Origin of the sequence: Mesorhizobium sp. M7A.F.Ca.US.010.02.1.1 (assembly GCF_004023085.1) — a bacterium.
Lineage (GTDB): Bacteria > Pseudomonadota > Alphaproteobacteria > Rhizobiales > Rhizobiaceae > Mesorhizobium.
On sequence record NZ_RZRV01000003.1, the window covers coordinates 1 to 111,700 of the forward strand.

Below are 111,700 nucleotides of genomic sequence, written 5' to 3' on the forward strand. Positions count from 1 at the left end.
ACCTAGGCTAGTCGCCTGACTTTTCGGCGCCAAAGAAGAATAAAAGGCACGCGACAGCGTTCCCTCCCCCTTGTGGGGAGGGTTAGGGTGGGGGTCCTTCTTCGCAAGAATCCATATGCGATACCCTCCCCACAAGCGGGAGGTAGAGGCCTGAGCTCAAACCCGCTAAAACAGCGCCTTCAGCTCCGCCAATTTGTCATTCACCAGCCAGCCATAGTAATTCTCTTCCGGCAGCTTTTCCGGCTCGCCGGCGGCGCGGCGCCTGTCGTTCTCCGCCTTCAGCGCGTCGGCGCGCTGCTCCGGATTGCCGACATTGTAGAGCGTGGCGGTCAGTCCGGGATTGCCCGAAATGTCGAAGCCGGCAATGCTTTTGTAGGCATCGATCGATTTCCGGATCGTCGCGGCGACGTAGGGCAGCGTCAGGTCGGGATCCATGATGGTCTTGTAGACCGAATTGGGATCGCCGACGTCGAGCTTCGGCAGGCCGGAAACCTTGTGCACGAGATCGCTCATCTGCAATGCGGTCAGAGGATTGAGCTGGCCCAGGCCGAAGGTCTGGCCGGCATAGTAGGGCTGGAAAAAAGTGGCGCCGAAGCGGTCGTCGGGAAAGCTTGTCCCGCCGACGCTCTTGCCGCGAAACGAATGGTTCCACACCTGCTCGCGGCATTCCCACAGATCATAGCTGTCGGACATCCCGGCGCATTTCTTGAATTCCGGCCGCTGCACGAAATCGGTGATGTCCTCGCCGTCATAGGCAAAGGACAGCTTGCTGGAGAGATAGGAGATCGCCTTGACGTAGTAGGTCTGCAGCCGGTCATAGGCATCGACATTGTAGGTGTGCTCGCCGACGATGGCGCCGACGATGTGCAAGGGATCGATGCCGTAGGTGGCTGCTGCCTTCTTGATCTTGCCGCGCAATTCGGCGTCGTTCTGCAGCAGGGCGTAGACCTTGCGGTACTTCGCCTGGAAGCTGGTGTTGGTCGCTTGCGTGCGCCGGCTGGAGGCGCCCGGAATGTCGGGCTGCACGGCATTGCGATTTCCCGGCGGCACCAATGTCGCTGCCTCGGCAGCGAACAGCGTCGCCGCCAGCGTCAAGCCGAGAATGACCAGGATCAGTTTTTTCATGCACCCGCCGCCCAAGCAATTCCAGGAAAGTGTGAAACGGTTTCCCGGAATTGCGTCAAACCAAGAGATCGAGAATTGCCGCGCAAACTAGGTAAAGCTCTTGGTCGAGTCGAGAGCGCCCCTTCACCCGGCACTACGAAAGCTGGCCAGATGATACCATCTGGCCACACATGATTTTGCTGGCCGGAAAATGTTGCCTGGACCGGCGCCGGAACGTTCCGGCGCCGCCGTTTAAAGGATGAACCGCGACAGGTCGGTATTCCTGGACAGGTCGCCGACATGCTTTTCCACATAGGCGGCGTCGATGGTGACTGATGTGCCGTTGCGGTCCGGCGCGTCGTAGGAGATTTCGTCCAGCACCCGTTCCATCACCGTCTGCAGCCGCCTTGCGCCGATATTCTCGACGCTGGCGTTGAGGTCGACGGCAATGCCGGCCAGCGAATCGATGGCGTCGTCGGTGAAGGTCAGGTCGACGCCCTCGGTCTTCATCAGCGCGATATACTGCTTGATCAGGCTGGCCTCTGTCTCGGTCAGGATGCGGACGAAATCGTCCTTCTCCAGCGCCCGCAGCTCGACGCGGATCGGCAGGCGGCCCTGCAATTCCGGCAACAGGTCTGACGGCTTCGAGACGTGGAAGGCGCCGGAGGCGATGAACAGGATGTGGTCGGTCTTCAGCGGTCCGTATTTGGTCGCCACCGTGGTGCCTTCGATCAGCGGCAGCAGGTCGCGCTGCACGCCTTCGCGGGAAACGCCGGCGCCCATGCCGCCTTCGCGCGACGCGATCTTGTCGATCTCGTCGAGGAAGACGATGCCGTCATTTTCCGTCGCATCGAGCGCCCGGCGCACCACTTCGTCCTGGTCGAGCAGCTTGTCGGACTCGTCATTGACCAGCAGGTCGTAGGACTCCTTCACCGTCGTCTTGCGCATCTTGGTCTTCTTGCCGCCCATCGCCTTCGACAGCATGTCGTTGATGTTCAGCACGCCGATATTGGCGCCCGGCATGCCGGGGATCTCGAAACCGGGCATGCCGCCAGCGCCGGTATCGGCGACCTCGACCTCGATCTCCTTGTCGTCGAGCTCGCCGTCGCGCAGCTTCTTGCGGAAACTATCGCGGGTGGCCGGGCTCGCCGTCTTGCCGACCAACGCTTCCAGCACGCGTTCCTCGGCGTTGACGTGGGCGCGCGCCTTGACGTCCTCGCGCATCTTCTCGCGCACCAGCCCGATGGCGATCTCGACCAGATCGCGGATGATCTGCTCGACGTCACGGCCGACATAGCCGACCTCGGTGAACTTGGTCGCCTCGACCTTGACGAAAGGCGCACCGGCGAGCCGCGCCAGGCGGCGCGAAATCTCGGTCTTGCCGACGCCGGTCGGCCCGATCATCAGGATGTTCTTCGGCATCACCTCTTCGCGCATCTGGCCTTCCAGCTGCTGGCGGCGCCAGCGGTTGCGCAAGGCGATGGCCACGGCGCGCTTGGCGTCCTTCTGGCCGATGATGAAGCGGTCGAGTTCCGAAACGATTTCGCGGGGAGAAAATGTGCTCATATCACTAAATTCCACTTTGCCACTGCTTGATGGCCTCGAACGGATGCAGCAGCATGATCACGTTGAGTGTCAGATTGTCCCGGATAAGATAGCCGGTACCGAGTTCGAAGATGATGGCGAGGCTGACGATCACCCATATAGGTAGCCTTCGCGCCATCACAAATCCCAGCACCATGGCCAGTGTGTCGGACACCGAATTGATGATGCTGTCGCCGTAATAGTCGAGCGAGATGGTGCCGGCGCGGTAGCGCTCGATGATGAACGGGCTGTTTTCGAGCAGCTCCCAGCCGCCCTCGATCAGAACCGCGAAGGCCAGCCTCAGGCCGATCGGCGAGCGCGGGAACAGAAACCTTGCCAGCGCATAGAACAGGAAGCCGTGGATGATGTGCGAGAACGTGTACCAGTCCGAAATATGCTGGGAATTCTCCGAACTGTTCACCACGCCGTGCCAGAGCTTGACGTAGCCGCAGGTGCAGATCGGCGTTCGCCCCATGCCGTAGAGCGCTCCGGCCTGGAAGATGATCAGGGCGAGGGCGAGCAGAAGTCCCATCCGCCAGCTGTCTTCATAGGCCGAATAGCTGCTCTCCGTGGCCGGTGTCGTCATCGGTTCATTCCCCCTCGTTTCGCGTCGCCGTGTCGATCATCACAAAACCTTGTCACGCCTTCAGCGGCGGTAGACGGCGGATCACGGCAGCCGGCAAGGTGGGTTTGACCACAATCCGCCGGATACGCTGCCAGCCAGCCCCGAACAGAATAATCAGCGCGCCAACAACGACCAGGATCAAGGCAAAAGGCGGGATACCCGTCGAATCGGAGGCGGAATTCACCAGATAATAGATGCCCAGCGAGCCGAAGTAAGCCAATGTCGGAACCAGAAGCGAACGGCGGTCTATGGCAAGCGCGACATAGAGGAAGCCAAGGATCAGGATCGTGAGCATGATGGTTGCATTGGCATCCGGCGCGATATGTCCGAATACGACGTTCTGGCCGGTTGCCATGATAAACAGCGGATGCACCAGCATGGGCGCCGAGACGACATGCAGCCAGAAAGCGCAATCGGACCAGATCTTGCGCCGATCCCTGTCGTAAATGTCAAAAGCTACACCCGTTGCGAACACGATCAGGCCGCAGATCAGCGGCATGTAAAGTGCCGCGCGGAGCAATTCGGGAACATCCTCAATGCGCGGCGGCGCAATCGCGCCCGTTGTCACACTGTCATACAGGATTATCGCCGTTTGCAGGAAGGCAAGCAGCGTGAAGGCGATGGCGATCGCCCCGGCAATGATGGGGACGCGAAAGCGCCAGAAATAGATCGCCGCCGCGATTATTCCTCCGCCCAGGAACAGATATCCGGCCCGGGACGCCGTCTGGCGCAACGCCAACAGCTGCCAGATAGTCTCCGGCTTGCGTATGCCGAAGCTGGCCTCCACCTGTAGCGCCAGAGCGGCCAGAATGGCGGCCATGAAAATCAGGGCAAGCACGGACGACGATAATTTCATCCGGTGCTGACGCGTGACGATTTCGGCGAGCCCCCAGGCGAAAACCGCGAGGATGCCGGCGATCCAGAATGTCTGGCCTGGAAGCAAGGTGGTGAGGACAAAGAAGAAGCCGGCGCTGAGCAGAACGGTTCCCACGGTGACGAACAGGTCGTTGCCGCCGCCCACCAGCCGCAGGTTTTCCTCGTCACCCTCGTCATCGGCACGCCTCGCCTCGGGGGCGAGAGCGACCGCGCGTTCCATGGCCTCCAACTGATCGCGCAGGGTCTGCGAGATCAAACCTTTCGCGATTGCCTTGTCGAGGGTTTCGGCGCTGATCAATTGGGCTCCTGCGTCGCGTCACGCGCCATCATCAAGGCCGGCCCGTACTCCGATGTTCTTGTGTCAAAAGCAACAAAGCCGGCCTTTTCGTAGGCGCGGATGGCCCTGACATTGGCGGGATCCGGGTCGATGATTACGCGCGGAACACCTTCCTCGAAAAGCTGTTCGACGAACTGGCGCACGATCGCCGAGCCGTGGCCACGCCCGACCAACTCCGGCACGCCGATCGACACGTCGATGCCGAGCGTGCCGAATGGTTGGTCGGCATAGGGATGGTCGTCTTCCAGATGCGGGTCGTAGCTCTGCAGATAGGCGATCGGCTTGCCGTTGAGCTCGACGATCAGCGGCTCGACGGAAATCGAGTCGATGTGCTCGCGAATCCCGGCGATTTCCGTCTCGGGATCGTCCCACCACTCTGCAACATGTGGCTCGGCGAGCCAGCCGGCGATCATCGGCAGGTCTTTTTCCGTCACCGGCCGAAAATCATAGCTATCTTCTTGTTTGGCCATGATCTCTGGACGAACGGAACCGTTCGTCCGAGAAAACCGGGTTCCACTTTTCGGGATCATGGCCGGCCTCTTCAGGCGGCATCGAGCGTTTCGATGACGAAATTGTTGTTGGTGTAGACGCAGATGTCGGATGCGATCTGCATCGCCTTGCGGGCGATCTCCTCGGCATCCTTGTCGCTGTCCATCAGCGCGCGTGCCGCCGCCAGCGCGTAATTGCCGCCCGAACCGATGGCCATGACACCAAATTCGGGTTCGAGCACGTCGCCGGTGCCGGTCAGCGCCAGCGACACCGACTTGTCGGCCACCAACATCATCGCTTCCAGCCGGCGCAGATAGCGGTCGGTTCGCCAGTCCTTGGCGAGCTCGACGCAGGCGCGCGTCAGCTGGTCTGGATATTGTTCGAGCTTGGCCTCGAGCCGTTCCAGCAGCGTGAAGGCGTCGGCGGTGGCGCCGGCGAAGCCGGCGATCACATTGCCGCCCTTGCCGATGCGGCGCACCTTTTTGGCGTTGCCCTTCATGATGGTCTGGCCAAGGCTGACCTGGCCGTCGCCGGCGATCACCACCTTGTTGCCTTTGCGCACCGTCACGATGGTCGTGGCGTGCATGGTCAGTTCATTGGACATTTACTGGCTCCGAGCAGCGCCATCCCGATAAGGCGATTGGCGCGGTACGAGTAACTTTGATTGGCCATATGTATGCATGGGGCCGGTGATTGCAAATCGCTCTCTGGCAAGGCCGATACCGCTGTCAGAGGCAACTGGCAATCGCCGGATCATGCTGCTAGAAGGCTTTCGTTTTCAAGCCTGCGAGCGCTTGAAGCCTCTGAGCCGGTCACGATGTGAACCTCTGGGACAAGGATAGAGTGATGCCGCCCCGTTCCGCCGAAGCAAGCCGCAAGACCAAGGAAACCGACATCTCCGTGGCGGTCCATGTCGACGGCTCCGGCAAGTCGGATATCGCCACGGGCGTCGGCTTCTTCGACCATATGCTGGACCAGCTGTCGCGCCACTCCCTGATCGACATGACGGTCAGGGCGAAGGGCGATCTGCACATCGACGACCACCACACGGTCGAGGACACCGGCATCGCGCTCGGCCAGGCGCTGGCCAAGGCACTGGGCGAGCGGCGCGGCATCATGCGTTATGCCTCGATCGACCTTGCCATGGACGAGACGCTGACGCGCGCCGCGATCGACGTGTCCGGCCGTCCCTTCCTGGTCTGGAACGTTTCCTTCTCATCGCCGAAGATCGGCACCTTCGACACCGAGCTGGTGCGCGAATTCTTCCAGGCGCTGGCGCAGAATGCCGGCATCACGCTGCATGTCACCAATCACTATGGCGCCAACAACCATCACATCGCCGAGACCTGCTTCAAGGCGGTGGCGCGCGCGCTGCGCGTTGCCCTCGAACGCGATCCGCGCCAGCCGGATGCGGTTCCCTCCACCAAGGGATCGTTGAAGGGATAAGGCCATGGCCACCTATGTCGTGATGGAACCGCCAGGCTGCAGCGAGAAGGCCGATGCAACGGCCTTTGTCCGCGATGGCTTCACCTGGCTGGGCCTCCTGGTGCCGCCGCTATGGTTCGCCTGGCATCGGTTGTGGATCGAGGCAGCGCTTGCCTTCGTCGTCATGGGCCTGCTTTCGATGCTGGGCCAGAAGCTCGGCCTTGGTCTGGCCGGCTCGCTGCTGTCACTGTTGGTTTCGCTCTATGTCGGACTGGAAGGGCAAGGCCTGCGCATCGCGGCACTTCGCCGGCGCGGTTGGCACGAATGGGGCGCGGTCGAAGCCGGTTGGCTCGACGATGCTGACACGCGCTATGCGCTCGAGGCGGAAGCGCTTCCCGATCAGGCCGCACCGGCACCGCGCATGGTCCCGGACGCTGCCCTGGCGCGGCCGTCGCAGCCGGGCATGGCGCTGGGGCTGACCCACATCCCGGGAAGAAGCTGATGCGGGTTGCGATCATCGATTACGGTTCGGGCAATCTGCGCTCGGCCACCAAGGCTTTCGAGCGCGCCGCGCGGGAAGCCGGCATATCGGCTGCTATCGACCTGACATCGGATGCCGAACGGGTGCGCACGGCCGACCGCATCGTCCTGCCCGGCGTCGGCGCCTATGCCGACTGCGCGGCCGGCTTGCATGCCCTCGAAGGCATGTGGGAAGCGGTCGAGGAGGTGGCTATCGACAAGGGCCGGCCGTTCCTCGGCATCTGCGTCGGCATGCAGCTGATGTCCGAGCGCGGCCTGGAAAAGACAATCACCAACGGCTTCGGCTGGGTATCAGGTGACGTCAAGGAGATCACGCCGGCCGATCCGACGCTGAAGATCCCGCAGATCGGCTGGAACACGATCGAGCTCAAGCGCCAGCATCCGCTGTTTGCCGGCATACCGACTGGCGCAAGCGGGCTGCATGCCTATTTCGTGCATTCCTACCATCTCGATGCGGGCAAGGCGGAAGAGGTTCTGGCGGTCGCCGACTATGGCGGCCCGGTGACGGCGGCCGTCGCCCGCGACAATCTCGTCGGCACGCAGTTTCACCCGGAAAAGAGCCAGGCGCTGGGCTTGGCGCTGATCACCAATTTCCTGCGCTGGAGGCCCTAGAGCATGATCCCGAAAAGTGGACCCCGGTTTTCGGAAAAGATCATGCTCAAGCAAAGGGAAAACCGATGAGCAAGAAGGGCTACTGGATGGCGATGGTCGAGGTGACCGATCCGGAAAATTATCCGATATACATTGCCGCCAACAAAGCGGCTTTCGACAAATATAGCGCAAAATTCCTGACCCGCGGCGGTCGGTCGTCGAGCCCGGAAGGGCCATCGGGCAATCGCCATGTCATCATCGAGTTCGAGAGCTACGCGGTCGCACTCGCCTGCTTCCATTCGCCCGAATACCAGGCGGCGCTGAAGTTCCGACGCCTCTATTCGACGTCGCATTTCGCCATTGTGGAAGGCGCCTGAACGGATGATCCTTTTCCCCGCCATCGACCTCAAGGACGGCCAGTGCGTGCGCCTCAGGCACGGTGACATGGCCACCGCGACCATCTACAACGATGATCCTGCAGCCCAGGCGCGAGCCTTCGAGCAACAGGGCTTCGAATGGCTGCATGTCGTCGACCTCAACGGCGCCTTCCAGGGCCAGAGCGTCAACAGTGCCGCGGTCGGCGCCATCCTCAAGGCAACGAAGAACCCGGTGCAGCTCGGCGGCGGCATCCGCACGCTGGCGCAGATCGAGGATTGGCTCGAGCGCGGGCTGGCCCGCGTCATCCTCGGCACGGTGGCGGTGCGCGATCCCGACCTGGTCAAGCAGGCCTGCAAGGCGTTTCCGGGCAAGGTCGCGGTCGGCATCGACGCCAAGGGCGGCAAGGTCGCCGTCGAGGGCTGGGCCGAGGCGTCGAGCCTCGGCGTCGTCGAACTGGCCAGGAAATTCGAGGGCGCCGGCGTCGCCGCCATCATCTATACCGACATCGACCGCGACGGCGTTTTGACCGGCATCAATTGGGACGCCACCATCGACCTCGCCGATGCCGTGTCGATCCCGGTCATCGCGTCGGGCGGTCTCGCCTCGATCGCCGACATCGTGCGCATGACCATGCCCGATGCGCAAAAGCTCGAAGGCGCGATCTCCGGGCGCGCGCTCTATGACGGTCGCATTGATCCGGCCGAGGCGCTGGCGATCCTGCAGGGCCGGCCAGCGGCGGAGACGCAGACGTGAAAATCTCCATTATCCTGGCGTCCTATGACAGCGGCCATTACCATGGCGGCATGGGCCAGGGTCCGGACGCGCTGGTCTCAGGCGGGCTCGTCGACGCCCTGACGATGGCCGGCCACGATGTGATGGTCGAGGATATCGGCAAGGTTGGAGATGCCCAGGAGCGCGAAATCGCCACCGGCTTTGCCGTCTGCAACGCGGTTGCGAGCGAGGTTCGCCTTGCCCGTGACGCCGGTCGGTTTCCCATCGTCCTTGCGGGAAACTGCCTGACCAGCGCCGGCGCGGTCGCCGGTGAGGACGCCGATGCGATCATCTGGGCCGACCAGCATGGCGACCTGAACACGCCCGAGACATCCACATATGGCTTTCTCGACGGCATGGCGCTGGCGACGGTGCTTGGCCTGTGCTGGCGGCCGATGGCGTCGGCCATTCCCGGCTTCAGGCCGATCGATCCGTCGCGTTGCGTGCTCGTCAACGCGCGCGATCTCGATCCGGCGGAAAGACAGCTTCTCGAGACCTTGCCGATCGTGCGGACGGAATGCTCCGGGGTGGCCCAGGCGGCCGAAAGACTGAAGATAGCCGGCGCCAGACGCGTGCACATGCATCTCGATATGGACGTGCATGATCCCCGGGAGCTGCAGGCCAACCGCTATATCACTTCGGGCGGCCCGAGCCCGGAACAGCTGCGCGACGCCACTTGCGCCATGGCGCTGGCGGTGCCGGTCGTCGGCATCACCGTCTCCGCCTACGACCCGGCCTTCGACGCCCAGGCCGATGTTCCGCCGCTGGTTGGCCAGTTGCTGAACGATCTCATCGCCACGATAGAGGGCCGCTGATGCTGAAAGCCCGTGTCATCCCCTGTCTCGACGTCAAGAACGGCCGTGTCGTCAAGGGCGTCAACTTCGTCGATCTCGTCGACGCCGGCGATCCGGTCGAGGCGGCCAAGGCCTATGACGCGGCCGGCGCCGACGAACTCTGCTTCCTCGACATCACCGCTTCGTCGGACAATCGCGAAACCATCTTCGACGTCATCGCACGCACCGCCGAACAATGTTTCATGCCGCTGACCGTCGGGGGCGGCGTGCGCCAGGTCGCCGATATCAGGAAGCTGCTCTTGGCCGGCGCCGACAAGGTGTCGATCAACACGGCCGCGGTGAAGAACCCGGATTTTGTTGCCGAGGCCGCCGACAAGTTCGGCAACCAGTGCATCGTCGTCGCCATCGACGCCAAGAAGGTGTCGAGCACCAGTGAGACCGACCGCTGGGAGATCTTCACCCATGGCGGCCGCGAAAAGACCGGCATCGATGCGGTCGAGTTCGCCCGGAAAATGGTCGATCGCGGCGCCGGCGAGATCCTGCTGACCTCGATGGATCGGGACGGCACCAAGGCCGGCTACGACATCGCGCTGACCCGCGCGATATCAGACGCCGTGCGCGCGCCGGTGATCGCTTCCGGCGGTGTCGGCACGCTCGACCACATGGTCGAAGGCATTCGCGACGGCCATGCCGGCGCGGTTCTGGCGGCGTCGATCTTCCATTTCGGCACCTACACGATAGCGCAGGCCAAGGCACATATGGCCGCCGCGGGGCTGCCGATGCGGCTGGACTCTGTGAATAATCGGCCCTAAAGCATGATCCCGAAAAGTGGGAACCGGTTTTCGGAAAAGATCACGCTTAAACAAGCAGATAGATGACGCCATGGCTGAGTTTTCGCTTTCCGATCTGGAAAAAATCGTTGGGGAACGCGCCCATTCCGGCGACCCGGACTCGTGGACGGCAAAACTGTTCGCGCGCGGCATCGACAAGGCGGCGCAGAAGCTCGGCGAGGAGGCGGTCGAGACGGTGATTGCCGCCGTCAAGGGCGACAAACCGGCCATCGTTTCGGAAAGTGCCGATCTTATATATCATTGGCTCGTCGTTCTCGGCCTCTCCGGGGTTCCGCTGAGCGACGTGCTTAGGGAACTCGAAGGCCGCACCCGGCGTTCGGGCATCGCCGAGAAGGCGTCACGGCCCAAGGGCTGACCGCGAGGAGGGCAGGTATCTCGATGGATCAGCTCGCGCCAACCGAGAAATATTCCCCCTTTCGTTTCTTCTCCGCCGATCAATGGTCGCAATTCCGTGCCGACACGCCGCTGACGCTGAGCGCGGACGAATTCCGCCGCCTGCGCTCGCTCAACGATCCGGTCGATCTCGAAGAGGTCACGCGCATCTATCTGTCGCTGTCGCGGCTTTTGTCCGCGCATGTCGAAGCGAGCCAGCTGCTGTTTCGGCAACGCCAGGCCTTCTTCAACGCGGTCGACGTGGTCAAGACGCCCTTCATCATCGGCATCGCCGGTTCGGTCGCCGTCGGCAAATCGACCACCGCACGCGTGCTGAAGGAGCTTTTGGCGCGCTGGCCGTCGAGCCCCAAGGTCGATCTCATCACCACCGACGGGTTCCTGCTGCCCAACGAGGTCCTGCGCCGCGAGAACCTGATGGAGCGCAAGGGTTTCCCCGACAGCTACGATGTGGGCGCGCTGCTGCGGTTCCTGTCGGGCATCAAGTCGGCGCTGCCCGATGTCCGCGCGCCTGTCTATTCGCACCTGACCTATGACGTCATTCCCGGCGAGTTCGTCACCATCGACAGGCCGGACATATTGATCTTCGAAGGCATCAATGTCCTGCAGCCCGGCAAGCTGCCGCAGGACGGCAAGATCGTGCCTTTCCTGTCGGACTTCTTCGACTTCGCCATCTACATCGATGCCGACGAGAAGCTGATCCACAACTGGTACATTTCCCGCTTCATGCGGCTGCGTGAGACCGCCTTCCGCAATCCGGACTCCTTCTTTCACCGCTATTCGCAGCTGTCGGAGGGGTCGGCGCGCGCCATCGCCGAAGGCCTGTGGACCAACATCAATTTGAAGAATCTGCGCGAGAACATCCTGCCGACGCGGGCCCGCGCCGACTTGATCCTGCGCAAGGGCGCCGACCACCTGATCGAGGAAGTGGCGCTCAGGAAGCTGTGACGGCCGGCTTCGTCACCCGTCGCAATGTTAGATTGATTCGCCCGCCGTTTTTCAGCAGCGCCGAGGTCGAGGGATAGATCCGATCGACGCCGTGAAAGCACAGCCGCCCCTCGCCGCCGAGCACCACGACGTCACCGCTTTGCAGCCTGAACGACTTGGTGGCGCCATCACGCGTAGTCTGGCCGACTCGGAACAGGCAGTCGTCGCCGAGCGAGACGGAGACGACCGGCGCCGAAAAATCGGCCTCGTCGCGGTCCTGATGCAGCCCCATTTTTGCATCCGGCGTGTAGAAATTGATCAGGCATGCTTCCGGCGGGTGCGGATAGCCCGAGACCTCGCGCCACAGCTCGAGCAGCGCATCCGGAATTGGCGGCCAAGGCGCCCCGGTTACCGGATGCGCCGGCTGGTAACGATAGCCGTGCTCCTTGTCGGTGACCCAGCCGAGCGGCCCGCAATTGGTCATGCGCACGCTCATCTCCTTGCCGGTGCGCGGCATGGCCGGCACGAACAGCGGCGCCTGCTGCACGATCCGTCTCACCTCATCGACCAGCGCTTCCTGCACGGTGCGTGACAGATAGGCCGGCATGTGGCGGACACCTTTGGGCAGAACGAGCACGGATTCGGTCACCTCCCGGATGGTTCGGAACCGTAAAATGTCACGATCAAAAGAAAACGGCGACCCGAAAGCCGCCGTTCTAACTCTTTGTTTGGCACAATTCCGGACGGAAAACCGTTTCACACTTTTCCTGGAATTGCTTTTCGCAAATTGGCATCGCCTTGATCAGGCGAGATCTGGGATGCGCAGCACCTGGCCCGGATAGATCTTGTCGGGATGGGTCAGCATCGGCTTGTTGGCCTCGAATATGACCGTGTTCTTGACGCCTTGGCCCTTGCCGTAGCTTTTCTCGGCGATCTTCCAGAGATTGTCGCCCTTCTTCACCGTGTAAAAGGTGGGCTCCTTGGCCGGGGCGGCGGCCGTGCCAGACGCTGGCGCGACCTGCAATTCGTCCGCCTGCACCTTGGAGACGCCGAGCGTGTTGCCGACGGCGATGACTGCCTTTTCGAAGATCGATTGATCCTTGACCACGCCCTTCAGCACCGCCGTGTCACCCTTGACGACGACCTCGACGCCATCGGTGCCGAGTTTGTGCGAATCGAGCTCCTTCTTGAGCGTGTCGGCCGTGGGTGCGGCTTCTTCGTCGCCGCCGATGCCCAGTTTCTTGCCGACGCTCTTGACGAAATCGAACATGCCCATCCTTGGGTCTCCCTTGCTAATGGCAATGGTTGAACCTTGCATCTGCGGCCCAAAATGGGAAGTCGTTTTGTGCGCGTGATTGGTGTGGTGCTTAATCGTTCTCCACCCGGCCGCGCAGCTTCTTGATCGTGCCGCGCCCGGCCTTGCTCTTCAGCCGCCGCTCCACGGCGCCCTTCGATGGCCGTGTCTTCTTGCGCGGCGGCGGTGGCGGTTCGGCGGCCTTGGCGACCAATGCCGTCAGCCGTGCCCGCGCATCCGCCCGGTTCTGTTCCTGGGTGCGGAAGCGGCCTGCCTCGATGACGATGACACCGTCCTTGGTGGCACGCTGGCCGGCAAGTTTGATCGTCCGCTCGCGCACGCGCTCCGACAGACCCGTTGCGTTGGCCGCGTCGAAGCGCAGCTGCACCGCCGTCGCCACCTTGTTGACGTTCTGGCCGCCGGGGCCGGACGAGCGGATGAAATCCTCGTGCAGGTCGCCCGGATGGATAACCGCATCGCCTGATATGATGATGTTGTCGTCGCTCGCCATGCCGCAGTCATGGCGCGGCGGATCGAAAAAGAAAAGGCCCGATCGAACCGGGCCTTTCAACGAAAGCTGAACCCTGTGGCGCGATTACTCCGCCGCTTCCTGCATGCGCGGCGCGGCGCCCAGCACCACGGCATCGACATGGCTTTCGAATTTCTCGAAATTGACGGCGAACATGCCGACCAGCCTTGCCGCCTGCCGGTCATAGCCGGCCTTGTCGGCCCAGGTCGCCCGGGGGTCCAGAATCATCGGGTCGAGAATGCCGCTGTCGACGCCCGGGACAGCCACCGGCACCGCGAAACCGAAATGAGGGTCGGTGCGGAACTCGGCCGTCTTCAGCGAGCCGTCAAGTGCGGCGGCAAGCAAGGCGCGCGTCGCCTTGATCGGCATGCGCTTGCCGGTGCCGTAGGCGCCGCCGGTCCAGCCGGTATTGACCAGCCAGCAATCGGCGCCGTGGCCTGCAATCAGCTCGCGCAGCAGATTGCCGTATTCAGAGGGATGGCGCGGCATGAACGGCGCACCGAAACAGGTCGAAAACGTCGCTTCGGGCTCGGTTACCCCCTTTTCGGTTCCGGCCACCTTGGCGGTGTAGCCGGAGAGGAAGTGATACATCGCCTGCGCCGGGGTCAGCCGCGCGATCGGCGGCATCACGCCGAAGGCGTCGGCGGTCAGCATGATGATGTTGTTGGGATGGTTGGCGCGGCCGGTCTTGCTGGCATTGGGGATGAAGTCCAGCGGGTACGCGCAGCGTGTGTTTTCGGTCAGCCTTCCGTCGTTGAAATCCGGCACGCCATCGGCGTCGAGCACGACATTTTCCAGCACCGTGCCGAAGCGCTGCGTGGTGGCGAAGATTTCCGGCTCGGCTTCCGCCGACAGCTTGATCGTCTTGGCGTAGCAGCCGCCTTCGAAATTGAAGATGCCGTGCGGTCCCCAGCCATGCTCGTCGTCGCCGATCAACGTGCGCGAGGGATCGGCCGAGAGCGTCGTCTTGCCGGTGCCCGACAGGCCGAAGAAGATGGCGGCGTCGCCGGCCGCACCCTCATTGGCCGAGCAATGCATCGGCATCACGCCTTTCGCCGGCAGGAGATAGTTGAGCATGGTGAACACCGACTTCTTCATCTCGCCGGCATAGGAGGTGCCGCCGATCAGCACGATCTTGCGCGAAAGATCGACGGCGATCACCGTTTCGGTGCGGCTGCCGTGACGGAGGGGATCGGCGCGGAAGGACGGCAGGTCGATGATCGTCATCTCGGGCACGAACTGCTCGAGTTCGGTGGCACCGGGACGAATGAGCAGATTGCGGATGAACAGCGAGTGCCAGGCAAATTCGGTGATCACCCTGGTCGGCAGCCTCGACTCCGCATCGGCGCCGCCGACCAGATCCTGGACGTATAGATCCTTGTCCGCGGCGTGCGCCTGGAAATCGGCGAGCAGCGTGTCGAACTGGGCCGGCGAGATCGCCTTGTTGTTCTCCCACCAGACATGTGGTTCGGTGTCACCGTTGCGGACGACGAACTTGTCCTTGGGCGAGCGGCCGGTGTGCTGGCCGGTCTCGGCGACCAGCGCGCCATGGGCGGTCAAGCGGGCCTCGCCGCGCCGGATCGATTCCTCATAAAGGGTAGCCGCACCGAAATTATAGCGCACCACGCCGGTGGTTTTCAGGCCGATATGATCGATCGCGCAGGCGGAATTGCGTTTGCCGACTTCCGACATCGAGTGTCCCTCTTGGATTTGCCGCATCTTTGCCGGCACGTTTCCAGCACGCCCACTACGCGGGCTGAGATGGTCAGAACCAGAAAAGGCAAATGATATCAAATCATTAATCGATTTAAATATTTTGAAAGTTGTTTAAATCGTTTATATGTGCAAAAAGTTTCGCGGTTGCCCAAAGGATTGGCGATGTACGTTCGTCCAACCCATGTCGAGGTAGGATTGTGGCCGCCGGCATGCCGCGCGTGACAGCGGACAAGGCCTATGCCACATTTTGTACCTAATTTGTCCTGCAAAAGCCCCTTCTCTACGACAGAAGGGACAGCTCATGAGGGAGCCGCTTGAAATGGCAACAATCGCGCTTGTCGATGACGACCGCAACATTCTGACATCGGTGTCGATCGCCTTGGAATCCGAGGGGTATCGCGTCGAGACCTACACGGATGGTGCGTCGGCGCTGGAAGGCCTGGCGGCACGCCCGCCGAACCTTGCCATCCTCGACATCAAGATGCCGCGCATGGACGGCATGGAACTGCTGCGCCGGATGCGCCAGAAGTCCGACCTGCCGGTGATCTTCCTGACCTCCAAGGACGATGAGATCGACGAGTTGTTCGGTCTCAAGATGGGCGCCGACGACTTCATCCGCAAACCCTTCTCACAGCGCCTGCTGGTCGAGCGCGTGCGCGCCGTGCTGCGCCGCGCCAGTGCCCGCGAGGCTGCCGCCAAGACGCCAAGCCAGCAGGCCCGCTCGCTCGAGCGCGGCCAGCTCGTCATGGACCAGGAGCGCCACACCTGCACCTGGAAAGGCGAGCCGGTGACGCTCACCGTCACCGAGTTCCTGATACTGCATTCGCTGGCGCAGCGTCCTGGCGTCGTTAAAAGCCGTGATGCGCTGATGGATTCGGCTTATGATGAACAGGTCTATGTCGACGATCGCACCATCGACAGCCACATCAAGCGGCTGCGCAAGAAGTTCAAGGCCGTCGACGACGACTTCGAGATGATCGAAACCCTTTACGGAGTCGGATACCGGTTCCGCGAAGCGTAAGTAGCAGGGCCTGCTATTCGATGGCAGTGGAAACACAGCGAACAAGACCGGCGGGCGCCTCCAGGCGGCCGTCCCGGATCATGCCGTCCTTCGTCTCGAAGATCACGGTGCCGATGCGCCGCTTCCTCGGCCATCATATCTTTTCCAGCCTGACGCGGCGTATCCTGTTCCTCAACCTTGCCGGCCTCGCCGTCCTGGTGACCGGCATCCTCTATCTCAACACCTTCCGCGACGGACTGATCGACGCCCGCGTCGAAAGCCTGATGACCCAGGGCGAGATCATCGCCGGCGCCATTGCCGCGTCGGCGACCGTCGAGACGGATTCGATCAGCATCGACCCGGAAAAGCTGCTTGAGCTGCAGGCCGGCGAAAGCCTGGGACCCGGCTCCGACCAGCTCGACAATCTCGACTTCCCGATCAACCCGGAGCGGGTCGCGCCGGTGCTGAGAAGGCTGATCTCGCCGACCAGGACCCGCGCACGCATCTATGACCGCGACGCCAATCTGCTGCTCGATTCGCGCCACCTCTATTCGCGCGGCCAGATCCTGCGCTACGATCTGCCGCCGGTTGAAGAGGAAGAGCCCGATCTTGTCGAGCGCATCCAGAAATTCGTCTTCGACTTCTTCCGCAACACCGAGCTGCCGGTCTATCACGAGCAGCCGGGCGGCAATGGCGCCGCTTTCCCGGAAGTGGTCAAGGCTCTCACCGGCAGCCCGTCGACCATCGTGCGCGTCAGCGAGCAGGGCGAGCAGATCGTTTCGGTGGCGGTGCCGATCCAGCGCTTTCGTGCCGTCCTGGGCGTGCTGATGCTGTCGACCGAAGGCGGCGACATCGACAAGATCGTCGCCGCCGAGCGCAAGGCGATCCTGCGCGTCTTCGGTATCGCGGCCCTTGTCACCGCCATCCTGTCGATGCTGCTTGCCTCCACCATCGCCAATCCGCTGCGCCGGCTGTCGGCGGCGGCGGTGCGGGTGCGGCGCGGCGTCAAGAGCCGTGAAGAGATCCCCGACTTTTCCGACCGTCAGGACGAGATCGGCAATCTGTCGATCGCCATACGCGACATGACCAACGCGCTCTACGCCCGTATCGAGGCGATCGAAAGCTTTGCGGCCGACGTGTCGCATGAATTGAAGAACCCGCTGACGTCGCTGCGCAGCGCGGTGGAAACCTTGCCGCTGGCCAAGAACGACGATTCGCGCGGCCGGCTGATGGATATCATCCAGCACGATGTCAGGCGGCTGGATCGGCTCATCACTGATATTTCCGACGCCTCGCGCCTCGACGCGGAGCTCGCGCGCGAGGATGCCGGGACCGTCGATTTGAAGAAATTCATCACCGATCTGGTCGCCGTTTCGCGCGAAGCGACGCGTAACAAGAAGGCGGTCGAGATCGAGTTCAAGGCCGCCAAACTGCCGCAAGGCGTCAAAGGCTACGTCGTCGTCGGGCATGATCTGCGCATCGGCCAGGTCATCACCAATTTGATCGAGAACGCCCGTTCCTTCGTTCCCGAGGACCATGGCCACATCAGCCTCTCGCTGGCGCGTGCCGGCAAGTTCAACATCGTCACCGTCGACGACAATGGCCCCGGCATCCGCGCCGACAACATCGACCGCATCTTCGAGCGCTTCTACACGGATCGGCCGGCCGGCGAGGCATTCGGCCAGAATTCGGGCCTTGGCCTGTCGATATCCAGGCAAATCGTCGAGGCTCATGGCGGCACGCTGACCGCCGAGAACATCCCCGGCACCAAACCCGGCGAGATCAAGGGCGCACGCTTTGTGGTGACATTGCCGGCCGAAGGCTGAGAGCATGAATTCCAACCACGCTTGGTCCAGCCGTGCAGCCTGAAAATATTCACGCGACAATGGTTTTGATCGGCGAGCGCGGCATTCTCGTCACCGGAGCATCCGGCTCGGGCAAGACGACGCTGGCGCTGGCGCTCATCGACCATTGTCGCCATCGCGGCCTGTTCTCGCGGCTCGTCGGCGACGATCAGCTCTTCGTCGAGGCGCATGCCGGGCGGCTGCTGTGCCGCGCTCCCGCCGCCATAGAAGGCCTCGCCGAGGTGCCGGGGCTCGGCCCCCGACCTCTGCCATTCGAGCCGGCAGGCCTCGTCGACCTCCATGTCCGCCTGGTGCCGGCCGGCGAAGCGGTGCGCTTCCAGGAGGATACCGCAAGCAGCATTGCGGGCTGTCTGGTGCCGCGGGTCGACGTGGTCGAACGCAATGTCCCAGCGGTCTTGCCGGTCGTGATGGCGCGGCTGTCGATCGCGCCTTTTCTATGATCCGTTCCGGGTTTTTTGCTGCAATGCGTCAAAATGGCATGTGCCTGCGCAATTTTGGGCTTGTCAACGGGCCGTGCGTCGACAAGATAGCGCTCCCGCCGCCTGGATTGGCTGGCGAGCATAAAATGCGCCTGTGAAGCGGCGATGACGGGAGCCACCAAAGAATGATCGGACTCGTGCTTGTAACGCACGGTCAACTGGCCACCGAGTTCCGACATGCCGTCGAACATGTCGTCGGGCCACAAGACAATTTCGAAACCGTGGCGATCGGTGCCGACGACGATATGGAGCAGCGTCGCCGCGACATCGTCGACGCTGTTGCCCGTGTCGATACCGGGGCGGGCGTCATCGTGCTGACCGACATGTTCGGCGGCACGCCCTCCAACCTTGCCATTTCGGTGATGGAATCCGGCCGCACCGAGGTGATCGCCGGCATGAACCTGCCGATGCTGATCAAGCTCTCCTCGATCCGCAAGGGCGACAACATGGCCGCCGCGCTCGATGAGGCTCAGGCCGCCGGTCGCAAATACATCAACGTCGCCAGCCAGCTCCTGAGCAGCAAATGAACGCCCTGTCCCCGGAAAAAGATCAGATTGTCCGGGACTTTCCCATCATCAACCAGCGTGGCCTTCATGCCCGCGCTTCGGCGAAGTTCGTCCAGCTGGCCAGCGGCTTCGATGCCTCGGTGCATGTCGAGAAGGACGGCGTCAAGGTCGGCGGCACCTCGATCATGGGCCTGATGATGCTGGCGGCAAGCCCCGGCTATTCGATCCGCGTCACCGCCAGCGGGCCGGAGGCCCGGCAGGTCATCGACGCCCTGGAGCAGCTGGTGGCGTCCCGCTTTGGCGAGGAATGCTGAGTGCAGATGCGCGTCTGAGAGACATGCAGGGATAAAGATTTCTTTATATCCCATTGTCGACCCTGCTCCGATCTGCTAGTCAGGCCGGCAATTCGCGCCCTTCGACGCGCCGACCGGCGCGGGCGTGTCCGCAACAAATTCGCAAGCACAACATTCGCATCGGAGTACTGCCATGACGGGTAGCAAGGACTATGTGGTCGCCGACATCTCGCTTGCCGGCTGGGGCCGCAAGGAACTCGAGATCGCCGAAACCGAAATGCCGGGCCTGATGGCCTGCCGTGAGGAATTCGGTCCCAAGCAGCCGCTCAAGGGCGCGCGCATCACCGGTTCGCTGCACATGACGATCCAGACGGCGGTGCTGATCGAGACGCTGAAGGAGTTGGGCGCCGATATCCGCTGGGCCTCCTGCAACATCTTCTCGACCCAGGACCATGCGGCCGCGGCCATCGCCGAAGCCGGCATCCCGGTGTTCGCCGTCAAGGGCGAGTCGCTCGAGGAGTATTGGGACTACACCGACAAGATCTTCCAGTGGGCCGATGGCGGCCTCTCCAACATGATCCTCGATGATGGCGGCGATGCCACCATGTACATCCTGATCGGCGCCCGCGCCGAGGCAGGCGAGGATGTGCTGTCCAACCCGCAGAGCGAGGAAGAGGAATACTTCTACGCCCAGGTCAAGAAGCGCCTGAAGGCTTCGCCCGGCTTCTTCACCAAGCAGAAGGCGGCGATCCGCGGCGTCACCGAAGAGACGACCACCGGCGTCAACCGCCTATACCAGCTGCAGAAGAAGGGCCTGCTGCCCTTCCCCGCCATCAACGTCAACGACTCGGTCACCAAGTCGAAGTTCGACAACAAATATGGCTGCAAGGAATCGCTGGTCGACGGCATCCGCCGCGGCACCGACACGATGATGGCCGGCAAGGTCGCTGTCGTGTGCGGCTATGGCGACGTCGGCAAGGGCTCGTCGGCCTCGCTCAAGGGCGCCGGCGCCCGCGTCAAGGTCACCGAGGTCGATCCGATTTGCGCCCTGCAGGCGGCGATGGACGGTTTTGAAGTCGTCACGCTGGAAGATGCGGCCCCCACCGCCGACATAGTCATCACCACCACCGGCAACAAGGATGTCGTCACCCTCGACCATATGCGCTCGATGAAGGACATGGTCATCGTCGGCAACATAGGCCACTTCGACAATGAGATCCAGGTCGCCGCGCTGCGCAATTTGAAATGGACAAACGTCAAGCCGCAGGTCGACATGATCACCTTCGCGGACGGCAAGCGGATGATCCTTTTGTCGGAAGGGCGGCTGCTCAATCTCGGCAACGCCACCGGCCACCCGAGCTTCGTCATGTCGGCATCCTTCACCAACCAGGTGCTGGCCCAGATCGAGCTCTACACCAAGCCCGGCCAGTACGAGAACCAGGTCTATGTCCTGCCCAAGCATCTCGACGAAAAGGTCGCGCGCCTGCATCTCGACAAGCTCGGCGCCCGCTTGACCGAACTGTCCGGTGAACAAGCCGCCTATATCGGCGTCACGCCGCAGGGTCCGTTCAAGCCGGAACACTACCGCTATTAACCAAAGCTAAAATTACTACCAGATATTGAGGCCGGGCGATTGACTTTTCGCCCGGCCATATTTTTGCGCGCCATCAGCCTTCACGGCGATTCGGCGAGGGGTTATTGTCAGGTGATTCGGCGATGCTTCCAGCCCGAGAGGGTCAAGAGAGGCACGCATCAGGGCGGTCTTGCATTCAGGCGGCGGAGAGGACCAAGACATGCCGGGGCAACACCCGCACAGAGCGGGACGGGCCGTTTCCGGCGGCCATGACGATTCGGGGATTGCTGGCTCCGCCCTGGAAGGCGGGAGCCTGTCCTGGCGCGCCCGCGCGTCGACATTTCTTGCCACCTCCGCGCTCACGGTCCCCTTGGCTGGCGCCGTCGCGCATGCCGAAACCGCTGCTGCCAGCGTCGCCGGACTGTCGCTGAGCGCCATCGAGGTCATGCAGCTTGCCGTGTTCGTCGGCGTGACTGGTGCCGCACTGATATCGGCCATCGTTCTCATCCGCGAAAGAGCCCGCACCTCGGCGGAGAATGTCGAACTCAGGAGCCGCTTGGCCGACATCAACGCGGCGCTCCGCCGTTCGGAGGCGCTGCTCAATCTGCGCGACCAGCGCGTCGTCGTCTGGGCCGCGGAAAACAAGAAGCCCGAGCTCATCGGCACATTGCCCGTCGAAAGCGGCGCTCCCGAGGATAGGGCCGCTTTTCTTGCTTTCGGCCGCTGGCTGATGCCGCGTTCGGCGGCGGCACTCGAACATGCCGTCGCGGGATTGCGCGAAAGGGCCAAACCCTTCGACCTCGTCATCGAATCGCAGGCCGGCGCGCCGCTCGAAGTGCATGGCCGCAAGAGTGCCGCGCATGTGCTCGTGCGTTTCGTCTCGCTCTCGGAGACGCAGCGCAGCCAGGCCAGGCTGAAGATCGAGAACCAGCGGCTGGCCGCCGACCACGACACGATGATCGGCCTGCTCGACGCGATGAACATGCCGGCATGGCTCCGCGGCGAGGATGGCGGGCTGAAGTGGGTCAACCGCGCCTATGCCGATGCCGTCGAAGCCGAAAATGCCGAAGCCGCGGTTCGGGAGAAAAGGGAGTTCCTCGGCGGTCAGGCGCGCGATGCTATTGCCGCCCAGCACAAGACGCATCCGGTTTTCGAGCAGTCGCTGTCCACCGTGATCGAAGGTGACCGCCGTGTGTTCGCGGTCACCGATTTCGCCGGCAGCGATGGCTCGGCCGGCCTTGCCTGCGACACCAGCGCCATTGAGGCCGTTCGCGGCGAATACGAACGGACGGTGCGAAGCCACGCCGACACGCTCGACCAGCTCAACACGGCGGTCGCCATTTTCGACATCGACGAGAAGCTGCGGTTCTTCAATCAGGCCTTCCAGAAGCTTTGGGGGCTGGACGCCGGCTTCCTGCACAGCGCACCCGACAATGCCTTGCTGCTCGACCGGCTGCGCAGCGAAGGCAAGATCGCCGAACAGCCTGAATGGCGCCGCTGGAAGGAAGGCCTGCTCGGCGCCTATCGCGCCGTCGAATCCCAGGAACATTGGTGGCATCTGCCGGATGGCAAGACCATTCGCGTCGTCGCCAATCCGCAGCCCAAGGGCGGCGTGACCTGGGTGTTCGAGAACCTGACCGAGAAGATGGACCTCGAAAGCCGCTACCAGACAGCGGTGCGGGTTCAGGGCGAGACGCTCGACAATCTTGCCGAAGGCGTGGCGGTGTTCGGACCCGACGGCAGGCTCCGGCTGTCGAATCCTGCCTTTGCCACTCTCTGGGGATTGAGCGGTGAAGCGGCCAAGCCCAGCGTCCATGTGTCGGCGATACGTGACCTCTGCGACCGGCAGGCCGCGGACAGCCCCTGGCCCAGCTTCGTTGCCGCCATCACCGGCTTTGACGACGAGCGCCGCGACCGCCACGGACAGACCGAGCTCAACAACGGCAATGTGCTGAGTTACGCCATGATCCCGCTGCCCAACGGGCAGGTGATGATGACCTTCGTCGACGTTACCGACAGCGTCCATGTCGAGCGGGCGCTGAAGGACAAGAACGAGGCGCTGCAAAAATCCGACCAGCTCAAGAATGAATTCGTCCAGCACGTCTCCTATGAACTGCGCTCGCCGCTGACCAACATCATCGGCTTCACCGAACTCCTGTCGCAGCCCACGACCGGTCCGCTGTCGCAGAAGCAGCGCGAATATGTCGAGCATGTCAGCTCGTCCTCCTCGGTCCTGCTCACCATCGTCAACGATATCCTCGACCTGGCGACGGTGGACGCCGGCATCATGCAGCTCGACATTTCCGAGGTGCAGGTCGATCGCACCATCGCCGCTGCGGCCGAGTTGGTGGCCGACCGGCTGGAAGAGCATTCGATCAGTCTCCAGGTGGACGCCGTTGCGGCGCCGAAGACGTTCCATGGCGATGAGGTCCGCGTCCGCCAGATCCTCTACAATCTGCTCAGCAACGCCGCCAATTACGCCCCGGAAGCCAGCATCATCCGGCTCACTTGCCGCCATCTGGCGGATGGGGTGGAATTCTCGGTTCATGACGACGGCCCCGGCATGCCGCCGGATGTGCTTGATTCGGTGTTCCGCCGTTTCGAGCCGCGCGCCAATGGCGGCCGCCGGCGCGGCGCCGGCCTCGGCCTGTCGATCGTCAAGAGCTTCGTCGAGCTGCATGGCGGCAGCGTTCGCATCGAAACCGGCAAGGACAAGGGCACGACCGTCATCTGCACCTTTCCAGACATGCCGGGCATCCGCGCCGCGGCCGAGTAGCGCGTTCGATGACCGGACTGGTGCTGGAGCGATTACTCGCCGACGAGACCCACACAGCGCGGCTGGGCGAAGATCTGGCGCTGTCGCTGCGCCCGGGCGACGTGATTGCCCTCAAGGGCGATCTGGGCGCCGGCAAGTCGACGCTGGCGCGGGCCTTGATCAGGACCCTGGCCGACGATGCCGGCCTCGACGTTCCGAGTCCGACCTTCACATTGGTGCAGAGCTACGACACCCGCATTCCGGTCCATCATTTCGATCTCTACCGCCTGTCCTCGGCGGACGAGCTCGATGAGCTTGGGTTCGACGAAGCCCTGGCGCAGGGTGCTGCTTTGGTCGAATGGCCGGAACGGGCGGAAGCCCATCTGCCGAAAACCACGATCCTGATAGAGCTCGTCCAGCATGGCGACGGCCGGCTGGCGCGATTGTCAGGGCAGGGTGATGCCTTCGATCGGGCGGCACGGTCGCTGGCCATGCGCGACTTTCTCGTGAACGCCGGCTGGGGGGAAGCGCAGCGCCGCCATTTCATCGGCGATGCCTCGGCCCGCTCCTATGAGATCGTTTCGCTGCCGGACCGAAAGCCGCAAGTGCTGATGAACTCACCACGGCTGGTGCTCGGCCCGCCGGTTCGCGACGGCAAGCCCTATGCAGAGATCGCGCACACCGCCCAGTCGGTCTCCGCCTTCGTAGCCATCGACCGCGCCTTGAAAGCGGGTGGGGTCAGCGTTCCGGAAATCCATGCCGAGGACCAGGAGCAGGGATTTTTGCTGCTCGAACATCTCGGTTCCGAGGGGTTTCTCGGCGGCGATGGCCAGCCGGTGGCCGAGCGCTACATGGCGGCGGCCGAGCTGCTGGCCATGATGCATGGCAGGACCTGGCCGCAGCGCCTGGAAACAGGACACGGCGGCTTCCACGATGTGCCGCCTTTCGACCGCGATGCCATGATGATCGAAGCCGATCTGCTGGTCGACTGGTATGTACCGGCGATATCGGGCGACCCGGCAAGTGACAGCTTGCGCGCCGGTTACCACAAGCAATGGAACGCGCTCCTCGACCGGCTGCAAGGCCGCGAGTACACGCTGATGCTGCGCGATTTCCATTCACCCAACATCATCTGGCGCGGTGATCGTTCCGGCCATGACCGGCTGGGCATCGTCGATTTCCAGGATGCGCTGATCGGCCCGTCCGCCTATGACGTCGCTTCGCTTGCCATGGACGCTCGTGTTACGATGTCGCCCGAGCTCGAGAGAGCGGCGCTCGACGCCTATGTCGCCGCGCGCCACGCAGCCGGTGCTTTCGACGAAGCAAGCTTCCTCGAAACCTACGCCGTCATGGCGGCGCAGCGGAATTCCAAGATCCTCGGCATCTTCGTCCGTCTCGAAAAGCGCGACGGCAAGCCCTATTATCTGAAACACCTGCCGCGCATCCGCGATTATCTGCGCCGGGCCTTGTCTCATCCGGCGCTGGCAAGCCTGCGCGAGTTCTACGACGCCCACGGTTTGCTGGAGGAGCGAGCGCTGTGACAGCAGGACCCGACACCGCCATCGTACTCGCAGCCGGGCTTGGCAAACGCATGCGGCCGATTACCGACACCATCCCCAAGCCGCTGGTCAGGATAGCCGGCAAGACGTTGCTCGACTGGAGCCTCGACAGCCTGGCCGCCGCCGGCGTCGGCAAGGCGGTCGTCAACGTCCACTACTTTCCCGAACAGATCGTCGCCCATGTCACTGCCCGCCGCGCGCCAAACATCGTCATTTCCGACGAGAGCGAACAACTGCTCGATTCCGCCGGCGGCATCGTCAAGGCGTTGCGGGAACTGGGCGATCAGCCCTTCTACATCCTCAACGCCGACACGTTCTGGATCGATGACGGTCCTCTGAATCTCCAGCGCCTCGCCCTTGCATGGGACGCGGCGAAAATGGATATTCTGCTGATGCTGGCGGATCTCCAACAGGCGACCGGACACTGCGGCAGCACCGATTTCCTGGTGGCGCCGGATGGCGGCTTGCGGCGTTCGAAAGGCGACCCGGCGGGGCTGATCTATGCCGGGGCGGCGATCGTCCATCCGCGCCTGTTCGAGGGTGCACCGGCCGGGCCGCACTCGCTCAACGCCTATTTCGATTCCGCCATCGCGGCCGGCCGCCTGTTCGGCATGCCGATGCATGGCCACTGGATCACCGTCGGCACGCCCGATGCCGTACCGCTCGCGGAAGCGGCGGTCGCCGGTGCGCTCATCGAGTCGCAATGAGCGGCTCCAGCCGCGTTTTCTCGATCCCGCCCGGAGCGCCGTTTCTGCCGACGCTTGCCGAGGCGCTGCTTGCCGGCCGTCTTGTCCCGGGGTTTCGATTTGACGGCGACCCGCTCGCTTTGGCCGATGTCACCATCTATGTGCCGACACGCCGTGCTGCGCGCGCTCTGCGGGGTGTCTTCGTCGACAGCCTGGCGGCACGCGGCGGCGGCGGCTCGGCGATCCTGCCGGTCATCCGGCCACTGGGCGAGTTCGACGAGGATGAGGCCGCATTCGAGACGGAGGCATCGGCGGCCATCGATCTCGCGCCGCCGATTTCGGCAACCGAACGCCTGTTGCTGCTGACGCCGCTGGTTCGGGCCTGGAAACGCCGGCTGCCGGCGCATGTCGCCGCCCTTTTCGCCGAGGAGATCGTCATCCCGGCTTCCACCGCCGACGCAATCTGGCTGGCGCGCGATCTCGCCCGGCTGATGGACGAGATCGAGACGGAAGGCACCGACTGGGCCAAGCTCACAGATCTGGTGACCGGCAATCTTGCCGGATGGTGGCAGGTGACGCTCGAATTCCTCGGCATCGTCACCGAAGCCTGGCCGAAATTCCTCGCGGAAAGCGACCGCTCCAATCCGGCCGCGCATCGCAGTGCGCTGATCCGCGCCGAGGCGGCGCGGCTGCTGCGCAATCCGCCCGCCGGCCCCGTTATCGCCGCGGGCTCGACCGGCTCGATACCCGCCACGGCCGAACTGCTTGCCGCCATCGCCGGCCTGCCCGGCGGCGCCATCGTGCTGCCCGGCCTCGACCGTACGCTGGACGAAGCGTCGTTCCAGGCAATCGCCGCGCCAGGCGCGCGTCCAGCCGTGCTCGGCCACCCGCAATATGGCCTGGCCAGATTGATCGCCAAGGTCGGCGGGCTGCGCGGTGACGTCGACGAGCTCGGCGTGGCCGAGCCGCGTCTGGCGCTCCGCGCCGCTCTTGTCGGCGAAGCGCTGCGGCCGGCCGAGACCACCGAACTCTGGGCCGAGACACGTGCGGGCTTCCCGGCCTCCGATATGGCCGGCGCCTTCGCCGGGGTGACCTTGCTCGAAGCTGCAAGCGAACGTGATGAAGCCGTCGCCATCGCCGTCGCGCTCAAGCGCGCGGTTGAACAGCCCAGCCAAAGGGCGGCTCTCGTCACCGGCGACCGCGCGCTGGCGCGGCGCGTCTCGATCGAGCTCCAGCGCTTCGGCGTCGCGGCCGACGATTCCGGTGGCACGCCGCTCGCCAACACCCCCGCGGCCAGCCTGCTCAGGCTGGCGCTCGAGGCATTATTCAGGCCAGGCGATCCGGTCGGCCTGCTGTCGCTGCTCAAGCATCCGCTGCTTGGCCTTGGCCTCGAACGGGCCGATGTGCGCCACGCGGCGGAACTGGTCGAGCTGGTGGCGCTGCGCGGCGGCACCGGCCGCCCCGACATCGTTTCGCTGCCGGAACTGTTTGAGGCCCGCCTCACCGGCCTGGGCGGCGGCAGCCGGCAGCCCTTCTGGTTTTCCCGGCTGACCGTGCGCTCCATCGAAACCGCCCGGAATTTGCTTGAACGTCTCAAGCAGGCGCTGGCGCCGCTCGCAGCCTTCCGCGGCCGGGACGATGCCGACCTTGCCGCGCTTGTCAGGGCCAGTGTCGCCATCCTCGAAAATCTCGGCCGCACCGTCGATGGCGGCCTTGCCGAACTCTATGCCGGTGACGCCGGCGAGAAGCTTGCCGAACTGCTGCGCGGGCTGGTCGCGGCTTCGGCTTCGCTATCCTTCGCGGCGACCGAGTGGCCCGATATCATGGCGGCGCTGATCGCGCCTGAAACGGTCAAGCCGGCACACGGCACCGACCGGAACATCGCCATCTGGGGCGCGCTGGAAGCGCGCTTGCAGACTGTCGATACGCTGGTCATCGGCGGGCTCAACGAGGGCGTGTGGCCGCGCAAGCCAGAGAGCGACCGCTTCATGTCGCGGCTGATGAAGACCGGCATCGACCTCGAACCGCCGGAACGGCGCATCGGCCTTGCCGCGCATGATTTCCAGATGGCCATGGGGGCTGGGAAGGTCGTGCTGTCCCGCTCGGCGCGTGCCGGCGACGCACCCGCCGTGCCATCACGCTGGCTGCAGCGGCTGTTGACCTTCATCGGCAACGATCAGGCAGCAGAGTTGCGCCGGCGTGGCGACGAACTGCTCGCCTGGGCGCGCGCGCTGGATACAGGCCCAAGGCAGGATTTCGCGCCACGGCCGCAGCCGAAGCCGCCCTTGTCGGTGCGCCCGACGCATTTCTCGGTCACCGAGATCGAGACCCTGCGCCGTGACCCCTACGCCGTCTATGCAAGACGCATCCTCGGCCTGATGCCGCTCGATCCGGTCATTCGCGATCCTGGTGCGGCCGAGCGCGGCACGCTGTTTCACGCCATCCTGCACCTGTTCTCAGGCAGCGTCGCCGATCCGCGCGCCCCCGATGCGCTTGCCGGCCTTATCGCCGCCGGCCGCGTCTGTTTCGTCGAAGCCGACCTTCCGGCGGATGTCGAGGCCGTGTGGTGGCCACGTTTCGAGAAACTCGCCGCAAACATCATCGAGTGGGAGCGCACGCGCGCCGATGCAGTGACAAGGCGCCATGCCGAGGAGCGCGCCGGAAAGACCGTCGTCGGCCAATCCGGCGTGACTCTGTCCGGCTACGCCGACCGCGTTGACCTTTTGGCCGGCGGCATGGCCGACATACTGGATTACAAGACGGGGTCCTCGCCGTCCAAGGCGCAGGCGCACACACTGCTTGCGCCGCAACTGGCGTTGGAGGGCGCGCTGCTCAGGCGCGGCGCCTTCAAGGATTTGGGCGCGCGCGAGCCCTCTCAACTGGCCTTCATCAGGCTGAAGCCGAATGGCGAGGTGTTCGAGGAATCCATCCTCGAACACAATCGCCAGCCGCGGACCGCGACCGACCTTGCCGAAGAGGCCTGGGCGCGGCTGGAAAAGCTGTTGATCCACTATGCCGATCCTGCGACGGGTTATCTGTCGCGCGCGCTGCCGTTCCGCGAAGGCGAGACCGATGGCGACTACGACCATCTTGCCCGCGTGCTCGAATGGTCGGCAGGCGGCGATGCCGGTGACGAGGGAGGGGAGGCATGAAAAAGGCCTATCCGATCCCCAGCGACACCGCGACCAGCCAGGCCCGCGCCGCCGATCCCGGCAATTCCGCCTGGGTGTCGGCGAATGCCGGATCCGGCAAGACCCATGTGCTGGCCCAGCGCGTCATCCGGCTGCTGCTGCGCGGCACCGATCCGTCGAAGATCCTGTGCCTGACCTATACGCGTGCCGCCGCCGCCAACATGTCGAACCGGGTGTTCTCGACGCTGTCGGAGTGGACGACGCTTGGTGACGCGGACCTTGCGGCAAAGGTCGAGGCGCTGGAGGGCCGCCGGCCCGATCTCGAGACCATGCGCCGGGCGCGGCGCCTGTTCGCCGAGGCGCTGGAAACACCCGGTGGGCTGAAGATCCAGACCATCCATGCCTTCTGCGAATCGGTGCTGCACCAGTTCCCGCTGGAAGCCAATATCCCGGCCCATTTCGAGATGCTCGACGGCCAGATGGAGGCCTCGCTGTTTGCCGCGGCTCGCCGCGAGATGATTTCGGGCACATCCGCCGGTGACAAGAATCTGGCTGAGGCTTTTGCCGCCATTCTCGATCGGGGCGGCGAAGCCGGGCTAGACGCCTTGCTGGGTGAGATCGTGCGCAAGCGCGACGGCTTGCGCAATTTCATCGACGCCGTCGGGCGTGACGGCACGCGCTTCCAGGCCCTGTTCGACGAATTCCATTTCCATCCAGGCCAGACGGCCGAGGGCATAGCCGCTTCGGTATGGCCGTTGCCGGGTTTCCTGCCCGACTATTTTGCCGGCTTCGCCCACGCAGCCGAGGCCACCGACGCCAGATCGGTGCTGAACAACATCCTGCCCTATGCGCGGCAGGCTTTCGCCGAGGGCGATCCCATTCGGCGCCTGCAACTGCTCGCGCGAGCCTTCCTCAAGACCGATGGCGACGCCTACGACCCGGCAAAGGCCTTCAAGAAGGCCCTGGTCGACCGGCTGCCGTATCTGGCGGAGCGCTATCTCTCGGCCGCCAACGCCATCGTCGAAACCACCGACCGGCTGGCCCTGTTCCGGATGCTGGAGGGTACAAGAGCGGCGCTGACCATCGCCGACTGGCTGATCGCCCGCTACGAAATGCTGAAGCGCAGCCGCGGCTTTCTCGATTTCAACGACCTGATCACCCGCACCGTCAACCTGCTGGCGCGACCAGACGCCGGCCCCTGGGTGCAGTACAAGCTCGACCAGGGCATCGACCATATCCTGCTCGATGAAGCGCAGGACACCAGTCCGGACCAATGGGAAGTGGTGAAACGGCTGGCGGAAGAATTCTTTGCCGGCTTGGGCGCGCGCGACAGGGTCCATCGCACGGTCTTCGCCGTCGGCGACGAGAAGCAGTCGATCTATTCGTTCCAGGGGGCTGCCCCGGACTCCTTCGCCGACAGCCGGCTGTTGTTCGCCGGACGAGTGCGTGACGCCGAGGCGTCCTTTGCCGACCTCAAGCTGACCTGGTCGTTCCGCTCGACCGACGATGTTCTGACCGCGGTCGACCGCGTCTTTGCCGACGCGAGCGTGCGGCGCGGCATCAGCCATGATCCCGATCCGCTGCGCCACCAGGCGATCCGCACCGACGCACCGGGCTATGTCGAGGTGTGGCCGTCAGTCGGCGCCGATGTCGTCGATGAGCCCGACGACTGGACGCAAGCCATCGACCATGCGCACGCGCCGGCGGTGCGCGTGGCCGAGAACGTCGCCGCCACCATAGCCGGCTGGATCGGCACCGGTGAGATCATCGAGGGTCGCGGCAAGCGGCTGCGGCCGGGCGATGTGCTTGTGCTGGTGCGCAAACGCGATCGCTTCGTCCATGCGCTGACCCGCGCACTCAAACGCCGCGACATTCCGGTCGCCGGCGCCGACCGGCTGAGCCTGCCCGGGCACATCGCGGTCAAGGACCTGATTGCGCTCGGTCACCTCCTCATCCAGCCGCAGGACGACCTGTCGCTCGCCGCGGTACTGCGCAGCCCGATCTTCGATCTGCCGGAAGAGACGCTTTTCACGCTCGCCGCGCAGAGGCCGGCTGGCCTGTCGTTGATCGCATCGCTGCGCCAGCACGCCGGCGAAAGCGAGAGAATGGCGAAGATCGTCGCTCAGGTCGACATCTGGACGAACGAGGCCGCCTTCAAACCGGTGTTCGAGTTTTACGCTTGCCTGCTGGCGCGCGATGGCGTGCGCCGCAAGATGATCGCGCGGCTTGGGCCCGAAGCCGGCGACATTCTCGACGAGTTCCTGAGCTTCTGCCTTGCCGAGGAGCGGACCGGCCTGCCGGGGCTGGAAGCCTTCCTGTCGACGCTGGAAAACGCCGGTCCCGAGATCAAGCGGGAGATGGACCAGACCCGCGACGAGGTCCGAGTCATGACCGTGCACGCTGCCAAGGGGCTGGAAGCGCCGGTCGTGTTCCTGGTCGATGGCGGTTCCGCCCCGTTCAGCGACCAGCATTTGCCGCGCCTGATGCCCTTCGACGGCTCCGGCGCGAACTGGGACGGCAAGGGCTATCTCTGGCGCTCGGCCAGCGACGTCGCCAACGGCTTTTCCAAAGCAGCGGCAGCGCGGGCACGGGAACTCGCCGACGACGAATACCGCCGGCTGCTCTATGTCGGCATGACCCGTGCCGAGGACCGGCTGATCGTCTGCGGCTATCACGGCAAGCGGGCGCCGAACGCCGGCACCTGGCACTCGATCGTCAGCCGCGCGCTGATCGGCGCGCCGGAAAGCGAACAGCGTGCGCATCCCGCCGGCGGCGAGCCGGTGCATCGTTTCCATGTCACCAAGCTGCCGCCGGTCGCACAGGCTTCCAGCGAGCAGGCGCGGCGGACGGATGCTTTCGGACCTTTGCCGGCGACTTTGTTCCGGCCCTTGCCGCCCTTCGAGGATCTGCCGCGTCCGCTGTCGCCATCCGGTGCCTCGGCGCTGATAGACGAAGGCAAGGAAGCTGTGGTCGACAAGACGTCTCCGGTGCTGGACGCCGATGCCGAGCCGGGCTTTGCCGTGCTGCGGGGGCTTGCCCTGCACAAACTGCTGCAGATGTTGCCCGGCATTGCGGAGCCTGACCGCTCGGACGCCGCCGAGCGCTATCTCGCACGAACGGGTGCTGATTGGCCTCCGTCAGAGCGTAAAAAGGCCCTGGCGTCGGTCACGTCAATCCTTGCCGATCCCGGCTTCGGTCAGCTGTTTGCACCGTCGTCGCGCGCCGAGGTCGCGATCATGGGCAGCCTGGAGGTCAAGGGCAAGAAGCGCTCGATTTCCGGCAAGATCGACCGGCTGGCGGTGACATCGGACAGTGTGTCGATCGTCGACTACAAGACCAATCGGCCGGCGCCCGGCTCTCTGGCCGAGGTTACGCCGGCCTATGTCCTGCAGCTCGCGCTCTATCGCGCCTTGCTGCAACCGCTCTATCCCGGCCGCATGGTCAAGGCGGCCTTGCTGTTCACCGAGGCGCCACGGCTGATCGAACTGCCGGCCAGCGCCATGGACGACGCTCTTGCTCGACTCACGCGAGCGTGACACAACACCTGCTTGAAGAAGGGCGCGATCGCCACCACATTTGGTGGTACAAAAACTTTCAAAAGGATTTTTCCATATGGCAACCGTGAAGGTCGACAAGAGCAACTTCCAGGCTGACGTGCTTGACGCCAACGTACCGGTCGTCGTCGATTTCTGGGCGGAATGGTGCGGCCCCTGCAAGCAGATCGCTCCGGCGCTCGAAGACATCGCCACCGAACTCGGCGCCAAGGTCAAGATCGCCAAGCTGAACATCGACGAGAATCCCGAGCTTGCCGCCCAGTTCGGCGTGCGCTCGATCCCGACGCTGATGATCTTCAAGGGCGGCGAAATGGCCGACATGAAGGTCGGTGCGGCGCCGAAGACCGCGCTGTCGCACTGGATCAATGGCAACCTCGCCTGACCTATCTGAAATTCCTGATATCAAGCCCGGCCTCGCGCCGGGCTTTTTGTTGGCGTCATTGGTAACAGGCTCTGGCCCTCACATCCGGGCAATCCATGTCTTCTGTTGGCAGCGCAAGCAGGGAGAAATGATATGACCGGATCCGCCAAGGCCACCGTCTTCATCGACAATGAGCGCGTCATCGTCACCGAATACCGCTTCCAGCCCGGCGACAATACTGGCTGGCATCGCCATGGCCATGACTATGTCGTGGTGCCGCTGATGGACGGCAAGGTGAAGCTGGTGACCAAGGATGGCGAGAACTTCGCCGAGATGAAGAAGGGCGCACCCTATTTCCGCAAGGAAGGCGTCGAGCACGACGTGATCAGCGCCAATGAGGGTGAATACGCCTTCATCGAGATCGAGCTGAAGTGATGGCGTGCCATCATCTGCCATCTTGATGGCAGGGGCAGGAAAGGCTATATCTTTTCAAAAGGGAGTTTGAAATGGCCGAACCCCAGCTTTCCGTCCGCAGCGCAAAAGCACGTGATCTTGCGCATCGACTCGCTCGTCGCGAAAACCGCTCAATAGCTGATATCGTCGAACGCGCGCTTGAATCCTATGAGATTCGCGAGGCCGGGCGAGAACCGGCATCCGCCTTCTACTCCCGCCTGACGGCAAGCGTTGGCGTCGACATCGATCTGGAAGAAATCATACGGGAAAACCGCAAGGTCCATACAGGGCCGGAGCTTTGATTTTCGTCGACACCAATGTGATTTCTGAGAGCCTTAGAAAGGCGCCTGACGCGGCTGTCATGGCTTGGCTGGTTCGCAACGATACCGAACTGGCGCTTCCCACGGTGGCGATTGCCGAAATCGCTTTCGGTATCCAAAAGATACGACCTGACGAGCGTGCCGATCGCCTGGAGCAAGGTCTCTCCCAATGGCGCCATCGCTTTGCCGGTCGCATTTTTGGGCTGACGGAGGAGGCGGCTCTGGCTTATGGCGAGATTATGGGAACGGCGACGCGCAAGGGCCGGGGCATGTCGGCACCCGATGGCATGATTGCAGCGATAGCGCGCGTGAATGGCGGTCGGCTGGCAACGCGTAACCTGAACGACTTCGGCCCGGCCAACCTCGAGCTGATCTCACCTTGGGATTTCTAATGCATGTCGCCCAAAAGTGATCTCGGTTTTGGGAAGACGACATGCATAAAAACAATGGCCTAAAGCGGGTCACCTGAATTCGTTCAGACGCGACACGCGTTAGGGCGTTTCACCGTTTCACGGAAAAGGAGGAATGCTCTACCAATCGGCGATGCGGTCGCCGCCGGCGAACTGTGCGCTTTTGCCGGTGTATTCGAACAGCTCGATCTTCACGCCGTTGGGATCGCGGATCCAGGCCTGGAAAGTGTCGTCGCAGGCGTGCTTCTTGGCCGTGACGTCGATGCCCTTCGATTTGATGTGATCGATCGCAGCATCGATGTTTTCCACCTCAAGGCAGAAATGGTTGATCTGGTTCTGCTCGGTGTAGGCCGTGCCGTCCTTCTGGAACACCTCGATGTGGCTGCGCCCGCCGCAATTGAGGTAGAACCCGAAAATCTTGCCGTCGCGCAGGAAATTGAACTGCGTATCCAGGCCCAGCACGTCGCGATAGAAGCTTCGCGTTGCCTCCAGGTCATGCGCGAAGATGCAGACGTGAGCGAGCTGCTTAACCTTGATCATGACGGGTTCCTCGCAACTCCGACCTCAGGTCGGCGGAGTGCCGTTCTCGGCCAGCACCGCGCCGGTCAGATACAACGAACCGCTGATCAGGATGCGTGGCGCCGGGCCGTCCCAGGTGTCGCGCAGCAGCATCAGCGCGCTGGCGACGGAACTCACCGGCTCGGCGGTCAGCCCGGCTTCCGTCGCGCGGATCGCCAGTTCGTCATTAGGCACGCCGGCCTCGCTGAGGCTCACCGGCACCGTGTAGACATGCCGGGCGAGGCCCTTGAAGGCACGGAAATAGCCGCTCTGGTCCTTGGTGTTGATCATGCCCGAGATGAGGAACAGCGGACGCGGGTTCTTCTCTTCCTGCTCGGCCAACGCTTCGGCAACCACCACGCCGGCTCCCGGATTGTGGCCACCGTCGAGCCAGATATCGGCGCCCTTGGGTGCCAGTTCGGCCAGCCGGCCCTGCATCAGCTTCTGCATGCGGCCGGGCCAGGCGACATTGATCATCGCCTTTTCGGCGGCGCGATGGCTGATCTCGAAACCGGCCGCCTTGACCGCGGCAATCGCCGCCGCCGCATTGGCGAACTGGTGGCGGCCGGGCAGCCTGGGCGGCGGCAGGTCCATCAACCCGTCTTCGTCCTGGTAGACCATGCGGCCGTTTTCCTCGAAGGCAAGGAAATCCTGGCCGTAGACGAAGGTGGGGCATTCAAGCCGCTCGGCGGTTTCGATCAGCACCTGCAGCGCCGTTTCGCTCTCCTGCGCGCCGATGACCACCGGACAGCCGGGCTTGACGATGCCGGCCTTTTCGGCCGCGATCAGTTCGACCCGGTCGCCGAGATAGGCCTCGTGGTCGAGCGACACCGGCATGATCACCGACACGGCGGGCTCCTTGACGACATTGGTCGCGTCGAAGCGGCCGCCGAGCCCGACCTCGATGATGGCGGCGTCGGCCTGGTGTTCGGAAAACAAGAGGAAGGTGACTGCGGTGAGAATCTCGAAGACGGTGATCTTCTCGCCCTCATTGGCCCTGGCGGCACGGGCAATAGCATCGGCGAAAACCCTGTCTTCGACCAGCCTGCCGCCGCCATCGGCAGCCAGCCGGTAACGCTCATGCCAGTTGACCAGATGCGGCGAGGTATGGACATGGACGCGGTAGTCCGCGGCCTCGAGCAGGGCGCGCGAAAAGGCGGCGCACGAGCCTTTGCCGTTGGTGCCGGCGATGTGGATGACCGGGGGCAGCCGATCCTGCGGATTGTCAAGCCGCTCCAGCAGCCGCGAAATGCGGTCGAGCGAAAGGTCGAAGCCTTTCGGATGAAGTGCCATCAGGGCTTCGATTTCGCGGTCGGCGGCAAGCGTCGTCATGGGTAGAATCCTAGCGCATGAGCCTGAAAACCAGAATCGTTTCGGATGGCCATGGCAATCAAAAGCTACAGCGCGCCGAAGCCGTCGTGCAATCGCGGTCGCGGCGCTTCGTGTCGCTTCAGGCTTGCGGCCGAGCTTCCGCGGCGACCGCTGCCGGCGGCAGGATTTCCGGCTCCAGCGGCTTTTGCTCCTCCGGCAGCTTGAGCAGCATCTTGAGCAGCCGCGATATGGTTTCGCGCAGCTCCAGCCGCGACACCACCATGTCGACCATGCCGTGCTCCATCAGATATTCGGAGCGCTGGAAGCCGTCGGGCAATTTCTCGCGGATCGTCTGTTCGATGACGCGCGGTCCGGCAAAGCCGATCAGCGCGCCGGGCTCGGCGATGTGCACGTCGCCCAGCATGGCGTAGGAGGCGGTCACGCCGCCCGTGGTCGGGTTGGTCAAAACGACGATATAGGGCAGGCCGGCTTCCTTCAGCCGGTCGACACCGATCGTTGTCCGCGGCAATTGCATCAGGGACAAAATACCTTCCTGCATGCGCGCGCCGCCGGAAGCGGCGAACAGGATCAGCGGCCGCTTGCGCTGCAGGGCCACTTCGAAGCCATGCACGATGGCGTCGCCGGCAGCCATGCCGAGCGAGCCGCCCATGAAGGCGAAGTCCTGCACCGTGACCACCACCGGCAGACCCTCGACGGTGCCCAGCGCATTGATGATCGCGTCCTCAAGGCCGGTCTTGGCCTTGGCGTCCTTCAACCGGTCGACATAGCGCTTCTCGTCGCGGAATTTCAGCGGATCCTGCATCACCTTGGGGTTGTCCAGGGTCTCGTATTTGCCGCCATCGAAGAAGAATCTCAGCCGCTCCTTGGCCGAGATCTTCATGTGATGGCCGGACGAAGGAATGACGAACTGGTTGGATTCCAGGTCCTTGTGGAACACCATCTCGCCGGTCTCCGGATCCTTGATCCAGAGATTCTCGGGCATGTCGGTGCGCCGGCCGAGCATCGAATTGATCTTCGGGCGAACGTAATTGGTGATCCAGTTCATCGCTTCGGCTCCTGTCCTGACGAAGATTTGGCTAAAGACGTAGGGAAACTATTCGGCAGCAGCAAGGCGGGCCGAGCGCACACCTTGCGCAAGGCCGCTGACCAGCGTGGCGACGGCTTCGGCCGGATCGGCGGTCTTTTCGCCCTTCGGTCCCAGCACATTGGCCACCGCATTGACGATCGCGGTGCCGACGACGACGCCGTCGGCATTGGCGCCGATCACCCGGGCCTGCTCGGCGGTCTTGACGCCGAAGCCGACGCAGACCGGCAGGTCGGTGTGGCCCTTGATGCGCTTGACCGCCGCCGCCACCTTGCCGGTGTCAGCCAGCGCCGAGCCGGTGATGCCGGTCATCGAGACGTAATAGACGAAGCCCGACGTGTTCTGCAGCACTTTCGGCAGGCGCTTGTCGTCGGTGGTCGGCGTCGCCAGCCGGATGAAGTTGATGCCGGCCTTGAGCGCCGGAATGCACAGTTCCTCGTCCATCTCGGGCGGCAGGTCAACGACGATCAGCCCGTCGATGCCGCTGGCGATCGCGTCCTTGAGGAAGCGGTCGACGCCATAGATGTAGATCGGATTGTAATAGCCCATCAGCACGATGGGCGTCTCATTGTCGCCAGCACGGAAGTCGGACGCCATCTTCAGCGTCTTGACCAGCGTCTGGCCGCCCTTCAGCGCCCGCAGGCCCGCTGCCTGGATCGCCGGGCCGTCGGCCATCGGATCGGAGAACGGCATGCCGAGCTCGATGATGTCGGCGCCAGCCTTGGGCAGTGCCTTCATGATCGACAAAGAGGTGTCGTAGTCGGGGTCGCCGCCCATGAAATAGGTGACGAGCGCCGGGCGGCCCTCGGTCTTCAGCTTCGCCATGCGGCGGTCGATGCGGGTCACCATGATCAGATCTCCATGCCCAGCATCGAAGCCACCGTGTGCACGTCCTTGTCGCCACGGCCGGACAGGTTGACGATGACGATCTGGTCCTTGTCCATGGCGGGCACGATCTTCACCGCATGCGCAATGGCATGCGCGGATTCCAGCGCCGGGATGATGCCTTCGACGCGCGTCGTCAGCTTGAAGGCCTCCAGCGCTTCGTCGTCGAGGATCGGCACATATTCGACGCGGCCTGAATCACGCAGCCACGAGTGCTCCGGGCCGACACCAGGGTAATCGAGGCCGGCCGAGATCGAATGGCCATCCATGATCTGGCCGTCAGAGTTCTGCAGGAGATAGGTACGGTTGCCGTGCAGCACGCCGGGCGCGCCGGCATTCATCGACGCGCAATGCTCGATGCCGTCGAGACCGCGCCCGCCGGCTTCGATGCCGATGATGCGGACATCCTTGTCGTCGAGGAACGGATGGAACAGGCCGATGGCGTTGGAGCCGCCGCCGACAGCGGCGATGATCGTGTCCGGCAGCCGGCCCTCCTGTTCGAGGATCTGCGCCCGCGCCTCGATGCCGATCACCGACTGGAAATCGCGCACCAGCTCCGGATAGGGATGCGGGCCCGCAGCGGTGCCGATCAAGTAATAGGTGTCCTCGACATTGGTCACCCAGTCGCGCAACGCCTCGTTCATGGCGTCCTTCAGCGTGCCGTGACCGGCGGTCACCGGCCGCACTTCGGCGCCGAGCAGCTTCATGCGGAAGACATTGGGGCTTTGCCGGGCGACGTCGGTGGCGCCCATATAGACGACGCAGGGAAAGCCGAAGCGGGCCGCGACCGTGGCCGACGCCACGCCGTGCTGGCCGGCGCCGGTCTCGGCGATGATGCGCTTCTTGCCCATGCGCTTGGCCAGCAGGATCTGGCCGAGGCAATTGTTGATCTTGTGCGAACCGGTATGGTTCAGATCCTCGCGCTTGAAATAGACCTTTGCGCCGCCGAGATGCTTCGTGAGGCCTTCGGCGAAATAAAGCTTCGACGGCCGTCCGGCATAGTGGGTCGACAGGTCAGTCAGCTCGGCCCTGAAATCCGCATCGTTCTTGACCTCGTTCCAGTGCCGCTCCAGATCGAGGATCAGCGGCATCAACGTTTCGGCAACGAAACGACCGCCGAAAATGCCGAACATGCCCTGTTCGTCGGGTCCGGTGCGGAAGGAATTGGGTGTCGCCGGCTTGTTCATCGCCGATCTCCTGGCTTGTCGTTTACAGCACGCTCAGGCTGCGCGGGTGTTCCGCGCGGCCCTGACGGCCCGGAAAAACTGTTCGATCAGCGCCGGATCCTTGATGCCCGGCGCGCTTTCCACGCCTGAGGAAATGTCTATTCCGGGCGGGTCGGCAAGCCGAAGGGCATCGCCGATATTGGCGGCGTTGAGCCCACCGGAAAGCATGTAATCGACGCTGCCGTCAAGGCCGGCGAGGATGTGCCAGTCGAAGGCCACGCCGTTGCCGCCCGGCAGTTGCGAGCCTTTCGGCGGCTTGGCGTCGAACAGGAACCGGTCGGCTATGCCGATGAACGGCTTTATCCGTTCGAGATCGGCGGCCTCGCTGAGCGGCAGCGCCTTCATCACCGGCAGGCCATAGCGGGCTTTGACCTCGGCGACGCGATCGGGCGTTTCCGCACCATGCAGCTGCAGCATGTCAGGCTGCATTTTGGCAACGATTTCATCAAGGAAGGCGTCGCTGGTATCTACGGTGACGGCAACCGCCATCGCCTTGCCGCGCGCAGTCTCGCGCAGACGGCCAGCCTCGGCAGGTTCGACATAGCGCGGGCTTTTGGCGAAGAAGATAAACCCGACATGGCTGGCGCCGCCGGCCAGCGCCGCGGCCATTGCCCCGTCGGTCTTCAAGCCGCAGATCTTGATGTCGAGTGCCATGGCGCGGGAATTGGCATGAAAAGCGAAAAGAGTCGAGAAAAAGCATGCTGTTTGCCGACACGGCCAAAGGCGCTACCTATGGATGAACAGGACACGGCGGGAGCACGATCATGACCGACAGGACAATTGCCGAACTCAGGCAGAAGGTCGCGCAGGCGCGCGAGGTCATCGCGCACCTGATCGACAAGGCTGCCTTCAACGGCGCCGAAGCGCACCGGGCGCTCGACTATTTCGGCGGCGATGAATTCGACGGCAATTTCCTGCCGTGGCCGCATCATGGCGATGAGGGGTTGCGGCCTGAGGACTTGAACGCCGCAAACGACGACTGAGCGATCTACTCGAACATGATCGCCTGCAGCGCACCGCCATTGCGCTTCAGCCAGTCCTTGCAGCGATCGGTGTCGGGGCAGAGCTTTTCGCACAATTTCCAGAATTTCGGACCATGGTTCATCTCCTTGAGATGCGCCACTTCATGCGCGACGAGATAGTTGATGACCGGCGACGGCGCCATCATGATGCGCCAGGAGAAGGACAGATTGCCTTCGGAGGTGCAGGAGCCCCAGCGGCTCGACGTGTCCTTGAAGCGGACGGCCTTGGCGCGTTTGCCTAACGCCTGGGTGTGCTTGAGCACCAGCTTCTCGATGTCCTTCTTGGCCTCGCGCTTGAGAAAGTCGGCGATGCGGCGCGGTAGGTGTATGCGATCGCCGTGCACGATCAGCAGCGGGCCGCGCTCATCGCTCGACACCGTCACGGTCCCGCGCTTTGATGGCTCATGGACGATGCGGTGCGCCACGCCACGCACCGGGATCCTGATGCCGGGCCGCACCTGCGGCCGCGTCGGCACCTTGGCCAGTCGCTGCTCCAGCCAGTCCTGGTGCCGCTCGAGGAACCTGTCTACCTCGCCGCGGCGCAGGCCTGGCGGCACGGTGATGCGCAGACCCTGGCCGCCTGAATCGATGCGCAGCGTCATTCGGCGCGCCCTGGCGCTCTCGACGATCTTGAGCGGCAGCGTGCGGCCGGCGATGCAATATTCGCGTTCCACGACAGGCGTGGGCTTGGGCTTTGTCAGATTGCGAAAGAAGCCGAGAGTCATGGCGGGACGATACGCGATTCGAGAAAAACGACTAGAACAAAAAAGAAACGGCGCCGCTCGCGCGACGCCGTCGTCATACCTTGGCCTGTCCTACAGCGCCGCGCGTCCTCTGGGACGCGCAAAGGACGCTGTAGCACTTTAAGTTGGCGCATGACCCGAAAACCGGTTCCGGTTTTCGGGGTTATGCGTCGGGCCTCAGTCGTCAAGCAGGTTCGAACCCTTGCCACGCTTGGTGGTCGTCGTTCCGGCGCCCGGATCGGTCTTCGTCGGAGCCGTCGACTTGTTGCGGTTGGCCATGAACCGGTCGAACTCGTCCTGATCCTTGGCGCGGCGCAATTCGCGGGCATACTCGTCGAACTGGGTCAGCATCTCGTCGAGCTTGCGACGCTCTTCGTTCAGGCGCTCCAGTTCCTTTTCGCGCCAGTCGTCGAAAGCGACGTTGCCGGTGCGGGCGGAGCCATTGCCCCAGCGCGCGGCCTTGTCGGAACCGCGGCGGCATCCGGCGAAGATGCCGTCGGTCGCGCGGTTGACGTCACGCTTGAAGCCATCGAGGCGGTCGCCCCAGATGATGTAGGCGAGCATGGCGAAGCCGAGTGGCCAGAACACCATGAAACCCACAACCATCAACGCGATGGTTGCGGGCGTCCAGGCCGGACGGATCAATGCGGATGTGTTCATTTTCTCCCATTCCTTCGGTTGGAGACAGCCAAACCCGGCTGCGTGGAATCGAAATGGGAAGAGAAAAACGGCGATTCAAGACAATGTCCGCCAAATCCGGACAAGCATCTGAAATGATTACCGCTTTTTGATCATATCGAGGGAAAGCACGACCAACCCGGCAATCAGGCCCCAGAATGCGGCGCCAACGCCGAACAGCGTCAGGCCCGACGCGGTGACGACAAAGGTGACGGTGGCGGCCATGCGATCCGCCTCTTCCTTCAGCGCGATAGACAGCGCGTTGGCGAGCGACGCCATCAGCGCCAGGCCTGCCACCAGCACGATCAGGCTCTGCGGCAGCACCGCGAAGATCGCCACCAGCGAAGCGCCGAAAATAGCAAAGATGAGATAGGCGAGCGCATAAAACGGCCCGGTCTTCCAGCGCTCGGCGGGATCGGGGTGGACGTCCGGCCCGGTGCAGATCGCCGCCGAGATCGCCGCCAGATTGGTCGTCGAGCCGCCGAACGGCGCCGACAGCAGCGAAAACAGGCCCGTGACACCGATCAGCGGGCCGGGCTCCGGGTGATAGCCGGCGGCGCGCAGCACGGCGAGGCCGGACAGGTTTTGCGACGCCATGGTGACGAGGTAGAGCGGCAGTGCCAGGCCAATCACCGCCTTGGTGGTGAAGTCAGGCGCAATCAGCGTCAGCGTCGACAGTTCCGGTGTCGGCAGGCCACCGACACGGCCGGTGAGGAAAGCGGCGAGGCCACCGCCGATCAGAACCGCCAGCACCGACAGCGCCGGGTTGAACAGCCTGATAACGAAGAAGACGGCGATCAGCGGCAGGATCAGCCACGGGTCGATCGGAATGGTCTTCACCGCATTGAGCGCGAAGGTGACGACGATGCCGGCCAGCATGCCCGAGGCGACGGAGGGCGGTATCCTCGAGATCAGCTTGGTCAGGGGCCGAAACAGCCCTGTGGCGATCAGAAGGACGCCGGTGACGATGAAGGCGGCGACGGCCTCGCTCATCGAAAAGCCGCTCGATGCCGCGATCAGCGCCAGGCCCGGCGTCGACCAGGCGGTGATGACAGGCATTTTCGTGCGCCATGACAGCCACAGGCTCTCGATCGCCATGGCCAGGCAGATCGTCGTCACCCAACTTGCCGTCTCGATCTGCGTCGCACCGACTGCGGTGGCGGCTGCGATGACGATGGCCAGCGTGCCGCCGAAGCCGACGATCGCCGCGACGAAGGCGGATATCGGGATGGAAAGGCGCATCAGTTTCCCCTCTGCGCCATCGCATCGACGGCCCGCACCAGCATGTCGAGATCTTGGGGTCGCGACAAGCGATGGTCGCCGTCGGGGATCAATGACAGTGTCACGTCGTCGGCGGGCAGCAAGCTGACCAGCTTCAGTGCGTGGCTTGCAGGCACGTCCGCATCGGCCAGGCCCTGCAGGATGTGCACCGGGCAATGGGTGTCGATCGGGCCTGTCATAACCCGGTTGTAGCGCCCGTCCTCGATCAGGGCGCGGGTGTAGATGTAGGGTTCCGTGGAATAGTCCGACGGCTCTTCGAAGAAACCTTTTTTGGCGAGATCGCGCTTCTGCGCCTTGGTCAGCACCGGTTCGACCAGGTCGGCGGTGAAATCCGGGGCTGGCGCCAGCAGCACCATGCCGGCGACGTTGCTATCGCCTGCCTTGCGCAATTCCTGCACCATGCGCAGCGCGATCCAGGCGCCCATCGAGGAGCCGACCAGGATCTGGCTGCCCCGGGTGAAATGCCGGAACACGGCAAGGCTCTGCGCAAGCCATGTCGAAATCGTGCCGTCGGCAAAGGCGCCGCCGGATTCGCCATGGCCAGAATAATCGTGGCGCAGGAAGGCGCGGCCTTCTTTCGCCGCCCAGTCCGTCAGCGTCTGCGCCTTCGTGCCCAGCATGTCCGACTTGTAGCCGCCGAGCCAGACGATGCCTGGCGCAGAGCCAGCAGTATGGCGCACCGCGATGCGCGATCCATCTACATCCAGAAAGATTGGGGGCGTAGCAGTCATGGCTTTTCCTCAACGCGGGTCTTGTGACACAGCCGGTGGCGTGGCGAAAAGTGCTCACGATGTTGTTTGTTTGGTGCAGAGCAGCGATCAGGGTGATTTTCTGTCAATGCTGTGCTATTGACTCCGCCCGCGCGCTCACCACATTGCGCGTCCACGCATCAACACTGACGAACCTGAACGAAACGGCCAAGGAGACCACGACCATTCGCAGACCTTTCAAAGCAGCGGCGCCGACCAAGGATGGCCCGCGCTCCAACCGTGACATCCGGGTTCCCCGGGTCCAGCTTATCGACGCCGATGGCCAGAACCGCGGCGATATTTCCATCAACGATGCGTTGCTGCTCGCCGAAGAGGCTGGGCTCGATCTCGTCGAGATATCGCCCAATGCGGTGCCCCCCGTCGTCAAGATCCTCGATCTCGGCAAGTTGAAATACGCCAACCAGAAGAAGGCGGCCGAGGCGCGCAAGAACCAGAAGGTCATCGAGATCAAGGAGATCAAGATGCGCCCGAACATCGACAGCCATGACTACGAGACCAAGATGAAGGCGGTTCGCCGCTTCTTCGAGGAAGGCGACAAGGTCAAGCTGACGCTGCGCTTCCGTGGCCGCGAGATGGCGCATATGGAACTCGGCATGCAGCTTCTGAACAAGGTCCGCGAGGAAGTGGCGACGATTGCCAAGGTCGAAGCGGAACCGAAGCTCGAAGGCCGCCAGATGATGATGGTGCTGTCGCCGCGCTAGAGCGATCCCCGTCAAAAGCAAAGGCCGCTTCGGCGGCTTTTGTTTTGTTTTGCCTCCGCCATGATTTCTCCGCAAGTTGCTTCGACAAGGATTCTGGTTGCCGGTCCTCGCGGCGAAAGGATTCTCCCATGACCGCTGCGGCACGTTCTACAAGTGAAATGGGTCGCTATCAGCGGCGCCGGCGCGTCCTGCTGGCGCTGCTAATCGGCGCTTTTTGCGCTTTGCTGATCTTCGGCGGCTCCCCGCACGATGAACTGACCCACGAACGCATAGAGGCGCACGGGATCGCCCTGATACTGATCGGAATCGGCGGCCGGCTCTGGTCGATCCTCTATATCGGCGGCCGCAAGTCGGCCGAAGTGGTTGCAACCGGCCCATATTCGGTGATGCGCAACCCGCTGTATTTTTTCTCCACCGTAGCGGCCGTCGGCATCGGCACCCAGACCGGCAGCGCGATCGTCGCGGTAGCGTCGGCGGTTTTGTGCGCGGCCGCGTTCCACATCGTCACGCTGCGCGAGGAACGGCATTTGACGACCGTGCTCGGGGCGCCGTACAAGGACTACGTTGCACGGGTGCCGCGTTTTTTTCCCAATCCCCGGCTTTATCGCGATCAGGCCGAGGTCACCTTCACACCGCGCATCTTCAATCACACGCTGCGCGACGGCTTGATGTTTCTGGTTTCCATACCGTTTTTCGAACTCATCGAGTCCGGACAGGAAAGCGGTGTAATTCCCGTCCTCTTCTGGCTGTATTGAGCTGCGGTAGGCAGTCAAAAGAGGCGACATGCATTAAATCCGCCTGAATTATCCTGCAAGCCGTCCCAACGATCGGCGGGGCCCTGTTTTCTTGGCCAGAAGCTGCGATCGCCGGCAAGTTTTTCGACGATCGGATTCCGCCATGGTCAATGAAATCAAGTCTGCGCCCGTCGAGGCACACGGGCTGGGCAACTACCAGCATATGCGCCGCATGGTGCTTGCGGTGCTGGTGGTGGTGCTGTTTCTGGCACTGCTGTTCGGCCAATCGACGTTTCCGCCTGAAACCTGGGTGCATGAGTCGATCGAAATGTTCGGCGTGCTGCTGATTTTCCTCGGCATCGTCGGGCGCCTTTGGGCGACGCTCTACATAGGCGGGCGCAAATCTTCCGAGGTGGTGACCGGCGGGCCTTACTCGATCACCCGCAACCCACTTTATGTGTTCTCGACCGTGGCCGCGGCGGGCGTCGGCGCCCAGATCGGCTCGTTCTCCGGCATCATCCTCTTTGCGCTGCTGTGCGCGGGTGCCTTCCACATCGTCATCCTGCGCGAAGAGAAGTTCCTCAAGGAAGCGCTCGGCGCGCCGTACCAGGCCTATCTGGAGAAGGTGCCGCGCTTCTTCCCGAAGCTGTCGCTCTACCAGGAGGGCGATACGGGCAGCTTCAAGCCCCGCCTGTTGCTGACCACGCTGCTCGACGGCCTGGTCTTCCTCGTCGCCCTGCCGGCCTTCGAGCTGATAGACGGAGCCCAGCTGTCAGGCATGTTGCCGGTCTGGTTCACGCTGCCCTGACCAAGGACACAGCGCCGCATCTCCACAGGTGTTGCACGCGGGCCGTCTTTGACGTATAGCACCGCCGTTCAAGAAAACCGCCCGGCAGGGCATGCCGTGGCGGTTTCATTTGCTTTTCGGGCTTTGGTCGGCCCGAAGCGAACAAGAAGCGCGATAGTGCGCCAACAATACGGAGTAGCAAAATGCCCAAGATGAAGACCAAATCGGCCGCCAAGAAGCGGTTCAAGATCACAGGTACGGGTAAAGTCCTGTCGGCTGCGGCCGGCAAGCGTCACGGCATGATCAAGCGTTCCAACAAGTTCATTCGAAATGCCCGCGGCACGATGGTTCTGGCTGAACCGGATGGCAAGAAGGTCATCAAGAATTTTCTGCCGAACGGTCTCTAGGGAATGATGCCAAAAAGTTGCAGACTTTTTGGAAAACATCATTCGCCAAAATAAGATCATTCGGTCCGGACACGCATTTGTTTTACGCAATTCCGAACGGAAAACCGCAAGGCACTTTTCCTGGAATTGCTTTTAAGGAGATCATGACATGGCACGCGTAAAAAGAGGCGTCACTTCGCACGCCAAGCACAAGAAGGTCCTGAAAGCCGCCAAAGGCTTCTACGGCCGCCGCAAGAACACCATCCGCATCGCCAAGCAGGCGGTGGAAAAGTCGATGCAGTACGCGTATCGCGACCGCAAGAACCGCAAGCGCTCGTTCCGCGCGCTGTGGATCCAGCGCATCAACGCCGCGACGCACGAGCATGGCCTGACCTATGGCCGCTTCATCGACGGCCTCAACAAGTCGGGCATCGAGATCGACCGCAAGATCCTGTCGGACATGGCCATCCATGAGCCGCAGGCTTTCGCAGCCCTGGTCGCCAAGGCCAAGGTGGCGCTCGAATATCTGAAGAACACCACGCCGAACGCTTTTGAAAGCGCTGTCGCCTAAGACCAGCGCTTCCCAAGCATTCGCAATTCTGATTTGGGGAACCCGCGCTGGCACGGCTGGCGCGGGTTTTTCTTTTGCCTGAACTTTCAACTTAAAAGTGACTTTCACTTTGAGCTGATTTCCAACGTAGCGAGTTTGACCGTGAACGACGCAACCACTGGCCTGGATACGCTTGAAAACTCACTTCTGGCCGAAATCGCCTCGGCCGCCGATGAGCCGGCCATCGAGGCCGTGCGCATCGCTGCTTTCGGCAAGAAGGGCGCCGTGTCCGAGATGCTGAAGACCCTTGGCGCCATGACCGCTGAGGAGCGTCAGGTCAAAGGCCCCGCAATCAACGGACTCAAGAACCGCGTCACAGATGCGCTGACGGTGCGCAAGGCCGAGTTGAAAGATGTGGCGATCACCGCCCGCCTCGCCGCCGAAAGGGTCGATGTGACGCTGCCGGTGCGGCAGTCGCCGGCCGAGCGCGGCCGTATCCACCCGATCAGCCAGGTCATCGATGAGATCGCTGCGATCTTCGGCGACCTCGGGTTTTCCATCGCGGAAGGTCCCGATATCGAGACCGATTACTACAATTTCACTGCGCTGAATTTCCCCGAAGGCCATCCGGCGCGCGAGATGCACGACACCTTCTTCTTCCAGCCGGACGAGAAGGGCGAGCGCAAGCTTTTGCGCACGCACACTTCGCCGGTGCAGATCCGCACCATGGAGACGAAGAAGCCGCCGATCCGCATCGTCATTCCGGGCAAGACTTACCGCCAGGATTCGGACGCCACTCACTCGCCGATGTTCCATCAGGTCGAGGGGCTGGTGATCGACAAGACGGCCAACGTCGCCAACATGAAGTGGGTGCTGGAGGAGTTCTGCAAGGCCTTCTTCGAGGTGCCGCAGGTCAAGATGCGCTTCCGGCCGTCCTTCTTCCCGTTCACCGAGCCGAGCCTCGAGGTCGACATCCAGTGCGACCGCTCGCGGCCGGGCGAAGTGCGCTTCGGCGAAGGCTCCGACTGGATGGAGATCCTCGGCTGCGGCATGGTCCATCCCAACGTGCTGCGCCATGGCAGGCTCGATCCGGACGAATATCAGGGCTTTGCCTGGGGCATGGGCATCGACCGCATCGCCATGCTGAAATACGGCATGCCGGACCTGCGCGCCTTCTTCGATGCCGACGTGCGCTGGCTGTCGCATTACGGGTTCAGGCCGCTCGACATGCCGACGCTGTTTGGGGGCCTGAGCGCATGACAGCGCCCTACGCCGGCGGCTGTCGCTGCGGCGCCGTGCGGTTCGAGGCATCGGCCGAACCGCACCACGTCAGCTATTGCCATTGCGGCGATTGCCGGCGGGCCAGCGGCGCGCCTGTATCGGCCTTTGTCGGCTTCCCGGCCGGTCAGGTCGCGTTCACCGGCAAGGCGCTGAAGATGTTCGAGAACGGCCCGGTGACGCGCTCGTTCTGCGGCACTTGCGGCTCACCCATCGCCTATGTCGACGAGCGGCTGGAAGACGACATCTACTTCATGCTCGGCGCCATGGACATGCCAGCCGATTTTGAACCCACGCTGCATGCCTATGTCGGCGAGCAGCTGCCCTACCTGCATATGTCCGACGACCTGCCGAGACATCTGAAATCAAGCGTCAAAAGACCAGACGGAACAGCCCCATGAAATTCACCCTCTCCTGGCTCAAGGACCACCTAGAGACCGACGCTACGCTCGACGAGATCGTCGAGCGGCTGACCTCGATCGGCCTCGAAGTCGAGCATGTCGACGACAAGTCAAGCCTGAAGCCCTTCGTCATCGCCAGGGTGCTGACGGCGGTCCAGCATCCCGATGCCGACCGGCTGCGCGTGCTGACCGTCGATACGGGCGACGGCAAGCCACCCGTGCAGGTCGTCTGCGGCGCGCCAAACGCCCGCGCTGGCCTGATCGGCGCCTTTGCCGCGCCCGGCACCTATGTGCCCGGCATCGACGTGACGCTGGCGGTCGGCAAGATCAGGGGGGTCGAAAGCCACGGCATGATGTGTTCCGAGCGCGAGCTGGAACTGTCAGACGAACACAACGGCATCATCGACCTGCCCGAGGATGCGCCGGTCGGCACCAGCTTCGCCGCCTATGCGCATATCGACGATCCGGTCATCGAGATCAATTTGACGCCGAACCGGCCGGATGCCACCAGCGTCTATGGCATCGCCAGGGATCTGGCGGCGAGCGGGCTTGGCCGCCTCGTTGGCGGCGCCATCATGCCGCATGTCGGCAATGGCATGTGTCCGGTCAAGGTGACGATCGAAGCGCCGGAGCTTTGCCCCGGCTTCGCGCTCAACCTGGTCAAGGGCGTCAAGAATGGGCCGTCGCCAAAATGGCTGCAGCAGCGGCTGATCGCCATTGGCCTGAGACCCATCAGCGCGCTGGTCGACATCACCAACTACGTCACCTTCGACCGCGGACGCCCGCTGCATGTGTTCGACGCCAGCAAGGTTGCCGGCAATCTCGTCGTGCGCCGCGCGCGCGATGGTGAAAAGGTGCAGGCGCTCGACGGCCGCGAATACACGCTGACGCCGGAAATGTGTGTCATCGCTGATGACAATGGCGTCGAGTCCATCGCCGGCATCATGGGCGGCGAGCATTCGGGCTGCGACGAGAACACGACCGACGTGCTGATCGAATCCGCCCTTTGGGATCCGATCACCACGGCGCGCACCGGCCGCACGCTCGGCATCATCACCGACGCGCGCTACCGCTTCGAGCGCGGCGTGGACCCCGAATTCATGGTTCCCGGCGTCGAGTTGGCAACGAAACTGGTGCTCGATTTCTGCGGCGGCACGCCGACCGAAATGGAAGTCGTCGGTTATGCCGACTATCAGCCGAAGATCGTTTCCTTCCCGCTGGCGGAAGTGAAGCGGCTGACCGGCATCGAGGTCGACGAGGATGAGAGCCTCTCTATCCTTGAGCGCCTGGGTTTCAGTGCAGAGCCAACCTATCGACCCCATGCCAACTATGTTGCTCCGCCGCCCGGCACACGAGATTTCTCGTCTCAAGAAAAGATATCGGGCGTCTTCGACGTCGCCGTGCCGTCCTGGCGCCCCGACGTCGATGGCAAGGCAGATCTGGTCGAGGAAGTCATGCGCATCCACGGCGTCGACAACATCGCGCCGCAGCCGCTCGGTGCGCATGACGCGGTCAACGCCAGGATACTCACCACGCTGCAGGTCCGTACCCGCACCGCCAAGCGCGCGCTTGCCGTGCGCGGCATGATGGAAGCCGTCACCTGGTCGTTCATTCCGGCCAAGCATGCCGAGCTGTTCGGCGGTGGCCAGACCGCGCTGAAGCTCGCCAACCCGATCGCCGCCGACATGTCCGACATGCGGCCGTCGCTGCTGCCCGGGCTGATCGCCGCTGCACAGCGCAATGCCGACAAGGGTATTGGCGACGTGGCGCTGTTCGAAGTGTCGGGCACCTATGAGGGCGACGGCGCCGACCAACAGCGGCGCGTCGCCGCCGGTGTGCGTCGCGGCACCGCCAAGCTCGACGGCTCCGGCCGCAACTGGGCCGGCAATTCGGGTGCGGTCGGCGTGTTCGACGCCAAGGCCGACGCAATCGCCGCGCTCGAAGCCTGCGGTGCGCCGGTCGAGCGGCTGCAGATCGAGGCCGGCGGCCCGGCATGGTATCATCCCGGCCGTTCCGGCACGATCAAGCTCGGTCCGAAAACCGTGCTCGGCACCTTCGGCGAATTCCACCCGAAGACGCTGGAAGGCCTCGATGTTTCCGGTCCGCTGTGCGGCTTCGAAGTGTTTGTCGATGCTGTGCCCGAGCCGAAGACCAAGCCGACGAAAACCAAGCCGAAACTGGAACTGTCCCCCTTCCAGGCGGTCAAGCGCGACTTCGCTTTCGTCGTCGACAAAACGGTCGAGGCCGGCACGCTGGTGCGCGCAGCGCTCGCCGCCGACAAGAAGCTCATCACCGCCGTCTCGGTCTTCGACATCTTCGAAGGCGCTTCGCTGGGCGAGGGCAAGAAGTCTATTGCAATCGAAGTGTCGATCCAGCCGGTTGAAAAGACACTGACCGACGAGGATTTCGAGGCACTGGCCAAGCGTATCGTCGAGAATGTCGGCAAGCAGACGGGTGGCGTTCTGCGCGGGTAGCCTTGCGAGCAGATGGCGAATCGCTCTCCAAAGGGCGATGGACCATCTGCGCTATTCCGGACTTCCTTTCGAAGAACAGCGCGCGGCGTTTCTCGCCATCGTGCTTGCCGACCCGCTGTTACGCGACGCGCTGGCGCGGGCTCGCACGCTCGACCTGCCGGACTGGCTGGTGGTGTCCGGCGCGCTCTACAACAGTGTCTGGAACCACCTGACCGGCAAGCCCCCGGGTTACGGCATCAAGGATGTCGACCTGTTTTATTTCGATGACGCCGATCTATCCTACGAGGCGGAGGATGCGGTGATCCGCCGGGCGGAGAAGCATTTCGAAGGACTGCCGCTGCCGGTCGAGGTGCGCAACCAGGCGCGGGTGCATCTTTGGTATCCGCAGAAGTTCGGACAGCCGTGCCCGCGCTATACGAGCGCCAGCGAATCCGTCAGCTATTTTGCGTCGAAGACCCATGCGGTGGGTGTGCGATACGATGCGGATGGGCAGCTCGAGATCGTGGCTCCATTTGGTCTTGACGATATTTTTTCGTTCCGCATCACACCGAACCGGGTGATGGACAATCAGCGCACGCATGAGGTGAAGGGCAGACGCGCCCAGGAGTATTGGCCGGAGACCACTGTCGTGCCTTGGTAGGGAGTTGCCGGAATGTTGGCGCGAGGCACCCCCCCTCTGGCCTGCCGGCCATCTCCCCCGCAAGGAGGGAGATTGGCAACTTCATCGGCGGCACCCTTCTTGCAACGTTGGTGATTGGCGAAAGCCGGCGTGACATCCGATCTCCCCCCTTGCGGGGGAGATGTCCGGCAGGACAGAGGGGGGTGCCTCGCGCCAACGTCACGCAACCTTCTGCACCATCGCGCATGAAAAGGGGCGCCGAAGCACCCTTTTCCGCTTACTCACCAGCTTTCACCCATTCACCAGCGCCAACTCCTTCTGCGCATAGCGCCTACCGACCACCTTGTCGGGCGACAGCGCATCGCCAATCGCCTGCACCTCGACCGCGCTCAGCGCGATCCCGGCCGCTGCCGCATTCTGCTCGAGATGGCGGATCCTTCTTGCACCGGGGATCGGCACGATGAAATCGCCCTGATGCAGCACCCAGGCCAGCGCCAGCTGCGCCGAGGTCACGGCCTTTTCAACAGCCAGCTTTTCCAACGTGGCGATGACGGCGGCATTGGCTTCCATCGCCTCGGCTTGGAAGCGCGGCAAGGTCCGGCGCCAGTCGTCGTCGCTCAAGGCCTCGGGCTTGCCGATCGTGCCGGTCAGCAGGCCACGGCCGAGCGGACTGTAGGGAACGAAGCCGATGCCCAGCTCGCGGCAGACGGCGAACACCTCGTCTTCCGGGTCGCGGCTCCACAGCGAATACTCGCTCTGCACGGCCGATATCGGATGAACGGCATGGGCCCGGCGGATGGTCGCGGCACTCGCCTCGGACAGGCCAAGCGCGCGCACCTTGCCCTCGCGCACCAGTTCGGCCATGGCGCCGACCGTATCCTCGATCGGCACGTTGGGGTCGACACGGTGCTGATAGTAGAGGTCGATCACATCGGTGCCCAGCCGTTTCAGCGAGGCCTCGGCGACCGCCTTGACGTGCTCGGGGCGGCTGTCGACGCCCGCCATGCGGTCGAGGCCTGTGCCTTCCTCCAAAATCTTGAAGCCGAATTTTGTCGCGATCGTCACCTTGTCACGCACCGACTTCAGCGCCTTGCCGAGCAGGATCTCGTTCTCGTAAGGGCCATAGACTTCCGCCGTGTCGAAGAAATTGACGCCGATGTCGACGGCGCGGTGCAGCGTGGCGATCGCATCGGCTTCCGCTTGGCCGCCATAGGCGAAGCTCATGCCCATGCAGCCGAGGCCGACGGGGTAGACGTTCAATTCAGTTCCTAGCTTGCGGGTTTGCATAACGCGTCTCCTTGTTGCGATGCGGGAAATAGCGCCTTGCCGTGTGTTCGATAATCGGCTTTCATTTGTACAGGCTGTCCTAAAAGATAGATCAATGAATCGCGCACATCTTTCCCAATTGGCCGTGCTGGCAACCGTCGCCCAATGCGGCAGCTTTCGCGGCGCAGCCAAGGAGCTAGCCATCGCGCCGTCGGCGGTCAGCCATGCGGTGTCCAGCCTGGAGGCGCGGCTTGGCGTTAGGCTGCTGGCGCGCAGCACGCGCAGCGTCGCGCCGACCGAAGAAGGTGCGCAGTTGCTGGAGCGGCTGCGGCCGGCGCTGTCGGAGATCGATCTGGCGCTGGAGGCGGCAATCGAGACGCGCGACCGACCGGCCGGCAATCTGCGGCTGACCGTGCCGCGCACCGCGGCCCATTTGGCGCTGACGCCGCGGCTCGGCGCCTTTGCTGCGGCCTATCCCGATATCGTGCTGGAGATTGTCATCGAGGACCGCTTCACCGACGTGGTGGAAGGCGGCTTCGATGCTGGCGTCAGGCTGGGCGAGAGCCTGCAGGGCGACATGATCGCGGTGCGCATCGGGCCGGACCTTCGCGGCGCGGTGGTTGGCGCCCCGGTCTATTTCGAGGCGAGCCCCAAGCCGCGCCACCCGCGCGACCTGGCCGGCCACCGCTGCATCCGCTTCCGCTTCTCCAGCGGCATCCTCTACCGCTGGGAATTCGAGAAAGGCCGCGAGACGATCGAGATGGCGGTGGAGGGACCGCTGATCCTCGATGAGGATCATCTGATCGCGCAGGCGGCGGTCGACGGCGCTGGGCTTGCCTTCGTCTTTGAGGATTATGTCCGCGCACCGCTCGCCGACGGCAGGCTGATCCGCGTGCTGGAGGATTGGTGCCCGCCCTTCGACGGCTTCTTCGTCTATTATCCGAGCCGCCGGCAGATGCGCCCGGCGCTGCGCGCCTTCGTCGATTTCTTCAAGGTGAGTGGATAGGTGCGCACTTCACCCCCCACAACGGTGAGGCGCCGGAAGAAACCGGCCCCTACATTCGTTCACGTCCCATGCAAGCATCGATCACCAACAGCACGACCAGCTACGGCTGGGGCGCGATCATTCTCCACTGGCTGATTGCGCTCATCTTCATCGGCCAGTTCGGACTCGGCTTCGTCATGGTGCGGCTGACCAGCCAGCGCACCGCCTTCGAGCTGATCCAGCTGCACAAATCCTTCGGCTTTCTGCTGCTCGGCCTGATCATCCTGCGCATCGCCTGGCGCCTGGGCAATGCAACGCCGGCGCTGCCGCGTTCGGTCGGGTCTGTGGAACGTCGGGCAGCACCGTTGGCCCATTTTGCGCTCTACTCATTCCAGCTTGCCTTGCCCTTGTCCGGCTGGGCGCTGGTGTCGGTCTCGATGCTGGAGATCCCCAGCCTGCCGTTCAACCTGTTCGTCATGCCGAACCTGCCGCTGGCCGAATCGGATGGTGCCGAAAGCTTCTGGGCGGCGGCGCATTGGTATCTCGCCTATGCCGGTATGGCGCTCGTGGCTCTCCACGTCGCGGCGGCACTGCGGCATCATTTCCAACTCCGGGATGGCGTGCTCACGCGCATGATCACGCCTTCGTCAGATCCGGAATAGAGCGAGCGGTTCATTCGTTCATGGAGTGAGGGGCGCAAGAAATGCGCTGCCTCCAACAAGGAACATCCCCATGTACACGCGCATCCTCGGATTTGCGGCGGTCGCCGCTTGCCTTGCCATGCCTGTTTCAGCGGCCGTCGCGCTTGATGACGCCGCCGGCAGCTATTCGATCAGCCCGGCCAGCTCCAGCATCCGCTTCTCCATCGACAAGGTCGGCGGCGGCGGCCTCAATGGCGCCTTTGCTCGCTTCAAGGGGTCGATCCGCATCGACAACAGCGATGTCGGGCGCTCGCAGGTCAATTTCACCATCTTTCCCGAAAGCGTCGGCACCGGCCAGGGCCGTATCGATGCCTTCCTGCGCTCTGACGCGGTGTTCGATGCCGCCAAGAACCCGGAAATCCAGTTCCGCTCGACCAGCGTGACCCGAACCAGCGACACCACGGCCCTCGTCAGCGGCCGGCTGACGGCGCGCGGCAAAACGTTTCCGGAAAAATTCACGGCCGAGCTTGGCGGTCTCAAGGCTGGCACCATAAAATTCCATGTCACCGGCAAGGTGTTGAGGTCACGCTACGGCATGGATGTCGGCACGCCGATCTATTCCAACATCGTCGACTTCGATATGACGCTGACCGGCAAAAGGGGTTAGCTCTCTGTCAGCACCTTTGCGATTGGCAGACACACCTCGCGCAGCGTCATCCTGGGGCGTAGCAAGGAGCGAAGCGACGCGGCGCAGACCCCAGGATCCATGCCGCGACATCAAGGCGTTGCCACGGTCCAGAATCCGTTCCGCTGCATTCCTTGGCGGATGTCGCGGCATGGATCCTCGGGTCAAGCCCGAGGATGACGAAGGCGCGGTTCGTTGGACAGTCTCGAATTGGCTTTTCTCCCGATTTCGGGCAAACCTCGTTGCCTGTAATCGTGATGGAGAAGCCTGATGTTCCGATGGGGTGTGTTGTCGACGGCCAAGATCGGCCGCGAGCATTTGTTGCCGGCCATGGTCGAGGCGGAGAACGGCGTGCTGTCGGCGATCGCCAGCCGCGACCTGTCGAAGGCCAAGGCGCTGGCCGACCGCTTCGGTGCGCGGCATGCCTTCGGCTCCTATGAGGAACTGCTCGCCTCGAACGAAGTAGACGGCGTCTACATCCCGCTGCCGACCTCGCAGCATGTCGAGTGGGCGGCCAAGGCCATCGAAGCCGGCAAGCACGTGCTGGTCGAAAAACCGCTGGCGCTCGACGCCAAGGACATTCTTCCGCTGATCAAGCTGCGCGACCAGAAAAAGGTGCTGGTCTGCGAGGCCTTCATGGTCATCTACCACCCGCAATGGATCAAGGTACGCGACCTCATCGCCAGCGGCGCCATCGGCCGGCTGCGCCATGTGCAGGGTGCCTTCTCCTACTACAACGTCGACCCCAGCAACATGCGCAACCAGCTCGACCTCGGCGGCGGCGCGCTGCCCGACATCGGCGTCTACCCGACCGTGTCGACGCGCTTTTCGACCGGCAAGGAGCCGCTGCGCGTGCAGGCGACGATCGAGCGCGACAAGACATTCGGCACCGACATCTACTCCTCGATCCGCGCCGATTTCGGTGACTTCGAACTGTCCTTCTACCTGTCGACGCAGATGGCGGCGCGCCAGGTCATGGTGTTCCACGGTGAGAAGGGTTTCATCGAGTTGTTCTCGCCTTTCAATGCCGGGCTCTACGACCACCACCGCGTCGAACTGCACAACCAGAACCACTCCGAGGCGCAGGTGTTCCGCTTTCCCGGCACGCAGCAGTACCGGCTGGAGGTCGAGACCTTCGCGCGTGCGGCACAGGGCGGCAAGGAGCGCGTCTTCACGCTGGAGGAATCCGTGCTCAACCAGAAAGTCATCGATGCCATCTTCCGCGCCGGCGGCACGGACGGCTGGGAGACCGTCTGACCCCGGCAATAAAGTAACCGGCTAATTCTGGGAGGAAAGATGGCTGACGATGCGGACGTGATCATTGTCGGCGCTGGCCTTGCCGGGCTGGTTGCCGCCGCCGAGCTTGCCGAGGCCGGCAAGAGAATCATCATCGTCGACCAGGAGCCGGAGCAGTCGCTCGGCGGCCAGGCGTTCTGGTCGTTCGGCGGCCTTTTCCTCGTCGATTCGCCCGAGCAGCGGCGCATGCGCATCCGCGATTCGCATGACCTGGCGCTGGAAGACTGGCTGGGCACCGCGGCTTTCGATCGGCCCGAGGATTTCTGGCCGCGCAAATGGGCGGAAGCCTATGTCGGCTTTGCCGCCGGCGAAAAACGCTCCTGGCTGATGCAGCGCGGCCTGAAATTCTTCCCCGTGGTCGGCTGGGCCGAGCGCGGCGGCGGCAATGCCATCGGCCACGGCAATTCGGTGCCGCGCTTCCACATCACCTGGGGCACCGGCCCCGGCGTTCTCGAACCGTTCGTGCAGCGCGTGCGCGAGGCGCAAAAACGCGGATTGATAAGCTTCAAGTTCCGTTATCGGGTCAATGAACTGACGCGGACGGGTGCTGTTGTGACCGGTGTGCGTGGCGACATCCTGCAGCCCAGCGCTGTCGAGCGCGGCCACAAGAGTTCGCGCGAAATATCAGGTGATTTCGAGCTTCACGCCCAAGCGGTGATCGTCGCCTCCGGCGGCATCGGCGCCAACCATCAACTGGTGCGGGAGAATTGGCCCAAGCGGCTTGGCACGGCGCCCAAGCGCATGATCACCGGTGTGCCCGACCATGTCGACGGCCGCATGCTGGCGATCACCGAACGGGCCGGCGGCTCGATCGTCAACCGCGACCGCATGTGGCACTATGTCGAGGGCATCAGGAACTGGGCGCCGATCTGGACCGACCATGCGATACGCATCCTGCCCGGCCCGTCATCGCTGTGGCTCGATGCGCGCGGCAAGCGCTTGCCGGTGCCGCTCTATCCCGGTTTCGACACGCTGGGCACGCTCTCCCACATCATGAGCACAGGCTTTGACTATTCCTGGTTCATCCTGACCAAAAAGATCATCCAGAAGGAGTTCGCGCTGTCGGGCTCCGAGCAGAACCCTGATTTGACCGGCAAGAGCTGGCGCCAGGTGCTCGGCCGCGCCACATCTGGCATTCCGGGTCCGGTCAAGGCGTTCATGGAGAAGGGCGAGGATTTCATCGTCGAGGCTGATTTGCCGGCGCTGGTCGCGCGCATGAACGCGCTTGCCGGCGGTGAGCCGCTTCTTGAGGTGGCCCAGGTCGAGCGCGAAATCCGCGCCCGCGACCGGCAGCTGGACAACCCGTTCTCCAAGGACATGCAAATCAGCGCCCTGCGCGGGGCGCGCGCCTATCTCGGCGACCGCCTGATCCGCACGGCCAAGCCGCACAAGATGCTCGATCCGGCAAACGGCCCGCTGATCGCGGTGCGCCTCAACATCCTGACCCGCAAGACGCTGGGCGGCCTGCAGACCGATCTCGACAGCCGCGTGCTGGGTGCCGATGGCCAGCCGGTTGCGGGGCTCTACGCTGTCGGTGAAGCCGCCGGTTTCGGCGGCGGCGGCGTGCATGGCTACGCGGCGCTTGAGGGTACCTTCCTCGGCGGCTGCATCTTTTCCGGCCGCAGCGCCGGCCGGGCGGCGGCGGCGGCCGTGCAATAAGGTCCAAACCGCGAGACGATAAAACCGCTCACCAGAGCCAGGCGCCCTGTCCAAGGGCGGCCACCGCATCGACGATCCGGGTAAAACTCGCTCGGGCGCGGCCCACCGTGTGCCGGGCTCTGAGATAGCCATGCACCAGCCCTGGTTCCTCGAACCAATATGCCCGTCCGCCGGCCGCGACGATGCGGTCGCGATAGGCTTCGCCGTCGGACGACAGGGGATCGCATTGCGCGGTGATCAGCACTGTCGGCGGCAGGTTGGCAAAATCGGCATCGGCAAGCGGCGACTGCGTGATGTCGCCGGTGCCGTCTTGCCCGCCGGTGCGGATGTTGTAGAATTCGAGATCGCGCGTGGTCAGCATCGGCGCTTCGGCATGCGTTATGTACGATCCTTGCGACCGGTCGCCGCCGAGGCCGGGATAGATCAGAACCTGGCCGATCGGCCTTTTCGAATGGCCGCGCGTTGCATGGCTGACGGCGGCGCAGAGATTGCCGCCGGCGCTGTCGCCGCACAGCAGGATCGGGTGCGAAGGGGTCGCGGCGGCCCATTCGAAAGCGCTCATCAAATCGTCGAAGGCGGCCGGATGCAGATGTTCAGGCGCCAGCCGATAATCGACCGAGACCACCTCATAGCCGGTGCGGGCACAAAGCTCGGCGCAGACATCGTCATGGCTGTCCAGTCCGCCGAGGATGAAGCCGCCGCCATGGACATAGAGCACCGTCACGGCTGCCTGGAGTGGGCTTCGATAGATACGGGTCGGGATATCGTGCGTGGACGTCGCGATGGCTGAGGTTTCGACAGCAACGCCGTCGTGATAGCCGGCAAAGAATTCGCGGCACATGCGGTCGTAGATCTCGCGCTGCTGCGCGATCGTGTAGTCGATTGTATCCGGCGGGTAATAGGAATTGGTGCGCTCGATGAAGGCCCAGGTCTCGGCGTCGATGAGGGTTTTGTAGTCGGTCATGAGTGAGGCTGCCGAAGTCGAACCTGGGCACCCCCCTCTGGCCTGCCGGCCATCTCCCCCGCAAGAGGGGAGATTGGCAGTTTCGATCGCGGTGCTCTTCTTGCAACGTTGACGATTGGCGAAAGCAGAAACGACATCCAATCTCCCCCCTTGCGGGGGAGATGCCCGGCAGGGCAGAGGGGGGTGTGACGGGACGCCATCGTTCCCACTACTTCCCCTTCCACACCGGATCGCGCTTTTCCGCAAACGCACGAAAGCCTTCCATGCCGTCCTCGGAGCCGTAGAGTGCATCGACCGTCGCCAACTGGCGCCGCGTCACCCTGTTCATCGCATCCTGGAAGGTCAGCGCCTCGGCCACGCGCGCCGTCTCCTTGATCGCGGCAAACACCAGCGGCGGGCCGCCGGCCAGCAGCCGGGCGATCTCCCAGACGCGCTCCTCGAGCTTCTCCTTGGGCAGCACTTCGTTGACCAGGCCCCAGCGATGCGCTTCAGCGACATCCATCCAGCGGCCGGTCAGCAGCAGGTCCATGGCGACATGGTAGGGGATGCGCTTCGGCAGCTTGATCGTTGCCGCATCGGCCAGCGTGCCGGCGCGGATTTCGGGCAGCGCGAAGGAGGAATGGCCGGAGGCGTAGATGAGGTCGCAGGAAAGCGCCAGTTCGAAGCCGCCGCCCACCGCCATGCCGTTGACGCAAGCGATCACCGGCTTGTTGAGGTCGCGCAATTCCTGTAGCCCGGCAAAGCCGCCGACGCCATAGTCGCCGTCGACCGCATCGCCGCCTGCAGCGGCCTTCAAATCCCAGCCGGCGCAGAAGAACTTGTCGCCTGCGGTCTTGACGATGGCGACGCGCAATTCCGGATCGTCTCGGAATGCCTTGAAGGTCTCGCCCATCAGCCGCGAGGTCTTCAGGTCGATGGCGTTGGCCTTGGGCCGGTCGAGCGTGACTTCGAGGATGGTGCCCTCGCGGCGGGTCGAAATGACGTCAGACATTCTTGTTCTCTCCCAGCACCAGCAGTGCGTCGGCGATCCAGGCGCCTTTGCCCTCCGCGCAGACGATCAGCGGGTTGATGTCGAGTTCCTCGATCTCACCGGCATTCTGCTGCACGAAGGCGGCAATGCCCGAAATGGCGTCGATGGCGGCCTGGACATCGGCCTTCGGCCGGCCGCGATAGCCTTCGAGCAGCGGGAACAGCTTCAGGCCGCGCAACGCCGCCTCGATGTCGTCGCGGGTTGCCGGCAGCATCAGCGTGACGCTGTCGCGCAACAGCTCGACCAGCACGCCGCCTGTGCCCAAGGTCATCACCGCGCCGAACATCGGATCGCGGGTGAAGCCGACGATCAGTTCAGCGACACCGTCGCGCACCATGCGCTCGACATAGAGCCCGGTGCCGAGCGGCAGCAGGTCATGCGCTGCGGTGCTGACGGATTCGGCATCCCTGAGATTGAGCCTGACAGCGCCAACTTCGGATTTGTGAGTGACGCCGAGCGCCTTCAACGCCACCGGGAAGCCGAGCGCCATGGAAGAGATCACCGCCTCGACCGCATTGGCGGCGCGTTCGCCCTTCGGCACCGGCAGGCCAGCCTTGATCAGCCGTGACTTCGCCTCGGCCTCATCGGGCGTGACGTGGTCGCCGCCAGGCGCACCGGATGCGGACGTGTCGATCGGCTGCGCCTGCGGTTCAGCCCAAGCCCAGCCGATGAAGGCCGCCGCCCCGGCGGCATCCATGGCTTCCGAAATGCCGAACAACGGCACCATGCCGCGCGCCATCAGCTCGGCCGTGTACTCCTCCGGCAGGTTCTCCGGCAGCGAGGAGACGATCGCACCATGCGCCTTGTTGGTCTTCAGCGCCGATTCGAAGGCGCGCAGCGTCGCCCACCAGTCGGTGACCGAGCAGCGGTCGGGGCGCGGAAAATCCAGCACCAGCATGTTGAGGTCGAAACCACCCGACACCATGGCCGTGAAGGTGGCGGTCATCGCCGGCTCGTTGTTCCAGATGAAGGTGTGGTAGTCGAGCGGGTTGGCGACCGCGACCAGCGGCCCGAGCGTCGATTTGACATGGGCGCGGTGGCTGTCGATCAGCACAGGGAAATTGACCCAGCGCCCTTCGGCGCTGTCGGCCATGACGGAAGCCTCGCCGCCCGAGCAGCTCATCGACGACAGCCTATAGCCGGGCAAAGGTCCGGTGATGTGCAGCAGCTTCAGCGCCTCGATAAAGGCGGGGATCGAATCGACACGCGCAATGCCGAGCCGCTGCAGGAAAGCGCCCGAGGCCGCATCCGAGCCGGCCAGCGAGGCGGTGTGCGAGACGGTCGCCTGCCTGGCCTGTTCGGAACGGCCGACCTTCATGGCGATGATCGGTTTTTTCAGCTCGCGGGCTCGTGCCGCCAGCCTTTCGAAGCCGGCTACCGAATCGAAGGCCTCGATGTGCAGGCCGAGCGACGTGACCCGCTCGTCCTCGATCAGGCCGAGCGCCATTTCGGACAGGCCGGTCTGCGCCTGGTTGCCGGCGGTCATCAGGAAGGCGATCGGCAGGCCGCGCTTCTGCATGGTCATGTTGATGGCGATGTTGGAGGACTGGGTGATGATGGCGACGCCCTTGCCGCCCTCGGCCAGCCTTATGCCGCCATGCTGGTCGGGCCACAGAAGCGCGCCGTCGGCATAATTGATCAGGCCATAGCAATTCGGCCCGATGATCGGCATCGAGCCGGCCGCCGCGACCAGTTCGGCCTGCAGCCGCTCGCCATCATCGTCATAGGCTTCGGTTTCGAGGAAGCCGGCGGCAAAGCAGACGGCGCCCCCGGCGCCGCGTTCGGCCAGCGCCTTGACCACCTCGATGGTCAAATGCCGGTTGACGCCGACAAAGGCGGCGTCCGGCGCGTCAGGCAAATCGGCGACTGAACGATAGGCCTTGCGGCCCGCGACCTCGTCCTTGGTCGGATGCACCGGCCAGATCTCGCCGGCAAAGCCCATCTTGATCGATTGGGCGACGACGGCCGCGGCCTGCGCACCGCCGAACACGGCAACCGATTTCGGCCGCAGGAGACGCTCAAGTTTATGCATATGTTATGCCCCAAACGGACGCAGCAGCGCCCGTGAAATGATGTGGCGCTGGATTTCCGACGTGCCCTCCCAGATGCGCTCGACGCGGGCGTCGCGCCAGATGCGCTCCAGCGGCAGATCGTCCATCAGCCCCATGCCGCCATGGATCTGGATCGCCTCATCGGCGACGAAAGCGAGCATTTCGGTGGCCTTCAGCTTGGCCATGGCCATGTCCTGGTCGGTGACCGTGCCCTGATCGTACTTCCAGCCGGCTTCGAACACCATCAGGTCGGCGGCCTTCAATTCGGTCGCCATATCGGCCAGCTTGAACGACACGCCCTGGAACTTGCCGATCTGCTGGCCGAACTGCTGGCGCTGCGCGGCGTATTCCACGGCATGGCCAAGCGCCCGCTCGGCGCGGCCGAGGCAAGTGGCGCCGACCTGCAGCCGGGTGGCGCCGAGCCAGGAATTGGCGACGTCGAAACCCTTGTGGACTTCGCCCAACACTTGGGCGGCGGGCAGCCGGCAATCGTCGAATTCGAGGATGGCGTTGGTGTAGCCGCGATGCGAGACGTTGCGGTAGCCATCGCGGACGGTGAAGCCCTTCGTCCCTTTGTCGACGAAGAAGGCGGTGATCTTCTTGCGTTTGCCTCGCGGCGAATCCTCTTCGCCTGAGGCCATGAAAACGATGGCAAAGTCGGCGAGGTCGGCGTGGGAGATAAAATGCTTGGTGCCGTTCAGCACCCAGTCGTCGCCGTCCTGCACCGCCGTCGCCTTCATGCCGCGCAAATCGGAGCCTGCGCCCGGCTCGGTCATCGCCAGACAGTCCCATTTCTCGCCGCGGATGCAGGGGAACAGGTACTTTTCGCGCTGCTCCGGCGTGCCGGCCAGGAGGATGTTGGAGGGGCGCGCCACGCAGGTCCAGTGCAGTGCATAATTGGCGCGGCCAAGCTCCTTTTCGTAGAGCAGCCAGGTCACCGTATCGAGGCCTGCACCACCGACATCGGCCGGCATGTTGGCGGCATAGAGCCCGGCTTCGATCGCCTTAACCTTGATCTCCTCGATCAGGTCGCGGCGCAGCACGCCGGTGCGCTCGACCTCGCGCTCATGCGGGTAAAGCTCGTTCTCGACGAACGCACGCGTCGTCTCGACGATGAGCCTCTGTTCCTCCGACAGCCCGAAATCCATGCTCTCAGCCTTTCTTCTTGCCGGTCTTTTTCTTCGGCTTTTCGGCTCTCTTGACCGGTTTCAAGGCTTTGGCCTTCTCGGCCGCCTTGGAGGCCGTGGGCTTCTTCGCCGCCAGCTTGGCCAACTGCCTGGTATAGTCCTTGTGCAGGGCGCCGGCGCCCCAGCCCTTGCCTTTGTTCTGCTTCGACAGCGCATCCATGATGGCGACCAGATTGTCGTCGCGGATCTTTTCCAGTTCGCGGATCGACAGGCCATGCGCCTGGTCGTCCGACTGCGTGGCGATCAGGTCGACCAACTCGTCGTTGAACTCCGGCACATCCATCAGCTTGGTCCATGGCCATTTCAGGCAGGGCCCGAACTGCGCCATGAAGTGGCGCATGCCGGCCTCGCCGCCGGCGACGCGATAGACCTGGAACATGCCCATCTGCGCCCAACGCAGGCCGAAGCCGTAGCGCATGATGTCGTCGAGTTCCTCGACCGTGCAGATGCCGTCCTTGATCAGCCACAGCGCCTCGCGCCATGCCGCTTCGAGCAGGCGGTCGCCGACGAAGGCCTCGATCTCCTTGCGGATGACGACCGGCTTCATGCCGATCGAGGCATACATCTCCTTGGCGACCTCGATCGCCTCGGGAAAGGTCTGCTCGCCGCCCACGATCTCGACCAGCGGCAGGAGATAGACCGGGTTGAACGGATGGCCGACCACCAGCCGCTCCGGATGCTTCTTCATAGCCACCTGCATGTCGGTTGGCTTGATGCCGGAGGTCGAGGAACCGACAATCGCATTGGCCGGCGCGTGGGTATCGATCTCGGCGAGCACCCGGTGCTTGAGGTCGAGCCGTTCCGGCACGCTTTCCTGAATGAAATCGGCATCGGCCACTGCCTCGGCGATGGTCTTGGCAAAGGTCAGCTTGCCCTCTTTCGGCAAACCGCCGGGCACCATCTGCTTGTAGGCGCGGCGCGCGCCCTTCATCACTTCGCCGACCTTGCGCGACGCCTCGGGATCGGGATCGAAGATCGACACGTCGATGCCGTTGAGCAGCAGCCGCGCCACCCAGCCGGCGCCGATGACGCCGCCACCGATGGCGGCTGCCTTGTTGATGATGCTCATGCGGAAGCTCCGGTTCTGGTCATGGCGGTTGTGGGATCTATGAGCGGCACGCGTTCGCCGGCGCGGATCACGGACGGGTCGTATGCCTTGCGGGCAAAGACTTCGAGGACGAAGGGCCGAAAGAATTCGATCGGCAGCGTGTCATAGTCGGGGTCGAAGCTCGACTGGTCCCAGCGCTCGCAAAACTGGTCGCAATCGTCAAAATAGACGTGGCCGGCAAAGCGGTCGCGCGCATGGCGGTTACCGCCGAGGTGATGGGCATAGTAGAGCCGCTGGAAGTCGCCATGCTTTTCCACCACCCAGGTGCATTGTTCGCGCACGAAGGGTTTCAGGATCGAAGCGGCATATTCGTCGTGATTGTAAGGCGCATAGATGTCGCCGATGTCGTGCAGTAGCGCGCAGGCGATCCAGTCGGTGTCGGCGCCGTCGCGCCAGGCACGCGTCGCCGCCTGCAGCGAATGGCCGAGCCGGGTGATCTTGTAGCCCGACAGGCCCGCGTCGAGCTGCACCAGCGCATCGAGCAGCCGCTCGCCGGTCCTGGCCGCGTAGTCGATCTCATGCGCGGTCAGGAACTCGTAGTCGTCCCGGTCGCCATCCTTCATCGCGGTGAATTTTACGGTAGTCATGCCGACCCTCCCGACGAATAATTTATGCCGCGATCGGCGCCCGCTTGGTAAGGTTGAGCTTCTGCCTCACCTCTTCCGGCCCAAGAATCCTGGCGCCGAGATTGGTGACGATGCTGGCGGCGCGCTCGACCAACTGCGCATTGGTCGCCAGCACGCCCTTGTCGAGCCAGAGATTGTCTTCGAGACCGACGCGGACATTGCCGCCGGCCAGCACTGCCGCAGCAGCATAGGCCATCTGGTTGCGGCCGATGGCAAAGGCCGACCAATTCCAGGTCGACGGCACATTGTTGACCATCGCCATGAAGGTGTTGAGGTCGTCGGGCGCACCCCACGGCACGCCCATGCAGAGCTGCACCAGCGCATCCGGATTGAGCACCTTTTCCTCGACCAGCTGCTTGGCGAACCACAGATGACCGGTGTCGAAAGCCTCGATCTCCGGCTTGACGCCCAGCGCCGTCATCATGCCGCCCATGGCGCGCAGCATGCCGGGCGTGTTGGTCATGACATAATCGGCTTCGGCGAAGTTCATGGTGCCGCAGTCGAGCGTGCAGATTTCCGGCAGGCACTGGCGCACATGTTCCATGCGGTTGGTGGCGCCGCCCATGTCGGTGCCTTTTTCGTTGAGCGGCAGCGGCGCTTCCGGCGATCCGAACACCATGTCGCCGCCCATGCCGGCGGTCAGGTTGAGGATGACGTCAACTTCTGCCGCGCGGATGCGCTCGGTCACTTCGCGGTAGAGATGCACATCGCGCCTGGGCTTGCCGGTTTCGGGGTCGCGGACGTGGCAGTGCACGATGGCGGCGCCCGCCTTGGCCGCATCGATGGCGGAATCGGCGATCTGCTTGGGTGAGCGCGGCACATGCGGGCTCCGATCCTGCGAGCCGCCGGACCCGGTCACGGCACAGGTAATGAAAACCTCGCGGTTCATCGCAAGCGGCATGGGGACTCTCCTCCAATAGACACAGACCACAAGAATGCCCGACTTGCCGGAAACTGTTTTGCGTTTTACGAAGCTTCCATGACGAAAAACGAAAAACCGACGATCTTTCGCGTCGAGCGCTCGCCGCTCAAGGTGACGCTGCTGGTGTTTTCGGGCTCGTCGATCATGTGCGTGGCCTCGGCCGTCGATCCGCTGCGCGCCGCCAACCGTATCTCCGGCGAGACCCTGTTCGATTTTCGGCTGGTCTCGGTGACCGGCGAGGCTCCGGTCACCACCTGCGGACTGCCGGTGGCGGTCAGTGGCCGTTTCGACGCGGGCGAGCCAACCGACGTCCTTGTCGTCGTCGCCGGCTTCGGCACCCAGAACTATGCAACATCGGCTCTGTTGTCGGGCCTGCGCCGGGCGGCACGGACAGCGCGCGCGTGCGGCGGTGTCGAGGCGGGCACCTGGCTGGTAGCTCGCGCCGGCCTGCTGGAAGGGCGCAGCGCCACCACTCACTGGGAGGACATGGAGGATTTCTCGTCGGCTTTCCCCGGCGTCGACGTGCGTCCGGACCGCTACGTCATAGACGGGCCGGTGTTCACGTCGGGCGGCGCGTCGCCGACCTTCGACCTGATGCTGCATCTCATTCGCACGCGGCTGGGCATGGCCGTCGCGCTCGATGTCGCCAGCGTCTTCATCTATGACCAGGCGCGTGCCGCGACCGACGCCCAGCCACTGGTCTCGCTTGGCCGGCTCGACGGCTACGACCCGCGCCTTGCACAAGCCATCCGGCTGATGGAATCGCATGTCGACCAGCCGCTGACCATCGAAGCGGTGGCCAAGCGCGCCGGGGTGACGGCACGGACGCTGGAAAGCATCTTTCGCAGATCGATCGGCGAGACGCCGGGCGCCTATTACCTCAGGCTGCGCCTCGGTGCCGCGCGCCGGCTGGTGGTAGACACGCGAGTGGCGATGGCCGACATTGCCGGGCGGACCGGGTTCTCGTCCGCCGCGGCATTTTCGAGGGCGTTTTCAAGGACTTTTGGCGAAGCGCCGGTCAGGTTGCGGAGGGGGTAGGTTTCAACGGGCGATCAGGCCGCGTTCTGACGGTCGCCGTCGATTTGCGAGCGCATCTGTCTGGCCAGACGGGTCTCGAAGCGGCTGGCCACGGCGCGATCCCATTCATTCGAAATCTTGGCGTCGTCCGTTTTCCGCGGCATCGCCATCAGCCGGTCGATGATCGATCCAGCCTCGCCAGGTGAGAGCAGGGCGTCGATTTCACGTTCGTTCTGCATATCGTTTCGCCTCCTTCTTCCTCTCCCGCCACGAGCCAGTCTTATACGAGATTCGTGACGGCTGTTTGAAGGCAAGAGCGAGGTCATTGAAGGGCATCGAAGGGCAAAACCATGTCGCGAGACCGGGCCATGCGCAAAGCTGTTCCTGCGCCTTGGCAGGTCAGGTCAAGGAGAGATCTACAGCCGCTTTTCGAACAGCACCGTGGTGAAGCCACTGTCCCATTCGTCGTCTGGATAGCGATTTTTTTCGATATAGCCGACCGCCTTGTAGAGTGCTTGTGCGGGCAGGTTGAACGTGTCGGTTTCCAGCCGCGCCTGCGCCAATCCGGCGGCGCCGATCGCCTGTTCGGCATGGGAAAGCAGCTTGCGGCCGACACCTTGGCCTTGACGGGACGCCATGACGTGCAGGGCCTCGATGAAATCCGCGCGCCAATGGATCAGGCCGGCGACCTCGCCATCGATCTCGGCAACGGCGAATTCAGGCCAGCTCTGGTCGACATAGCGCCCGCCAATATCCGTCTCGACATAGCGCCGCGCCGCTGCTTCGGTGATGTTCGGCAGCCATGTGCCTTCGAAGGTTTCATGCAGCACCTGCTTCAACGCCGGAATATCGCTCGCCTGCGCCGGGCGCACGATGATTCGATCCTCTGCCATTTTCCGTCTCCCGCCAATGCATGTCGCCCAAAAGCGCACAGCGATTTTGGGATGGCGACATGCATAAAATAAAGGCTTCCGCACGGGCCCTCTTTCGGCGACACGCGTGGCATCTTGATCACACGCTGGCTGCCGAAGATCTGTGCGATCCCCGGCAGCCTCGTGCGAAGTGGGCTGACTAGCAGATGGCGATGGCGGCGGCTTTCAGCCAGTGGTGTCGGATGTCGGTCCAGAGATGGAGCGGCGCGCGCCTTACACGTAGCGGTTGACGATATTTTCCAGCAGTTCCTGGCGACCGGACCTCGGCTGCGGCTCGATCTTCTTCTTGACGACGCGCTCGGCGATATCCTCCAGCGTGCGCTTGCCGGCGAGCATCGCCTTGCCCTCGGCCGTGTTCCAGCCGGCATAACGTTCGGCCAGCGGCGCCGATAGCGCCTTGTCCTCGACCATGCCGGCCGCGGCTTTCAGGCCGCGTGCGCAAGAATCCATGCCGCCGATATGGCCGATCAGCAGGTCCTGCGGATCGAGCGACTGGCGGCGCAGCTTGGCGTCGAAATTGGTGCCGCCGGTCTTGAAGCCGCCGGCCTGCAGGACCTGATAGTAGGCCAGCGCCATTTCCGGCACGTTGTTGGGGAACTGGTCGGTGTCCCAGCCCGACTGGTAGTCGTTGCGGTTCATATCGATCGAACCGAAAATGCCGAGCGCATTGGCCAGAGCCAGTTCGTGCTCAAAGGAATGGCCGGCCAGGATGGCGTGGCCCTGCTCGATATTGACCTTGACCTCCTTCTCCAGCCCGAAGCGCTTGAGGAAGCCGTAGACCGTGGCGACATCGTAATCGTACTGATGCTTAGTCGGCTCCTGCGGCTTCGGCTCGATCAGGATCGTGCCCTTGAAACCGATCTTGTGCTTGTAGTCGACGACCATGCTGAGGAACCGGCCGGCCTGTTCCTGCTCGCGCGCAAGGTCGGTGTTGAGCAGGGTCTCATAGCCTTCGCGCCCGCCCCACAGCACGTAGTTTTCGCCCTTCAGCCGCTTGGTGACGTCGATGCAGCTTTTTACCGTCGCCGCCGCGTAGGCAAAGACGTCCGGATCGGGATTGGTGGCCGCACCCGACATGAAGCGGCGGTTGGAGAACAGATTGGCGGTGCCCCAAAGCAGCTTGACGCCGGTCTGCTTCATCTTGCCCGCAAAGTAATCGGCGATCTCGTCGAGGCGCGCGGCACTTTCGGAAAAGTCCTTGCCCTCCGGCCGCACATCGGCGTCATGGAAGCAGAAATAGGGCGCGCCAAGCAGCGAGAACATCTCGAAGGCGACGTCCGCTTTCAGTTTTGCCAACTCCATCGTGTCGGTGCCGCCGGCCTTGGGGAACCACGGCCGGTCGAAGGTCTGGCCGCCGAACGGATCGCCGCCCGGCCAGGCAAAGGAGTGCCAGTAGGCGACGGCGAAGCGCAGATGGTCTTCCAGCCGTTTGCCGGCGACGACCTCGTCGGGATTGTAGAATCTATAGGCCAGCGGATTGGTCGAATCCGGCCCTTCATATTTGATTTTCTTGATGTCGCCGAAGAATCCGCTGCTCATGATTTCTGTCCTCTCACAAAGTTCTGCCGCCATTACCTCAGGCGTAATTGGTTTCAGGCCAGCGCTGGTCGAAAAGGGTCAGGTCAAAGCCACCAAACGAAGGAGACGGACCATGACCGACCTCACCAAGATCGCCCAGAACTACATCACCGCCTGGAACGAAAGCGATGCCGGCCGCCGGGCCGAATTGCTCAAGGCGACCTTCACGGAAGACGTCAGCTATCGTGATCCGCTCATGCAGGGCGACGGCCATGAAGGCGTCGCGGCTCTGATCGACGGCGTGCAGCAGCGCTTTGCCGGCTTCCGGTTCTCGCTGAAGGGCACGCCGGACGGTTTTGCCGACAAGATCCGCTTCTCGTGGAATCTCGGACCTGAGGGGACGCCTTCGGTGATCGAAGGTACCGACATCGGAATCATCGAGAACGGCCGCCTGAAGAGCGTCACCGGCTTTCTCGACAAGGTGCCGGCGCAGTGAGGACTTCTGGGGGAGGCGGGCGTGAAGCGCCCCCCTCTGGCCTACCGGCCTTCTCCCCCGCAAGGGGGGAGATTGGTTGGCATCCGCGCCTTCGCCAATCACCCACCTTGCAGGACTGGCATACCCGCCAACGCTGCTAATCTCCCCCCCTGCGGGGGAGATGCCCGGCAGGGCAGAGGGGGGTGCCTCGCGCTCACTCACGCGGTCACGCTCTTAATTGCCGGGTACAGCGACCGGTAGCGCTGATATGCATCCGCATACGCCCCAGCGAGCGCAGCGTCCGGTTCAACGGTAGCATCCGTCCTGGGCGCCGTGCACACAGCCAGCGGATCGGCACCCGTCGCAGCAATCAGACCGAGCCGTGCGGCACCAAAGGCGGCGCCGAAATCGCCGTCGGCGGGAATGTCGACAGGCAGTTGAAGCGCGGTGGCAATCGCCTTCAACCAGTAGTGCGAGCGCGAGCCGCCGCCGATCGCCGTCACCCGCGTCAAGATCGTGCCGGCCGTGGCCAGGGCTTCGAGGCTGTCGCGGAAGGCAAAGGCCACACCCTCCAGCACGCCCTGGGTCAGCACGGCACGGCTCGATTCATGCGCCAGCCCGGTGAACGCGCCGCGAATGGCGGCATCATTGTAGGGTGTGCGCTCACCCGAGAGATAAGGCAGGAAGGACACGCCGCTGGGCGCCTTCAATGTGTCGCCGAGCTCTGCGGTCAATTCGCCGGCGCTCTTCCCGGTGATTTCGGACAGCCAGTTGAGCGAATCCGTCGCCGACAGGATGACCCCCATCTGATGCCAGGTGTTCGGCAGGGCGTGGCAGAAGGTGTGAACCGCGCTAGCCGGGTTGGGCAGGTAGGAAGCGTTGGCGGCAAACAGCACGCCCGATGTGCCGAGCGAGACGAAAGCGTGGCCGGCGCCGACCGTGCCCATGCCGCAGGCCGAGGCCGCATTGTCGCCGGCGCCGCCGGCGATCGGAATGCCGGCCTGGACGCCCCATTTCGATGCCAATTCGCTGCGCAGTGCGCCTGCCTTGTGCGTACCCTCAACCAGCGACGGCATCTGCCTCTCGTCGAGCGACGTCGCTGCGAGCAGGTCCGTACTCCAGCGCCGCTTGCCGACATCGAGCCAGGAGGTGCCGGCAGAATCCGACATTTCCGAAATGTGTTCGCCCGAAAGCCAGAGCCGCAGGAAGTCCTTGGGCAGCAGCACTTTTGCGACCTTGGCGAAGAGAGCGGGTTCGTTGTTTTTCACCCAGGCAAGTTTCGGCGCGGTGAAACCGGGAAAGACGATGTTGCCGGTCAGGGCGCGGAAGCGCGGATCGGCGTCGAGCACGGCCGCCTCGGCATGGCTGCGCGTGTCGTTCCACAGGATGCAGGGACGCAGCACCTTGTCGGCGGCGTCGAGCAGCGTGGCGCCATGCATCTGCCCGGACAGGCCAATGCCCTTGACTGCCGCGAGTTCATCCGGATGGGAGGATCTGAGTTCGGCGATTGCGTCTTCGCAGGCCCGGATCCAGTGCTCGGGATTCTGTTCCGACCAGCCGGGATGCGGCCGTGAAACATCAAGCGAACCGTGACCGGAACCGATGACGGTTTGCCCGGCATCGATCAGCAGCGCCTTGACGCCCGACGTCCCGAGATCGAGGCCCAGATACATGTCTTCCTCCCACGCCAGTTAATTTTTTCGGGTCTCGAAAAAATCTGACTTGGCCAGTTTTTAAAACAAGATCCGCTTCGGGTCAATTCTCCGACAAATCGGCGGCGCGTCGCACAAACAGCGCTGACAGCGGACTGTCGGGCCGCGCCATCGAACGCTCGGCCGTGAGCGCCCTGGCCAGCGCACCCTCACCGGCGCGCAACGCTGCCTCGATCAGCGTCAGGTCGATAACATCGCGTTGGGCGTGGCTGCCGCCGAAACGATGAGCGATCGAGCGGATCGGCCGGATCAGGCGCACGGCCTCGGTGTAGCTGCCCTCACCGAATGCCTTGATGGCGAGCGTCAGCGGATGGCCGACATCCCGCGTGAAAGCCGCATTGTCGTCGCTGCCACGCATGGCCTCGCGCTGCGCCTCGAGCAAAGCGAGGGCCGGCGCATCGAACCCTGCACCGACAAAGGCCATCATCGCGTGGGCATCGTTGAAGGCATAAAGGCCCGCTCCGGCCTTGCGCCAATTGGCGGCAAGCGCTGCCCAGCGGTCGCCGACATCGACGCTGCCCAGGGCGAGCCGCCACAGGACTGCCGAGGCATCGACCATGTTGAGCGCCATCGTCGATTGTACGCTGTAGATAGGGCCGTCATAGAGGGCCAGCACCGCGTCGGTTTCGCCGAGATCGTAATGGAACAGCGCCAGGTGCCACCAATTGTGCACCTGCAGGAAGCTCTCCCTTGTCCACGCTTCCGGGTTGGCCTGCATCCAGGCGATGCCATCCCTTTGCCGGCTCTGCATTTCCATGACATGGGCGACGGCGTGCTGGGCCCAGCCATCGCGCGGCTCCATGTCGACCGCCGCGCGGCCAAGCTGCTCGGCCCTGACATAATCACCCATTTCCTCCAGCCCGAAGGCCTGCATGCCGAGCATGGCGTGGTAGCCGGGCATGCCGCTTTGCCATGACGGCAGGGCGCGTGCGATGCGGTCGCGCAGCATGCGTGCATTGCCGGTGAAGAAATCGATCTGGTGGCCGACCTGCAGCGCCAGCCCGTCGCGGGGCGTCTCGATGGTGATGTCCTCGAGAATGCGGCTGGCTTGATGCCATCGTCCGCTGGCGAGATGCCCGAGGGCCGAGACATGCGCCCGCTCGCGCGTGGTCGCGGCAAGCGGCAGTGCGGCCTCATGGCAGGCCTTGGCCACGGCCGTCGCCTCCCGCTCGGTGGCGAGGCCGAACAGATATCCCTTGAAGACATGCGCCATGACGAAGCCGGGATCTTCCGCGATGGCGCGGTCGACGGAGGCTACGGGATCGCCGATGAAGCACTGCAGTTCACGCACTGCCTGGCTGTAGGGGGTGAATCCCGCCTCCGTGGCGCCCGAAAATGCCAGGCCGAATGCGTCCCTGGTTGCCATGCGATGTCCTTCTGTCGACCCGTGACAGGCCCTCGATCCTTCGGCCCAAACCGATCCTAAAGCATGGGCCACGGCAACGCCAACCGCGCGCTACGCCAGGTCATTTGAGTAGTCTTTGCAGTTTAGCAACCATGCGGGGCAGATTAGGCTTTGTAAAATCGAATGAATTGTGTCTTCATTACGGCGACTGGCGGGGGCTGGAAATCGCGAATCGAGAGGGGACGCGATGCGGCATATGAAGAACTCACTTCCGAACAGTCATTCGGAGGATGTGCAGGTGGCAGTTGCTTCGCTACGGCGAAAGCCGCATCCGCTACACCCGTGGCTTATTAGCATCCTCTCAACTACGGCTTTTGCGTTGCTGCCCAACTCCGCCGCGTTTGCCGCATGCGTGCTGGGTCCATCCGCCGGAAACACCGTTTACACCTGCGACAGCGGCGATTCAGGCGGCAGCCTCGCCGATCCCGATGGCGACAACACGCTCAATTTTCCCGCCGGGGGCACCGGGCAGATATCAGGCAATGTCACCTTTGGTGTCGGCACGGACCGCATCGATATGCAGTCAGGCGCCATCACCGGCACCGTCGATCAGGGTGGCGGCACCGATTTTTTCACCATCGGCGCGGGTACCGTCGCCGGCAATGTCCAGCAGGGCGCCGGCATCGACGACTTCAACATGAGCGGCGGCCAGATCGGTTCGCTCAACCAGGGCGATGGCCTGGACACGTTCACCATGACCGGCGGGCGCATCGTCGATTTCTTCGACGATGGCGACCGTGCCGTGATGACCGGTGGCCGCATCGGCCGCGTCAACATGAAGCTCGATCAGAATTACTTCAACATGTCCGGCGGCACCATCGACCGCAACCTCGTCACCGGCTTCGACAAGGACACGATCATCCTGTCGGGCGGCACCATCGGCGGCAACATCAGCGTCAGCGGCGGCAACGACAGCGTCACGGTCACCGGCGGTACGGTCGGTGGCGATATACTGATGAGCTTTGGCGCCGACAGTTTCGTCTGGAACGGTGGCGGCATCATCTATGGTTCCGTCGATCTCGGCGGCGACAACGACACCGCCGAACTCAGCAACCTCACCAACGCCAATCTCGGTGCCACGAATACCATATCGGGTGGTCTCGGCACCGACGCGCTCACCCTGGACAACGTCAAACTAGATGGGATCAGCCGGCTCCAGAACTGGGAAAGCATCGACGCCACCAATGACACCGAGCTGACGCTCGATGGCAATCTGGTGCTCGGCGACAGCGGCACCGGCACAGGTTCGCTCAGTGTCGATGCCGCAAGCACGCTCTATGGCGGCGGTTTCAACGCGGCGATCCAGGCGTTTACGGCGGGTCAGTTGGCGCAGGTCACCAATGCCGGACGCATCGACCTGACCAATGGCAGCACCGGTGCCACCGACAGCCTGACGATTTCGGGCAATTATGTCGGCCTGGGTGGCCTGCTGCTTATCCAGACCGAGCTCGGTGACGATTCCTCCGCATCCGACAAGTTGGTCCTGTCGAGCGGAACGGCTTCCGGTTCGACCGGCATCTCCGTGGTCAATCTCGGCGGCGCGGGGGCTGCGACCACGCAGGACGGCATCATGGTCGTCCAGGCAATCAACGGCGCCACCTCGGGCGCCACGACATTTGCGCTCGACGCCCCGGTCGCCGCCGGTGCCTTCGAATATTACCTGTTCAAGGGCGGCGTCAGCGCCGGCAGCGAGGAGAACTGGTACCTGCGCTCGACGCTGAACACGCCGGCCCCGCCGGCCGCAGCCCCGCCGGTGCTGGAACCTGCTCCGCCGCCGGAACCTGAGCCGCCGGCGGCCGAACCGCCGCCGCCGCCGCCCATCGACCCTGCGCCGCCGCCGCCGCCGGAATCCACCCCCGGCGACCCCGATCCGGTTGATCCGGCGCCGCCGGTCGTGCCGACCGATCCGCCGCCCGCGACACCACCGGCACCACCGCCGGCACCAGTGGCAGATCCGCCCCCGCCGCCGCCGGTGGTGCCAACGGAGGTGCCCGACCTACCGACACCAGCGGCGGGCGAGGAGATCCTGCTCTATCGCATCGAGGTTCCGGTCTATTCGGCCTTGCCGCCGGTCGCCGAACATCTGGCGATGACGACGCTCGGCACCTTCCACGAACGGCGCGGCGAGCAGAGCCTGTTGTCGAACACCGAGCTGTCGCCGGTCTGGGGCCGCATCTTCGGTCAGGACAGCAAGATGGCGTATTCAGGAACGGTATCGCCGTCCTTCGACGGCACCCTGTTCGGCCTTCAGGCGGGCTTCGATCTGTTCGGCCGCGAAACCGCGTCGGGCCAGACCGATCGCGCCGGCCTGTTCGTCGCCTATGCCAGCATGAATGGCGACGTGCGCGGCCAGGCGCTGGGCTGGGACAATCTGTCCGTCGGCAGCATGGATATCAACGGCACCAGCGTCGGCGGCTACTGGACCCGGATCGGTCAGGGTGGCTGGTACCTGGACGGCGTCCTCATGGCCACCTTCTTCGGCGGAAACGCAACATCGTCGCGCGACATCGGCATCGATGTCGGCGGGACCGGCATCACCGCTTCGCTGGAAGGCGGCTATCCCATCGCGCTGGGGCAAGGCTGGACGCTTGAACCGCAGGCGCAACTGGTCTGGCAGCAACTGTCGCTCGACGATGCGTCGGACCGCTTTGCTTCGGTTTCCTTTGATACGGACGGCAGCGTGACCGGCCGGCTCGGCGCACGGCTGCAAGGCGAAACAACGATCAATGGCATGGCGCTGCAGCCGTACCTCAAGGCCAACATCTGGCACGATTTCGGCGGCACGAGCCATGTCAATTTCGACACCACCGATATCTCCACCGAGGGCAGATCGACCTCGTTCGAATTCGGTGGCGGTGTGATCGCCAAGGTGACGGACAAGGTCAGCATCTTCGCCACCGGCGACTACACCACCAATCTCGGCGGCGACGAGCGTCGGATCCTCGAAGGCAATCTGGGGTTCAGCGTCAAATGGTAAGGCCGGTCATGACCCCGAAAAACAGTTTCGGGGTCACGGTCAGACAGAGAGCCTAATTGCTGGAACGCATCGCCACCGTGGCGATGCCGGCGCCAACCAGCAGCGTGCCGCCGGTGCGGTTGAAGATGCGGATCGCCTTGGGATTGCGCACCACGTTGCGTGCGCGTGAGGCGATCAGCGCATAGCCGAAAGCATTGGCAAAGGCGAGCGCCAGGAAGGTCGTCTCGAAGATCAGCATCTGCGTCCAGAAATCGGCGTACCGGTCGAGGAACTGCGGCAGGAAGGCGACGAAGAAGGTGATGCTTTTCGGATTGAGCGCGGTGACCAGCCAGGCGTGCGCCATCATCTTGGCCGAGGAGACCGCGTCGGTGCGCGGTTCGGCCTTCAGCGCGCCGCCTGCGCGAAACAGTTTCACGCCGAGATAGATCAGATAGCCGGCGCCGATCAGCTTCAGGATGGTGAAGACGGTCGCCGAAGCCGCCAGCAGCGCGCCGATACCCAGCATCGACAAGGTCATCGCCGTGAAGTCGCCCAGCGCCACGCCGATCGCCATCGGCAAGGCGGTGCGCCAGCCCTGGCCCAGCGCGTAGGACACGACGAGAAGGATGGTCGGACCCGGAATGATGAGAAGGATCGTCGATGCGGCAGCGAAGGCGGCCCAGTTTTCGAAGGACATGCTCATCTCCTTTGAGCTTAAAGAAGAGGATAAATCCTTAGGCCCGGGAGAATGTAAAGAGGCGATTGACCTGACTGCGCCAGCGGCGGATCGGTGTCAGTTCGCGCCGCTCGGCGTGCTCACGATATCGGCCAGGCTGACATTGGCACCGAGAACGGTTGCCGCCGCGACAATGGCAGCGGCAAAAAGCTTGATGTCGGTTTTTAAGGTCTTGCACATGGAGGGCCCTCGCTGATGGTTCGAGGAGTAGGAAACGCCGGCGCCGGGAATATGACCCGGCCGAGGTCTTTTTGTGCAGCAGCCTTCGTTCAAGCTCAGGCAAGAAGGTCGAACATCGTCAAGGCCATGCGCAAATGCAGGCTGTGCAAGGTCTTCACGCTTTATCAACCATGAATGATGAAAATGCCCGCTATCCGGCCGGACCGTGCTTCCCGCCGACAGCGTAGGGTCTGGGTATATGCGTGAGTTGCCGGAAGGTCTGACGCCGCCGCGAAATGGCGACGCAATCGAAACCGATCATCATCTTTCCCGCCGTGCCATCCTGTCCGGGGCAGGGGCGCTCGCGCTGCTGAGCGCCGCCGGTTGCTCGACCTCGGGCTTGGGTCTGCCGGCGCTCGAGCTCGACGACGTCACCACGGGTTCCGTGCGGCCGATCCGGCCAAGCATCAGCGTCGACAAGAACATCACCAGCCCCGGCGTGATGTATGCCGCGATGACGGATGGTGGCTTCAACGTGCCGGAAGTGCCGTATCTGAAGGTCAAGCCGGAATTCCGCCGCCAGATTGTCGTCGACACGACAGGCGAGGCACCCGGCACCATCGTCGTCCATCTCAAGGAGCGCATGCTCTATCTCGTCCAGCCGGGTGGCGACGCCATTCGCTACGGCGTCGGCATCGGCAAGGATGGTTTCCGCTGGTCGGGTCGCGCCAACATCCAGTACGGCAGGGAATGGCCGACCTGGACGCCGCCGCCGGAGATGATTGCCCGCAAGCCTGAACTGGTGAAATGGCAAGCCGGACAGCCCGGCGGCCTCACCAATCCGCTCGGCGCGCGTGCCCTCTACATCTACCAGGACGGCAAGGACACCGGCTATCGCATCCACGGCTCGCCCGAATGGTGGAGCATCGGCCAGGCGATGTCGTCGGGCTGCGTGCGCCTGATCAACCAGGACATCATCGACCTCTACAGCCGCGTCTCCAAGAAAAATCCGGTCGTCGTCGTCTGACGCTTATGCGGCGTGTTGGCGCCGCTCGAAACTCCCGTTGCGCGATGCGGCAAGACAGGCCAAGGTGCCTTGAAAACCATCGCGCCGGGAGAAATCAAGCATGGCTGGAACGTTTGTCATCGCGCAGGGCGGCGGCCCAACCGCCGTCATCAACCAGACGGTTGTCGGAGCGACGCTAGAGATCCGCAAGCGGCATCCCGGTGCCAAGGTGCTGGGCTCCATCCATGGTGTGCGCGGCATCCGTGACGGCAATTATGTCGACCTTTCCGCCATCCCCGAGGACCGGCTGCGGCTGATTGCCGGCACGCCGAGCGCCGCCCTCGGCTCGACCCGCGACAAGCCCGATGCCGTCTATTGCGACGTCATCCTCGACGGCCTGAAGAAGACCGGCGCAGACGCCTTCATCTATATCGGCGGCAACGACACGTCGGGTACGCAGCAGATCCTGACCGATGCCGCCGGCGGCAAGATCGCCTTCGTCCATGCGCCAAAAACCATCGACAATGATCTCGAGGAAAACGACCACACGCCGGGCTTCATTTCGGCGGCCGAGTTCGTCGCTGGCGCCTTCCTCTCCGTCGATCTCGATTTCCGTGCGCTGCCCGGCATCTATGTCGGCATCGTCATGGGCCGGCATGCCGGCTTCCTGACCGCGGCCGCCGCTGCCTGGCAACTCGACGCCGACAGCGGCCCGCACCTCGTCTACGTGCCCGAGCGCCCATTCTCAGCCGCCGGCTTCATCGACGACGTCCGTGCCACGCTCGATCGCCACAAGCGCTGCATCGTCGCCGTTTCGGAAGGGGTCAGCACCGCCGACGGCAAGGCCCTGGTCGAAAGCCTGGTGCCGCCGGACAAGCTTGAGCGCGACGCGCACGGCAACGTCAAGCTGTCGGGCAGCGACCTGCCGGCCGCACTCGAGCGCGCGTTGGCCGAAGGCCTGCCGGGCAAGCGGGCCCGCGTCGATGCGCTAGGCTACATGCCGCGCGGCTATATCGGCGCCATCAGCGCGGTCGACGCGCAGGAGGCCTTCGATGCCGGCGCTTTTGCCGTCACTGTCGCCGAACAGGGCGGCGGTTCGGTGGCGCTGCAATATGACGGCACCAGAACGGTGCTGAAGAAGGTGCCGCTGAAGAACGTCGCCGGCAAGACACGCCACATGCCGGGCGATTTCATGAAGCCCGAGGTCAATCAGCTGTCGGATGCCGGCATGGCCTATCTCAAGCGGCTGGTGCCGGAAAAGTACAAGGTCGGGAAGCCCTTCGTCTGATGCCGGGCTCACACTTGATGCCCGGCTCGCTTCTCATGCCGGACTCACACTTGATGCCAGGCTGGTTCAGCAGGAGCGTCGTCGACGACAAGACGACGATGCTGACCGAGCCCTTCGTGCATGCCTATGTTCGGGCCAATATCTGGCATCTGCGCGGTCGCGATGCCGACCTGCTGGTCGACACCGGCATGGGCATCTGTCCGCTGGCGCCGCAGATCGAGACGGCGGACGGCAAGCCGCTGCTGGTCGTCGCCACCCACATCCATCTCGACCATGTCGGCTCGCTGCATGAATTCCCGTTGCGGGCCGGGCCAAGGATAAGCGCGGAACAATTCGAGAGCATGGATGAGGCGGCGACCTACGCCTACATGTTTCATGACCTCGAGGGTGCCGTCTCGAAACTGCCGGCGCCCGGATGGAAGTCGGCCGACTACAGGATCCCGCCCGCGCCCTTGACGCGAACCCTGGACGAGGGCGATGTCGTCGATCTTGGCGACTGGCAATTTCGCGTGCTGCATTTGCCGGGCCATTCACCGGATTCGATCGCGCTGTTCGACGAGGTCGACGGCCTGTTCTTCAGCGGCGATGCCATCTACGACGCCATGCTGATCGACGACCTGCCGGATTCCGACCGAGCCGCCTATGTCAGCACGATGCAGCGCCTGCTCGACTTGCCGATCCGCATCGGTCACGGAGGACACGGACCGAGCTTCGACGGCAAGCGCATGCGCGAGATTGCCACGGCCTATCTCGAGCGAACCGCCGGTGGCTGAGGCTCCAGCGAGGCAGCAAGGCGGGGCCCGACGACTTTGCGACGCTGCCGCCGTGCGGATATTAAATCTTCGTAAGGTCGCCCTAAAACCCTAAATCGGGCGAATCCGCGCCCTAGATGCAAGGCCGTCGATCCGGTTGGCTGCCATGTAGGCGAGACGGGCAATTGCGACCTCGACACGCCGATGACCGATTTTCCCCGCACGGGAGAGGCCACGGCGCTGGATCAACTCTCGCCCGGACAAACGACCATGTCAGATATCCTTCGTAGGCATCGCGTCGCGGCCTTGCTGGGCGCTGCGCTGATCATATCCCCCTTCGTCATGTCTTTCGCCCAAGGCGAGGGCAACACCGTTCCGACGACCCAGACGCCTGTTGCCGGCATCACTGCACCCAACGGCTCGTTCGCGCCCATCGTGGCCGCCGACAAGCCGGCGGTGGTGACGGTTACCACCGTCATGAAGGCACAGCCTGAAACGATGAGCGATGCCTCTCCTTTCGACGGCGGCTCGCCTTTCGATGACTATTTCCGCCAGTTCTTCGGTGACCAGGGCATGCCGACGCCCAAGACGCCGCCACAACAGCAACCGCAGCGCGCCGAGGCGCTGGGTTCCGGCTTCATCGTCGGCGCGGATGGTACCATCGTCACCAACAATCACGTCATCGATGGCGCCTCTTCGATCAAGGTTACGCTCGACGACGGCACCGAACTTCCGGCCAAGCTTGTCGGCCGCGATGCCAAGAACGATCTCGCCGTACTCAAGATCAAGTCGGACAAACCCCTGCCGACAGTCAAATGGGGCGATTCCGACAAGCTCATGCCAGGCGACCAGGTGCTGGCCTTCGGCAACCCGTTCGGCATCGGCACCACCGTCACGGCAGGCATCGTCTCGGCGCGCGGCCGTGACCTGCATAGTGGGCCTTTCGACGATTTCATCCAGATCGACGCGCCGATCAACCACGGCAATTCCGGCGGCCCGCTGGTGGATGTCGCCGGCAATGTCGTCGGCATCAACACGGCGATCTATTCACCCAATGGCGGCAGCGTCGGCGTCGGTTTTGCCATTCCGTCGGGCCAGGCCCAGAAGGTGGTCGCCAAGCTGATGAAGGGCGGCTCCATCCAGTACGGCTATATCGGCGTTCAGATCCAGGAGGTGACGCCGGATGTCGCGAGCGCCATCGGGCTCGACCATTCCGGCGGTGCGCTGGTTTCAGAGGTCAACGACGGTTCGCCGGCGGCCAAGGCCGGCATCGAGACGGGTGACGTCATCACCAGCTTTGCCGGGCAGGACGTGAAGGATCCCAAGGACCTGTCGCGGGCGGTCGCAGATGTCGCGCCGGGCGCCCGGGAAACGGTCGATGTCTGGCGCAAAGGCAAGCCGATTCGGATTTCCGTCGATGTCGGCCAAAACAGCGCCGATGCGAGGACCGCGTCGCTGGACGACGGGTCCGACGCGCCGAGCGCCGGGCGCGCTCCGGCGATAGGGCTCGGCTTGATGGATATAACACCCGACATTCGCCAGCAGATGAACCTTGCCGGCAAGCAGCACGGCGCGGTGGTTGCCAGCGTCAACCCCGACAAAGCGGCCGCCGCTTCCGGAATACAGGCCGGCGACATCATCGTTGCCGTCAATCAGGTGCCGGTCAAGAATGCCAGGCAGGTAACCCAGGCGATCGCCTTGGCCGGCAAGTCCGGCAGGAAATCGGTGCTGTTGCTGGTCGAGCGTGGCGACGCTCAAATGTACATCGCGGTGCCTTTCGCCAATGGCTGAGAAATGGCGTTGACGTGCACGCGGAGCAGCAGGTCCATCGGTGACGGTCCCGCCGGTCTCCGCCCGTCAAGATTTAGGTTGCCCGTCACGACATCTTCGAGAACATTGCGTCAGGCCGATAGTGGCCTGATCGCATGGGGATTGCCGCTATGGTCACCCGAGGTTTCTCTTCAGGACGGCGCCCGCCAACCGATGGCGATGCCCGCATCCCGCCAGGCCAGTATCTAGAACAGGGTTTCCCGGTGCTGTCGGCCGGTCCGACGCCGCGCGTGCGTACCGAGGATTGGTCTTTCACGCTGAAACACGGGCCACGCCCGATCAAGAAATGGAACTGGACCGAGTTCAACGCGCTGCCGATGACCAAAATGACACGCGATATCCATTGCGTGACAGCATGGACCAAATTCGACACGCCGTGGCAGGGTGTGCTGGTCGACGATATCCTTGCCGATGCGGGGGTCGAGCCGCCGACCGGCTTCACGTTGGCGCACGCGTTCGACGGCTACACCACCAACGTGCCGGTCACGGATCTCACCGCCGGCAAGGCCATGGTGGCGCTTCTCTACGAAGGCAAGCCGATCACACCGGACCATGGCGGCCCGGCAAGGCTGCTGGTGCCGCATCTTTATTTCTGGAAATCGGCCAAATGGTTGAACGGCCTGCAATTCACCACGCGCGACGAGCCCGGTTTCTGGGAATTGCGCGGCTACCACATCTATGGCGACCCATGGCGCGAGCAGCGCTACACGGATGATCCATGAGCGATGCGGCAGCAGTGCAGTCGCCCTGGCAAACAGCCAGCATCGTCCGCATCGAAAAGCGCACGCCGCGTGTCACCAGCTTCTTTTTCCAGCCGTCTCGGCCCTTCGCCTATCGCGCAGGGCAGCATGTCGACGTCAGGCTAACGGCGCCGGACGGCTATCAGGCGCGCCGCTCCTATTCCATCGCCTCCGCGCCCGAAACGCATGGCGTAATTGAACTGGCGATCGAAAAACTCGACGATGGCGAGGTCTCGCCCTTCTTCCACGAGGTCGCGGCAGTGGGCGATGAAATAGAACTGCGCGGGCCGCTTGGCGGACATTTCGTCTGGCCCGAGGATGAGAGTGGGCCGCTTGTTCTGGTCGGCGGCGGTTCGGGCGTCGTGCCCTTGATGTCGATGCTCCGCCACCGCGCCGCACGTAATTCAGCGGTGCCCGTCGTCCTGGTCTTTTCGGTCCGGGTCTGGGACGAAGTGATCTTTCGTGACGAGCTGATCGTTCTCGATGAGCGCCAGGACGGCTTCGACCTGGTGCTGACACTGACCCGCGAAGCTGCACGCCGTCCAGCCGACTATGCGCGGCGGGTGGACGTCGCGATGATGGTGCAAGCCATGACGCGGCTGCCGGAGCCGCCTGGCATCGCCTTCGTCTGCGGCTCCAACGCCTTCGTTTCCGCGGCCGCCCAGGCGCTGATCGATGCCGGCGTTGCAGCCGAAATCATTCGCACCGAACGCTACGGAGTGTGAACCGACGCCGCCTTTCGAGAAAGGTTCGTCGGATTCGCCGTTAGCCAACCGGCGAGAAATCCGCCGACAGCAGCTCGAAGGGTAAGGCGCCATAAGCAGCCACCGTGGCCGCGTCGTTCCATTCACGAAACTGCCGCGACGGTCGCGCCTCTAGCGTCCAGGCAGCTCGCGCGCCGTCGAGCGTCACCTTGCCGCGAAAATGCAGCACGCGTTCCCTGCCGGATCGGCTGATGGCCATGGCGCGCAGGCGAGCGATATGCTCGCCACCGTCATTGATCTCCATTTCGATGCGGCGCCGGACCGGCGGAACGCCGATCCTGACGGTGATATCGAGCATCATGTCGCCGGTCGTTTGCGGACAGGCGATGGCCTGCGAAAACATCAGAGGCGCCGATGCTGCTTGCGGCTTGCGCGCGGCCGGTCTGCCGCGCCAAGGTTTGGCGGGTGGCTCCTGTTGCAACCGGCCCTTCTTCCGCTTCAGGCGCAACTGCTTGGCAAGCCCGCGCGACAGCCAGACCAGGCCGCCGAAATCCGTGCGCGGCTTGGCTTGCAGAACCGACGACCAACGCGACAAGCCAGCTCCGTCGGCCATCTCCAAGATTCTGACCATTGTCGATTCCGGCACCGGAATGCCGATCTCGAACGCCAGATAGGATAGCGCCACCGCCGCTGGAACCGCCAGGCCGCGTCTGCCGACGATGTCGAGGAACATGTCCCAATCGACCTCTTCGCCATGGATGGCGACCGCGCAGTCGACAAGCCAGTCGCTGTGGGTGTGGGCGTCGAGGCCGCCATGGGCGATGGCCAGGGCCATGCGATCGGCCGGCGACGGCACGAAGACCGCGACGCCGCTGAATTCGGCTGGGACCGCCCGTTGCCAGATCGCCAGGTCGTCTTCCGCGCTCGTCTGCGACCCGTCATAGCCGAACTGGTGCAGGTCGATGTCACCGAAACGGCCCTTGAAGAAGTTCATCGACCGCAGCGACGCCAACCGGGTTCGCAGATATTGCGCGCTGACGCCCGAGGCGATCTGCCAGTCGCGGTCGCGCAAGATGTCGAAGACGGCAGCCATGTCGCGCGGGCGCACCAGTATATCGATGTCGTGCGCCACCCGGCCACGCTGCGCCGACGCGTTCAAGGCAATGCGGCTGGCGCCCTTGATCAGCATGATGTCGGCGCCGCCGTCTGCCATCGCCTTCAGCGCCGGTTCGGCCTCGCGCATCGCCATGCGCGACTTCGTCCACAGCATCTTCTGCAGGCCGACGAGGCGCGGATGCGCGGTATGCCCGGCCAGCTTCCTGCCGAACCTGTCGGAGATGGCGGCGAGCAGGCGATGTTCTCGAAACGAGACGAGATCGATGTCGTTCTCGTCCAGCCAGCGCGCGGCGCAGGCAGCGGCTGCGTCCTCGTCGGAGAGCAGCGCCGCCTTTAACAACAGGTCCAGCTGGCCGGTGGGCCACGACCAGCCATAGTCCGGGAAGCGGCGGCCGATGCGGCGAACGGGCCTGGCGTTCAATTGGAGCCTGCCTTGTTCCGGGCGCGCCGCTGCATGGCGAGCCTTGCGACCTGGAGATAGCCCCGGTCGCGTGCCGGATCGCGGCCGTAGGAAAGGCTGCCCGGACGGATGCGGCGCAATGCAAGCACGTCGTCGAGCATGGCAAGGGCAAGGCCTGCCTCACGAACCCGGGCGATCCAGTCGATCATCTCGCCGCGACCGCCTGGTGGGTCGATGATGGGACCGATGCGTGGCACCACCTCCTGGCGGATCATCATCGTCGTGCGCGACCAGCCAGCTTCACTGGTCGCATCGGGCAAATCGGGGCTGTCGCCGCGAAACGTCCGCCAATGCGTAAAGACGCCCGCTGTCCCGGGATGACGGCCGAGATAGGCCAGCTGCTTTTCGACCTTGTCCGGCAGCCACAAATCGTCGGCATCGAGCGTCGCGATGAGCGGCGTCGAGAGTGCCGCAATGCCACGGGTCGTTGCGCTGCCAGGTCCGGCATTGTCCTGTCGCAGCACCGTCACCGGCAGGTTCATCGCATCGATCACCGCAGCCGTATCGTCGGTCGAACCGTCATCGACCACGACGATGGCCTCCGCCTTTGCCGTCTGGGCCAGAACGGAGTTCAGGGCCGCGCCTATGGTGGCGGCCGCGTTGAAAGCCGGAATGACGACGCCGTAGCCTGCCATCAAAGGAACCGCCACTGCGCGAGATCCTTGAAGTCGAAGATCCCCTCCACCCGGCGCAAGCTGGGATCGGCCTTGCGACGCTTCATCGACTTGTGAATGGCGCGCATGAACTCGCGAAAGGGCACATCGGCTTCCTTGGTCATGTTGCCGGGATGACGCCTGTAATAGAGAGCCACCGTATCGGGCATAACGTATTTTGCCTGGCTCTCAAAGATACGCAACAGATAGTCGGTGTCCTCGGCCTGTTTGAAATCCTCGTCGAAACCACCGGTGCGCTCGATGAGGTCTCGCGCAAAGATCCCGGCGGACAGGTGGATCCCTCGCACGGTTATGGAGTGGCTGTCGGCGGCCGGTTCCAGCGTCTCTCCATCTATCTTGTCTATCAGCGTCATGCGCGAATAGGTCAGGTCGAGGCCCGGATCCTCTTCGAAGCAGGCGAGATCCGCCTTGAAGCGCCCTGTCGGGGAGATGTCGTCCGAATCGAGAAACGACACCAGGCCGGTCTGCGGCAGCAACTGCTTCAGCCCGGCATTGCGCGCCTTGGTGACCCCGCCATTGACCTGCTGGAAAAGACGAATGCACGGGGCCTCGTCGATCAACGACCGCACGACGGCCGCAGAGCCATCGGTCGACCCATCGTCGATGACGATGATGTCGAGATCGATGTCTTCGCGCTGCCTGAGCAGCGAGCGCAGCGCCAGGCCAACGAACTGTTCGCGATTGTAGACCGGCATGATGACGCTCAGCCTCATTGGCGTCTCCAGCAGCGTTCCGGGCTTGGCTGATCCGACCCGATTGTGTCGAGCATCATAGCATTCGCCAATCGGCGGGACTCTTCAATTCGAAGATGCCCTGGACCTCACGCCGTGACGGATCGGCCTTGCGCCGCCGCATCGACTTGTGGATCGCGCGCAAGTGGTTGCGGACCCTGCCGCTATGCTCCTTGGTGACATTTCCGGCGTGGCGTCGGTAGTAGATCGCGACCGCGTCCAACAATTCGTAGTTCGGTCCCGCCTCGAAAACGCGCAGCAGATAGTCGGTATCCTCAGCCTGCTCGAAATCCTCATCGAACTCGCCCGTCCGGCGGACAAGCCCTCTGCTGAACACGGCGGCGCTCAGCGAAATTCCCCGAAGCGTCATCGTGCGGCTGTCGACTGCCGGTTTCAGCTGCTCATCGTCGATCCGGTCGACCAGCGTCATCAGCGAATAGGTCAGCTCAAGCCCGGGAGTAGCCTCGAAGCGGGCGAGATCGGCCTTGAACCGTCCGGCCAGCGAGATGTCGTCCGAATCCAGGAATGACACGAACTCCGCATCCGGCGGCAGTTGCCGCAGCCCGGCGTTGCGCGCCCTGGCTACGCCCATGTTGGATTGCTGGAACAGTCGGATGCAGGGGTTTTCGCGCATCATCGAGCGCACGGCCTCAGTAGAGCCGTCGGTCGAGCCGTCGTCGATGACGATGATATCGAGATCGGCGGCGTCCCGCTGCCGCACCAGCGAGCGCAATGCCGAAACGACATAGCGCTCACGGTTGTAGACGGGCATTATCACGCTCAGTTTCACGAATCGCCCCGCGCGAGAAAGTCCGCAATCGTGCCGGCTATCTCCTGAGGCTGCGTCCCCAGCGACAGACGATAGCACGGCAGCAGGCGGGTCAGGTCGCTGAAGAAGCGAAAGCCGCTCTCCCGCTCGCCCGGCATCTGCGCTATGCCGGACGGCGCCAAGGCAATCATGGCATCCCTGCGCGACACCGGCACGATTGAACTTGCCTCGCCTCCGCCGATATGTGGCACCACCAGCGCAACGATGTCCAGAGTTTCGGGCACCGGCCGAGGCGCGATGTCATCAATGTGAAAAGTATGCTTGCCTTGCCAGTTGAGCGGACCATGCGCCTTCAGCCGGTGCTTCAGCCCAAGCCGCGCGAACCCCTGGGGATCCTGCTTGAGCGTTGAAAACAACGGGCGGGCAGTCACGCCGTTGGAGAGGTCGACCAGCACATAGTCGTCGCCGACGCTGTCCAACCCGTGGAGAAGGCCGGCGGCGACGGTCCCGGATTTCCCGGCGCCGCCCGCGCCGGCCAACAGCACGCCCTTGCCATTGGTGCCGAGCGTCCCCGCATGGGCCAGCCGCATGCCACGTGCCGCATATTCCCAATGGAGGAAGGGGCGCAGCGGCGCTCCCGGCTCCCACGGTGGAAAGGCGTCGGCCGAGGCCATCAATTGCACGCCAACGCGACGTTGCGGATCATAGAACTGCCAGAAATCCAGGTCGTGGAAATGGTTGCCGCGCAATCCTGCTTCCGCCAGTTGGGTGGCGAAGCCATGCTGCGTGAAGGGTCCCTGGCCCCAACTGGCCGGTACCGCGATGCCGTCAATGCCGGGATGCGCGACGAAGATGCGGCAGATGTCGGCAGGCGTTCGGCTGCCCGGAGCCGTGACAAAGCCATGAGCGAAGGCATCTGCCAATGCGCCGGGGCTGACATGCGCGGTCAGATCCAGATGCGGCAAGCCCACCTTGCGGGTCAGCGGATAATGCGCGGCGCTGCTCTCCGCTTGCGCCAGGACATGACGTGCGTAGTCAACCAGGTTTTCGAGAGTGACGTTCGGCATGGTCTGCCTGTTCCGGAGCTGTCCGGCAACGAGAACCTGATGGGCGCTTCAGTTGGCCTGCTTCACCGCGGGCCAGCCGAGGGGCTCCTCGACCTCGTGGATGGGATCGACGACAATGAGATCGGCGAGATCGTCATGGATGTCGACCTTGAGGGGCTCTCTGGCAGCGGCGAGCTGAGCCAGCAATTCGCTTGGAACCGGTCTTGCCACGCCATCGGTTACGGCCGCCAGCAAGCCGAATTCGAGCAATTGTGAGACAAAGCCGTCAATCGCGGCGGCATCGAGGGCGCCAATTCCGGTCGCGGCGCCGACCAGTTCGGAGGCAGGCACGCCGGACGACAGTGCATCCCAAAGTCTGCTGCCTGAATCAGAGAAGCCGAAATATTTGCCCGTGGTCAGGTCAAGAACGACGGCTTCGCCGTCGAAGGATTCAAAGACGATATCCTTGCTGGCAATGGCATAGATGCCGGATTGTCGCATGTTTGCTCCCCCGCCGAGCAGGCCGCGGAGATGATCTTCGGGCCTTACGGTCAACCCCACCGTTGCAGGCGTCTAACCATTTGCAGGGTTTTTGGCAAGATGGCGCAGGCTCGGGGCGAGCGCAGCCGCTCACGCTTCGATTTCAAGCGCAGAAAGCGGCTTCGAGCAACAGGCGAGGATAAAGCCGTCCTCGATTTCGTGATCGAGGATGCCGCCATTGTGGCTCATCTCGACGTCGCCCGCGACCTTCCTCACCTTGCAGGTGCCGCACAGGCCGAACTCGCAGGCGGCGGGAATCCGCACCCCAGAGGCGCGTGCCGTCTGCAGCACGGTCTGGCCGGCGACGCATTCGGCATCGACATCGGAAAGCGAGAACCGGATTGGTGTCACGGCCTCGACAGCAGCAGCGGCGCCGTCTTCCGCCGGCGGCGAGAACGGCGCCGGGATCTCCTCCACGGTGGGCGCCGCAAAGCTTTCCTGATGGTATTTCGCCATGTCGAAGCCGGCGGCGTCCAGCATGCCGCGCACGGCGCGCATGAAGGGATCGGGGCCCCAGCAGAAGATCTCGCGCTCACGGAAATCGGGCGCCAGCAATGGCAGCCGGATCGCGTCGATGCGGCCCATATGGCCGAACCAGCCCTCGCGGCTCGACCGCTCCTCGATCATGAAGCCGAGCGACAGGCCGGGCATGCGGCTGCCGAGCAGCTCAAGTTCCTTGCGGAAAATGATCTCTTCCGGGCGGCGCGCACAGTTGACGAAGCCGACATCTGTCCATGGCGCGCAGTCGTTCAGCCAGCGCAGCATCGACATCATCGGCGTCACGCCGGAGCCCGCCGAAATGAACAGATATTTGGCCGCCGGGTGGCTATGCAGCGAGAAGTCGCCGGTCGGCCCATAGGCCTTGACGTGCGAACCCGGCGTCAGATGGTCGAACATCCAGCGCGTGCCGGTGCTGCCCGCCTGCGCCTTCACCGTCACCGCGATCGAGAACGGCCGCGATGGCGAGGAGGACAGCGTATAGGTGCGCATCAGCGGCCCGTCCGATGTCGGCAGTTCCAGAGTCACGAATTGGCCCGGCTTGTAGCGGAACCAGGTCTGGTTGTCGGAGCGGAAGGTGAAGGTCTTCACGTCAGGCGCTTCGTCACTGACGCCGATCACTTCCAGCACCTGCAGCCTGTCGTTCCAGGGCGTCATCTGGTCGAGATGGCGATAGAGGCCAAGGTCCGTCATCGCATTCATCCTCTTGTCCCCTGGGCTAGGCGACGCTGCGCAGGGCCGGCCGGTCGCCTTCGGCAAGGCGCGGTCCGATGAACGACGCGTACCATTCGACGAACTGGATCACGCCGCCCTCATGCAGCTCCGAATAGGGGCCTGGTTCGTAGGCCGGCGACAAGATGCCAAAGGCGTTTTCCTCGACGATGCGACGGTCCTGGTCGTTGGTCTCGGTCCAGACATGGGTAAGCTCAGCGAGATCGTAGTCGACGCCTTCGACCGCATCCTTGTGGACGAGCCATTTTGTCGTCACCGCGGTTTCCGTGGCACTGATCGGCAGCACGCGGAAGGTGACGGCATGGTCGCCGAGGATATGGTTCCAGGTTGTCGGATAATGATAAAGCAGCAAGGAGCCGATGCGGTCGGTTGAAACGCTGTCGGACAGGTTCTTCTGGACCGCCCGTTTTCCCGTCATGGTGTAGCTGACGGCATCGCGCAGCAGCGGCGCGCGGGTGGCGCGGTACTGCCCTGCCGGATCGATGCGGAATTTGCTCGGCAGGCCTGATGCCTCGCATTTGGCCCAGTGCGCGACCATTTCAGGGTCGCTGTCGGCGCCGTTGACGCCGGTCACGGTCGGAGCCTCGGGGAAGGTCTTGCACAGCTCAGGATGATTGGCGGCGCAGTGATAGCACTCGCGGTTGTTTTCCCAGACCAGCTTCCAGTTGCCCTTCTCGACGATCGTGCTCTCGAAGGCGATCTTTGCTTCACGCAACCGGTGCGGCAAAAGATAGGGTTCGATCATCGCCCGCATCGGCGCGAAATCCGCCGGCTCCTTGGCCAGACAGATGAAGATGTAGCCGCCGACGCTCTCGCAGGCGACCGGCTTCAGGCCGAAATCACTCTTGTCGAAACCGTCGGCCATCTGGCGGGCAAACAGCAGGCGGCCGTCCAGCTCATAGGTCCATTGATGATACGGACAGACGAGCTTTGCCGCCGTACCCTTTTCCGCGTTGCACACGCGGCTGCCGCGATGGCGGCAGGAATTGTGGAAGGCGTTGATCTTGCCGTGCTGGTCGCGGACAAGGACGACCGGGTAGTCGCCGATCTGCACGGTGATGTAGCTGCCCGGCTTCGGCAGTTCGCAATCATGGCCGATGAACAGCCAGTCGCGATACCAGATCAGCTCCATGTCGAGCTTGAAGTAGTCTGGATCGGTGTAGAAGGGCTGCTCCAGCGAAAAGCCTTGCCGGCGCCCCTTCAGGAGCCTCAGCATGTCGTTGCGGGTATCCATGTCCTGTCCTCGTTTCTAAGGACTGAACTGGTGGTGATGGAGGAAGGATTGAAACGCAGGCCGGCTAGGTGCCAGACATGCGCTATCCACCTCTTGACCGCCCACCGCGATCAGTCGAGTCTAACAATCTCGGGCTGGTTTCCGGGCTCTGGAGTTGTCCTTGCGGACCATCGCGACACCTTCCCAGGCAGTTGCCCAGTGGTCTCCCGTTGCGACTTGAACTCCACCACCGTTGCGGGGGCAGCGCCGGATTCTGACCGGCTTCCCAATTCTCCGCCTCGTCGTCACGAAGCGGCACCTGAGATGGTATGATCTAACCACGATCGCGGGCGCGCCGTCGGCATGAAAACGACATCGTATCCATGCGGCGCGACACAGCATGCGAACGTTCCCGCAGACCGTCGCGGGCTGAAATCCACCTCCCGGATGGCCATTTTACCGGCTGCGATATCCCCGAATCGGACCCCTTGGCGGGGTCAAAAAAGGTTAACGGTTTCGAAAAGTGACTATTAGCTCGATCTAAAATCGAACCGAACGGTTCGTTTCTGTTGACGGTGCGTGCAGGACGGTGTGAACGCTGGGCCTTGAAACAGTCGGTGATCCATCCAGCGGTTACATCTAACATGCTGATATAAAGAAGAAAAATATACCCGTAGATTCCCTTGGCACAATTTCAAGGTGTGGATTCATGGTCCACACGGAACAACTTCGTGATTGGAAAAGGCGGGGTTGCCCTCCCACATCGGGGCTGTCCGAACGACGCGATTTCATTTCCAAGACACGCCGCTAGACGGACGGAAAAAGACGATACTGGAGTACAAAAATGAAAAAGATCATTCTCACTGCCGCAGCCCTTTTGGCCATTTCCGGCAGCGCCTTCGCTGGTAGCGACCACTACGGTTCGAACGCCGCGGCAGCCACTGCTGTCGACAGCTCGTACACCGCTTCGACCAAGAAGTCGGAACCGGCTGCTCAGGCGCCTGCCCAGGGTGCTGACCACAACCTCTTCGGCAACAACTAACAGCCGATTCCCAGTTGACGGCGGGCTCGCCCGCCGCCCTGGCGAAATTCAGACATTCAGGAGTATTTAAGATGAACAAGATCCTCATTGCTGCCGCCGCCGTTCTGGCCATCTCGGGCAGCGCTTTCGCGGGCAGCGACAACTACGGTTCGAACGGCTCCAACCAGCCTGCCGCCGCTGTGGACCAGTCGTACACGGCTTCCACCAAGACCTCGGAACCGGCTGCCCAGACGCCCGCTCAGGGCAGCGACCGTAACCTCTTCGGTCGCTAACAGCCAATTTCGCAACCGACGGCAGCTGTGTCTGCCGTCCTGGCGAAATCCGGAATTCAGGAGACTAAAATGAACAAGATCCTTATTGCTGCCGCCGCCGTACTGGCCATCACCGGCAGCGCGTTCGCCGGCAGCGACAACTTTGGCTCCAATGGCGCCAATCAGCCTGCGGTTACTTCGGTTGACAGCGCGCATACGAGCTCGGTCCGCAACAGCGGTGGCCTCGTCGAGAAGCTGCTCAATTCGTCGGGCGACGTGGAGAAGTCCGCCCCTCAGGGCAGCGACCGGAATCTCTTCGGCCGTTAACAGCCGAAGCTGATCTTCAACAAAAGAGCGGCGGGCCTAGCCCCCCGCTCTTTTTGCGTCCAAAACGCGGTCCTGCCTCAGGCCGCCTTCGCTTCAGCCTCATGAAGGGCAAACGACCGTCCGTCAGCGTCGAAGATATGCAGGTCCTCGCCATTGGCGCTCAGCCGCAATGTCGAACCACGCTTGACCTCGACATTGCCGGGCAGCTTGGTCACCAGCGGCAGGTCGGCGCGACCGATGTCGACATAGACCAGCTGAACCTCGCCGAGCTGCTCGAGATAGTCGACCGTCCCCTCGAACAGATAGTCCGCGCCGCTGGCGATGATCAGGTCCTCCGGCCGCACGCCAAAGCTCACCGCAGCACCCTTCGCCGAAGCAGGCGTTGCGATCGGCACGGTTGCCTTGCGTCCGCCGACATGGCTGACGACGGTCGGATTGCCGGTCTTTTCGATGGTCGCGGGCAGGATGTTCATGGCCGGCGAGCCAATGAACTGGGCAACGAACAGATTGCCGGGCTTCTTGTAGAGATCCATCGGCGTGCCGACCTGCTCGATATGGCCGTCCTTGAGCACCACGATGCGGTCGGCCAGCGTCATCGCCTCGACCTGATCGTGGGTGACGTAGATCATGGTCGTGTTGGGCATCGATTCCTTGAGCTTGGCGATTTCGATGCGGGTGGCGACGCGCAGCGCGGCGTCGAGGTTCGAAAGCGGCTCGTCGAACAGGAACACCTTCGGATTGCGCACGATGGCGCGGCCGATGGCGACGCGCTGGCGCTGGCCGCCTGACATCGCCTTGGGCAGGCGGTCGAGATATTTGGTCAATTGCAGGATCTCGGCGGCCTGACGCACACGGCGGTCGATCTCGGCCTTGTTCTCTTTGCCGATCTTCATCGAGAACGCCATGTTGTCGTAGACGGTCATGTGCGGGTAGAGCGCGTAGGACTGGAACACCATGGCGATGCCGCGCTTCGACGGCGGCACGTCGTTCACCACTTCGCCGGCTATTCTAAGCTCGCCGGAGGTGATTTCCTCGAGCCCGGCGATCGATCTCAGCAATGTCGACTTGCCGCAGCCCGACGGGCCGACGAAGACGATGAACTCGCCCGACTTAATATCGAGGTCGATGCCGTGGAGAATGTTCAGATTGCCGTAGGACTTCTTCACTTGTCTTAGCGTGACATCGGCCATTTGGTTTCCTCCAGTGATTGGAAATTCAGTCGAGACGCCCGAACCAGGCGCCGTAGCCGCCAAGCTCGATGGAACCGCTGTTCGCCTGCCCCGAAAATCCGTGCCCGGGCAGAGGTTGCAGCGATCGGCCGCCAAGGTCAACCTTGGCCGGCCCGGCTCCCAGATTGAAGACGCAGACGATCTGCTCGTTGCCTGCGCGGCGCGTGAAGGCGACGGTATCTCCCTCACTTTCGATGAAATTGATGTCGCCCTTGGCGAGCGCCGGATGGGCACGCCGGAAGGTGAGAAAGCGTCGGTAGTGCTCAAGCAGCGAAGCCTCGTCGCCCTGTTGGACATTGACCGCTTGCGCTAGATGCTTGGCCGGCACCGGCAGCCAGGGCTTTGCTGGGGAGAAGCCGCCATTCTTGGCGCCGCCATCCCACACCATCGGTGTGCGGCAGCCGTCGCGGCCCTTGAATTCCGGCCAGAAGCGGATGCCATAGGGATCCTGCAAATCCTCGAATCGCAGCTCTGCTTCACCGAGCCCAAGCTCCTCGCCCTGATAGATGCAGACCGAACCGCGCAGGGACATCAGCAGCGCCGAGATGACCTTGAGATAGGCTGTCGGGTCGGCCTCATTGGCCGCCCAGCGCGAGGCCGGGCGCATCACGTCATGGTTGGAAAAGGCCCAGCACGACCAGCCGTCGCTGGCGACCTTGCCGAAGGATTCCAGCACCGAGCGAACCTTGCCCGCGCTGATCTTTTCCGGCGCCAGGAAATCGAAGGAGTAGCACATGTGCACGTGCTTGCCGCCGGCGGTGTAGGCGGCAACCACTTCAAGCCCGCGCTGCGAATCGCCGACCTCGCCGACCGCTGCGGTTGCCGGATATTCATCAAGCAGGGCACGGAACCGTTCGAGGAAGCCGAGGTTCTCGGGCCGGCTCTTGTCGTAGAGATGGTCCTGGTAGTTGTAGGGGTTGACCGCCGGCGCGGTCTGGTCGTTGCGCTCTTCCGGCGGCAGCGGCGGATTGTTTTCCAGGCCCTGGCTGTGGAAGTAGAAATTGATGGTGTCGAGCCGGAAACCATCGACGCCGCGCTCCAGCCAGAAGCGGGTGACGTCGAGCAATGCGTCCTGGACTTCGTGGTTGTGGAAGTTGAGGTCGGGCTGTTCGGCCAGGAAATTGTGCATGTAATATTGCTGGCGGCTGGTGTCCCATTGCCAGGCCGAGCCGCCGAAGATCGACAGCCAGTTGTTGGGCGGCGTGCCGTCCGGCCTGGCGTCTGCCCAGACGTACCAGTCGGCTTTCGGGTTGCTGCGGCTCGACCGGCTTTCCTTGAACCATGGGTGGTTGTCGGCGGTGTGCGACAGCACCTCGTCGATCATCATCTTCAAGCCCAGCCTGTGCGCCTCGCCGGTCAGCGCGTCGAAATCGGCCAGCGTGCCGAACATCGGATCGACATCGCAGTAATCCGATACGTCATAGCCGAAATCTTTCATCGGCGACTTGAAGAACGGCGAAATCCAGATGGCATCCGCGCCGAGTGCGGCGATGTAGGGGAGGCGGCCTATGATGCCCTTGAGATCACCGATGCCGTCGCCATTCGAGTCCTGATAGCTGCGCGGATAGATCTGGTAGATCACCGCGCCCCGCCACCAGTCGCGATCGATGGCGAGGTCAGGCTTCGAGCTGGCCTTCAAAGCGGATTGCATCGTCTCAGCCTCCTTTCACCGAGCCGGCAAGCAGCCCGCGGACAAAATAGCGCTGCAGCGAGAAGAACACGATCAGCGGCACGATTATGGTCACGAAAGCCGATGTCGTCAGAATCTCCCAGTCGCCGCCGCGTGAGCCCAACAGCGCGTTGAGCTTGGCGGTCAGCACGATCTGGTCCGCCTCTGTACCGAGGAAAACCATCGCCACCAGCAGATCGTTCCATACCCACAGGAACTGGAAGATGGCAAACGAAGCCAGCACCGGGAACGACAGCGGCAAGACGATCTTGACGAAGATCTCGAAATCGCTGGCGCCGTCGATGCGCGCCGATTCCATGATTTCGCGCGGCAGGCCGGCAATGTAGCTGCGCAGCAGGTAGATGGCGAAGGGCAGGCCGAAGCCGGTATGCGCCAGCCAGATGCCGAGATAGGTCTTCGACGGCATGCCGAAGAACGAGCCGACGCCGTTGTAGAGTTTCAAAAGCGGGATCAGCGACATCTGCAGCGGCACCACCAGCAGACCGATGATGACAGCGATCAGCAGCGCCCGGCCGGGAAACCGCATCCAGGCCAGTGCATAGGCGGCAAAGGCGGCGATCAGGATCGGGATGATTGTCGCCGGGATGGTGACGGTCAGCGAATTCATGAACGACCGTCCGATGCCCTCGGAAAACAGCACCGTTTTGTAGTTGTCGATGGTGAATTTCGGCGGCGCCGACGAGGCATAGTAGACGCGCTGGCCGCGATCGCCTTCGAACGCCTTGGGCGACTGCATGATGAAACCGCCGTCGGCGTTGAGCTGCAGGGTCACGCCATCGCCGAGATCGGCTGATGTGCCGGCGGGATATTGCGTTGGGGCCGCCGATTTGACGCCGAAGGCGCTGATGTCGCGCTTGGCGCCGTCGCCGAAGATATTGCCTTCGAGGACGAACTTGCCGTCCTTCTCGGCTTGCGCCGAGGCGGGCGGCAGCCGGCCGGCTTCCGTCTGGGTGGAACTGGCGAACGAGTTCCACCATCCCGAGGCGATGATCTGGTTCTTGTCGCGCAGCGACGAGACCAGGATGCCGAGCGTCGGTATGGTCCAGATCGCGACGAAGATGAGCACGGCGATGTGGACGCCAAAGCGGCTGGCGAAGGAATTTCCGGTCGCGACGGCCATCTCAATGTCCTCCCGTCTCTTTGTTCGCCTGGCGGATGTTCCAGACCATGATCGGAATGACCGCGATCATGATGATGATGGCAATGGTGGCGCCGCGGCCGAAATCGCCGCCGCCGCGGAACATCCAGTCGAACATCAGATTGGCCAGCACCTGGCTGTTCCACTGGCCGTTGGTCATGGTCAGCACGATGTCGAACACTTTGAGCACCAGAATGGTGATCGTGGTCCAGACCACGGCGATGGTGCCCCAGATCTGCGGCACCATGATCTTCCAGAAGATCTGGAACGGATTGGCGCCGTCGATGACAGCGGCTTCCAGCGTTTCCTCGGGGATGCCGCGCAGGGCGGAAGACAGGATGACCATGGCAAAGCCGGTCTGGATCCAGATCAGGATGATCATCAGGAAGAAATTGTTCCAGAACGGCAGCGATATCCAGACCTGCGGTTGGCCGCCGAAATGCTGGATAATGGCGTTGAGGATGCCGATCTGCGTCTGGCCTTCGCCCCGATACTCGTAGATGAATTTCCAGATGACGCTGGCGCCGACGAAGGAGATCGCCAGCGGCAGGAAGATCAGGCTCTTGGCGATCGTGCCCCACCAGATCTTGTCGGTGAGCACGGCGATGATCAGCCCGAGGAAGGTGCAAGCTGCCGGCACCACCGCGAGCCAGATGATGTTGTTGAGGATCGAGTTGCGGAACTCGCGATCGCCGAACGCCCATTCATAGTTCGCCAGGCCGACGAAATTGATGCCGCTGCGATCGAGGAACGACAGCCGCAGCGTCTCGACCACCGGATAGATCAGGTAAATGGTGAGGATGATCATCGCCGGACCGACGAACAGCCATGGCCGGACCAGCCCTTGCCGGCGCAGATTGTCGATGGCCGCGGCACCGGCGACGCCGCGTGACGGGAATATCAGGTCGACCAGCCTGTTGGCGCCCCAGAAATAGGCGACGCAACCGCCGACCCCGATGATGATGACAGTTATGGCCGAGAAAATCTGAGCCGCCATGGGTCCCTCTCCCCCTGCGCATGATCCGACAAGGAATGACCTTGGTGACGGGGACCAGGCGCCGATTCAGTTGTTTGGAGCACGTCATCGGCGGTTTGCGCACATTGCCGATCGCGCTTCATGTCAATGCGCTCATGACGAAAGGCTGCGGCACGGGCCGCCGTCGGATCCGGGCCAGTAGGGCCCGGACCCAGTGCGAGAATGGTTGGTCGCTTACGTGCCGGCCGCTACTTGATCGCGTCCCAGCTCTTCTGGATGTCGGTGGCGACGTCCTGCGCCGACTTGCCGCCGACCAGGTCGATCATGCCGGTCCAGAAGGCGCCGGCGCCGATCTTGCCCGGCATCAGGTCGGAACCGTCGAAGCGGAAAGTCGAGGCATTGGCGAGGATTTCGCCCTGCTTCTTCAGCGCGTCGCTGGCATAGGCATCCTTGTTGACCGACTTGAGCGGCGTCACGAAGCCGCCTTCGGCCATCCAGATCTCGTGGGCGAGCGGCATCTTCAGGAATTCGATGAACGCGCGCGCACTCTTGCTGTCCTTGGTGATCATCGCCAGCGTACCGGCGCCGAGCACGGGCGTGCCCAGTTCAGGCTTGGAGGCATAGGGCGGGAAGTAGAAGAAGTCCGCGTCCTGGCCGACCTTGGTGCCTTCCGGGAAGAAGGTCGGGATGAACGATGCCTGGTGGTGCAGGTAGCATTTCGGCGGCACCGAAAAGAGACCCTTCGGACTGTCGCGGAAATCGGTCGCCGCAACCGCCTTGGCGCCGCCGTCGACCATCTTGTCGTCGGTCGCGATCTTGCCGAATATGTCGATGGCGTTGACCACCGCCGGATCGTTGAACGGAATCTCGTTCTTCACCCATTTGTCGTAGACCTCCGGAGGCTGGGTGCGCAGCATCAGGTCTTCGACCCAGTCGGTCGCCGGCCAGCCGGTGGCGCCGCCGGAGCCGAGGCCGATGCACCATGGCTTGCCGCCATCGGCGATGATCTTCTTTTCGAGATCGGCGAGTTCTTCCTGGGTCTTCGGCACCTTGTAGCCGGCTTCCTCGAAATTATCCGGCGAGTACCAGACCAGCGACTTCACGTCGGCCTTGTAAGGGAAGGCGAAGAAGCCCGGCTTGCCGTCCTTGTCCTTGAAGGTGCCGAGATCGACCCATGACTGGCCGGCGCCATAATTGTCCTTGACCCATTTGGCGGTGTCGTCACCGAGTGGCGTCAAAAGGCCCTTCGATGCCAGATCCTGGATCAGGCCCGGCTGGGGCAGCACGGCGATGTTGGGCGGGCTGCCGGCCTGTGTGTCGATGACGATCTGCTGCTCGTAATTCTCCGAGGAGGAGTATTTGATCTCGACGCCGGTGGCTTCCGAGAAATAGTCGAGAACGCCGCGCACCAGGCCTTCGTCCTCGCCGCGCCACGGCCCGAAGATCGACAGTGTCTCACCCTTGAGGTCGACTTTCTTGAGTTCTTCGTAGTTCGCCCAGTTGAAGCGCTTGTCTTCGCCGGGCTTGAACTTCAGTTCGGCCTGCGCGGGCGCGTTCAGGGCGAACGTGGCAAACGCAGCACCCAGCAAAAGCATTTTCTTCATCGGTATTCCTCCCAGTGGGTCTCACACACCGGACGGAACCTCCATTCCGCCCGCCGACGCCGCAGGACTGTGACTCAGTCGGAAAGGAACCGCAACCTTTCGAAGAGTCTTCCAAAGCGCTTTGGCTTTTTTGATCACGCCATTGAATTGCCAGGAAGTCAAGAGGCTGGCGAATTAATCGATTTAGGTTCGCGCATCTTAACTCCTGAAAGTGCGCTGCAGCATACTATTATGGCGATGCAGCAGCAATTTTTGTTTCAAACACGCCCAAACCGCGTCTATGGTTCGGCTTGTATGGCTCGGCCTCGGTGGCACTTGGGTCGATTCAATTTAAAAGCGCTTTGAGGGAATGGAGACTTTCGTGAACCTCAAGCAGCTCGCCCACATGCTGGCACTTTCGCAAACCACGGTAAGCCGCGCTCTGAACGGCTATCCCGAGGTCAACGAGGAAACGCGCAGGCGTGTCATGGATGCCGCCAAGCGCCATGGCTACCGTCCCAACCCGAGCGCGCGCCGGCTGGCGACCGGCAAGACCGGCATGATCGGCTATGTCCTGCCGACCGGTGCGTCCGTCGACATCGATCCGCATTTCGTCGAGTTCCTGTCCGGTCTTGGCGACTATGCCCGCTCGCACGAGCTCGATCTTGTGCTGTCGCCGGCCGACGCCGACGACCAGGAAACCACCTACCGGCGCATCGTCGCCAACCGGCAGGTCGACGCCGTCTACATCTCCTCGCCGCGGCCCGTTGACCGGCGCGTGGCGCTGGTCAACACGCTCGGCATTCCCTTCATCGTCCATGGCCGCAGTGAGGGCTTCGACTTCGACTATGCTTTTACCGACATCGACAATGAGGGCGCCTTCCACGAAGCGGCCAGGCTGCTGATCCAGCTCGGTCATCGGCGGCTGGCGCTGATCAATGGTGACGACCGCGAGACCTTCGCCATCCATCGAGAACGCGGCGTGCGCCGGGCGCTTGCCGCGAGCGGACTGACATTGAGCGAACGCCATGTCTGCTCGGTCGATATGACCGAGGAGAACGGCTATCGCGCCACCAGGCGCTTGCTGGAAGAGGACGACGCGCCGACCGCGATCGCCTGCTCCAGCCTGATCATGGCGCTGGGCGTCGTGCGTGCGGTGCGCGACCTCGGCCTGAGCATTCCGGGCGACGTGTCGCTGATCGCCCATGACGATGTCTTCCCCTGGCTGAGGCCGGAGAATTTTTCGGTGCCGCTGTCAACGACGCGTTCATCGATCCGTCTGGCCGGCGCCCGTGTCGCCGAGCGGCTGGCGGCACGGATTTCCGGCCTGGAGGAGGGCGCTCGCGGCGAGGTCTGGCCGGTCGACCTGGTGGTTAGGGGATCGGTGGCGGGGGCGCCTGTTTAGAACTGTCTCCCGAAGCGCTGCAAGCGCCGACCTTACTCCTTCGCAGCCCCTGCCGCCTTGATGTCCAGCAGCCCGTAGCCGAAATCATTGTCGCGTCCCTTTGGGCCGAGATCCCTGGCCGTCGCCGCGAGCGCTTTCTCGATGTCGTCGGCCGAACGATCAGGCGCGGCATGGATGAGATTGGCGATGGCGCCACTCACGATCGCCGCCGCAAACGAGGTGCCTGTGACCACGTCCGAACCGCCGCCGCTCGGCGCCACCATCTCGACGCCGGGCGCCGAGATGAAGACATAGGCGCCGCGATTGGCCTGCGGCATCAGCCCATCCTTGGCGTCGGTGGCGGTGACTGCGATGACACCATCGAAGGCCGCCGGATAGCCATAGGGCGCCTTCGGCCCGTTGTTGCCGGCTGCGGCGACCAGCACCATGCCGAGTGCGCGGGCATTGCGGCAGGCGACGCCGAGCAAATCGTTCTTCGGCCCGACGAAGCTCATATTGATGATGCGCACGTCCTGTTCCGCCGCCCAGTCGAGCGCCGACAGGATGACGTCCATGGTCGACTTGCCGCCCTCGAAGGCGCGGGCGTGATAGATTTTTGCGCCCGGCGCCATGCCTTCCAGCACGCCGACGCCGGCGATCAGCCCGTCGATCGACGTGCCGTGATCGCGCTTTTCGATCGGCACGTCGGGCATGGCGTCGAACTGCCCGGCAATGACGCCCGACAGCGCCGGGTTGGTGTCGTCGATGCCGGTGTCGATCACCGCGATGCGAACGTTTTCGCCGCTGGCCTGTTTGGAATCGAGCGCGATATGATCGAACGCATAGTTGACGATGCCGGCGGCCTGCTGCAGCGAATACACATGATTGGGCTCGCGCCGCTGTGTGCGGCCGTCGGCGGCCAGTTGCGCCAGCACGACGCCGACGGGCCGGCCGTCGGGAATGCCGAAGCGCACCAGCGTGGTGCCAAGCAGCCGCGACTGGCGCTGCGAGCGCACCTGCAGGCCGAAGGAGGCGGCGATCTGCTGCACGGCACCGGCATCGCCGTCGACGGTCACCAGCACCTCGTCGGGCACGAAATCGCCGACCACGGCGCGCCGCGGCTGAACGGCGATGAGATCGGTCGGCGAGACGATCGGGCCGCCAGGCGGGGGGCCGGCTTGAGTATCGGCAGGCAGCGTCGCGGGTGCCGGCCGTGGCGTCGGCACAGGGGTCGGAGGCGCCTCCGGGTTGGGAAACAGGTCGACGATCAGCGCCGGCAGGAAGACGGCGCCGGATTGGCCTGCGTCCGATCCGCCCTTTGTGTCATTGCCGTTCTTGGCGCAGTCGGCTCCCGCCGCATTGGTCCCGTCGCGGCAGTCGATTTTGGTCTGGTCTGGATTGGGGTCGTTGGTCTGCGCCGACGCGGGCACGGCGACGATTGTCATCGCCGCCGCAAGGATTGCCGCAAATCGAATGACTGCCTCAGCCGCCATCAACGGGTTTCCTTCCCTCGATCACAGTTTCCGTGAAAGCCTGGGCGGCAACAAGGCCGATTTGCTTGTTGTAGTCGGCAGCGGTCGGGGCCGGAATGCCAAGCCGGAACACGCCGTCGGCGGTCGGTCCGCCGATGATCTTCAGCCCGTTGCTGCCGAGGAAGGCGGATATGTCCGACATGTTGGCATCCGGCTTGAACTTGACCAGGGCGAACGGCATTTTCGCCGGATCGTTTTCCGCGCCGGCAATCTCGAAATCATTGCCTTTGCCGCCTGGTTCGACAAACGACTGCACCATGACCAGGGCCAGCAGAACCGCGGCTGCCGCCCAGGCGACACCGACCGGCACCGCCATGAAGCGGCCCCAGGCCTGCGCCAGCCAGGACGATCCTGCCGGCTTGCGCGCAGGCCCGGCCTCGGCGTCGAGTGCCTTGGCAAAGCGGCTGAGCGCATCGGCCGGCGGCCGGATTGCTTCGTTGGCGGCCGTGGCGCCGGAGAATTCGGCTTCAGCCTCACCAAGGGCGGCAAGTGCGGCCGGATCGCTGGCCAGCCATTCCTCGACCGCTTCCAGATCGGAACCTTCCAGCGAGCCGTTCAGGTAGAACGGCAGCAGCGTTTCCATTTCGTCGCGGCGCGACATCTTTTCAGCGGCGCTCATGGCCACCCCCTGTCGTAACCGGCGGCCTTGAGGGCCTCTCCGAGTTTCTTGCGGGCGTAGAACATCCGGGTCTTGACGGTGGCGACCGGAATGTCGAGCACCTCGCCGATCTCGCTCACCGACTGTCCGTGATAATAGGCAAGATCGATGACGACGCGATGCTCTTCGGGCAAGGTTTCGACGAAGCGCCGCAGGGCGGCGGCCTTGTCTTCCTTCATGGTGACGACTTCCGGCGTGTCGGCGCCGTCGGGCACCGCGGCGGCGGCCTCGTCGTCGATCCAGTCTTCCTTCTTCTTGCGCAGAAAGGACAGCGCCTTGAAACGGGCGATGCCGAGCAGCCATGTCGAGACTTCGGAGCGCCCTTCGAAGCCCGGCGCCTGGCGCCACAGCTCGAGGAAGACTTCGTTGGCGATATCGTCGGCCATCATTTCCGATCCCGTCTGGCGCGTCACGAAGCGGTAGACCCGCGCATGGTGACGCATGAACAGGAGCCGCACGGCGGCACGGTCGCCCTTCGCGACCCGGTCGACGAGAGCGCGATCGGTCTCCGTCGCTGCCGTCATGGCCGGTCGAGCCGCCTGGCTCCTGTCTGCTCTGTCGCTGATCGGTCCAAAAAGGTTCATCCTCCGCCAAGGAATTTTTAGGAGGCTAACCGAAGAGCGGGGCGGTTGCCAGAGCATCCCTTCTCCCCCGTCACTATACGGGGAGAAGGTGCCGGCAGGCGGATGAGGGGCGGCGCCGGCGTTCGCTGTTCATATGCCATGTTGGCGCTGCCCTCATCCTTACCCTCTTCCCGTAAAGGACGGGGAGAGGGGACGCCAACGGAGCGCTTGTCACCCCAAAAACGGCTTCGCCTTCATCGTCTCCGGTATTGCCACACCCAGCCGGCTCAGCACTGTCGGCGCCAGCTGCAGCTGGTCGAGCAGCGTGTCGGCCTGCGGACCCTTATCTTGTCCAAAATAGTACAGCGCGAAATCCTGCATCTCGTCGTCATGGCCGCCATGATGGCCACGATCGGTCTGGCCGTGATCGGCGGTGACGATCACCTCATAGCCGGCTTCGATCCAGCGCGGCAGGAAGGCCGCCAGCATGCCGTCCATCGCATAGACGGCATGGTCCATCTCGTGGCAGTCGTGGCCGAAGCGGTGTCCCATCGAGTCCAGCGTGCAGGTGTGCAGGATGCCATAGTCGATGCCATGGCGTTTCGTCAGCATCGTCAGCGTGGCGAACAGGTCGACATCGCTCGGCGTCATCTGGTTGCGGAGATTGTAACCAGTCATGGTGTGGAAGCGGCCATGCGTGATCGGCCCGCTTGGCTCGTCGAATTCCATATCCTCGACCAGGTCGAACGGATAGGCGCGGAAGAATTCCGACCAGTAGGAATGGGTCACCGCCCCCGTCTTGCCGCCTGCCTTGCTGACCTCGGAGAAGATATCGGGCTGCTCGACGCGGAACCGGTTCTCGTTGGAGAGAATCCCGTGCACCTGCGGTGAAACCCCGGTGTGGATCGACGCATAGCAGCAGGCCGAGGTCGACGGCAGCACCGAGCGCATTTTCCAGACGCGCGCCTCGCCCGATTGCACCCAGCCTTCGAGATTGCCCATCAGCCGGCGCCAGTTCCGGTAAGGCACGCCGTCGAGGATGATCAGCAAAAGCTTGGATTTGAGCGCCATGGGCGGCTCCTTGCGGCTTGGCAGTTGAAACGGAACGCCGTGTGCCGTCTTGGGCACACGGCGTTCTTGATAGATGAAATCGGACGATCAGAGTCCGCTCAAGCGTTGAGCCAGCACTCGGCAAGCGCGTAGCCGTCCATCATTTCGCCGATAGGGCTCTTGGCATAGCCGCCGATCTTGTTGGTGGCGGCCGCGTCGATGAACTGGTTGAAGAAGGGCACGATCAGCCCGCCTTCGTCACGCATCATCACTGCCATATCGTGGTAGATCGCCTGGCGCTTGGCCTGGTCGAGCTCGCCGCGCGCGGTAAACAGCATCTTGTCGAATTCCGGCCGCTTGAAGCGCGTGTCGTTCCAGTCGGCGGTCGAGACATAGCCGGTGGAATACATCTGGTCCTGCGTGGCGCGTCCGCCCCAGTAGGAGAGCGAGAAAGGCTGCTTGTTCCAGACCTCCGACCAATAGCCGTCGCCGGGTTCGCGCTTGATCTCGATCTTGATGCCGGCTTTGGCGCAGGACTGCTGATAGAGCTGTGCGGCATCGACGGCGCCCGGGAAGGCGACGTCCGAGGTGCGCAGCACGATCGAGCCGCTGTGGCCTGATTTCTTGTAGGCTGCCGCCGCCTTGTCCGGATCGAACTTGCGCTGCTCGATGTCGGCGGAAAACAGCGGATAGGCCTCGTTGATCGGGAAGTCGTTACCCACCGAGCCATAGCCGCGCAGGATCTTTTCCAGCATCTCGTCGCGGTCCATGGCTAGCTTCAGCGCCATGCGCAGATCGTTGCTGTCGAAGGGGGCGGTGTCGCAGAACATATTGAACGGGTAGTAACCCTTGCCCGAGACGTTCTCGATGGAAACGCCGGCGATGCGCTTGACGAGATCGACGACCTTGGGTTCGACGCGGTTGATCATGTGCACCTGGCCGCCCTGCAAGGCTGCAAGCCGTGCCGTCGCATCATTGATGACGATGATCTCGACCTGGTCGGCATGGCCGGCCTTGTCGCGCAGCCAGTAATTGGCGAAACGCTCGCCGCCATGGCGCACGCCGGGCTGGTTGACGCTAACTTTATAGGGACCGGCGCTGATGCCGGCGTTCGGATCGTCCTTGCCGCCATTCGGCTGGATGGTGAGATGATAGTCGGCCATCAGATAGGGGAAGTCGGCATCGGCGTCGCCGAGCGTGACGATGACCTCCTTGCCGCTCGCCTTGATCCCCTTGATGTTCTTGAGGATGCCGAGTGCTCCGGACTTGGACTTCTCATCCGCATGTCGCTCGATGGTGGCGGCAACATCCTCCGCGCCGACCGTCTTGCCATTGTGGAACTCGATGCCGTCGCGGATCTTGATTGTCCATGTCTTGGCGTCGGCCGAGGCGCCAATCTCCTCGGCAATCAGGTTGACCAGCTTGTTGTCCGGTGTGAGGCGCACGAGATACTCGCCCCAAAGCTTGCCGAAGCTGAAGGTAACCTGGCTGAGGTTCAACGCCGGATCGAGACTGTTGGTGGATTCACCGCCCTGCAGGCCGGCCTTGATGATACCGCCCTTCACCGCCGTCTGGGCAAATGCCTTGCCGGCCAGCGCCGGCATCAGGGCCGCCGATACGCCGAGCGCGGCGGCGCGCCCGAGAAAGGCGCGACGCGATATCCGGCCTTGACCGGCGAGTTCAGCGAGATAATCGAGTTCAGTCTTCATGTCCTACCCCTGTTTAAAAGTCGTGCGAGCGGCGCTTGTCCCGAAGGACGTGTGGCGTTCTAGTGTTGCATCCGGATGACGGTCGCCGGCGCCCCGATGTGGCGGCTTGATCTGACGCGATTTCCAGGGAAGCGCCCTGCATTTCTTCCGGGAGTACTGGTCTCCAGTTTTCCCGGAATTGCTTTAGTTCCCCGCGCTGGCCATGCGCCGTCCCTTGATTGCCTTTTCCAGCCAGCCGATTTCCATCTCTGGAACCGAGGAGAGCAGGAGGTCGGTATAGGCGTCGAAGGGCGGGCTCAGCACCTTGCTCTTGGGGCCATAGCGCACCACTTCGCCGCGATACATCACCGCGATCGAATCGGCGATAGACTTCACCGTCGCGAGGTCATGCGTGATGAACAGATAGGCGACGTTCTCTTCCTTCTGCAGCTCGAGCAGCAGCTCGAGAATGCCGTGTGCCACCAGCGGATCGAGTGCCGAGGTGACCTCGTCGCAGATAATCAACTTGGGCTTGGCGGCAAGTGACCGGGCGATGCAGACGCGTTGCTTCTGGCCGCCGGAAAGCTCGGCCGGGTAGCGATCGGAAAAGCCCTTGCCCATCTCGATCTTGTCGAGCAGTTCGGTAACGCGCCTGTCGCGCTCGCGGCCGCGCATGCCGAAATAGAATTCGAGCGGCCGGCCGATGATGGTGGCGACGGTCTGGCGCGGGTTCATCGCCACATCGGCCATCTGGTAGATCATCTGCAACTGGCGCAGATCCTCCTTCGGCCGGTCGGCCAGCCGGTTGGCCAGCGGACGTCCGTCGAAGGTCACCGTACCCGCTTCGGGTGGCAAAAGCCCGGTGATGGCGCGTGCCAGCGTCGATTTGCCGGAGCCGGACTCGCCGACCACGGCCAGTGTCTGGCCCGGATAGATGTCGACCGAGACGTTCTTCAGCACCTTGATGTCGCTGCGGCCATAGGCGGCGGTGACGTTCTTCACCGACAGGAACGGCGTCGTGCCGGGTTTCTGCTCCTGGTGTTCGATCTCATGCACCGAGACCAACGCATTGGTGTATTCCTGGCGCGGCTCCTTGATGATCTGCCTTGTGCCGCCCCATTCGACCAGCCTTCCATGGCGCAGCACCATGATCTCGTCTGAGACCTGGGCGACGACGGCAAGGTCGTGCGTGATGTAGAGCGCCGCGACATGGGTGTCGCGGATGGCGTCCTTGATCGCCGCCAGCACGTCGATCTGCGTCGTCACGTCGAGCGCCGTGGTCGGCTCGTCGAAGACGATCAGGTCCGGCTCCGAGCACAGCGCCATCGCTGTCATCACGCGCTGCAACTGGCCGCCCGACACCTGGTGCGGAAAGCGCTCGCCGATGGTTTCGGGGTTCGGCAGGCTGAGCTTCTTGAACAGCGCAACCGCGCGCTTCTCGGCCTCGGCACGTGTCGCCGTACCGTGCAGCAGCGTGGCTTCCACCACCTGGTCCATCAGCCGGTGCGCCGGGTTGAAGGCGGCTGCCGCCGATTGCGCGACATAGCAGACCTCGCGGCCGCGTAATTTGCGGAAGCCATCCTTGCCGCCCTTGAGGATGTCGCGGCCGTTCAGGATCACCTCGCCGCCGGTGATGCGCACGCCACCGCGGCCATAGCCCATCGACGACAGGCCGATGGTCGACTTGCCGGCGCCGGACTCGCCGATCAGGCCGAGCACCTTGCCTTTTTCAAGCGTCAGCGAGACATCGTGCACCAACACGATGTTCTTTGGCGGCTCGCCGGGCGGGAAGACGGTGGCTTCGATACGCAGATTGCGGATGTCGAGCAGCAGGCCTGATTTCGCTTTGGTGTCGGCCATCACCCGCGTCCTCCCTTGAGGCTGGTCGTCCGGTTGAGCACCCAGTCGGCAACCAGGTTGACGGAAATCGCCAACAGTGCGATCGCCGCCGCCGGGATAAGCGCGGCCGCGATGCCGAAGACGATGCCGTCCTTGTTTTCCTTGACCATGCCGCCCCAGTCGGCGTCCGGTGGCTGCACGCCAAGGCCGAGGAACGACAGCGTCGACAGGAACAGCACGGCATAGATGAAGCGCAGGCCGAGTTCCGAAACCAGCGGTGACAGTGCGTTGGGCAGGATCTCACGGAAGATGATCCAGCCGCTGCCCTCACCACGCAGTTTCGCCGCCTCGACATAGTCCATGACGTTGATGTCGACGGCGACCGCGCGCGACAGGCGATAGACGCGGGTCGAATCCAGAATGCCCATCACCAGGATCAGCGTCACCAGGTTGGTCGGTAGCACGGACAGCACGACGAGACCCATGATCAGCGTCGGGATAGACATCAAGAGATCGACGAGGCGCGACAGCAGCGTATCGAACCAGCCGCCGAAGACGGCCGCCGAGAAGCCGAGGATGGCGCCGAGCGAGAATGACAGCGCGGTGGCCAGCACCGCGATGAACAAAGTGATGCGGGCGCCGTAGATCATGCGCGAAAGCAGGTCGCGGCCGAGATTGTCGGTGCCTAGCAAATGAGCAGCCGACATCGGTTCCCAGACATCGCCGACGATTTCGCCATTGCCGTGCGGCGCGATCCAGGGGGCGAAGACCGCCGCCAGGACGAACAATGCCGTCAGCACGATGCCGATCAGAGCGGGGATGGGGATGCGTTTGATATCGAGCATATCCGCCCCCCTATTTCGGATGTCTGAGACGCGGATTGGCGACGATCGCCGCTATGTCCGCAATGATGTTCAGGCTGATATAGACGGCGGCGAAGATCAGGCCGACCGCCTGCACCACCGGAACGTCGCGTTTGGTGACATGGTCGACGAGATACTGCCCCATGCCCGGATAGACGAAGATCACCTCGACCACGACGACGCCGACGATCAGATAGGCGAGGTTGAGCATGACGACGTTGATGATCGGCGCGATGGCATTGGGGAAGGCGTGCTTGCGGATGACGTTGAAGGCCGACAGGCCTTTCAGTTCCGCCGTCTCGACATAGGCCGACTGCATGACATTGAGGATCGCCGCGCGTGTCATGCGCATCATGTGGGCGAGCACGACCAGCGTCAGCGCTGCCGCCGGCAGGGCGATCGCCTGCATGCGCTCGCCAAAAGGCATGCCGTCATAGACGGTCGAGATGCCGGGGAAGATTTGCCATTTCACGGCGAAGAAATAGACCAGCACGTAGCCGATGAAGAACTCGGGAAAGGAGGTCGAGGCCAGCGCCAGCCCGGAGATCAGCTTGTCGACCCAGCCATTGCGATAGCGTACCGCGATCAGGCCGAGGATGATCGCCAGCGGCACGGCGACGATCGCTGCCCAGAAGGCGAGGAACAGCGTGTTCCACAGCCGTCCCTTGATCGACGTGGCGATATCCTGCCCGCTCGACATGGCCGTGCCGAGATCGCCGGTCAGCACGCCGCCCAGCCAATGAAAATACCTGAGATAGGCTGGCTGGTTGAGCCCGAGTTGCTCGCGCAGATTGGCGAGCGACTCCGGTGTCGCCGATTGTCCGAGAATGGCTTGCGCGACGTCGCCGGGCAAGATCTGGGTGCCGGCGAAGATCAGGACCGAAACGGCCAACAAGAGGAGAATGCCCAGCGCAACGCGCTGGGCCACCAGTTTCAAGATGGGTGAGGACATATCCGCAAGGCCAAGCTCAGGCTTCGAGCCAGCACTTCGCCAGCGCGTAACCGTTCATCAGCTCCTGATGTGGATCGTCGACCCAGCCGTCGACCTTGGCGCCGGTAGCGTCGATGAACTGGTTGAACATCGGCAAGATCAGGCCACCTTCGTCGCGGACCAGGACAGCCATGTCATGGTACATCTGCTTGCGCTTGGTCTCGTCTAGCTCGGCGCGCGCGGCCAGCACCATTTTGTCGAAGTCCGGGCGCTTGAAACGCGTGTCGTTCCAGTCGGCGGTCGACAGATAAGCGGTGGAGTACATCTGGTCCTGGGTCGAGCGGCCACCCCAGTAGGAAGCGCAGAAGGGCTGCTTGTTCCAGACCTCGTTCCAATAGCCGTCACCGGGCTCACGCTTGAGCTCGATCTTGATGCCGGCCTTGGCAGCGCTCTGCTGGAAGAGCTGGGAAGCGTCGACGGCGCCCGGGAAAGCGACGTCCGAAGTCCGCAGCAGCACGGCGCCGTCATGGCCCGACTTCTTGAAGTGGAACTTGGCCTTGTCGGGATCGTACTTGCGCTGCTCGATATCAGTGAACAGCGGGTAGGAAGCGTTGATCGGGAAATCGTTGCCGATCGAACCGTAGCCACGCAGGATCTTGTCGAGCATTTCTTCGCGGTCGATGGCCAGCTTCAGGGCCATGCGCAGATCGTTGTTGTCGAAGGGGGCGGTGTTGCAATGCGCGATGAAGACATAGTGGCCAGGACCCGCATGGTTGCGGATGGTCACGCCAGGCAGGCGCTTGATCAGGTCGACGATCTTCGGCTCGACGCGGTTGATCATGTTGACCTGGCCGCCTTGCAGGGCGGCGGTGCGCGCCGTCGCATCGTTGATGACGATGATCTCGATCTGGTCGGCATGGCCCATCTTGTCGCCCTGCCAATAATTGGCGAAACGCTCGCCGCCATGGCGCACGCCGGGCTCATTGGTCGTGACCTTGTAAGGACCGGCCGAGATGCCTGCGTCGGCCTTATCCTTGCCGCCATTCGGTTGGACGATCAGGTGATAGTCGCTGAGCAAATAGGGCAGATCGGCATTGGCTTCCTTCAGGGTCAGCACGACTTCCTTGCCGCTGGCCTTGATGGTCTCGATGCCCTTCATGTAGCCGAGCGCGCCGGATTTCGACTTCTCGTCGGAATGGCGCTCAAGTGTGGCGGCCACGTCCTCGGCGGTCACCGTCTTGCCGTTGTGGAATTCGACGCCGTCGCGGATCTTCAGCGTCCATACCTTGGCGTCGTCCGACGAGCCGATCTCCTCGGCGATGCGGTTCTCGAGCTTGCCTTCCGGCGAAAGCTCGACGATCAATTCGCCCCACATCTTGCCGAAGGCGAACGGCACCTGAGTCATGAACAGTGCCGGATCAAGGCTGTTGGTGGACTCGCCGCCGACAAGTCCGGCCTTCAGAGTGCCGCCTTTGACCGGACCTGCCGCGCGTGCCGCGCTTGAAAGCAGCGAGTTGGCGAAGGGCGCGGAGATACCGAGCGCCGCCGCCCGGCCGAGAAAATCACGACGGCTCAGTTTGCCCGACGCGACACGCCGGCTAAGAAATTCCAGTTCGTTCGACATTTTGAGTTCCTCACTCTGTTGGTTCGACTCTGCGGTCGTTTTACTTGTTTCTTGTGAGGAGAATAATGACCGCAAGGGAAAGCGGTAAGCAAGACCGAATGCGACATGCCGTGGCGTAAATCGTACGTCGCAATTGGACCAATGAACTCGGTGCTCAAAGAAGCGCGCGCGGCACCTTCTCCTCGAAATTACGCTCGAAGACGAGCGTTTCGTCCTCATAGGCCTCGA

Annotated in this window: 110 protein-coding genes and 1 riboswitch (1 of these 111 cut by a window edge); of the genes, 52 read left to right on the plus strand and 58 right to left on the minus strand. The window is 63.4% G+C overall.

Annotated elements, in window-relative coordinates; genetic code table 11:
- Positions 1-165: 165 nt before the first annotated feature.
- The 6 genes from EOA19_RS03475 to hslV all read right to left on the minus strand — a co-directional run bounded on the left by EOA19_RS03475 (position 166) and on the right by hslV (position 5,619).
- The gene (locus EOA19_RS03475; RefSeq protein WP_128302718.1) at positions 166-1,125 is read right to left on the minus strand and encodes a DUF1402 family protein; all 960 of its coding nucleotides are present in this window, start codon (positions 1,123-1,125) and stop codon (positions 166-168) included.
- Between the two features lie 231 nt (positions 1,126-1,356).
- Positions 1,357-2,670: an ATP-dependent protease ATPase subunit HslU gene (hslU, locus tag EOA19_RS03480; protein WP_023810648.1), complete on the minus strand. Its 1,314-nt coding sequence runs from the start codon at positions 2,668-2,670 to the stop codon at positions 1,357-1,359.
- Between the two features lie 4 nt (positions 2,671-2,674).
- Entirely contained in the window at positions 2,675-3,274 is a 600-nt protein-coding gene (locus EOA19_RS03485; protein WP_128302719.1) for a DUF2585 domain-containing protein, read from the minus strand.
- Positions 3,275-3,326: 52 nt separating this feature from the next.
- Complete coding sequence (locus EOA19_RS03490) at positions 3,327-4,487, minus strand: hypothetical protein (RefSeq protein WP_164892833.1); 1,161 nt, start codon at positions 4,485-4,487, stop codon at positions 3,327-3,329.
- Positions 4,484-4,996 carry a GNAT family N-acetyltransferase gene (locus EOA19_RS03495; protein WP_128302720.1) on the minus strand — a complete coding sequence of 171 codons (513 nt, stop codon included), beginning with the start codon at positions 4,994-4,996 and terminating at the stop codon, positions 4,484-4,486. The genes EOA19_RS03490 and EOA19_RS03495 overlap by 4 nt, the downstream gene beginning before the upstream one ends.
- A 71-nt stretch (positions 4,997-5,067) precedes the next feature.
- Positions 5,068-5,619 carry an ATP-dependent protease subunit HslV gene (hslV, locus tag EOA19_RS03500; RefSeq protein ID WP_128302721.1) on the minus strand — a complete coding sequence of 184 codons (552 nt, stop codon included), beginning with the start codon at positions 5,617-5,619 and terminating at the stop codon, positions 5,068-5,070.
- 242 nt (positions 5,620-5,861) lie between these two features.
- On the opposite strand from hslV, the gene hisB reads away from it, so the two are divergent.
- The 9 genes from hisB to coaA all read left to right on the plus strand — a co-directional run bounded on the left by hisB (position 5,862) and on the right by coaA (position 11,703).
- The gene (hisB, locus tag EOA19_RS03505) at positions 5,862-6,461 is read left to right on the plus strand and encodes an imidazoleglycerol-phosphate dehydratase HisB (protein WP_128302722.1); all 600 of its coding nucleotides are present in this window, start codon (positions 5,862-5,864) and stop codon (positions 6,459-6,461) included.
- 4 nt (positions 6,462-6,465) lie between these two features.
- The gene (locus tag EOA19_RS03510) at positions 6,466-6,942 is read left to right on the plus strand and encodes a DUF2628 domain-containing protein (RefSeq protein ID WP_128302723.1); all 477 of its coding nucleotides are present in this window, start codon (positions 6,466-6,468) and stop codon (positions 6,940-6,942) included.
- Positions 6,942-7,592: an imidazole glycerol phosphate synthase subunit HisH gene (gene hisH, locus EOA19_RS03515; RefSeq protein ID WP_128302724.1), complete on the plus strand. Its 651-nt coding sequence runs from the start codon at positions 6,942-6,944 to the stop codon at positions 7,590-7,592. The genes EOA19_RS03510 and hisH overlap by 1 nt, the downstream gene beginning before the upstream one ends.
- Before the next feature lie 65 nt (positions 7,593-7,657).
- The gene (locus EOA19_RS03520) at positions 7,658-7,948 is read left to right on the plus strand and encodes a DUF1330 domain-containing protein (RefSeq protein WP_128302725.1); all 291 of its coding nucleotides are present in this window, start codon (positions 7,658-7,660) and stop codon (positions 7,946-7,948) included.
- Between the two features lie 4 nt (positions 7,949-7,952).
- Entirely contained in the window at positions 7,953-8,702 is a 750-nt protein-coding gene (gene hisA, locus EOA19_RS03525; protein ID WP_128302726.1) for a 1-(5-phosphoribosyl)-5-[(5-phosphoribosylamino)methylideneamino]imidazole-4-carboxamide isomerase, read from the plus strand.
- A complete protein-coding gene (locus EOA19_RS03530; protein WP_128302727.1) occupies positions 8,699-9,535 on the plus strand; it encodes an arginase family protein in 837 nt (278 codons plus the stop codon). Before hisA ends, EOA19_RS03530 begins: the two co-directional genes overlap by 4 nt.
- The gene (gene hisF, locus EOA19_RS03535; protein ID WP_023810638.1) at positions 9,532-10,326 is read left to right on the plus strand and encodes an imidazole glycerol phosphate synthase subunit HisF; all 795 of its coding nucleotides are present in this window, start codon (positions 9,532-9,534) and stop codon (positions 10,324-10,326) included. The genes EOA19_RS03530 and hisF overlap by 4 nt, the downstream gene beginning before the upstream one ends.
- Before the next feature lie 70 nt (positions 10,327-10,396).
- The gene (locus EOA19_RS03540; RefSeq protein ID WP_128302728.1) at positions 10,397-10,720 is read left to right on the plus strand and encodes a phosphoribosyl-ATP diphosphatase; all 324 of its coding nucleotides are present in this window, start codon (positions 10,397-10,399) and stop codon (positions 10,718-10,720) included.
- A 23-nt stretch (positions 10,721-10,743) separates the two neighbouring features.
- Positions 10,744-11,703 (plus strand): type I pantothenate kinase, encoded by a 960-nt coding sequence (gene coaA / locus EOA19_RS03545; RefSeq protein ID WP_027039969.1) that lies wholly within the window; start codon positions 10,744-10,746, stop codon positions 11,701-11,703.
- Here coaA and EOA19_RS03550 read toward each other — a convergent pair.
- The 4 genes from EOA19_RS03550 to EOA19_RS03565 all read right to left on the minus strand — a co-directional run bounded on the left by EOA19_RS03550 (position 11,690) and on the right by EOA19_RS03565 (position 15,197).
- Entirely contained in the window at positions 11,690-12,319 is a 630-nt protein-coding gene (locus EOA19_RS03550) for an alpha-ketoglutarate-dependent dioxygenase AlkB (protein ID WP_023810636.1), read from the minus strand. The genes coaA and EOA19_RS03550 overlap by 14 nt on opposite strands.
- 165 nt (positions 12,320-12,484) lie before the next feature.
- Positions 12,485-12,958: a peptidoglycan-binding protein LysM gene (lysM, locus tag EOA19_RS03555; RefSeq protein ID WP_128302729.1), complete on the minus strand. Its 474-nt coding sequence runs from the start codon at positions 12,956-12,958 to the stop codon at positions 12,485-12,487.
- A gap of 91 nt (positions 12,959-13,049) precedes the next feature.
- Positions 13,050-13,487, minus strand: coding sequence for an alternative ribosome rescue aminoacyl-tRNA hydrolase ArfB (arfB, locus tag EOA19_RS03560; protein WP_023810634.1), 438 nt, complete (start codon positions 13,485-13,487; stop codon positions 13,050-13,052).
- 84 nt (positions 13,488-13,571) lie between these two features.
- Positions 13,572-15,197 (minus strand): phosphoenolpyruvate carboxykinase, encoded by a 1,626-nt coding sequence (locus tag EOA19_RS03565; RefSeq protein WP_128302730.1) that lies wholly within the window; start codon positions 15,195-15,197, stop codon positions 13,572-13,574.
- A 343-nt stretch (positions 15,198-15,540) separates the two neighbouring features.
- Here EOA19_RS03565 and EOA19_RS03570 point away from each other — a divergent pair, with 343 nt between their 5' ends.
- From EOA19_RS03570 to EOA19_RS03645, 15 genes are all read left to right on the plus strand, one after another.
- A complete protein-coding gene (locus EOA19_RS03570; RefSeq protein WP_013528337.1) occupies positions 15,541-16,242 on the plus strand; it encodes a response regulator transcription factor in 702 nt (233 codons plus the stop codon).
- Between the two features lie 20 nt (positions 16,243-16,262).
- A complete protein-coding gene (locus tag EOA19_RS03575; RefSeq protein WP_023810632.1) occupies positions 16,263-18,047 on the plus strand; it encodes a sensor histidine kinase in 1,785 nt (594 codons plus the stop codon).
- Positions 18,048-18,079: 32 nt separating this feature from the next.
- Complete coding sequence (locus EOA19_RS03580; protein WP_023810631.1) at positions 18,080-18,526, plus strand: HPr kinase; 447 nt, start codon at positions 18,080-18,082, stop codon at positions 18,524-18,526.
- 164 nt (positions 18,527-18,690) lie between these two features.
- Positions 18,691-19,092 (plus strand): PTS sugar transporter subunit IIA, encoded by a 402-nt coding sequence (locus EOA19_RS03590; RefSeq protein WP_010912939.1) that lies wholly within the window; start codon positions 18,691-18,693, stop codon positions 19,090-19,092.
- The gene (locus tag EOA19_RS03595; protein ID WP_023810630.1) at positions 19,089-19,385 is read left to right on the plus strand and encodes an HPr family phosphocarrier protein; all 297 of its coding nucleotides are present in this window, start codon (positions 19,089-19,091) and stop codon (positions 19,383-19,385) included. The genes EOA19_RS03590 and EOA19_RS03595 overlap by 4 nt, the downstream gene beginning before the upstream one ends.
- Before the next feature lie 172 nt (positions 19,386-19,557).
- Positions 19,558-20,958 carry an adenosylhomocysteinase gene (ahcY, locus tag EOA19_RS03600; protein WP_023810629.1) on the plus strand — a complete coding sequence of 467 codons (1,401 nt, stop codon included), beginning with the start codon at positions 19,558-19,560 and terminating at the stop codon, positions 20,956-20,958.
- Positions 20,959-21,157: 199 nt separating this feature from the next.
- A complete protein-coding gene (locus EOA19_RS03605; protein ID WP_023810628.1) occupies positions 21,158-23,713 on the plus strand; it encodes a PAS domain-containing sensor histidine kinase in 2,556 nt (851 codons plus the stop codon).
- An 8-nt stretch (positions 23,714-23,721) separates the two neighbouring features.
- Positions 23,722-25,233, plus strand: a complete 1,512-nt coding sequence (tsaE, locus tag EOA19_RS03610) for a tRNA (adenosine(37)-N6)-threonylcarbamoyltransferase complex ATPase subunit type 1 TsaE (RefSeq protein WP_023810627.1) — start codon at positions 23,722-23,724, stop codon at positions 25,231-25,233.
- Positions 25,230-25,958, plus strand: a complete 729-nt coding sequence (locus tag EOA19_RS03615; RefSeq protein WP_023810626.1) for a nucleotidyltransferase family protein — start codon at positions 25,230-25,232, stop codon at positions 25,956-25,958. Before tsaE ends, EOA19_RS03615 begins: the two co-directional genes overlap by 4 nt.
- Positions 25,955-29,089, plus strand: coding sequence for a double-strand break repair protein AddB (gene addB / locus EOA19_RS03620; protein WP_128302731.1), 3,135 nt, complete (start codon positions 25,955-25,957; stop codon positions 29,087-29,089). Before EOA19_RS03615 ends, addB begins: the two co-directional genes overlap by 4 nt.
- The gene (gene addA, locus EOA19_RS03625) at positions 29,086-32,604 is read left to right on the plus strand and encodes a double-strand break repair helicase AddA (RefSeq protein WP_128302732.1); all 3,519 of its coding nucleotides are present in this window, start codon (positions 29,086-29,088) and stop codon (positions 32,602-32,604) included. Before addB ends, addA begins: the two co-directional genes overlap by 4 nt.
- Positions 32,605-32,680: 76 nt before the next feature.
- On the plus strand, positions 32,681-33,004 hold the full coding sequence (trxA, locus tag EOA19_RS03630) for a thioredoxin (protein ID WP_023810623.1): 324 nt from the start codon (positions 32,681-32,683) through the stop codon (positions 33,002-33,004).
- 132 nt (positions 33,005-33,136) lie between these two features.
- Positions 33,137-33,418, plus strand: a complete 282-nt coding sequence (locus EOA19_RS03635; protein WP_023810622.1) for a cupin domain-containing protein — start codon at positions 33,137-33,139, stop codon at positions 33,416-33,418.
- A 71-nt stretch (positions 33,419-33,489) separates the two neighbouring features.
- Complete coding sequence (locus EOA19_RS03640) at positions 33,490-33,738, plus strand: hypothetical protein (protein ID WP_023810621.1); 249 nt, start codon at positions 33,490-33,492, stop codon at positions 33,736-33,738.
- Positions 33,735-34,148 (plus strand): type II toxin-antitoxin system VapC family toxin, encoded by a 414-nt coding sequence (locus tag EOA19_RS03645; RefSeq protein WP_023810620.1) that lies wholly within the window; start codon positions 33,735-33,737, stop codon positions 34,146-34,148. Before EOA19_RS03640 ends, EOA19_RS03645 begins: the two co-directional genes overlap by 4 nt.
- A 138-nt stretch (positions 34,149-34,286) precedes the next feature.
- Here the strand turns inward: EOA19_RS03645 and EOA19_RS03650 are convergent, their stop codons facing one another.
- From EOA19_RS03650 to EOA19_RS03675, 6 genes are all read right to left on the minus strand, one after another.
- Complete coding sequence (locus EOA19_RS03650; RefSeq protein WP_023810619.1) at positions 34,287-34,706, minus strand: VOC family protein; 420 nt, start codon at positions 34,704-34,706, stop codon at positions 34,287-34,289.
- 24 nt (positions 34,707-34,730) lie between these two features.
- Positions 34,731-36,056, minus strand: coding sequence for a folylpolyglutamate synthase/dihydrofolate synthase family protein (locus EOA19_RS03655; protein ID WP_023810618.1), 1,326 nt, complete (start codon positions 36,054-36,056; stop codon positions 34,731-34,733).
- A gap of 118 nt (positions 36,057-36,174) precedes the next feature.
- Complete coding sequence (accD, locus tag EOA19_RS03660) at positions 36,175-37,101, minus strand: acetyl-CoA carboxylase, carboxyltransferase subunit beta (RefSeq protein WP_023810617.1); 927 nt, start codon at positions 37,099-37,101, stop codon at positions 36,175-36,177.
- Positions 37,102-37,149: 48 nt separating this feature from the next.
- Positions 37,150-37,989: a tryptophan synthase subunit alpha gene (trpA, locus tag EOA19_RS03665; RefSeq protein WP_023810616.1), complete on the minus strand. Its 840-nt coding sequence runs from the start codon at positions 37,987-37,989 to the stop codon at positions 37,150-37,152.
- Positions 37,990-37,991: 2 nt separating this feature from the next.
- A complete protein-coding gene (gene trpB / locus EOA19_RS03670; protein WP_023810615.1) occupies positions 37,992-39,212 on the minus strand; it encodes a tryptophan synthase subunit beta in 1,221 nt (406 codons plus the stop codon).
- Between the two features lie 33 nt (positions 39,213-39,245).
- Entirely contained in the window at positions 39,246-39,905 is a 660-nt protein-coding gene (locus EOA19_RS03675; RefSeq protein ID WP_023810614.1) for a phosphoribosylanthranilate isomerase, read from the minus strand.
- 110 nt (positions 39,906-40,015) lie between these two features.
- On the opposite strand from EOA19_RS03675, the gene EOA19_RS03680 reads away from it, so the two are divergent.
- Entirely contained in the window at positions 40,016-40,234 is a 219-nt protein-coding gene (locus EOA19_RS03680) for a hypothetical protein (RefSeq protein WP_023810613.1), read from the plus strand.
- A 5-nt stretch (positions 40,235-40,239) separates the two neighbouring features.
- Here EOA19_RS03680 and EOA19_RS03685 read toward each other — a convergent pair whose 3' ends face one another.
- From EOA19_RS03685 to EOA19_RS03700, 4 genes are all read right to left on the minus strand, one after another.
- Positions 40,240-40,998 (minus strand): M48 family metallopeptidase, encoded by a 759-nt coding sequence (locus EOA19_RS03685; RefSeq protein ID WP_023810612.1) that lies wholly within the window; start codon positions 40,996-40,998, stop codon positions 40,240-40,242.
- 195 nt (positions 40,999-41,193) lie between these two features.
- Positions 41,194-41,676 carry a DUF2852 domain-containing protein gene (locus EOA19_RS03690; RefSeq protein ID WP_023810611.1) on the minus strand — a complete coding sequence of 161 codons (483 nt, stop codon included), beginning with the start codon at positions 41,674-41,676 and terminating at the stop codon, positions 41,194-41,196.
- Between the two features lie 117 nt (positions 41,677-41,793).
- Complete coding sequence (locus tag EOA19_RS03695) at positions 41,794-42,936, minus strand: benzoate/H(+) symporter BenE family transporter (protein ID WP_023810610.1); 1,143 nt, start codon at positions 42,934-42,936, stop codon at positions 41,794-41,796.
- Positions 42,936-43,706 (minus strand): alpha/beta hydrolase, encoded by a 771-nt coding sequence (locus tag EOA19_RS03700; protein ID WP_023810609.1) that lies wholly within the window; start codon positions 43,704-43,706, stop codon positions 42,936-42,938. Before EOA19_RS03700 ends, EOA19_RS03695 begins: the two co-directional genes overlap by 1 nt.
- A 203-nt stretch (positions 43,707-43,909) precedes the next feature.
- Between EOA19_RS03700 and infC the strand changes: the two genes are divergently transcribed.
- From infC to EOA19_RS03745, 9 genes are all read left to right on the plus strand, one after another.
- Positions 43,910-44,446 (plus strand): translation initiation factor IF-3, encoded by a 537-nt coding sequence (infC, locus tag EOA19_RS03705; RefSeq protein WP_023810608.1) that lies wholly within the window; start codon positions 43,910-43,912, stop codon positions 44,444-44,446.
- A 128-nt stretch (positions 44,447-44,574) separates the two neighbouring features.
- Positions 44,575-45,201 (plus strand): isoprenylcysteine carboxylmethyltransferase family protein, encoded by a 627-nt coding sequence (locus EOA19_RS03710; protein ID WP_023810607.1) that lies wholly within the window; start codon positions 44,575-44,577, stop codon positions 45,199-45,201.
- 142 nt (positions 45,202-45,343) lie between these two features.
- Positions 45,344-45,988, plus strand: a complete 645-nt coding sequence (locus tag EOA19_RS03715; RefSeq protein ID WP_023810606.1) for an isoprenylcysteine carboxylmethyltransferase family protein — start codon at positions 45,344-45,346, stop codon at positions 45,986-45,988.
- A gap of 182 nt (positions 45,989-46,170) precedes the next feature.
- The gene (gene rpmI, locus EOA19_RS03720) at positions 46,171-46,374 is read left to right on the plus strand and encodes a 50S ribosomal protein L35 (RefSeq protein ID WP_006201248.1); all 204 of its coding nucleotides are present in this window, start codon (positions 46,171-46,173) and stop codon (positions 46,372-46,374) included.
- A gap of 148 nt (positions 46,375-46,522) precedes the next feature.
- A complete protein-coding gene (gene rplT / locus EOA19_RS03725) occupies positions 46,523-46,924 on the plus strand; it encodes a 50S ribosomal protein L20 (RefSeq protein ID WP_023672281.1) in 402 nt (133 codons plus the stop codon).
- A 141-nt stretch (positions 46,925-47,065) separates the two neighbouring features.
- Entirely contained in the window at positions 47,066-48,163 is a 1,098-nt protein-coding gene (pheS, locus tag EOA19_RS03730) for a phenylalanine--tRNA ligase subunit alpha (protein WP_128302733.1), read from the plus strand.
- On the plus strand, positions 48,160-48,582 hold the full coding sequence (locus tag EOA19_RS03735) for a GFA family protein (protein ID WP_023810604.1): 423 nt from the start codon (positions 48,160-48,162) through the stop codon (positions 48,580-48,582). The genes pheS and EOA19_RS03735 overlap by 4 nt, the downstream gene beginning before the upstream one ends.
- Complete coding sequence (gene pheT, locus EOA19_RS03740; RefSeq protein WP_128302734.1) at positions 48,579-51,056, plus strand: phenylalanine--tRNA ligase subunit beta; 2,478 nt, start codon at positions 48,579-48,581, stop codon at positions 51,054-51,056. Before EOA19_RS03735 ends, pheT begins: the two co-directional genes overlap by 4 nt.
- 37 nt (positions 51,057-51,093) lie before the next feature.
- The gene (locus EOA19_RS03745; RefSeq protein WP_128302735.1) at positions 51,094-51,696 is read left to right on the plus strand and encodes a nucleotidyltransferase family protein; all 603 of its coding nucleotides are present in this window, start codon (positions 51,094-51,096) and stop codon (positions 51,694-51,696) included.
- Positions 51,697-51,966: 270 nt separating this feature from the next.
- On the opposite strand, the gene EOA19_RS03750 is transcribed toward EOA19_RS03745, so the two are convergent.
- Positions 51,967-52,962 (minus strand): aldo/keto reductase, encoded by a 996-nt coding sequence (locus EOA19_RS03750; protein ID WP_128302736.1) that lies wholly within the window; start codon positions 52,960-52,962, stop codon positions 51,967-51,969.
- Between the two features lie 94 nt (positions 52,963-53,056).
- Here EOA19_RS03750 and EOA19_RS03755 point away from each other — a divergent pair, with 94 nt between their 5' ends.
- From EOA19_RS03755 to EOA19_RS03775, 5 genes are all read left to right on the plus strand, one after another.
- Positions 53,057-53,947, plus strand: a complete 891-nt coding sequence (locus EOA19_RS03755; RefSeq protein ID WP_128302737.1) for a LysR family transcriptional regulator — start codon at positions 53,057-53,059, stop codon at positions 53,945-53,947.
- A 68-nt stretch (positions 53,948-54,015) separates the two neighbouring features.
- Positions 54,016-54,588: a cytochrome b gene (locus tag EOA19_RS03760; RefSeq protein WP_128302738.1), complete on the plus strand. Its 573-nt coding sequence runs from the start codon at positions 54,016-54,018 to the stop codon at positions 54,586-54,588.
- Positions 54,589-54,658: 70 nt separating this feature from the next.
- On the plus strand, positions 54,659-55,234 hold the full coding sequence (locus EOA19_RS03765) for a YceI family protein (RefSeq protein ID WP_128302739.1): 576 nt from the start codon (positions 54,659-54,661) through the stop codon (positions 55,232-55,234).
- A 288-nt stretch (positions 55,235-55,522) separates the two neighbouring features.
- Positions 55,523-56,509, plus strand: coding sequence for a Gfo/Idh/MocA family oxidoreductase (locus EOA19_RS03770; RefSeq protein ID WP_128302740.1), 987 nt, complete (start codon positions 55,523-55,525; stop codon positions 56,507-56,509).
- Between the two features lie 39 nt (positions 56,510-56,548).
- On the plus strand, positions 56,549-58,207 hold the full coding sequence (locus EOA19_RS03775) for an FAD-binding dehydrogenase (protein WP_128302741.1): 1,659 nt from the start codon (positions 56,549-56,551) through the stop codon (positions 58,205-58,207).
- A 28-nt stretch (positions 58,208-58,235) separates the two neighbouring features.
- Here the strand turns inward: EOA19_RS03775 and EOA19_RS03780 are convergent, their stop codons facing one another.
- The 7 genes from EOA19_RS03780 to EOA19_RS03815 all read right to left on the minus strand — a co-directional run bounded on the left by EOA19_RS03780 (position 58,236) and on the right by EOA19_RS03815 (position 66,074).
- Complete coding sequence (locus tag EOA19_RS03780) at positions 58,236-59,171, minus strand: alpha/beta hydrolase (protein WP_128302742.1); 936 nt, start codon at positions 59,169-59,171, stop codon at positions 58,236-58,238.
- A gap of 208 nt (positions 59,172-59,379) precedes the next feature.
- Positions 59,380-60,162, minus strand: a complete 783-nt coding sequence (locus EOA19_RS03790; RefSeq protein ID WP_023810594.1) for a carnitinyl-CoA dehydratase — start codon at positions 60,160-60,162, stop codon at positions 59,380-59,382.
- On the minus strand, positions 60,155-62,233 hold the full coding sequence (locus EOA19_RS03795; protein ID WP_128302743.1) for an acetate--CoA ligase family protein: 2,079 nt from the start codon (positions 62,231-62,233) through the stop codon (positions 60,155-60,157). The genes EOA19_RS03790 and EOA19_RS03795 overlap by 8 nt, the downstream gene beginning before the upstream one ends.
- Before the next feature lie 3 nt (positions 62,234-62,236).
- Positions 62,237-63,400 carry an acyl-CoA dehydrogenase gene (locus EOA19_RS03800; protein WP_128302744.1) on the minus strand — a complete coding sequence of 388 codons (1,164 nt, stop codon included), beginning with the start codon at positions 63,398-63,400 and terminating at the stop codon, positions 62,237-62,239.
- Positions 63,401-63,404: 4 nt separating this feature from the next.
- Positions 63,405-64,508 (minus strand): carnitine 3-dehydrogenase, encoded by a 1,104-nt coding sequence (locus tag EOA19_RS03805; RefSeq protein WP_023810591.1) that lies wholly within the window; start codon positions 64,506-64,508, stop codon positions 63,405-63,407.
- Complete coding sequence (locus EOA19_RS03810; RefSeq protein WP_128302745.1) at positions 64,505-65,134, minus strand: HD domain-containing protein; 630 nt, start codon at positions 65,132-65,134, stop codon at positions 64,505-64,507. The genes EOA19_RS03805 and EOA19_RS03810 overlap by 4 nt, the downstream gene beginning before the upstream one ends.
- Positions 65,135-65,156: 22 nt before the next feature.
- Positions 65,157-66,074, minus strand: a complete 918-nt coding sequence (locus EOA19_RS03815) for a 3-keto-5-aminohexanoate cleavage protein (RefSeq protein WP_023810589.1) — start codon at positions 66,072-66,074, stop codon at positions 65,157-65,159.
- Positions 66,075-66,152: 78 nt separating this feature from the next.
- Here EOA19_RS03815 and EOA19_RS03820 point away from each other — a divergent pair, with 78 nt between their 5' ends.
- Positions 66,153-67,133: a GlxA family transcriptional regulator gene (locus EOA19_RS03820; RefSeq protein WP_128302746.1), complete on the plus strand. Its 981-nt coding sequence runs from the start codon at positions 66,153-66,155 to the stop codon at positions 67,131-67,133.
- Positions 67,134-67,147: 14 nt separating this feature from the next.
- Here the strand turns inward: EOA19_RS03820 and EOA19_RS03825 are convergent, their stop codons facing one another.
- The 3 genes from EOA19_RS03825 to xylA all read right to left on the minus strand — a co-directional run bounded on the left by EOA19_RS03825 (position 67,148) and on the right by xylA (position 69,583).
- Positions 67,148-67,351 carry a hypothetical protein gene (locus tag EOA19_RS03825; RefSeq protein WP_127398055.1) on the minus strand — a complete coding sequence of 68 codons (204 nt, stop codon included), beginning with the start codon at positions 67,349-67,351 and terminating at the stop codon, positions 67,148-67,150.
- A 177-nt stretch (positions 67,352-67,528) separates the two neighbouring features.
- A complete protein-coding gene (locus EOA19_RS03830; protein ID WP_127289632.1) occupies positions 67,529-68,005 on the minus strand; it encodes an N-acetyltransferase in 477 nt (158 codons plus the stop codon).
- A gap of 252 nt (positions 68,006-68,257) precedes the next feature.
- The gene (xylA, locus tag EOA19_RS03835; RefSeq protein ID WP_023810585.1) at positions 68,258-69,583 is read right to left on the minus strand and encodes a xylose isomerase; all 1,326 of its coding nucleotides are present in this window, start codon (positions 69,581-69,583) and stop codon (positions 68,258-68,260) included.
- Between the two features lie 112 nt (positions 69,584-69,695).
- Between xylA and EOA19_RS03840 the strand changes: the two genes are divergently transcribed.
- Positions 69,696-70,058, plus strand: a complete 363-nt coding sequence (locus EOA19_RS03840; RefSeq protein ID WP_128302747.1) for a nuclear transport factor 2 family protein — start codon at positions 69,696-69,698, stop codon at positions 70,056-70,058.
- A 197-nt stretch (positions 70,059-70,255) separates the two neighbouring features.
- Here EOA19_RS03840 and xylB read toward each other — a convergent pair whose 3' ends face one another.
- Together xylB and EOA19_RS03850 are read right to left on the minus strand one after the other, a co-directional pair.
- A complete protein-coding gene (gene xylB / locus EOA19_RS03845) occupies positions 70,256-71,710 on the minus strand; it encodes a xylulokinase (protein ID WP_128302748.1) in 1,455 nt (484 codons plus the stop codon).
- Positions 71,711-71,792: 82 nt separating this feature from the next.
- Entirely contained in the window at positions 71,793-73,115 is a 1,323-nt protein-coding gene (locus EOA19_RS03850) for a tetratricopeptide repeat protein (protein ID WP_128302749.1), read from the minus strand.
- Between the two features lie 226 nt (positions 73,116-73,341).
- Here EOA19_RS03850 and EOA19_RS03855 point away from each other — a divergent pair, with 226 nt between their 5' ends.
- Complete coding sequence (locus tag EOA19_RS03855; RefSeq protein ID WP_128302750.1) at positions 73,342-76,131, plus strand: autotransporter outer membrane beta-barrel domain-containing protein; 2,790 nt, start codon at positions 73,342-73,344, stop codon at positions 76,129-76,131.
- A gap of 52 nt (positions 76,132-76,183) precedes the next feature.
- On the opposite strand, the gene EOA19_RS03860 is transcribed toward EOA19_RS03855, so the two are convergent.
- Together EOA19_RS03860 and EOA19_RS36360 are read right to left on the minus strand one after the other, a co-directional pair.
- Entirely contained in the window at positions 76,184-76,807 is a 624-nt protein-coding gene (locus EOA19_RS03860) for a LysE family translocator (protein ID WP_128302751.1), read from the minus strand.
- 96 nt (positions 76,808-76,903) lie between these two features.
- On the minus strand, positions 76,904-77,026 hold the full coding sequence (locus EOA19_RS36360; RefSeq protein ID WP_128302752.1) for a hypothetical protein: 123 nt from the start codon (positions 77,024-77,026) through the stop codon (positions 76,904-76,906).
- Positions 77,027-77,264: 238 nt separating this feature from the next.
- Here EOA19_RS36360 and EOA19_RS03870 point away from each other — a divergent pair, with 238 nt between their 5' ends.
- From EOA19_RS03870 to EOA19_RS03895, 6 genes are all read left to right on the plus strand, one after another.
- Positions 77,265-78,032 (plus strand): L,D-transpeptidase, encoded by a 768-nt coding sequence (locus EOA19_RS03870; protein ID WP_128302753.1) that lies wholly within the window; start codon positions 77,265-77,267, stop codon positions 78,030-78,032.
- 100 nt (positions 78,033-78,132) lie between these two features.
- A complete protein-coding gene (locus tag EOA19_RS03875) occupies positions 78,133-79,299 on the plus strand; it encodes a diphosphate--fructose-6-phosphate 1-phosphotransferase (RefSeq protein ID WP_128302754.1) in 1,167 nt (388 codons plus the stop codon).
- A 53-nt stretch (positions 79,300-79,352) separates the two neighbouring features.
- Positions 79,353-80,072, plus strand: coding sequence for an MBL fold metallo-hydrolase (locus tag EOA19_RS03880; protein ID WP_128302755.1), 720 nt, complete (start codon positions 79,353-79,355; stop codon positions 80,070-80,072).
- A gap of 249 nt (positions 80,073-80,321) precedes the next feature.
- Positions 80,322-81,842: a DegQ family serine endoprotease gene (locus EOA19_RS03885; RefSeq protein ID WP_128302756.1), complete on the plus strand. Its 1,521-nt coding sequence runs from the start codon at positions 80,322-80,324 to the stop codon at positions 81,840-81,842.
- A gap of 149 nt (positions 81,843-81,991) precedes the next feature.
- Positions 81,992-82,603: a sulfite oxidase-like oxidoreductase gene (locus EOA19_RS03890; RefSeq protein ID WP_023813663.1), complete on the plus strand. Its 612-nt coding sequence runs from the start codon at positions 81,992-81,994 to the stop codon at positions 82,601-82,603.
- Complete coding sequence (locus EOA19_RS03895) at positions 82,600-83,346, plus strand: FAD-binding oxidoreductase (RefSeq protein WP_128302757.1); 747 nt, start codon at positions 82,600-82,602, stop codon at positions 83,344-83,346. Before EOA19_RS03890 ends, EOA19_RS03895 begins: the two co-directional genes overlap by 4 nt.
- 40 nt (positions 83,347-83,386) lie before the next feature.
- Here the strand turns inward: EOA19_RS03895 and EOA19_RS03900 are convergent, their stop codons facing one another.
- The 8 genes from EOA19_RS03900 to EOA19_RS03935 form a co-directional block, all read right to left on the minus strand.
- Entirely contained in the window at positions 83,387-84,862 is a 1,476-nt protein-coding gene (locus EOA19_RS03900) for a nucleotidyltransferase family protein (protein WP_128302758.1), read from the minus strand.
- Positions 84,859-85,536 (minus strand): glycosyltransferase family A protein, encoded by a 678-nt coding sequence (locus EOA19_RS03905; protein ID WP_023813660.1) that lies wholly within the window; start codon positions 85,534-85,536, stop codon positions 84,859-84,861. Before EOA19_RS03905 ends, EOA19_RS03900 begins: the two co-directional genes overlap by 4 nt.
- Complete coding sequence (locus tag EOA19_RS03910) at positions 85,536-86,288, minus strand: glycosyltransferase (protein ID WP_128302759.1); 753 nt, start codon at positions 86,286-86,288, stop codon at positions 85,536-85,538. The genes EOA19_RS03905 and EOA19_RS03910 overlap by 1 nt, the downstream gene beginning before the upstream one ends.
- A 55-nt stretch (positions 86,289-86,343) precedes the next feature.
- Positions 86,344-87,078 carry a glycosyltransferase family A protein gene (locus EOA19_RS03915; RefSeq protein WP_081734970.1) on the minus strand — a complete coding sequence of 245 codons (735 nt, stop codon included), beginning with the start codon at positions 87,076-87,078 and terminating at the stop codon, positions 86,344-86,346.
- Between the two features lie 14 nt (positions 87,079-87,092).
- Positions 87,093-88,142, minus strand: coding sequence for a serine kinase (locus EOA19_RS03920; RefSeq protein ID WP_128302760.1), 1,050 nt, complete (start codon positions 88,140-88,142; stop codon positions 87,093-87,095).
- A 48-nt stretch (positions 88,143-88,190) separates the two neighbouring features.
- Positions 88,191-88,622, minus strand: coding sequence for a PqqD family protein (locus EOA19_RS03925; RefSeq protein ID WP_128302761.1), 432 nt, complete (start codon positions 88,620-88,622; stop codon positions 88,191-88,193).
- 129 nt (positions 88,623-88,751) lie between these two features.
- Positions 88,752-89,852, minus strand: a complete 1,101-nt coding sequence (locus EOA19_RS03930; protein WP_128302762.1) for a hybrid-cluster NAD(P)-dependent oxidoreductase — start codon at positions 89,850-89,852, stop codon at positions 88,752-88,754.
- Positions 89,853-89,877: 25 nt separating this feature from the next.
- The gene (locus EOA19_RS03935; protein ID WP_128302763.1) at positions 89,878-91,125 is read right to left on the minus strand and encodes an aromatic ring-hydroxylating dioxygenase subunit alpha; all 1,248 of its coding nucleotides are present in this window, start codon (positions 91,123-91,125) and stop codon (positions 89,878-89,880) included.
- Positions 91,126-91,239: 114 nt separating this feature from the next.
- A riboswitch (cobalamin riboswitch) is annotated at positions 91,240-91,442 on the minus strand.
- 506 nt (positions 91,443-91,948) lie between these two features.
- Here EOA19_RS03935 and EOA19_RS03940 point away from each other — a divergent pair.
- The 3 genes from EOA19_RS03940 (at position 91,949) to EOA19_RS03950 (ending at position 92,724) form a co-directional block, all read left to right on the plus strand.
- Positions 91,949-92,146 (plus strand): DUF680 domain-containing protein, encoded by a 198-nt coding sequence (locus tag EOA19_RS03940; RefSeq protein WP_027039902.1) that lies wholly within the window; start codon positions 91,949-91,951, stop codon positions 92,144-92,146.
- A gap of 71 nt (positions 92,147-92,217) precedes the next feature.
- The gene (locus tag EOA19_RS03945) at positions 92,218-92,418 is read left to right on the plus strand and encodes a DUF680 domain-containing protein (RefSeq protein ID WP_023813653.1); all 201 of its coding nucleotides are present in this window, start codon (positions 92,218-92,220) and stop codon (positions 92,416-92,418) included.
- A 69-nt stretch (positions 92,419-92,487) separates the two neighbouring features.
- A complete protein-coding gene (locus EOA19_RS03950) occupies positions 92,488-92,724 on the plus strand; it encodes a DUF680 domain-containing protein (protein WP_023813652.1) in 237 nt (78 codons plus the stop codon).
- Between the two features lie 77 nt (positions 92,725-92,801).
- On the opposite strand, the gene ugpC is transcribed toward EOA19_RS03950, so the two are convergent.
- The 5 genes from ugpC to EOA19_RS03975 all read right to left on the minus strand — a co-directional run bounded on the left by ugpC (position 92,802) and on the right by EOA19_RS03975 (position 99,361).
- Positions 92,802-93,914 (minus strand): sn-glycerol-3-phosphate ABC transporter ATP-binding protein UgpC, encoded by a 1,113-nt coding sequence (gene ugpC, locus EOA19_RS03955; protein WP_023813651.1) that lies wholly within the window; start codon positions 93,912-93,914, stop codon positions 92,802-92,804.
- A 25-nt stretch (positions 93,915-93,939) separates the two neighbouring features.
- Entirely contained in the window at positions 93,940-95,604 is a 1,665-nt protein-coding gene (locus EOA19_RS03960) for an alpha-glucosidase (RefSeq protein ID WP_128302764.1), read from the minus strand.
- 4 nt (positions 95,605-95,608) lie between these two features.
- The gene (locus EOA19_RS03965) at positions 95,609-96,763 is read right to left on the minus strand and encodes a carbohydrate ABC transporter permease (protein WP_128302765.1); all 1,155 of its coding nucleotides are present in this window, start codon (positions 96,761-96,763) and stop codon (positions 95,609-95,611) included.
- Between the two features lies 1 nt (position 96,764).
- Positions 96,765-97,778 carry a sugar ABC transporter permease gene (locus EOA19_RS03970; RefSeq protein ID WP_023813648.1) on the minus strand — a complete coding sequence of 338 codons (1,014 nt, stop codon included), beginning with the start codon at positions 97,776-97,778 and terminating at the stop codon, positions 96,765-96,767.
- Between the two features lie 227 nt (positions 97,779-98,005).
- The gene (locus EOA19_RS03975; protein WP_127267791.1) at positions 98,006-99,361 is read right to left on the minus strand and encodes an ABC transporter substrate-binding protein; all 1,356 of its coding nucleotides are present in this window, start codon (positions 99,359-99,361) and stop codon (positions 98,006-98,008) included.
- 361 nt (positions 99,362-99,722) lie between these two features.
- On the opposite strand from EOA19_RS03975, the gene EOA19_RS03980 reads away from it, so the two are divergent.
- The gene (locus EOA19_RS03980; protein ID WP_023813647.1) at positions 99,723-100,745 is read left to right on the plus strand and encodes a substrate-binding domain-containing protein; all 1,023 of its coding nucleotides are present in this window, start codon (positions 99,723-99,725) and stop codon (positions 100,743-100,745) included.
- Positions 100,746-100,777: 32 nt separating this feature from the next.
- Here EOA19_RS03980 and EOA19_RS03985 read toward each other — a convergent pair whose 3' ends face one another.
- The 10 genes from EOA19_RS03985 to EOA19_RS04030 form a co-directional block, all read right to left on the minus strand.
- Positions 100,778-102,217, minus strand: a complete 1,440-nt coding sequence (locus tag EOA19_RS03985) for a S8 family serine peptidase (protein WP_023813646.1) — start codon at positions 102,215-102,217, stop codon at positions 100,778-100,780.
- The gene (locus EOA19_RS03990; RefSeq protein ID WP_023813645.1) at positions 102,207-102,875 is read right to left on the minus strand and encodes a hypothetical protein; all 669 of its coding nucleotides are present in this window, start codon (positions 102,873-102,875) and stop codon (positions 102,207-102,209) included. The genes EOA19_RS03985 and EOA19_RS03990 overlap by 11 nt, the downstream gene beginning before the upstream one ends.
- Positions 102,872-103,438, minus strand: coding sequence for a sigma-70 family RNA polymerase sigma factor (locus EOA19_RS03995; protein WP_023813644.1), 567 nt, complete (start codon positions 103,436-103,438; stop codon positions 102,872-102,874). Before EOA19_RS03995 ends, EOA19_RS03990 begins: the two co-directional genes overlap by 4 nt.
- Positions 103,439-103,708: 270 nt before the next feature.
- Positions 103,709-104,548, minus strand: coding sequence for an alkaline phosphatase family protein (locus tag EOA19_RS04000; RefSeq protein WP_023813643.1), 840 nt, complete (start codon positions 104,546-104,548; stop codon positions 103,709-103,711).
- Between the two features lie 98 nt (positions 104,549-104,646).
- Positions 104,647-106,236 carry an ABC transporter substrate-binding protein gene (locus EOA19_RS04005; protein WP_128302766.1) on the minus strand — a complete coding sequence of 530 codons (1,590 nt, stop codon included), beginning with the start codon at positions 106,234-106,236 and terminating at the stop codon, positions 104,647-104,649.
- Positions 106,237-106,419: 183 nt separating this feature from the next.
- Entirely contained in the window at positions 106,420-108,075 is a 1,656-nt protein-coding gene (locus EOA19_RS04010) for an ABC transporter ATP-binding protein (protein ID WP_023813641.1), read from the minus strand.
- Positions 108,075-108,899 carry an ABC transporter permease gene (locus tag EOA19_RS04015; protein ID WP_023813640.1) on the minus strand — a complete coding sequence of 275 codons (825 nt, stop codon included), beginning with the start codon at positions 108,897-108,899 and terminating at the stop codon, positions 108,075-108,077. The genes EOA19_RS04010 and EOA19_RS04015 overlap by 1 nt, the downstream gene beginning before the upstream one ends.
- Before the next feature lie 10 nt (positions 108,900-108,909).
- Positions 108,910-109,869, minus strand: coding sequence for an ABC transporter permease (locus EOA19_RS04020; RefSeq protein WP_023813639.1), 960 nt, complete (start codon positions 109,867-109,869; stop codon positions 108,910-108,912).
- Positions 109,870-109,885: 16 nt separating this feature from the next.
- On the minus strand, positions 109,886-111,472 hold the full coding sequence (locus EOA19_RS04025) for an ABC transporter substrate-binding protein (protein ID WP_023813638.1): 1,587 nt from the start codon (positions 111,470-111,472) through the stop codon (positions 109,886-109,888).
- 154 nt (positions 111,473-111,626) lie between these two features.
- On the minus strand, positions 111,627-111,700 hold the 3' portion of the coding sequence (locus EOA19_RS04030; RefSeq protein WP_128302767.1) for a CocE/NonD family hydrolase. 1,912 nt of this gene lie beyond the right edge of the window; 74 of the gene's 1,986 nt are visible here — the last part of the coding sequence; the start codon falls outside the window, past its right edge; the stop codon is at positions 111,627-111,629.

Excerpts from the sequence above, each read along its gene's own strand:
- EOA19_RS03475 (WP_128302718.1), bottom strand. The coding sequence starts at position 1,125 with ATGAAAAAACTGATCCTGGTCATTCTCGGCTTGACGCTGGCGGCGACG.
- hslU (WP_023810648.1), bottom strand. The coding sequence starts at position 2,670 with ATGAGCACATTTTCTCCCCGCGAAATCGTTTCGGAACTCGACCGCTTC.
- EOA19_RS03485 (WP_128302719.1), bottom strand. The coding sequence starts at position 3,274 with ATGACGACACCGGCCACGGAGAGCAGCTATTCGGCCTATGAAGACAGC.
- EOA19_RS03495 (WP_128302720.1), bottom strand. The coding sequence starts at position 4,996 with ATGGCCAAACAAGAAGATAGCTATGATTTTCGGCCGGTGACGGAAAAA.
- hslV (WP_128302721.1), bottom strand. The coding sequence starts at position 5,619 with ATGTCCAATGAACTGACCATGCACGCCACGACCATCGTGACGGTGCGC.
- hisB (WP_128302722.1), top strand. The coding sequence starts at position 5,862 with ATGCCGCCCCGTTCCGCCGAAGCAAGCCGCAAGACCAAGGAAACCGAC.
- EOA19_RS03510 (WP_128302723.1), top strand. The coding sequence starts at position 6,466 with ATGGCCACCTATGTCGTGATGGAACCGCCAGGCTGCAGCGAGAAGGCC.
- hisH (WP_128302724.1), top strand. The coding sequence starts at position 6,942 with ATGCGGGTTGCGATCATCGATTACGGTTCGGGCAATCTGCGCTCGGCC.
- EOA19_RS03520 (WP_128302725.1), top strand. The coding sequence starts at position 7,658 with ATGAGCAAGAAGGGCTACTGGATGGCGATGGTCGAGGTGACCGATCCG.
- hisA (WP_128302726.1), top strand. The coding sequence starts at position 7,953 with ATGATCCTTTTCCCCGCCATCGACCTCAAGGACGGCCAGTGCGTGCGC.
- EOA19_RS03540 (WP_128302728.1), top strand. The coding sequence starts at position 10,397 with ATGGCTGAGTTTTCGCTTTCCGATCTGGAAAAAATCGTTGGGGAACGC.
- coaA (WP_027039969.1), top strand. The coding sequence starts at position 10,744 with ATGGATCAGCTCGCGCCAACCGAGAAATATTCCCCCTTTCGTTTCTTC.
- lysM (WP_128302729.1), bottom strand. The coding sequence starts at position 12,958 with ATGGGCATGTTCGATTTCGTCAAGAGCGTCGGCAAGAAACTGGGCATC.
- arfB (WP_023810634.1), bottom strand. The coding sequence starts at position 13,487 with ATGGCGAGCGACGACAACATCATCATATCAGGCGATGCGGTTATCCAT.
- EOA19_RS03565 (WP_128302730.1), bottom strand. The coding sequence starts at position 15,197 with ATGTCGGAAGTCGGCAAACGCAATTCCGCCTGCGCGATCGATCATATC.
- EOA19_RS03570 (WP_013528337.1), top strand. The coding sequence starts at position 15,541 with ATGGCAACAATCGCGCTTGTCGATGACGACCGCAACATTCTGACATCG.
- EOA19_RS03575 (WP_023810632.1), top strand. The coding sequence starts at position 16,263 with ATGGCAGTGGAAACACAGCGAACAAGACCGGCGGGCGCCTCCAGGCGG.
- EOA19_RS03590 (WP_010912939.1), top strand. The coding sequence starts at position 18,691 with ATGATCGGACTCGTGCTTGTAACGCACGGTCAACTGGCCACCGAGTTC.
- EOA19_RS03595 (WP_023810630.1), top strand. The coding sequence starts at position 19,089 with ATGAACGCCCTGTCCCCGGAAAAAGATCAGATTGTCCGGGACTTTCCC.
- ahcY (WP_023810629.1), top strand. The coding sequence starts at position 19,558 with ATGACGGGTAGCAAGGACTATGTGGTCGCCGACATCTCGCTTGCCGGC.
- EOA19_RS03605 (WP_023810628.1), top strand. The coding sequence starts at position 21,158 with ATGCCGGGGCAACACCCGCACAGAGCGGGACGGGCCGTTTCCGGCGGC.
- tsaE (WP_023810627.1), top strand. The coding sequence starts at position 23,722 with ATGACCGGACTGGTGCTGGAGCGATTACTCGCCGACGAGACCCACACA.
- addB (WP_128302731.1), top strand. The coding sequence starts at position 25,955 with ATGAGCGGCTCCAGCCGCGTTTTCTCGATCCCGCCCGGAGCGCCGTTT.
- addA (WP_128302732.1), top strand. The coding sequence starts at position 29,086 with ATGAAAAAGGCCTATCCGATCCCCAGCGACACCGCGACCAGCCAGGCC.
- trxA (WP_023810623.1), top strand. The coding sequence starts at position 32,681 with ATGGCAACCGTGAAGGTCGACAAGAGCAACTTCCAGGCTGACGTGCTT.
- EOA19_RS03635 (WP_023810622.1), top strand. The coding sequence starts at position 33,137 with ATGACCGGATCCGCCAAGGCCACCGTCTTCATCGACAATGAGCGCGTC.
- EOA19_RS03640 (WP_023810621.1), top strand. The coding sequence starts at position 33,490 with ATGGCCGAACCCCAGCTTTCCGTCCGCAGCGCAAAAGCACGTGATCTT.
- EOA19_RS03650 (WP_023810619.1), bottom strand. The coding sequence starts at position 34,706 with ATGATCAAGGTTAAGCAGCTCGCTCACGTCTGCATCTTCGCGCATGAC.
- EOA19_RS03655 (WP_023810618.1), bottom strand. The coding sequence starts at position 36,056 with ATGACGACGCTTGCCGCCGACCGCGAAATCGAAGCCCTGATGGCACTT.
- accD (WP_023810617.1), bottom strand. The coding sequence starts at position 37,101 with ATGAACTGGATCACCAATTACGTTCGCCCGAAGATCAATTCGATGCTC.
- trpA (WP_023810616.1), bottom strand. The coding sequence starts at position 37,989 with ATGGTGACCCGCATCGACCGCCGCATGGCGAAGCTGAAGACCGAGGGC.
- trpB (WP_023810615.1), bottom strand. The coding sequence starts at position 39,212 with ATGAACAAGCCGGCGACACCCAATTCCTTCCGCACCGGACCCGACGAA.
- EOA19_RS03675 (WP_023810614.1), bottom strand. The coding sequence starts at position 39,905 with ATGGCACTCGACATCAAGATCTGCGGCTTGAAGACCGACGGGGCAATG.
- EOA19_RS03680 (WP_023810613.1), top strand. The coding sequence starts at position 40,016 with ATGACCGACAGGACAATTGCCGAACTCAGGCAGAAGGTCGCGCAGGCG.
- EOA19_RS03685 (WP_023810612.1), bottom strand. The coding sequence starts at position 40,998 with ATGACTCTCGGCTTCTTTCGCAATCTGACAAAGCCCAAGCCCACGCCT.
- EOA19_RS03690 (WP_023810611.1), bottom strand. The coding sequence starts at position 41,676 with ATGAACACATCCGCATTGATCCGTCCGGCCTGGACGCCCGCAACCATC.
- EOA19_RS03695 (WP_023810610.1), bottom strand. The coding sequence starts at position 42,936 with ATGCGCCTTTCCATCCCGATATCCGCCTTCGTCGCGGCGATCGTCGGC.
- EOA19_RS03700 (WP_023810609.1), bottom strand. The coding sequence starts at position 43,706 with ATGACTGCTACGCCCCCAATCTTTCTGGATGTAGATGGATCGCGCATC.
- EOA19_RS03710 (WP_023810607.1), top strand. The coding sequence starts at position 44,575 with ATGACCGCTGCGGCACGTTCTACAAGTGAAATGGGTCGCTATCAGCGG.
- EOA19_RS03715 (WP_023810606.1), top strand. The coding sequence starts at position 45,344 with ATGGTCAATGAAATCAAGTCTGCGCCCGTCGAGGCACACGGGCTGGGC.
- rpmI (WP_006201248.1), top strand. The coding sequence starts at position 46,171 with ATGCCCAAGATGAAGACCAAATCGGCCGCCAAGAAGCGGTTCAAGATC.
- rplT (WP_023672281.1), top strand. The coding sequence starts at position 46,523 with ATGGCACGCGTAAAAAGAGGCGTCACTTCGCACGCCAAGCACAAGAAG.
- EOA19_RS03735 (WP_023810604.1), top strand. The coding sequence starts at position 48,160 with ATGACAGCGCCCTACGCCGGCGGCTGTCGCTGCGGCGCCGTGCGGTTC.
- pheT (WP_128302734.1), top strand. The coding sequence starts at position 48,579 with ATGAAATTCACCCTCTCCTGGCTCAAGGACCACCTAGAGACCGACGCT.
- EOA19_RS03745 (WP_128302735.1), top strand. The coding sequence starts at position 51,094 with ATGGACCATCTGCGCTATTCCGGACTTCCTTTCGAAGAACAGCGCGCG.
- EOA19_RS03750 (WP_128302736.1), bottom strand. The coding sequence starts at position 52,962 with ATGCAAACCCGCAAGCTAGGAACTGAATTGAACGTCTACCCCGTCGGC.
- EOA19_RS03755 (WP_128302737.1), top strand. The coding sequence starts at position 53,057 with ATGAATCGCGCACATCTTTCCCAATTGGCCGTGCTGGCAACCGTCGCC.
- EOA19_RS03760 (WP_128302738.1), top strand. The coding sequence starts at position 54,016 with ATGCAAGCATCGATCACCAACAGCACGACCAGCTACGGCTGGGGCGCG.
- EOA19_RS03765 (WP_128302739.1), top strand. The coding sequence starts at position 54,659 with ATGTACACGCGCATCCTCGGATTTGCGGCGGTCGCCGCTTGCCTTGCC.
- EOA19_RS03770 (WP_128302740.1), top strand. The coding sequence starts at position 55,523 with ATGTTCCGATGGGGTGTGTTGTCGACGGCCAAGATCGGCCGCGAGCAT.
- EOA19_RS03775 (WP_128302741.1), top strand. The coding sequence starts at position 56,549 with ATGGCTGACGATGCGGACGTGATCATTGTCGGCGCTGGCCTTGCCGGG.
- EOA19_RS03780 (WP_128302742.1), bottom strand. The coding sequence starts at position 59,171 with ATGACCGACTACAAAACCCTCATCGACGCCGAGACCTGGGCCTTCATC.
- EOA19_RS03790 (WP_023810594.1), bottom strand. The coding sequence starts at position 60,162 with ATGTCTGACGTCATTTCGACCCGCCGCGAGGGCACCATCCTCGAAGTC.
- EOA19_RS03795 (WP_128302743.1), bottom strand. The coding sequence starts at position 62,233 with ATGCATAAACTTGAGCGTCTCCTGCGGCCGAAATCGGTTGCCGTGTTC.
- EOA19_RS03800 (WP_128302744.1), bottom strand. The coding sequence starts at position 63,400 with ATGGATTTCGGGCTGTCGGAGGAACAGAGGCTCATCGTCGAGACGACG.
- EOA19_RS03805 (WP_023810591.1), bottom strand. The coding sequence starts at position 64,508 with ATGAGCATCATCAACAAGGCAGCCGCCATCGGTGGCGGCGTCATCGGC.
- EOA19_RS03810 (WP_128302745.1), bottom strand. The coding sequence starts at position 65,134 with ATGACTACCGTAAAATTCACCGCGATGAAGGATGGCGACCGGGACGAC.
- EOA19_RS03815 (WP_023810589.1), bottom strand. The coding sequence starts at position 66,074 with ATGCCGCTTGCGATGAACCGCGAGGTTTTCATTACCTGTGCCGTGACC.
- EOA19_RS03820 (WP_128302746.1), top strand. The coding sequence starts at position 66,153 with ATGACGAAAAACGAAAAACCGACGATCTTTCGCGTCGAGCGCTCGCCG.
- EOA19_RS03825 (WP_127398055.1), bottom strand. The coding sequence starts at position 67,351 with ATGCAGAACGAACGTGAAATCGACGCCCTGCTCTCACCTGGCGAGGCT.
- EOA19_RS03830 (WP_127289632.1), bottom strand. The coding sequence starts at position 68,005 with ATGGCAGAGGATCGAATCATCGTGCGCCCGGCGCAGGCGAGCGATATT.
- xylA (WP_023810585.1), bottom strand. The coding sequence starts at position 69,583 with ATGAGCAGCGGATTCTTCGGCGACATCAAGAAAATCAAATATGAAGGG.
- EOA19_RS03840 (WP_128302747.1), top strand. The coding sequence starts at position 69,696 with ATGACCGACCTCACCAAGATCGCCCAGAACTACATCACCGCCTGGAAC.
- xylB (WP_128302748.1), bottom strand. The coding sequence starts at position 71,710 with ATGTATCTGGGCCTCGATCTCGGGACGTCGGGCGTCAAGGCGCTGCTG.
- EOA19_RS03850 (WP_128302749.1), bottom strand. The coding sequence starts at position 73,115 with ATGGCAACCAGGGACGCATTCGGCCTGGCATTTTCGGGCGCCACGGAG.
- EOA19_RS03855 (WP_128302750.1), top strand. The coding sequence starts at position 73,342 with ATGCGGCATATGAAGAACTCACTTCCGAACAGTCATTCGGAGGATGTG.
- EOA19_RS03860 (WP_128302751.1), bottom strand. The coding sequence starts at position 76,807 with ATGTCCTTCGAAAACTGGGCCGCCTTCGCTGCCGCATCGACGATCCTT.
- EOA19_RS36360 (WP_128302752.1), bottom strand. The coding sequence starts at position 77,026 with ATGTGCAAGACCTTAAAAACCGACATCAAGCTTTTTGCCGCTGCCATT.
- EOA19_RS03870 (WP_128302753.1), top strand. The coding sequence starts at position 77,265 with ATGCGTGAGTTGCCGGAAGGTCTGACGCCGCCGCGAAATGGCGACGCA.
- EOA19_RS03875 (WP_128302754.1), top strand. The coding sequence starts at position 78,133 with ATGGCTGGAACGTTTGTCATCGCGCAGGGCGGCGGCCCAACCGCCGTC.
- EOA19_RS03880 (WP_128302755.1), top strand. The coding sequence starts at position 79,353 with ATGCCAGGCTGGTTCAGCAGGAGCGTCGTCGACGACAAGACGACGATG.
- EOA19_RS03885 (WP_128302756.1), top strand. The coding sequence starts at position 80,322 with ATGTCAGATATCCTTCGTAGGCATCGCGTCGCGGCCTTGCTGGGCGCT.
- EOA19_RS03890 (WP_023813663.1), top strand. The coding sequence starts at position 81,992 with ATGGTCACCCGAGGTTTCTCTTCAGGACGGCGCCCGCCAACCGATGGC.
- EOA19_RS03895 (WP_128302757.1), top strand. The coding sequence starts at position 82,600 with ATGAGCGATGCGGCAGCAGTGCAGTCGCCCTGGCAAACAGCCAGCATC.
- EOA19_RS03905 (WP_023813660.1), bottom strand. The coding sequence starts at position 85,536 with ATGGCAGGCTACGGCGTCGTCATTCCGGCTTTCAACGCGGCCGCCACC.
- EOA19_RS03910 (WP_128302759.1), bottom strand. The coding sequence starts at position 86,288 with ATGAGGCTGAGCGTCATCATGCCGGTCTACAATCGCGAACAGTTCGTT.
- EOA19_RS03915 (WP_081734970.1), bottom strand. The coding sequence starts at position 87,078 with ATGCCCGTCTACAACCGTGAGCGCTATGTCGTTTCGGCATTGCGCTCG.
- EOA19_RS03920 (WP_128302760.1), bottom strand. The coding sequence starts at position 88,142 with ATGCCGAACGTCACTCTCGAAAACCTGGTTGACTACGCACGTCATGTC.
- EOA19_RS03925 (WP_128302761.1), bottom strand. The coding sequence starts at position 88,622 with ATGCGACAATCCGGCATCTATGCCATTGCCAGCAAGGATATCGTCTTT.
- EOA19_RS03930 (WP_128302762.1), bottom strand. The coding sequence starts at position 89,852 with ATGACGGACCTTGGCCTCTATCGCCATCTCGACCAGATGACGCCCTGG.
- EOA19_RS03935 (WP_128302763.1), bottom strand. The coding sequence starts at position 91,125 with ATGGATACCCGCAACGACATGCTGAGGCTCCTGAAGGGGCGCCGGCAA.
- EOA19_RS03940 (WP_027039902.1), top strand. The coding sequence starts at position 91,949 with ATGAAAAAGATCATTCTCACTGCCGCAGCCCTTTTGGCCATTTCCGGC.
- EOA19_RS03945 (WP_023813653.1), top strand. The coding sequence starts at position 92,218 with ATGAACAAGATCCTCATTGCTGCCGCCGCCGTTCTGGCCATCTCGGGC.
- EOA19_RS03950 (WP_023813652.1), top strand. The coding sequence starts at position 92,488 with ATGAACAAGATCCTTATTGCTGCCGCCGCCGTACTGGCCATCACCGGC.
- ugpC (WP_023813651.1), bottom strand. The coding sequence starts at position 93,914 with ATGGCCGATGTCACGCTAAGACAAGTGAAGAAGTCCTACGGCAATCTG.
- EOA19_RS03960 (WP_128302764.1), bottom strand. The coding sequence starts at position 95,604 with ATGCAATCCGCTTTGAAGGCCAGCTCGAAGCCTGACCTCGCCATCGAT.
- EOA19_RS03965 (WP_128302765.1), bottom strand. The coding sequence starts at position 96,763 with ATGGCCGTCGCGACCGGAAATTCCTTCGCCAGCCGCTTTGGCGTCCAC.
- EOA19_RS03970 (WP_023813648.1), bottom strand. The coding sequence starts at position 97,778 with ATGGCGGCTCAGATTTTCTCGGCCATAACTGTCATCATCATCGGGGTC.
- EOA19_RS03975 (WP_127267791.1), bottom strand. The coding sequence starts at position 99,361 with ATGAAGAAAATGCTTTTGCTGGGTGCTGCGTTTGCCACGTTCGCCCTG.
- EOA19_RS03985 (WP_023813646.1), bottom strand. The coding sequence starts at position 102,217 with ATGGCGGCTGAGGCAGTCATTCGATTTGCGGCAATCCTTGCGGCGGCG.
- EOA19_RS03990 (WP_023813645.1), bottom strand. The coding sequence starts at position 102,875 with ATGAGCGCCGCTGAAAAGATGTCGCGCCGCGACGAAATGGAAACGCTG.
- EOA19_RS03995 (WP_023813644.1), bottom strand. The coding sequence starts at position 103,438 with ATGACGGCAGCGACGGAGACCGATCGCGCTCTCGTCGACCGGGTCGCG.
- EOA19_RS04000 (WP_023813643.1), bottom strand. The coding sequence starts at position 104,548 with ATGGCGCTCAAATCCAAGCTTTTGCTGATCATCCTCGACGGCGTGCCT.
- EOA19_RS04005 (WP_128302766.1), bottom strand. The coding sequence starts at position 106,236 with ATGAAGACTGAACTCGATTATCTCGCTGAACTCGCCGGTCAAGGCCGG.
- EOA19_RS04010 (WP_023813641.1), bottom strand. The coding sequence starts at position 108,075 with ATGGCCGACACCAAAGCGAAATCAGGCCTGCTGCTCGACATCCGCAAT.
- EOA19_RS04015 (WP_023813640.1), bottom strand. The coding sequence starts at position 108,899 with ATGCTCGATATCAAACGCATCCCCATCCCCGCTCTGATCGGCATCGTG.
- EOA19_RS04020 (WP_023813639.1), bottom strand. The coding sequence starts at position 109,869 with ATGTCCTCACCCATCTTGAAACTGGTGGCCCAGCGCGTTGCGCTGGGC.
- EOA19_RS04025 (WP_023813638.1), bottom strand. The coding sequence starts at position 111,472 with ATGTCGAACGAACTGGAATTTCTTAGCCGGCGTGTCGCGTCGGGCAAA.